Raw genomic sequence first — 115,343 nt, 5'->3', positions numbered from 1 at the left:
TTCTATGTTTATCTCGCTATCAGCCTTGATATATTGAAGTGTGGTGTGGTTCCATGTGTGCGGGATGATGTTAACCACAAATAACCCGCTACCGGATGAGTTTACAGTCATAGAAACGCCATCTAATGCTATAGACCCCTTGCGGGATATGTACCTCGTTAACGTCTCATTGCAGCTTACCATTAGTGTGTGGGAACCAGCAATCTGGACGATAGACTCCACCTTTCCCACTCCGTCAACATGCCCCTGTACCATATGGCCGTCTATAGGGTCGCCCATCCTGAGCGGCAACTCTAGGTTCACTTTTGTACCCGCACCCCAGTGTTTCAGGTTAGTGACCCCTAGGGTTTCCTTGGAGACGTTTACGGTGAAATCCCTGTCCTTGTCCACCACCGTGAGGCAGACGCCGGCGCAAGCCACGGAACCGCCCACGACCATCCTTGCCAAGAGGTTTTCATCTTCCACTCTCAGCCGCACCGCCATGTCATCCTCTTCGGATGGCAACACCTCCTCAACGACGCCTACGGCTGCCACGATTCCGCTGAACATAAAAACCCCCAGCCTACCGTCAGGAACCTACACCAACCCCTGGCATTCCCAACACCTGGAGTTGAGCAACGCCGGGCAGTCTACCACGTCCTTGTATCTGCGCAAAGGGCACTTGTCAACCCTGCGATTAACTTGTTCAGGTTGGTAGAGGCTGGAGCAGGTATAGGCGAAGCCTACGCGACGGAGGTATATGGGATGTCAGCCAGAAAGAACAGCGGACCTGGTGCCCGGGGGGCAATACCTGCCACACCTGTGGGCATTATCAAGGGGACTTGTGTTGAGTACCCTTGGCGCTGCCCAGCCTACAGTTTCTAGCGGACACCCCTTTTACCTACTCATACCTGATGACTGTTGATGCCCCTGTGCGGCAGCAACTTCTGCGGCATTTAATGGGGCAACCTGTCCTTCTGCTGCCTCTACTGCACCAGTAAAGCCTTCAGCTGCTTCTTTGAGGGCATCTTGATCAATGCCCTCTATACCATCCTTGGATTGTGATGCTTGCTCTACACCTCTGTCTTGTGCTGGTTTTTCAACAGTACTGTCCATAGCTGCGCCTTCTATAGCTGCGATTACAGCTTCTGGCTCAGGTGCTTGTCCATCTTGTACAGCTGCAACTACAGATTGTATAGCATTGTCTACAGCTTCACGCTCTGCAGGTGTAGCTTCGGCAGCCAGGTCTTTTGCGTCTTGGCTAAGTTCTTCCCCCATAACTTCTGCGAGAGCTTGAGCGCCGTATCCTAGACGCCTTGCAACTGAAGATATGCTAGGAGCTGGTCGTTCAAGACGTTGTGCTTCCTCTGTAGTTATTACACCTGCGTTTTTCAGGTTAGTTACTAGGGAAGGAGCGTTTGCTACATCTAAAGCTGCCTCTATAGCTTCATATGAACCAATTGGGGCAGTTATGGACTCGTAGAATTTCTGCGCGGTAGGGCCTGTTACAAACTCCTTGATGGAGTTATATACTGCTTCTATGCCCTTCTTCAGCGAGTTACGGGCTTCAGCACTGAAGCCCTGTCTTATGGCAGCGACTGCATAGACCCCAGCGTGTGTCATGGCTTGACCAACAGCATTGAACTTAGCCATGATGCTTTGGTTGGTCTCTTGTACGCCTTCCTTGATCTTGTATAAGCCTTCTTCTACAGAACCCTTGATGGCGTTATGAACTGGTGTGAATATGTACTGGAAGCCTGCTCCCACTGCCACGAGTGCACCACTTACAGCTGTGACCAGCTCTGAAGCTGCGAGACCGCGAGCCGCATCACTCATCTGGTCATCTACGAATTTTTCTGCCTTCTCTATCTTGTTTTGTATCCAAGCATCAGCAGTGGGACTGATCCCCATTGCTGCAAACATTGGTAGGCTCACCACAGGTACCATAGCAGTCAGGATTGCTGCTGTACATAGGGCGCCTACACCAGCAATCTTTGCGGCGTTACCTATGAACTTACCAGTTATAGCCAAGCCTTCCCAGGTAGCCTGAGCTGCATCTGCAATCTTTTGACCTATTGTGTTTAATGCCTTGTAGAATGCATTGCTTTCCACACCTTTTGGAGACCATGCTTCGCCTTCGCCTTCCTTAGCCGCCGCTTCAAGCTCCTGCTCACCCCTACTAACTGCTGTGCCCAGGGCGTCAACCTCTTGCCAAGCGCTAAACCATTTTTGCGATGCTGCTTCAAGCTTCTCACGACACTTCTCTAGACCCTTACCAGCAACTTCTGCGGTATTTAATGGGGCAACCTGTCCTTCTGCTGCCTCTACTGCACCAGTAAAGCCTTCAGCTGCTTCTTTGAGGGCATCTTGATCAATGCCCTCTATACCATCCTTGGATTGTGATGCTTGCTCTACACCTCTGTCTTGTGCTGGTTTTTCAACAGTACTGTCCATAGCTGCGATTACAGCTTCTGGCTCAGGTGCTTGTCCATCTTGTACAGCTGAAACTACAGATTGTATAGCATTGTCTACAGCTTCACGCTCTGCAGGTGTAGCTTCGGCAGCCAGGTCTTTTGCGTCTTGGCTAAGTTCTTCCCCCATAACTTCTGCGAGAGCTTGAGCGCCGTATCCTAGACGCCTTGCAACTGAAGATATGCTAGGAGCTGGCTGTTCAAGACGTTGTGCTTCCTCTGCAGTTATTACACCTGCGTTTTTCAGGTTAGTTACTAGGGAAGGAGCTTTTACTGCATCTACATCTACTTCTGTCTTCTGTATCTTTGTAGCTTCCCGGTTAATAGCTTCCTCTACAGCGTCGTATGAGCCGATTGGGGCAGCTAGGCCTGTTACAAACTCCTTGATGGAGTTATATACTGCTTCTATGCCCTGCTTCAGCGAGTTACGGGTTTCAGCACTGAAGCCCTGTCTTATGGCAACGACTGCATAAACCCCAGCGTGTGTCATGGCTTGACCAACAGCATTGAGCTTAGCCGTGATGCCTATTTCTTTTACGTCTTCCTTGATCTGTTCTAAGCCTTCTTTTACAGTAAGGTCTTGTTCTACAGAACCCTTGATGGCGTTATGAACTGGTGTGAATATGTACCGGAAGCCCGCTCCCACTGCCACGAGTGCACCACTTACAGCTGTGACCAGCTCTGAAGCTACGAGGCTGCGAGCTGCATCACTCATCTGGTCATCTACGAATTTTTCTGCCTTCTCTATCTTGTTTTGTATCCAAGCATCAGCAGTGGGACTGATCCCCATTGCTGCAAACATTGGTAGGCTCACCACAGGTACCATAGCAGTCAGGATTGCTGCTGTACATAGGGCGCCTACACCAGCAATCTTTGCGGCGTTACCTATGAACTTACCAGTTATAGCCAAGCCTTCCCAGGTAGCCTGAGCTGCATCTGCAATCTTTTGACCTATTGTGTTTAATGCACTGTAGAATGCATTGCTTTCCACACCTTTTGGAGACCATGCTTCGCCTTCGCCTGCCTTAGCCGCTTCAAGCTCCTGTTCACCCCTACTAATTGCTAGTCTCAGGGCGTCAACCTCTTGCCAAGCGTTAACCCATTTTTGCGATGCTGCTTCAAGCTTCTCACGACACTTCTCTAGACCCTTACCAGCAACCTTGCCCATGGGGCCTTCTTGCACTGCCTTGAGACCATGGGTAATGTCGCTAAGGCTGCGGTTAAGCAGCGGCCATGCACACAAGGTGGGACAATATATACTCTAGTATTTGATTCTGTGATGCCTTGGGTACTGACATCCTGACGCTGTGGTCACATATGGTAAAGAGATCGTGGTTGTCTATTATGTGTTTCAACATTCCTGAATGCGCTGCTGTGCCCTGCGACAGTGAAAACGTGACGTGCCGCTTCGCTTGCGTGACCTCTTGTATGCCGAGTGCGGAGCAAAGCTGTTTGATGCGCATTACATTCAGCAAATTCATGACCTCCGGTGGTGGCGCGCCAAATCTGTTTACTAGCTCGACAAAGCAGGTATCCGCTTCCTCCGCGGTTTTCAAGCTACTGATTTTTTTGTACACTCTTATACGCAGATCTAGCTCCCTGATGTAAGATTCAGGAATCCTAACATTTGCGTCTACGCCCACTTTTACGCTGTGGCAGCCCGCTTGTATGTGCGGTTGCTCCTGGCACACTGCTATGGCTTCCTCCAGCATTTTATGATACAGCTCAATTCCCACTTCCTTTATGTTGCCAGACTGCTCTTCCCCCACCAGATTTCCAAAGCCGCGCATGTCCATATCCTGTAAAGCGAGGGCAAAGCCCGACCCAACGCTATTTAGAGACCTGACCGCTTCTAGCCTCTTCATGCCAGGTGAATCGGGCAGCGCCTTTTTTGACACTATGAAGTAGGCATAACCCTTCAACGTACTCCGGCCCACCCTTCCCTTGAGCTGGTACAGCTGTGCCAAGCCGAACATGTCAGCATTGTGCACTATTATGGTGTTGGCGAAAGGTATATCTATTCCACTTTCGATGATGGATGTTGTCAGGAGGACGGAGAACTTCCCATCGAAAAAGTCATTCATAATCTTATCCAACGCCCTGGTAGATGTTCTGCCATGCGCCACTTCGACCTTCACATTTGGGACCAGTTTTTGTAGGTCCGCCAACACGCCATCAATGTCAGAAATAAATGGGCAGGTGAAGAACACTCTGCCACCGCGGCTGACTTCATCTAGAATTGCGGTTTTTATGATGTTGCCATCGTACTGTATGATGGCAATATCTACGGCCATCCTCCCCATGGGTGGGGTCCTGAGAACGCTCAAGTTTTTTATCCCGGAAAGCGACATGTGCAGAGTTCGGGGAATTGGTGTTGCGGATAAGGATAGAACGTGCACATCATTCCTGAGCTTTTTGAGCTGTTCTTTCTGTTGTACGCCGAAGTGTTGTTCTTCATCAATAATGAGCAAGCTCAAGTCTAGGAATCTTATATCTTCTGCGAGAAGCGCACTCGTACCTATGATTATGTTGATATCCCCGTTTTCGAGCGCCTTTTTTACCTTAGACTTTTGCGTGGCGGATGATCGTGCAAGCTGCTGAACGTTGATATCGTAGTTTTGAAATCTCTCTCTGAATGCCGCAAGATGCTGCCTGCATAGTAGGGTTGTGGGGACGATTACGGCAACCTGCTTGGCCGGATCTTCGTTGATGACTAGAAATGCCGCGCGCAGTGCGACTTCCGTCTTGCCAAACCCAACGTCTCCACATATGAGCCTGTCCATCACCTTGCCGCTGGCGAGATCCTCCTCAACTTCTGATATTGCTTTGAGCTGGTCTTCGGTTTCTACGTATGGAAACTCTTTGCAAAAGTCCAAGTACCTCTGATTTGCAAGAAACTTATTGCCTTCCGCAAGTACGCGCATTGCTTCTGAGTGTAACAACGTTTGAGCGATATCTTTGATGCGTTTCTTGAGTTTGGCGCTGCGCTCCTGCCATGAGGTGCTGCCGAGTTTATCCAGGACGACGTCGGTATTGGTGCCGTATTTTGTGATCAAGTCTATATCTTCCACCGGGACGAAGAATTTGTCGTTATTGCGGTAGAGGATTTCGACAAAGTCGTGTAAATGTCCGCACACACTGAGCGTGCGTAGCGCATTAAATATGCCAACGCCGTAGTCCTTGTGTACTACTACGTCTCCTACTGCAAGGCAGGTGTCTTCGCTGACTACCGTGCCAGAGGAGCGACCGGCCGCGCATTGACGTTTCAACAGGCTGTATTCTGTTATCACAATAAAGTCGTGTGTTACAACGTCACAACTTGTTGGTAGCACAGCCGCGTTGAACGCGCCTATAGGGCCTGCATACTCATGCACTCTGGATATGTGTATGCCATGTGCTTTAAACTTGTCGATGAAATATAGCAGTGATCCTTCAGAGTAGCAGGCGAGGATTAGAGTTTTATGTGCGGAGTTAATGTAATCCGCGGCCACCGCGAATACGTCAGCCTTTTGTTCTTGTGCTAGCAACCTGAAATTCGGCACAGCGCCAATATTGCTGGAAGAGCATATGACTTGTTGATGCTTCCAGAGATTGTTTTCTGATGTTGCATCAAAGCGGCAGAAGATGGCCTTGTGAAAGCTCCGTGTAATTTGTATGTAGCCTTGTAAATCCAAGAACAAAGCGCTTTTTCCTGTGGCAGATTGTGCCGTATAATCCTCCTCCTGCGCCCCTTCCAAGCGCCGCAATACTTCTTCCGAAGCCTGCTCAGCAAGCACCAGTTTTGCGTTTGGGGCATAATCGAAAATGGTTGACAGCTCATCTGCCTGCAGCAGCGGCAGCCACTGCTCCTCTCCCATGCATTTTTGCCTGGAAAGCATGGCTTCAGCAAATGCCGGATCGGGATTTGGATACTGCTGCATGTACCTTGTGTAGAACCGATTTAAGTTTTCTTCGGTTTTTATTACTTCAGATGCTGGATAGATGACCAAACTTGGTAACGCGCCTCCATCCGTAATTTGCGTATCAAGGTCGAAACATCTGATAGACTCAACAGCATCGTAGCAGAAGTCTATCCTGGTGGGCTTGTTATCTATTGGTTGGAAAATATCGACGATTTCCCCCCGTACTGCAAAGCTCCCCACTTCGCGCACCGCGGAAGATTGCGTATATCCGCATGCCACCAGATGTTGTACCAGCGCATCCATAGACAAACCATCGCCAGGTGCAACTGTTATGGTGGCACTGGCCACAGAGTGTGCCGGCAGCACTTTCTGCGCAACTGCGCCGGAGGTTGTTAACATTACGTACGGGGCCTTGGCATTAGAAATGTCAAGCAAGCACTTCATCCTGGTTGCCATGACCAGGCTACTGGGTGAGACCCCCTTGTGTGGAATGGAATCCCACTTGGGCAGGATAAACACATCGCGCTCCCGGTCGAAAAACTTCAGGGTTTTTGCCAAATGCGCCAGGGATGTGCCTTCCTGTACGACGAACACGAACGATGTGTGCCGATCTTCCATGCACATCTGGGCCATGAGCATGTCCCCAAATTCTGGAGCAACGCCGGTGATTACTTCAAGAGAGCCCACGTGTACGCCTACGAACGCGCGCTGATGACGAACCAACCCCAACAGTGGGCCACGCGCACTACGGTGACGCCCCACGAGCACAGAAAACAACTACTTGCGCCGCTCAAACATCCTCCTAGCTGCAAGACCTTAGGGCTAACGATGAATGTCATTGTATTATGTGAGGTATTGGAATACAATCAAAAATGACGGACGTATGGTGCTTATGGGGAAAAGTAGGGTTGCCATATACACCGATGGTGCCTGTTCTGGCAATCCTGGACCTGGAGGTTGGGGTGCTGTGCTGCGCTTTGGTGACGGAGAGGAGCGCAGAATATCGGGTGGCAGTGACGATACCACAAATAACAGAATGGAACTTACCGCGGTGATTATGGCTTTGGCGGCTTTATCGGGGCCGTGCAGCGTGTGCGTTAATACTGACAGCACCTATGTGAAGAATGGGATCACGGAGTGGATTCGCAAATGGAAGCTGAACGGATGGAGAACATCTAGCAAATCTGCTGTAAAGAATGTTGACTTGTGGATGGAGCTTGAAAGACTGACTTTGCTGCATAGTATTGAGTGGAGGTGGGTAAAGGCTCACGCTGGGGACGAATATAACGAAAAGGCTGATATGCTTGCCAGAGGCGAAGCAGAGCGCCGCATGGTTGCCCCAAAGTGATTTTATGCTGTGAGGCTTTTGTCAGGTTCTATGAACTCTATAGTGTGGACTTGTGTAAAATTGCTGCTCGTAGGTGCGGTGCTTGCGTTTGGGGGAGTGCTGTACTACCACGTCAGTACTAAGGACACCATAGAGTTCCGCACTAGCGCCATAAACTTGTACCTCAAGTTCAAGCTCTCCAAATTTTTTGCTGGTGCTGATGTTGACATACAGGACGTTCAACTATCTTGGCGCAGGGATGACGAGAACTTTTTCCTGTCTGCGAAGGGGCTTGTCATTGTTGACAAGAAATCAGGCCTCAAGACGGAAATTCCCGAAGTTGCTATTTACTCCAAGGTAGGCATCCTGTTTTTGTGGGGAGATTGGGGTGCCAGCCGGGTTGAGATTCCTACGGTTTATCTGAGCGCATTTAGCCCGGACAAAGAGGCAGATGCCGATAGAGCTTCATTTTCAATTTCTGCACTACGGGAGAGACTGTTTGTGCTTGTTAGATCTAGTGTACCCGTTAGAGTGGGGAGTATGCTGCTCAGCAACCAAGACGGTGAAAACCTCAGGGTGGACTCACTGTCGTTTGGGACCGAAGCGAAATACGATGGTAGAATCTTCTCACTGGAGTTAACCAGCGGCACATCATCGGTTAAGGTTAAGGTATCTGAGCACTACAAGGGTGTGATTTCGCTGAATGTTAAGTGCGACAACTTCAACACAGCGCTGTTCGAGTATATTAGGTTCCTAAACGGTGTGCTGCCTTTGTATAACAAGGTGCTGATTTCTGGGGCTGCGGACATAGTGTTGGATGCGCGTGACCAGATAGAGTACTGCGATATTGACTTGCAGAGCCTAAAAGGTACTGTTCCCTATGGGCCCCACGACAGCGTCACGGTGCATGGCTTTCGGGTCAAGGCCAAGTACAGTGACCACGAACTTTTGTTGTCTGATTTCAATCTTCTCATGGATGATGTGGCGCTCAAGATGCGAGCCTCCTTTGACGCCACGGACGGCCGCCTCAGCGCTAGCGTGAGTAGTTATGAGCTTAAAGCACAGCGGGTGTGTAGGTACTGGCCTGGGGAGCTATATCCGGACTTGAAACGTTGGTATTGCGATAACGTGGTAGATGGCACTTTCAGGGAGCCCCAGGTAGCTTTCCATGGCCACATCAACGACATGAAAAATGTAGCCAATTACCGGTTCAGCGCACATGTGAGAGATGCAGCTATCAGGATTAGCAGCGAGTTGGGTGTGGTAAATGTGGTGGACGGCGGCCTGCTACTGGATAGGGGCGAGCTGGCTATTCGATCTGGCAATTACAACTTCAGGGGCGTAGATGCTGTTGAGGGTGTTGCCATCATAAAGGACGTAGGCAGCGATGATGCAAAACTTGAAGTGCGCGGCAGAGCCTTTGGTGACGTCAGCAAGATATATGTCGCGGCAAATGGGCAGGAGCGCTTTGGGGTTGCAGCCGAAAATATATCGGGCGTCGCCAATACTAAGTTCATAGTCGAAGTATCGAATCTGGCTGGGGTGTCTGACGTGCACAGCGACGTTTACATTACATCTGAAGTCGGAAACCTTGCGGTGAGTGGGGTTCTAAATAGCTTCGATGTATACGGTGCAGGCTTAGATCTTGTCATTCACAATGAAAGTGTAGAAGCAGTTATTAAAGGCAAGATGAATGGGCGCGACATGACTCTTATTGCAAGTGGAAATCCCAGTGGTGGCGGACGCATAGCATGCAAGTTTGATGGCTACATTTCCGGAGACAATATACAACAGTTCAGTGCAGCTGCCCGACACGTCGGTCTTAGTGGTTATGCCAAGGCAACAATAGATTGGGTCAGCAATCACTCTAGTGATGGTAGCACCAAGGTTAATGGCGTATTGGACGTTGCAGGCTTGTACTCGGGACTTGGGTACTTTCAGGAGGGTGATCAAGCAAGAACACTGAAGTTTACGGCGTTGGTGGGGGAGAATGCGAGCATACAGGTGCACAATGCAACTTTGGAGGGGCAAGGCATAGACGTGCGGTTAAGTGGACAAATTGGTCCAAGTGTGAATTTGGTGGCCGATCGTGTACAGCTCCTAAAAACAGACGCGCAAGTCTCTGTTAAATCTTCAAAAAATGGCAACCTAGTGCTGCGGCTAAGTGGCAAGTTTTTGGATCTCAGCAAGACCAACTTGTGGGCTTTTTTGAGCGGTGAATCGCGCCAACAAGGTGGGCTTAAGATAGACTTACGTGTGCACAACGCGCTCATGAAAAACAATGTGCCCATAAAGCGGGTTCTCTTCAGTATGGGGTACGATGGCGATGGGAAATTACATGCGAAGATGAGTGCGAATTTTGCCAATGATAATGCGCCAGTAAGAATAGAATACGGACCCAGAGGTTTGGAGGTAAGTACAGAAAATGCAGGAAGCTTCCTAAGGGCTGTTGATGTTGTAAATACTATAGATGGTGGACATCTGTCCATATACATGTACCCGGACAGTCACCTTGGTAGAACGCAAGGTGTATTCTCACTCACGAATTTTAATATCGTGAACGCGCCCATACTTGCGCAGATATTAACTCTCTCATCTCTGCAGGGGATTAGTAATACGCTCAATGGCAGCGGAATACGCTTTGGCAAGCTTAATGTCCCGTTCAATTACAACGAAAACCGCGTAAGTTTTGATGAATCGTGGATTGAAGGGGTGGAGCTTGGCATAAGTGTGGGAGGAGAAATAAACCTCAGCACGAAAAGTTTTGATGTGCGTGGCCAGATAGTGCCCGCATATGCGGTTAGCAAATTAGTGTGGAATACGCCTTTGATTGGCAAGTTGCTAACTGGCGGGCACAGTAGAGGCGTAGTCGCTATTGACTATAAAGTCAAGGGTACTGACAAGGCTCATGATATATCGGTGAACTTCCTGTCAATTCTTGCACCGAACCTGCTCAAGAGGGTACTCAAAGCTATAGATGACAAGTCAAGAGGTGGAGCGGGTAACGTGAAACAACATGGACGCGCCGCACAATAATTGATACTTCTTGCCGGGCTCTTGTACGCGGGAGCAATCTGTGGTTGAAAGGCAGGGTTGTGTGCTGCAGTTGCAGGGTGCATCCGTGTTGTATGTGCGCTACGCCACGGTGAAGTTGCGCATGGAAGATTGCGTCTTTGTTCGGTTGTTGTATAATCTTGCCAGGCTGTGGGACTGGTTTCGTTTGAAGATGTCGGTAGATGATGGTGCCGCTACGGAGGGTGTGCGGTATTCTAGGGTTTTGCTTAAAGTGTCAGGTGAAGCGCTTGTTGGAGAAAAAAGATTTGGCTTTGATCCCGAAGTTGTACTAAGGCTGTCTCGTGACCTCAAGAAGGTGAAAGAGTCCGGCGTGGAGCTCTGTATTGTTGTAGGTGGGGGTAACATATTTCGTGGTTCGTCCACCTCAGATGGGTTTGAAAGGACCAGTAATGACTATGTCGGCATGCTGGCAACCGTAATAAACGCGCTGGCGCTTCAGAATGCTCTTGAGGAAATGGGTGTAGAGTGCAGGGTGCTGTCAGCCATGCCGATGACCGCTGTTTGTGAGACATATATCAGGAGGCGCGCTGTTAGCCATCTTGAGAAGGGGAGGGTGGTTATATGCGCAGCGGGTATAGGCAGCCCATTCTTTACTACGGACACTGCAGCTGCGCTCCGTGGCATAGAGATGCGCTGCGATGCAATATTCAAGGGTACACAGGTTGATGGTGTGTACTCCTCCGATCCTAAGAAAGACGGCTCCGCGATCCGGTATGACAGGATATCGTATCACGACCTTTTGGCGTCCGATTTGAAGATTATGGATGCGGCTGCAATATCGCTGGCCAGGGAAAACTCCATACCGATAATAGTGTTTGATTTGGGCAGGGATGGGGCATTCTTTGAGGCCGTACAGGGCAAGGGGCGGTTCACAACTATATCTGACTAGGAGGAGACATGACGGATGCGATCAAGGAATGTGCCAAGGAGCGGATGGAGAAGACCTTCTCGATGTTTCTGAGCGACATATCTGGTATCAGAACAGGGCGGGTGAGCGCCTCGTTGTTGGATGGGGTGTTTCTTACTTACTACGGTAACAAGGTGCGGCTGAATACGGTGGCAAGTATATCGGTCTCTGGCAGGACCTTACTGATTTCGCTGTGGGATGCAAGCGTACTTGGTGATGTCAAGGCGGCCATTGATGCGTCAAATCTCGGTTTTGGTATGACGTGTGAGGCAACTACCATAAGGCTGGTGGTGCCTGAGCTTACGAGCGACGTGAGAAAGAATCTGGTCAAGATGCTCAGTAAGCTTACTGAAGAGGGGAAAGTCTCTGTGCGTAACATTAGGAGGGATACAATAGACAAGCTCAAGTCTATGCAGGACAATAAAGAGATTTCAGAGGATGATTTCCACTCTGTGAGTGCGGAGATACAGAAGGTTACAGATACGTTCATCAAGAAGATAGGCGATGCCTTTTCCGTCAAGGAAAGCGAAATTTTAGGCTAAATGCGCTGTTTAGGTGTCTGCTATGGTGCACAAATTGCCCAGGCACGTTGCCATAATAATGGATGGAAACCGCAGGTGGGCGGAAAGTCGGGGACTACCGCAGATGGAAGCCTACACTAAGGGCTTATCGGCTGCTGAAAAGGTTGTGGAGGCATGTATTGGCCACTCCATCAAACATCTCACTTTGTACGCGTTTTCCATGGAGAATTGGTTCAGGAACACTGAGGAAGTTAGCGACATTATGGGTATGTTTGCTAGCTATCTGTCTTCTCCGGAGCTCCGAAAGCTTGCTGATGATTATGGAGCTAGCATAAGGTTTGTGGGTGATTTGAAGCTCTTGCGCATAGATGTGGTTGAGCTCATGTTCGACATTCAATCTGTGACGCGCAACAACGACGCTCTGTGCTTGAATGTTGCGGTGAGCTATGGCGCAAGGCAAGACATAATACAAGCTGTGAACGCGGCACTGGATTCCGGTATTGAGTCTGTTGACGGGGAGATGCTGAACAGCTTTATGTGGACCAAGGGCCTCCCAGATGTTGATTTACTAATAAGATCAGGAGGCGAAAAGCGTCTTAGTAACTTTTTGCTTTGGCAACTCGCATATGCTGAGCTCTACTTCTGTGATACCATGTGGCCGGATTTTACCGCTGCACATTTTTCTAACGCGCTGGACAACTATCTGGCGAGGAACAGGAAATATGGCAGATAGGCCGCTATGTGTGTATAATCGATAAGGTGGGTCAGTGGCCCATCAGCCGTCTTTTGAGCTGCTGCATCTATGCGTCGATGCTGTGCGGCCGTATTTTGGGGGATTCATGAAGATCAGGGAGTTTTGTAAAAAATCTAGTAACCATATGTTGCAACTACAAAGAAAAATATTGTGTCACAAACTGTCAGTGGCCGACGATAGCCTGCCGTTGCGGATATTGACATCTGTGCTAGGGGCTAGTGCGTTTTTGGGCAGCATGTACTTTGGGGGATGTTTGTTCTACCTTGTGTGCTTCTCCTTGTCTATGGTATCCGCGTTTGAGTGGCATCAAATAACGGGCGGGCGTAGGCATCTTTATATTCCTGCGATTTTTGTGGTTGCGCTGCCGTATGCTTCTGCTGTGTACCTATACACGTTGCCTCACGGGGCCATCATACTGCTGTGGATGATACTCAGTGTATGGAGCGCCGATACAGGCGCGTATTTTGTTGGCAAAAGCTTCGGAAAGCGCAAAATATTACCTGCTGTCAGCCCAAACAAAACCTGGATGGGCTTACTTGGAGGCATGGCATTTAGCGCCGTGGTAACGCTGTTGATGTCAATCATTTTTGGTATATTTTTCGTTCCACACGCGCTACTTATCGGTGTGGTAGTTGCTGTGGTTGCACAGTGTGGAGATTTTGCCGAGTCTGGCATTAAGCGCCTTTGCAAGGTCAAAGATAGTGGTTTCATTGTGCCCGGGCATGGCGGCATACTAGACCGCGTTGATGGATTTATGTTCACCGCTCCCATGGTTGCCTACTATATACAACATGTGTCAAAATTTTTTGCTGATGTTTAATAGTTGGGGTGTACGGCGCAATACAGGCCGGTAACCGGGCGATTGTCACGCTGCGGTTTCCCACTTAGTTGTATGCGGCATATAGCACTTGGGTGCTGCTGCCTAGCTGCTCGCCTATGCTATGAGGCATTTGTCTTTTGCGTCTTTGCGAACCTCCACTGCTCGCGCGTTCCCCAGTACCGCTTTGTGGCACGAGCTTATGCAGTTTATTAGGGTGCTGGGGGAGATAGCTGCCCGGGTGGACCATGGTAGTTGCGCTCCGTTTTACCTGAAATACTGCGCTTGCGTTCTAGAGGTACAGCTACATACGTTATGCGTGGCTGCTTCGCGAGCGCGCCGAGCTTTTGGCGCCGCAGCTCAAGCACAAGGTATTGCATACAAATTCTCGGATTGTACCACCCATTTTGTGAAGCTCTAACGCACATGAGATCGCGCGCCAGAACCTACGGTGCAGTGATGTGTCTGTTTTGCTGCTCCTACGCGATTTGGTGTGCACGTGTAGTGGCTGGCGTCACATCGTTGATCGCAAGAGTTGTGCTGTGCCGTGCATCTGGCTCCTCCGATTGTTCAGAACCACGCGACGTGTGGTGTGCCGTGCGTGGCCGCACCGTCTGACTTTGACATGACGAAGATGCTAGTGTGCCCTGTGTAGAACCGCCCTCTTCAGGTATTACACTGCTGCTTGCACACTCACCTGATTGCCGCCTAAATGCATATCCATGAGTTTTTTGGGCAGTTGCGTCCCGCAAGGGGAGCTGATGAGCTTCAGCTGCGCCCCGGCCCGGGTGCAGATGTGAAACTTCTGTGTCATGCTGGCGAGTGACTTGATATGGAGTCTTCCTACAACGCCGTGCCGTGGAGCGACTGCCGTCCGGCGCGCGCCTTCGGCGTGTTGTACGGGGCTTTCTGGCTGTGCTTTCAGGGGTTGTATTACGTGTTGTGACTTCAGAAACCCCAGCAGCGTGTGTGATTGGGATAGCTTCTGTACCCGCATGTGCATCTGGCTCCGATACAGTTATTTGTCCGTCTGTGGCGAGGACATGTGGCGCAGGGCTTTCACCCCGATTGACCGCGTATGAGCTCGCTGTTGAATGTGTAGCTGGATACAATGCAAGGTTTGTGTGCTGTTTACCAAAGTGCTGTGTACCCATGTCCATGGTGCTGCAATGTGTGTGCCACTTGTGGTGACGATGTGGGGCTACTATTTCCTAAGCTATTACCCGAGCACTCTATGCCGTCGAGGTATGCTGTTACTGGTACTGCGCTCTGCCCGCTCGCGCCACTGTCGGCTGAGACCGTATATCCTGGAGATGATGCATGACCAGTTGCATGTGTTGTGATGTATTCCTGCATGCTCGGAAACTCGTGCGCGTTTTTGATGACGCTTTCACGCGGCATGCAATGTGTGAGTCTTGTACCAGAGCGTACTGCACCTCTGATAGACATATCGCGGGCGGTTGATTCATGCGCCACGTATTGCGTGCGTGCTGCTGTGCCCGGTATTTCGCGTGGAAGAGGCATTTCCTGTACCACTGGTGGTGTGTCAAGATAATGCGTGCACGTGACAGCAGAGAATGTAGGGTACAATTCCTGAGCAATTGGTACGCCTTCGTCCAGTACACCAGCCAGAAAGTGGGATTGCGTATCTATATACAGGGTATCCGCATGTGCAGATTGCCGCTTCGGCGGAGCCACAAGGGCGCAAGACGCCATGTGCTGCCTTAACTTTGCCAGATACCTGAGCTTGCGTACGCTTTCAGCATCCGAACCGCAAACCATGCTTTGTGCATGGTTGTGCTGCTCCTGCACAGAGCTGCCACGTGTTCTAGATATATGGTGCCCATCAAGCATCACTAGTGCGTGAGACAAAAGTGCTGCGGTGGTGTCGATGAGTGCATTCGAGTTCGCCACGTTCCCGACTGTTACCTGTGTTGTACCTTGCAGAGTGGCCAAGTAGCAGTATACGGACTCAGTGAGGCGATCACCACTGGGACTGCCGGATAAGATGTTATCATACCCAGTGCCAGCATCCAGGCACAGGCGCGATATTTTTGCATCTAGTTGACCCATTACGCTGTCAAGGAAATGCACATTACACATTAGGTGTGAGAGCCCACTGTAAAACCTATCTACACAGCGTCTCCTATACTTGTGCCGTGCAATGTCTGACGAGTTCTGGGGTGTAGTAACACTGGGCTGGCAGATCGGTTTCAAGCGAACTTTGCGGAAGATTTCGCCGCTACCGTGTGTATCATCTTCTTCAGAGACTTGTGCTGCATGTGTGAGGCCAGAGACCATGCGCAGCAAAGGCATAATCTCTCCGTGCCATTTTTGCATAGCCTCTGCATTCCGCCCTTGTGTAGCGTACTTGGTGTACTTATCTATATGCTTGCAAAGTTCACGCATGCGCTCAACCAGAGGAAGATGCACCTCGCCAAAAATTACTGACTGTTCTGCATTAAGGAATCCGGAAGAGGCGATATCCCTGCCCAATTGTACGAGCTGCTCCAGCGTTGCTCGCAGCCCCGGGTATTCTGTACGATGTTGTACTAGATTGGTAATTGAGATGCTGCAAATAATCTCAAAAAGCTTGGCCACGTATGGCAAACTCATTTCCGGCTCTTGTACACCACCCAACGCGGCAATCTCGCTTCTGCGGGATAACGCCAAATCAATTTTGGTTACTAAGTCCAAATAGCGTAGCTGCAGGCTTTCTGCATGCGCAGATGCTGGTTGCGGTGCGTTTATGTCTGAAATGCGAGCTAATAGCTCTCTTACCAACAAGATGCGCTCACAAGTTGCCAGCAGAAAGGGCACTTTTTCTAAAATCTTTAACAAGCACTCATGTAACTGGTTTATGTACCGATCATGTGTCGTACTGCAAATGTATAGTTGTGTTGCGTTCCGCATAATCACTGTGCGCACTCTCCCCACGGATGTACTTGAGTATGCCTCGGGAAAGTACCCCACTCTTGCGGGTTGCAGGGCCTCCATGAATTCCACCAGAAGGCACCTGTACTTTTCTGCACTTGGTACGCTGCTGTCAAGTATGTGCCTAATACTGCGATATGGGGTTAAGTACCCCTCATTTTTGTGCAGAGCAGAGATAGCACACAATGCCGACAACGCCCTTCCCAGCACATCTCTGACATACCTGTTATACTCGTGTAAAGCTCTGCCATCCTGGGTTACTGTAAGGTCGTCTTGTATCCTCAAGAATATCTCTGAGCATTGCCTAACCAAAGTTGTGACGTCACTGCTTTCAAGCGCCTCCGTGACATAGCTGGACATCCTAAGAGCGTATTCCAATGTCCGCAAGTCAAGAGCGTGCCAAGCATGCTGAAGTTCTGTCAAAAAGGCTTGTCTATTCATTCCAGTCCCAAACGAAGGTTACGCTAGGCTATACAGGTAGTGGTGTTCTATTAAAAAGTCAATAAATATTAACTTATTTATTAACGTACACGAGAAGTGCACGTGTGGTGTATTTGGGCGCCAATAACTTGGTAAATGGCCATCTATGCGGGTATGTGGCTCTCTATTCTTCGCAGAACTTCTGCATAACCACTAAGCGTGTCGCCTAGATTTAGTCGGTATAGGTCCTTATCCAACACCGCGTCATCTGATGCGTTGTGAAGCCTGCATGTATCAGGGCTAATCTCATCGGCGAGCACGATTTCCCCATCTGCCTGTTGCAGCCTACCGAACTCCAGCTTAAAATCCACGAGCACGATGCCGACCTCACGCATGACTTTACAAAGGATTGTGTTCACGCGCAGTGACTCTGCCTTGATGTGACCAACTTCGCCGCTGGTTGCATATCCGAGACTGACCAAATGGTCTTCGGTCATCATAGGGTCAGACAAAGCGTCGTTTTTGTAGTAAAACTCCACTACGGGTGGGAGAATCGGCGTTCCTGGCGCCACGCCAAACCTTTTGCAAAAGCTGCCGCATGCCAGGTTGCGTACTACGACCTCTATCGGGATTATATCAACCCTTCTGACTAGCTGTTCCCTGTCATCTAGAAAACCAAGTATGTGGGTTTTTATTCCATGGCTTTCTAAATGTCGCATTATAAGATAGCTTACGCGATTATTCACCGCACCCTTGCCGGGTATTATGTCCCTCTTTTGTGAATTGAAAGCTGTAATGTCATCCTTAAAATGCTGCACCACAGAACTTGAATCGGGGCCTGGGAATATAATCTTGGCCTTGCCTTCGTATAACGCCTTGCGCTCGGTGTGCATTGTAATTTCTCCAACCAAGCCATTCTACATTCAGTTGATAATTTTGTAAAAGAATGTACAAGTAGCTGTGATACGCCGGGAGTTGCGTCAATCTGGGGCTCTGTATGAACGTAGGTAAGTTGCGGCCCGTAAGGGGCACTCGGGATCTTTCGCCGGAGGAATGCTACAAGTTTTGGTATATACGTGACATTGCCCACAGTATGGGGGAGAGATACGGGTTCGTGCCAGTGGAGACCCCCATTTTCGAGTTTCAGGATGTGTTTCTCAAAACTTTGGGGGATTCTTCCGACATTATTGGAAAGGAGATGTATTCCTTTCCCGATCGGGGTGGCGACGTACTTGTTTTAAGGCCTGAGCTTACTGCTGCAGTTGCCAGAATGCTAATATGTGAGCGGCTCGCCCTGCCGGCAAGGCTTTTCACTTTTGGACCGGTGTTCCGCTACGAAAGGCCTCAAAAATGTCGACAAAGGCAGTTTCACCAGATCAACTACGAACACTTTGGCGCGGGATGCACTGCAGATGCGGAGCTCATGGCGCTGGCGTATGATATTTTGGGTGCACTCAATCTTCGCAATAAGGTGCATCTGGAAATCAACTCTTTGGGCAGTCAGGACAGCATTTTGAAATACAAAAGCAGCCTGCTGCAGTACTTCAGTGAACACGAGCATGCGCTTTCTGGAGACAGTCGCAGAAGAGTGCACACAAACCCCCTGAGGATTCTCGATTCCAAAGATCGTGGTGATATGGCCATACTTTGTAACGCCCCAGTCGTTGCGGACTTTTACGATGATGAATCTAAAATGGCGTTCGACGGCGTCGTGCGGCAGCTTGACAACCTCGGCATACCACATACAGTCAATCCCAGGCTTGTTAGGGGGCTTGACTACTACTGTGGTGTGGTATTCGAATTTAAAACCACATGTCTGGGTGCACAAGACGCGGTAATTGCCGGGGGAAGGTATGACAAACTCGTTGCCTCAATGGGAGGTGATAACGTACCGGCTGTCGGCTTCGCCGGGGGCATGGAAAGACTGGCATCTTTGGTAGACTACAGCCATGGTACTGGATTTTCAGTTGCCTTTTTGCCCCTTGGGGAGGGAGCTGTAGAGTGTGCTATGCGTTCCGCATACGAGCTACGGAGTAGGGGCATAAGAGTTCTATGTGACGGTGCGGTAGAGAAACTCAAAATTGGTCTCAAGCACGCCGACAGGTCTGGTGTTGATCTAGCGTTGATATTAGGAGACGAAGAGATTGCCAAAGGCGAAGTGCTCTGCAGGCATATGGCGACCGGGGCGCAAGAAACTGTGAGCATTTGCAAACTTGGAGACTACGTGTTGGGCATAGAAAGAAGCGCCCAGGGCAGCAACCGGGCAGCTCTCAGAAGGGCTGGAGAGTAGACGACATTGCCATCATCTGCTACTGCCCTTGCCATTTTGCGTGGCGCCTTGTATTAAATCGCGCAGCGCCTGCAGATCACTTACCCCGACCAGCACTGTATCCCCAACCACCACGGAGGGGGTGCCCCCTATGTTCAACCGCTCAGCCAAATCCCTAGTGGCATTAATCATAGCGTTAATCTTGCTGTCATTTTGCTCTAGCGACTTCTTAAGATCCTCTTCCTTTATGCCTATGGATTCAGCAATTTCCACAACCCCATCGTCTGTAAACCTTTTATTGTGGTCGAGCGCGGCATAGTAGAAATCCACGTATTTTTCCGGGTTAATAAAGTGCACCGCAAGCGCTGCACGCGCCGCCAGTGTAGAGGCTTCTCCAAGCGCTGGAAGATCCCTGAACACTATGCGGGCCTTCCCGTCGTCGAGCAATTGCTTTATGTGCGAAAGCATCGATTTACAATACCCGCAGGAGAAGTCAAAAAACTCTACTAACAATACTTTGCTTTCCCTGTTCCCGAATGAGGGATAGGAAACGTCATCCAGCGCTACCCTATTCTCTGCAACCCTCTTCCGCATCTCGGCTTCATTCATGGCTGCCTGCCCCTTGCTGAGCGCAGATATAACTTTATTTGGGTTTTTATATATGTATTCCTCAATTATGGCCTCGATTTCTTCCCTGTCTTGCCCCTTTACTCCGGAGACGAACTTGCTAATTAGCGGAAAGCTTGCCACCAACACTACGAGACTCAACAAACAAAAAATCCTAGCCACGACGGCACCCCAGCCTAAACCCTACAACAAGGGTGCTACTAACACAGACCTACGGCATAGTCAAGACTGTCTCTCACAAGTGGGCAACGCGCTGCTAACTTTAAAAACCCATTCCCCTTGAGGGTAGGTACAGCCTTGTGACGCCGCGATTGGCACTTAGAACTGGTGTGTAACTCGCGACTCGGGTTTGTGTGTCCGCGTTGCCCATTACTCAGCTGTGCATCTTCGGGTACTGACCAAAATGTGTGGGGTTGTAGGATGATTTCGGCCAAAATTAATTGTGCTTTGTGCGCATGCGTGTAATTATCCGGTTGTTGTGAAGTCATAAAAACATGAAGGCACATTTTGGTGTTACCGTGTGGTTAGGGGTATGCTGCTCCATGACCCTCCTTATGGTGGTGATTGGCGGCATAACCCGCCGACTCACTCTGGGCTCTCGATAACCGAGTGGCAGCCCATTGTGGGAGTTGTTCCCCCAATTGGTGATGAGGCCTGGCTGCGTGAAAAGGAGAAATACGCTCAAACGCCGGAGTACAGGCATAGGGCGGCAGATATTTCGCTGGATGACTTCAAGCGGATTTACATCATCGAATACATACACAGGTTGTTTGGCAGGGCCTTGGGGGCGGTGTTTTGTCTGCCCATACCGTATTTTGCCATAACCAAGCGAATAAACCGAGCCATGGTCGCGAAACTGCTTATGGTTGCGCTGCTGGGGGGCATGCAGGGAGCCATGGGGTGGTTTATGGTGAAAAGTGGGCTTGTTGATACCCCGCGCGTCAGTCACTACAGGCTAGCGGGGCATTTGTTTCTCACTATTTTGCTGTTTTCAATACTGTGGCATAGTTTCCTGCGCTGTGCAGGGGTGCGCAGCACCACGACAACAACCAATGCCAGATTCTTTACAGCGGCGGCCGTTGTTGGATTAACGGTGCTACAAATGGTTTTAGGCGCGCTAGTGGCCGGGTTGGATGCAGGGTTGACCTACAATACTTTTCCGCTGATGGACGGCGCGATAATTCCGCAGTCGCTTTTCTCAGCCAAATTATGGCACGGCGGATTTCTGCACGATGTTACTACAGTGCAGTTTTTGCACAGACTAGTTGCTGTGCTTATCGTCGTATGTGCAGCACTACTACCGTTTTGGCTGAAGACCCGCGGTGCTTGGCTATTTCTTGCGTGTGTTGTATTGCAGTTTTTGCTCGGCGTGGCAACCTTGGTTAGCGTTGTGCATATATTTCTGGCCGCGATGCATCAGGTATTTGGCTTTGTTACGCTTGCAGCAGGTGTACATATGTTGTGTAGGCTAAGACGCGAAGGAAGTACTTGCATTTCTGGTCACGCTGGTATATCGTAACCCGGCGCGCTCCGTTTATGTGCGCTAACCAGGGGTGCTTTTGAATATACTAGACATACAGGCGAAAAAGGGGCTGGAAAAAATCGCCTGCCTGACCGCTTATACTTTCCCGATGGCGCGTATTTTGGATGAGTACTGCGATCTTATCCTCGTGGGAGATTCCGTCGGACAGACCGTGTATGGCATGGAGTCCACATTGTCTGTCACGCTAGATATAATGATTGCGCACGGCAAGGCGGTTGTAAAGGCGCGTAGTAAGGCTTTGGTTGTGGTAGACATGCCATTTGCCAGCTATTACACTCCGGAACTTGCGTACAAGAATGCATCTCGTATTTTGAGTGAAACCGGGTGCGATGCCGTGAAGCTAGAAGGCGGGGTATGTGTTGCGGAAGAGATCGCATTTTTGGTAGCGCGCGGAATTCCGGTTATGGGTCACGTAGGCCTGATGCCCCAACATTTCAATCAGCTGGGTGGGTACAAGTGCCAAGGCAAGACTGACAGCTCACGTCAGCACATTAAGGAAGACGCCAAAGCGGTGTGCGAAGCCGGTGCGTTTTGCGTTGTGCTGGAGTGCATAAGCCCGTCCCTGGCTGCAGAGCTAACTCAGGAGTTGCCGGTACCTACCATTGGCATCGGGGCTTCTAACGCATGTGACGGGCAGATTTTGGTTGTTGATGATATGTTAGGCCAATCATCACGCTATCCAAAGTTCGTAAAACGGTTTGCTGACCTCGAGCACACGATAAAAGACGCCGTGGTCGGCTATGTGCGCGCAGTGAAGTGTAGTGAATTTCCCGGGGATGAACATTGCTACACCGACGGGCCGCACTTACGTGTGTTTCGTGCACACCCGCATCACGCCCAATGACCATTTGTGCAAGTAGCTGAGGGCTGTTCGTTATCCACACGTGTATACGGCGGCTTTATATGGGGTTGCGTGTGCTGCTCACTGATGGTGCTGCGAGGTTAAGGCAGTTCCTGGGCCTCAATATGCTAATGTTGCTCATGTACTGCGTGTGCCGCAGTCTGCGGGGGTATTTGTACTATCTGTGCGTCGGTAAAGAGGTCATTCTTCTTATGGTCTGCGAGTATAACAATACCTCCCCGCTCAGCGCGGGTTAATATCAGATTCTGTACCAAAGCTACTGCATCTGGGTCCAAATTTGAAAATGGCTCATCCACCACCCAGACGCGTGTGTTTGATACCAACAATCTCGATAGAGCAACCCTTTTTTGCCATCCTGAAGACAAATTTTTGAACCTTACGTCGAGTATTGGATACAATCCGAAAAAGCACGCTGCTGCATCAATCAGCTCGCCGGTGCCCCTACACTGTGCCCAAAATTCCAGAATTTCCTGAACGGTCATATTGCCTGTGCAAGCGGACTTATGGCCCACGTAGGTAATCTGCAAAATGCACTTACTGGAAATCGTGATGTCCTCACCATCAAGCTGGATACTGCCGGACGCTGCTGGTATCAACCCCACTATGGTTCTAAGGAGCGTTGTTTTTCCGCTACCGTTGTTGCCAACCACCAGCGTGATAGAGCCACCTTTTGCCACAAAGCTGAGATTCTCGAACAGCAGCCTGTCGCCTCGTATGCATGACACATCTGAGCATTCTAACATCTGGCGTCCCCGCAGCATCTAATATCTGTGAACTAGCGTACAAGTTCAACCTCCGCCCCGCAAGCACGCAGCTTCTCTTCCATTGCTTCATATCCGCGGTACAGAGTTTGTGCGTTGCTTATGGTTGTAACGCCCTGGGCAGATAGTCCGGCTATCAGGAGCGCTGCCGATGCTCGCAAATCGGGTGCCTGAACAGATGCTCCATGCAGCTTATCAACTCCCCTAATACTGGCCGTGTTGTCCTGCACGTGTATATCAGCGCCCATTTTGGCGAGCTCCCGCGCATAGGAAAACCTGCGATCGAAAACGTGCTCATGGATCTGCGATGTCCCCCTAGCGAGGCATGCCGTTGCTGCAAACTGAGCCTGCATATCGCTGGGAAAGCCCGGGTAGGGCGCTGTGTGCAAAACCACCGGATTAATTTGTGGGCTATGCCGCGATACCACAAGACCGTCCGGCACGTCGGTAACTTTCCCTCCCATACCCTCAAGCTCATGTGCCAAGCACCCAAGCATTTCGGACGTTACTCCAGCAATGTGCACGCTACCCCCAGTTGATATTGCAGCCAGTGCGTAGGTTCCTGCCTCCATTCTGTCTCGTATTATCGTATGGCTGGGGCCGGACAGTTGTTGTACCCCGCAGATCTGCAAAGTCCTAGTGCCTATTCCGGAAATTTGGGCCCCTGCTTTGACTAGAAAATGCGCCAAGTCGGCAACTTCGGGCTCAATGGCTGCGTTACTTATAGTTGTTGTGCCATGCGCCATAACTGCTGCCATAAGCGCGTTTTCAGTGGCGCCCACACTTACGGATTGGAAGTCAATATGGCATCCAACGAGCTTACCGCTCGAGGAGCATTTTACGTAGTTCCCACACACTTCTACCTTGGCACCCAGCTTTTGCAATGCCCATATATGCATGTCGAGCGGACGGCTACCTATGCTGCAGCCCCCAGGCAGAGCGACTTCTGCCCTGCCCATTCTTGTGAGTATAGGGCCCAAAGTGAGGCAGGAAGCGCGCATTTGCGATGTAATTTCATGCGGGATTGCCCAATTGTGCAGGTTGTCGCAGTTGATTTCTACTTTATGGTTCGCCTTCTCTTTTGTATTGCGCAAGAAGCTTATTCTCCCTCCCAAGGAGGTTATAAGCTCGCTCATAACGGTAACATCACGCAGATCAGGCATGCCAGCCAAGACAACGCTCCCATTGAGCAGGAGGCAGGCGGCCATGATGGGTAGGGCAGAATTTTTCGCCCCGTTTGCTACAATCCTGCCGCTGATGGGGTTCGTACTGCCACTAACGCGCAACGAAGCTTCTACCACGTTAGCTCACTATAGGCAGCGTTACCCCACCTTGCCTCATGTATTTCCCATTGACCTGGTCATACGATATGCTGCACCGCTCATTCCCAGCAAGAAAGATGAACTGACACGCACCCTCAAACGCGTATACCTTAACAGGTAGAGGGGCGGTGTTGGAAAACTCTAGCGTCACATAGCCTTCCCATCCAGGCTCTAATGGAGTTACGCTGACGACAATCCCGCACCTAGCGTAAGTAGACTTGCCTACGCATATCACAATAACGTCCTTGGGGATCCGGAAATACTCCACGGTCTTCGCAAGCATAAAGCTGTTCGGCGGCATTATGCAAACATTCGTTTCCTTATCTATGAAACTGTCTTGAGGGAAATTTTTGGGGTCCACAATGGAAGAGTGCGTGTTGGCAAAGATCTTAAACTTGCTGTCAACTCTAGCATCATACCCGTACGAGGAAAGCCCATAAGAGAGCACTCCCGCTTCCTCCTTATGGTCCACAAACGGGGAAATCATCCCCTCTTTCAGCGCCTTTTCCTTTATCCAATGGTCGGGCATCGCCGACATAGCACACCCCCAGTGCCCAGAACAGTCCGGTACCGCACTCTACAATCAATCCTTGGTAGACGCAAGTTAAAACTCGCTGAGCGATATGGGTTATGGCTCTAGTGGCTCAACGAAGAGCTATCGCTGTGTGCGCGTAGGATGGCTTGCAAGCCGGTTTTGTAGGTGGGATACTGCAGTGAGATGCCCAACTCACGCTTGATTTTGTCATTGCTAACTCTACGTTCTGGTGCAGGAAAGTGCGCGTGTGCGGCGTTACTACACACACTACTCAATTCCGGCCCCATTTTGGCTTCTGACCCGAGAAGTGAGGCCCCATATGCTATAACTTCGGCATACCTGCACGGCAGATCATCCGCGCAATTGTAAATGCTTGCCGGTTTTGGGTTTAACATTGAGGCGAGTATCGTGCCTGCTATATCTTCCACGTGCATGCGCGAGGAAAAACGTTGGGCATGGTTGGGTGATATTGTGCCCCCCAGTAGCCCTTCTATTACACTTCTACCGGGGCCATATATCGCAGAGAGGCGAAATATGTGTACAGGTAAGCCCGAGCTGAGCCACATGTTTTCATGGCGTAATCTTGCAATGCCTGAATGTTCTGCGGGGCGAGTGAGCGATGTTTCGTCCACCCATTCACCTTCATGGTTGCCATACACGCTAGTTGCGGATAGGTATCCAACCCATTTTGCGGAACGCAGCGCGGTTGCGTACCTAGCAAGCACATCATCACCAGAAGGGGGGATTGAAACTAGCACGTGTGATGCATCGCGCAGTGCGTGCTCCAGCTCCGGATCTCCGTACCTAAAAAGGGAGACAAACCCTTCTTTGCGGTCTGCCGTGTGATAAGTGCCACTGATTTTCCACTGCATTTTCATGAGTTGTTGCGCCAAAAAGCCGGCCGTGTAACCATATCCGAAACAAAATAAGTGGCTCATATCAGTCAAGGACTAAACCCCGCAGTGTAGCACATTTGTTGTGGGCCACAAGTGTTGCCGCACTACGAGTCTAGTTATTTTAGCGGACTGGCTGGGCGCTAACTATTCGCGGTCTGTTGCAGCTGGTACGCCTCTGGGGATGGGTGTTGTGCAACCGGTGGGCTAAATGCGGCCAGCATACACACGTATGCCTTCCATGTGGCTACGCACAAGTACATTTCGAGCAGCTTACATTTTCATGATTTGAAGCACTGATAGCCAGAATGGTGTGGGCAAATAATATTTCGCTTGCAATACCGTACATTAGAGGCTAACCTCAGGGCGCCGCCTGGGGTTTCAGCGGGGATGTGGTCTCCGGGTTGGCTGTGGCTGTTTGTCTGATTGTTTAAGGTTTTTTGATGTCTCAGTTAGTGGATGAGAAGGCGTTCTACACCGGTCATGTTAAGTGGTTTAGCGTGGAGAAAGGATATGGGTTCATTTGCAAGGATGGGTCTGATGATGGCAAGTCCGGTGGTGCCAGCTTTGGGCGGGGCGACAAGGATGTGTTTGTCCACATTACGTCGTTGCAGAGGAGCAGAATTGACAACCTCAGAGAGGGTCAGAGGGTGAGATACCAGCTAGACGAGAGTAATGGCAAGGTCTCCGCTGTGAATCTGGAAGTGTTGTCTGAGTAAATTGCTTGCTAGTTGCTCGTGAGGTTTTAGTGGGGGGGAGTTGCGGCGTTTCTGGGTGGTCCTTTGCAGTGTGGGGTCGTCCGGCATCTTCCTTTCCCTGCTGGCGCTTGGTGCCGTCCTACTGGTCCTGTTTGCGGATACGTTCTTTTCGTGGTACGTAGTTCCGGCTAGGGTTCCCGGGTCCCTGTTTGTGGGGTTCCCGCTGTTCTTGCTCTTGCTTACCGTGCTTTCTTACGGCATGATTCGCGCCTGGATGCGGTACAGAGAGGGTGAGCTAGGCTTTAGGCTGCAGGCCCGTATGGTGCTTGCATTCGTGGTTGTGGGTGTGGTACCAACTGCCCTCGTGTCCGGCTTTTCGTCTTTGTTTTTCGATTACGGGGTTCGTGCGTGGTTTCGTGGCGGGATTGAACCTGTGGTTTCCTCTTGCCGCGCTGCCGCGTTTGACCGGGAGCGTGAGTGTCTTGCTGCCGCGCTGACTGCCGATGTGTCGCGCTTCGTCGAATATCTGGAGGGCAGCTTGCCTGGTGGTCCAGATAGTAGTAGGGTGCGTGAAGGGGCTGCTCTGTTCGGTTTTGCAGAGGTGCTTGTTATGAGCCGCGAGGAGGTCATTGCTTCTGGCATGGCTCGTCTTTTGCCCAGCGTTACTTCCTCTCCCACGGGTACGTTTTACGATGGGGAAATTGCCAAGGCTTCTGCGGAGAGCGTGTTGACGTATGCAATAGTGCCAGTGCGCGCCCAGCTGATAACGCATGTTGTTGTGGCGCGTGTTCTATCCGGGAATAGCGGGTTTGCCTCCGATATACCTGATTACCGGAAAAATGTGAGGCTCCAACTATCTATGTTGCAAGTCCAGTTTTCATTGGCATTTCTTTTTATATTTTTGATGTTGCTGTTTGTGTCGGTGTGGCTAGGTGTCGGCCTCTCCAGGAGCGTTGTGGGTCCTTTATCCCTCTTGCTGTCGGCCACTAAGCAGATTCAAGGCGGCAACTTTGATTGCAAGATTAATGGCAAGGGAGGCGTAGTAGGTGAAGAGATGGCCACTGTGATAGCGGCGTTTAATGGGATGGTAGAGCAACTTGGCTCGCAGCGGTTGCAACTAGAAAAAGCATACAAGGAAATAAGCAGCAGGAAGGAATTCATCGAAACCGTCCTGTCTGGGGTGTCATCCGGCATCATGGCGCTCTCTCCCTCGGGTGAGTACGTAACCCTAATGAATGACAGAGCTCGGGAGCTTCTGTCATTTGGCGGATCACAGGGGCAAATACGTCGCATTTTTCCCGAAGCGTGCGATCTTTTGGGCAAATTTGCGGATAAAGCCAATGTGACAATTGTAAGAGAAAATAGATCGCTCACGCTGTCTGTGCACATGAGGAGACTGGGAGCGCAAGGACTAATCATGACCTTTGACGATATTTCTGGGCTTATAGATGCGCAAAGGCAAGCAGCGTGGTCAGATGTGGCCAGAAGAATAGCTCATGAAATAAAAAACCCCGTTACACCTATCTATTTGGCGGCAGAAAGGTTAAGTAGCAAATATGCAGAGCAAATAGTGTCGGGAAAAGAGACATTTTTGAAATACACCGACACCATAATGAGGCACGTCTCACATATAAGTGAGATAGTTGATGAATTTGCGAAATTTGCCAGAATGCCCAGTGCGGTGTTTGGAATGTGTGATATCTGTTCGTTACTGCGCGAAATAAGCTTTGGAGGGCAGTTTGGTCAAAAAATGGTAGACTTTGATCTTCGCTTTCCAGATACAGCGGTGCTCGTTCTTTTGGATAGAGAGCAGATTTCACAGGTGTTCATAAACGTATTTAAGAATGCTTGCGAATCCATAGATGCGAGACCGGACATCGACAGTGGTCGTATCACGGTGACCGTCACCACAAATTCTGATGGTGTTGTAGTTGAGGTTAGGGACAACGGCGTGGGATTTCCGCCAGATTTGATCGGCCGGCTAACTGAGCCTTATGTGACCACCCGGGACCAGGGCACAGGGCTAGGACTTGCCATTGTGAAGAAAATTTTGGATGAACACGGCGCATCTATAGGCTTCCAAAATCTAAAAAATGGGGGCGCAGTTCTTATAACTTTTGTGTTAAATGAGCGCGGCAGTGTTGGTTTGCTCGACTAGTGACTTGGCGCGATTCTGTGCACAGATATTGCGTGATAGACCAGAGAGTTTGGCTGTGGACACGGAATTCGTTAGAAGTTTTAATGACTACTATCCCAGGCTTTGTCTGTTGCAGATGGCATATCAAGGTGGGCAGTGTGTGGTTGATGTGTTAGATGAGCGGCTTGACCTATCTCCACTACAGGAGATCTTTGATGATGAAGGCATATGTAAGGTTTTTCATGATTGCCGCCAGGATCTGGATGCTCTATCACAGAGGTTCCTACGCCTTCCAAAACCAATTTTTGACACTCAAACAGCCTCAATGCTGTGTGAGTATCACGACAACTCTGTAGGGTACTCCAAGCTTGTAGAGCAATTTCTGGGCGTGAAACTCAATAAGCTGCTGTTCAAAAGGGTTGACTGGTCGCACAGGCCGCTGTCCGAAGGTAAAGTGCGTTATGCTCTGGATGATGTGACTTACCTGCACGAGCTCTATGGGGTGCTACTGGATATTCTGGTTGCCAAAGGGCGGCTGACATGGTTCCGTGAGGAAATGGCGGGCATTGCTGGGGCGTCTGTGGATAATTATGACTCCCTACTGGAGGGCATGGACTTCTTTTCCGAACTTGGAGAGGCGGAAGCCATTGTTGCTAGGTCGATAATTGAGTGGAGGGAGAAAATAGCTAGGCTATTTAACGTTAACCGCAATATCGTCATGAATTCCAAAAGTGTACTCTGCGCCACGCAGGCTTTCCTGCGAAACAGAGATGAGGAAGTGCTGTACAAGTATGTTAGCGGATCTTACTTAGACAACTTGCCGTTTAGTTTATGCGACATATTGGAGAGCAGTTCTGGTAGGAAGCTTGGAGTATACAAGCTGGTGAACCATGACAAGCCCATATTGAGTGCTTTACTTGTTCTACTCAACAGCATGTGCAAAGAGCACGCAATCTCGCAAAAATTGGTTGCCTCAAAGGTTGAGCTTGTAAAACTGATCAACAAAATACCCAGCAACGTAATGCGCGGCTGGCGGTACGAATTTTTTGGATGCAAAGTTGAAAAATTTATTGCGGGAGAGACCAGACTTATTTTCTCTGTCGATAATTCTGACGGGCAGATGCGGTTGACTGTTGACACAAAAAGCACAATTACCTGATTGGCAAGTGGATGAATCCAGTAGCGGTGAATCCTAGATGCGGTCCTGCCGCTCTTTTGTTGGTTATGCGGCTGCCTAGGGATGCAAATCCTGCTGCGGTGCTCCCACTCAACAAGTTATCAGGAGCGCGCATCCTCTACCATCTTCACCCAAGTCTGCTCGTCTATTACCCTGACGTTCAGGCTTAGTGCTTTTTCGTGCTTACTTCCTGGATTGCTACCTGCAACCAGTAACCAGGTGTTTGCGGATACGGAATTCGCCACTTTAGCCCCTAGGCTTTCCGCCTGCAGCTTCGCTTCCGTTCTTGACATGCTCTCCAAAGTGCCGGTAAACACCACGGTTTTGCCGGAAATGGCAGAGCTGCCGCGTTGTGCCGGAGATGCCTCGTCCAAAATGTTGAGCTTTGCGCTCAGCGACTCTAATACTTCCAGATTCCCCTGCACGGAGAAAAATGCCTTCAAAGAACTTATGCTTTTTTCTCCCAAGCCGCGAATTTGTACAGTATCATGTGTTTCGGTGAGCGCCAACATCGCTTGGTGCCAGTTTTTGTAAGATCTGTAATGTTCAGCAACAAGTTTTGCCGCGCCCACGCCTATAAACCGTATTCCCAGGGCAAATATGAAGTTGCTGAGCCTGACTGTTGCGCTGTTGCGTATTGCGGCGATGAGATTTGCGACTGACTTTTCCCCCCACCCATGTTCTGTGCCCAGGTTGATGCCATGTAGCTTTTCCTCCAGGGAAAAAATATCGGCTATGCCGTTAATCAACCCATGGTTGGAGAAGAACTCTATCTGCTTTGCTCCCAGGCCCATAATGTTTAAGCCATCCCTGGATACGAAGTGCTTAACGCGCTCTAGAGCCTGTGCTTTGCATGACAACTCTGCCACACACCGCAGAGCGACTTCACCGGGCTCGCGGTGCAGCTTGCTACCGCATGACGGGCAGTGCGAGGGAAAGACAAATTTCTGCGTCCCGCTACTGCGGAGGGTTTTATCTACGTCAACCACCTGTGGTATAACTTCTCCTGCCCGCTTTACTATAACCAAGTCTCCTATGCGCACATCTTTGCGTTCGATTTCATTGAGGTTGTGCAGACTTGCCCTGGAAACCATAACGCCTCCTATGTTGATTGGCTCCAGCTCCGCTATTGGAGTTACAACGCCGGTTCTGCCTACTTGTACGGTGATATCAAGAAGTTTTGTACGGGCCTCAGTAGAGGGGAATTTGTGCGCAATTGCCCAACGGGGTGATTTGCCGGTTGCACCAAGAAGCTTCTGGAAATTGATGCTGTTTACCTTGTACACGACTCCGTCTATGTCATAACCAAGCGCACTTCTGGTTGTGTAGACCGAGTTATAAAATGCAACTGCCTCTTCTATTTTGTCCGTGAAAAGCACTTGCTTGTTTGTATGAAACCCCCATTCATCCAGCTGCTTTAGTATTTCCTGCTGGGTTGCAAATGTGCTGTTTACCGCGGAATAAGCCACGTAACTAAGGTTGCGCTCCTCAACAATCTTCTGGTTGAGCTGGCGTATTGACCCTGCGGCTGCGTTACGTGGATTTGCAAAATTGCAGGACCCTCGTAGCTTTTCAAAGTCTTCATGGTGCATGTATATTTCACCGCGCACTTCAAGAACTTCTGGGGCCGAATCTAGCTGATGTGGCAGCCCGCGCAGGACCATCGCGTTGGTGGTGATATCCTCGCCGAAGTGCCCATTGCCGCGCGTTGCCACTCTGGTAAGCTTTCCACCATGGTATAGCGCAGAGAATGACATGCCATCCATTTTTAACTCGCAGGAAAGCTCTAAAATGTCATCTGGCTGCAGCTCAAGGAACCGCCTCACCCTGGTGATAAATTTTTCCACATCCTGTACGGTAAAAGCGTTTTCCAGAGAGAGCATGGGCTCCAAATGCTGCACCTTGGGGAACCTGGAGTCAATTTTAGGCGTGCCCACGACGTCTGCGTAGTCATCATACTGACGAATGTCCGGGAACTCGTCCAAGAGCCTTTTTTTCTCTTGTACCAGAAGGTCATATTGGTGGTCCGTCACCTCTGGCGCATCAAGCCCGTGGTATAACACATCGTGGTGGCGGAGCTTCGCATTCAGACCAGCCAACCTGCGCCTAGCCTGCTCCAACATAGCAGCAACTACCCCGCTATGATGCCCTTACTTTTCAGCAGTGCATGTAACTCCCCGCTGTGGTACATTTCCCGCACTATGTCGCACCCACCTATGAACTCTCCCTTCACGTATAGCTGTGGTATAGTCGGCCAGTCTGCGAACTTTTTGATGCCCTCGCGCAGCTCCGGGTCCTTGAGGACGTCTACATCCCTGAATTTCGCTCCCACATTACGAAGCGCCTCGACAACCACTCCCGAAAAGCCGCACTGCGGAGCATCGGCGGTGCCCTTCATATACAGCACAACGTCGCTGGTTTCTATTTCATTCCTAATTCTATCTGCGACAGGGTCACTGCTCATCTTGTTTACCTACCTCTGTTTGTATCTGCAACGCGTGCACGTCTATACCATAAAGTGCACTGTAAACCATTCTGTGCTGCTCAAGTTTTGACTTTCCCGCAAAGGCGTTGGAGACGACCCTGATGGCGTAATGCTCGCCATCATGGGCCAGAGGCCGTACATGCACCTCACCGCCAGGGAATGCACTGCTCAGCAGCTGTTCTATCCTAAAAAGTTCTACGCCCATCGCTCAAAGTTTGCAGCAGGCCCAGGTTATAGCATCTTTTATGTATTTGGTAAACACCGACTTTAAATACTAACTTTGCTCCGCTCACCCGGCCACACGCGTTCTGAATCCGCTACGCCTGCATTACACGTGGTCGGACGGGGCTAGCTTACCAGCGTAAATATACGCTTCCAGAGATCTTCGGTCATGGCCCCGGAAACATGCATTACCATCTCCCCTGTGCGGCTAAAAACTAATGTTTCTGGCACTCCGGTTACTCCAAGTTTTTTCATGACCCTGCCGGAATAGTCCGCAGCCACCATCGCGTAGGGGTTTCCGTGTTTTGCTAGCCACTCCAGAGTTTTGTGTTGTACGTCAAGATATGCCACGCCATACACACGTATGGGTTTTTCATTGGCTATGGACATCCATATTTTGTGCTCCTCAAGGCAGGTTGCACACCACGATGCAAACACGTGAATGACGTATGCGCCCTCTATATTTTCAGTACGAAACTCCTTTTCTGTGCCGACTATAGCCGGTAATGTTATGTGGTATGACGGCTTTTTGAAATTGCGATTGTAATAAACCCCGGACAACGTAAGCGACAGCAAGCAGAATAGCGCAAGAGTCGTAATGGCAACCACACGCATAACATAACCTATGCAAAAAGCCCTTTAAGTTCCCTAATGTGCGCAACTTCCCTAACCTCAATTGGGAGTGAATTGCCTTTCTTGCTCCCCGAAGGCGCGATTGCCTGCTTAAAACCAAGCTTGCACGCCTCCCTAAGCCTTGGGCCGACGTTTGCGACGCTTCTGATTTCACCAGATAATGCAACCTCCCCAAATATAACCGTTGAAGCAGGCGTTGGAGATCTTGTAATACTCGACATAAGAGACGCCGCTATGGCCAAATCAGATGCGGGCTCGCATATCTTCAGACCTCCAGCTATGCTGAGATACACTTCCTTGTCTGCTAGGGGCATATCACACCGTGCGTTGAGCACTGCGACTACCATGGCCAGACGGTTGATGTCCCATCCTACCACTGCCCGCCTTGGGCTGGGAGAGTAAGTGTTGGCGATCAGCGATTGTACCTCGACCAGTATGGGCCTGGAACCTTCCATGCCTGCGAACACTACATTGCCTGTGATGCCCTTTCTGGGAGACTGGCCCAAAAAAAGCATGGATGGATCTTGTACGGGGAGCAGACCCGATCCAGACATTTCAAAAACTCCCATTTCATTTGCCGGCCCGAATCTGTTTTTGATTGTGCGCAATATGCGCAACTGGTTCCCGTTACTGCCTTCAAAGTACAAAACTGTGTCTACCAAATGCTCTAGGGTTTTTGGCCCCGCTATGGCACCATCTTTGGTTATTTGGCCCAGCAAAAATAGCCCAATATTGCGCTGCTTTGCCAGCATTATGAGCTTATGCGCGCACATCCTAACCTGCAACACGGTGCCCGGGGACGAAGGGATCTCTTCGTCGTGCATGGTTTGTATTGAATCTATCACCAGGAACGCAAAATTGTCGGCACATGCGGCGTTCAATACCGAGCTGAGAGATGACGTGGCAACGAGTTTTATTTGGGGTTCACTAACATTGAGACGGGTTGCCCTTGCCCTTATTTGGGCCACGGATTCTTCGCCGGAGACGTATAAGCAGCTATGAGATTGCCCAGCTAAAGACGCAAAAACCTGCAGCATGAGTGTGGATTTTCCAATTCCGGGTTCGCCACCGATTAATATACTACTGCCAGCTACTATGCCTCCTCCCAGCACCCTGTCCAGCTCGTCATTTCCCACGCAGAGCCTGTGCACGGGCTCAACGCTGCTGCCGCATATTGGCATCACCAGGGGAGGCTCTTTCTGCTGTGTGCGCGCCGTGTGCTTGTTTTTAGGTGCCACTTCCTCCACAATGCTGTCCCACGCGCCGCAAGCTACACACCTACCTGTCCACCTATGTGAACTGTTCCCGCACGTTTGGCAGGCATAAATTACCTTTGTTGACACCCACATACTCGATAGCACTGCATGTTGGGATGTTACACCAAAAAGTAGATGCTTTCCAAGGGTGAGAAAGTGTTTTACGACATCAAATCACCATGCTGACCGTATGACGTGTGCATTGAGTTGCTACTTTTAGTTTATAACGCACGTGCTAGTGCTGCTGTAGGGTGCTATTTGGGCGCATTTTGGTTGACTGCGTCGCTCTATGGTGATATTTGAAGCACACGTTGGTCGGCATTCTACGGCTGTTGATGGGTTGTTGGGGATATGAAACTTTGTGATATTGGGAAGGGAGCCGAGGCGGGATTCACTTGGACTTGCAGGGAATGCGTGGTTGGTTGCGTGGCGTTTCTGTGGGCCTTCTTTCAACTGTTTGTTGCATCTCCAATTCCGTTTTGGCTTGCTTCGCAGTATGGTATCAGCGCGTTCGTGCTCACGGGGCTCAAGACAAGGGCCGTGCATCTGTCCTTTGCGTTGTTGTTGCTATACTTAGTGATGCCTGCGGTACGTGGGAGGGGCAAAGGAGGTGCCTCACCTCTTGACTGGGTTTTCTCACTACTTGGCTCGGGCGCGGCCGCGTACATAATTGTGTTCTACGATGACCTGTCCGTTAGAATGGCGATGCCCACTACTGCGGATGTGGTTGCGTCCATGCTTGGAATTCTTCTCTTGCTAGAGGCTGCTAGGCGGGCTATAGGCTTCCCCATAATCGTGGTTGCCACGGCATTTCTGGCCTACTCGGTTTTTGGGCCTTTCATGCCCGATGTGATAGCGCACAGGGGTCACGGGATTGCCTCAATATCGTCGCACGAATGGCTCTCGTCAGAAGGGGTGTTTGGCGTGGCCTTGGGGGTGTCCTGCAACTTTGTGTTCTTGTACGTACTATTTGGCGCGCTCATGGATAGGGCAGGTGCCGGTGGATTTTTCATTAGGCTCTCGTTTGCGCTATTGCGTGGCGCTGTTGGGGGCCCTGCCAAGGCTGCCGTTGTCGCTTCTGGGTTTATGGGTATGATGTCTGGTTCGTCTGTAGCGAACACGATAACCATTGGCTCCTTCACTATTCCTCTAATGAAAAAAATGGGGATGTCGCCGGAAAAAGCCGCGGCCGTTGAGGTTTCTGCAGGTATAAACGGGCAGGTAACGCCGCCAGTGATGGGCGCCGCAGCGTTTCTCATGGCGGAATTTTTGGCGCTTCCGTACTCAGATGTGGTAAAGCACGCTCTGATACCTGCAGCGATGGTTTATGTGGGATTACTTGTTATTGTGCATCTGGAAGCTTGTAGGTTGAACCATCAAGGGCAGAGCACCGAGGGTCGCACGGGAGGGCGCAGGATGCTTCCTAGCGTGATCACGTTGCTGAAGTTTGCCATATGTGCAGCTTCTGTTGCGCTACTGTTTGGGGCGTCGTTTGTTGTAATTAATGGAGTGAACGTATGGGGGTTGTACATTCCGGGAGTGAAGGCAATTTTCCGCGAAGGGGGGGTGTACTTTGTCGCTCTTGTTCTGGCGCTTGTATACGTTGCTCTGCTACTTTGTAGGGGGGATGTGAGCAAAGATGGTGCTGCGGAAGACTTGGATTTTTCCGAGAACGGCGACTCAAGTGCTTGGCATATAGCCAGACAGGGAATGCACTACTTCATGCCCGTATTCATACTTGTGTGGTCCCTGGTAGTGGAGAGGGTATCAACATCCTTAGCGTGCTTTTGGACCAACATGTTTCTGGTCTTTATGTTGCTCACTGAAGGTGTGGTATCCTCATTGAGGGCGCGTGATTTCTCCGGTGTGCTGCCGGCCATATGTTCTGGCCTTAAGAAGGTAGGTGCGGCGATGATAGCGAGCTCGAATAACATGCTTGCTGTTGCCGTTGCAACTGCTACTGCAGGGTTGGTAGTGGGTACTGTTGGGCTTACTGGCTTTGGCCTCACCATAGGTTCGCTTGTTGACGCACTTGCTGGGGGCGACATGTTTGTCGCGCTCCTGGTGACCGCGCTGATCTGCATAGTGCTGGGCATGGGCATGCCCACCACTGGGTGCTACATAGTGGTTTCCACGCTGGTTGCTCCCGTGCTGAGTATGGTGGCGCACAAGAACGGGTTGACAGCACCTCCCATTGCGCTGCACCTATTCGTGTTCTATTTCGGCTTAATGGCTGATGTAACGCCTCCTGTGGGCATAGCCTCCTACGCTGCTGCAGCTATAGCATCGGCGAACTCATTCAAGACGGGGGTGCAGTCGTTCTTATACAACATAAAGACCATGGTCATTCCGTTCATGTTCATATTTGATAGCAACATAATCCTGTATGGTGTTGAAAATGTCTGGACGGCTGCCGCGCGGATTGCACTGGCTTTCGTAAGTGTTGTTGTCCTTTGTGCTGGAATGCAGGGTTATTTTATCAGGCGCAACCGGGTTTATGAATCCGTAATTCTGGTTTGTGCTGGGTTAATGCTCATGATGCCTAATTACCTTGCTAGACTGTTGGGCAACGACAGTGTGAAACTGCCTCTCGCTGAGATTAACAGTAGGATTGTTACTGTTGAGAAGGGTGACAGGGTTTTGGTGAACTATGAGAGAGCAATTGCGAGTGATGGGAAGTCCGACGGTGCGGGGTACGTCATTGTGCCCATGGACGGGGAGTTTGTGGGCAATGTGTCTGAAATGATGAACGAAAAAGTAGGAGTTGCTGTAACATCGGTGCCTGTAGAAGGCAAGCTCTTAGTGTCTAATGTTAGTAGTGATGGGTACGTCTTTGCTGACATATGGCAAGGGGATTTCATAACTGGGTTGTCAATTTCGCGTGGGGATTGTGGCGGAAATTACGTTATGGCCCTGTCCGCTCTGATAGTGGTGGTAATTGCACTTTTACAGGCGCGCAGCAGGAAGTTGCAGTGTGTGTAGGTGAGGGACCATGGTTCTAGACGCTACAATGGCGCTTGTTGTGCTGTCCCTAGCCACTTTGGGGTTTGTTAGAGGGTTCATAAAAGAAGTATTCGGCATTGCCGGGATGGTGATAGCGATAGTGTTGACTGCAAGTTATAGTGACTATTTTTCTGAGATTTATGGCGCACGTGTACATTCGGAAATCTTGGCGGGGGTCCTGTCAGGCGTTACTGTATTCGTTGGGGTTATGACTTGTGTAGTCTTGGTAAATGGTGTGGTGGTGCGGCTCCTCTCCCCCTTGAGGCATAATGCATTAGATAAGACTGCAGGACTAATTGTGGGTGTTGCTAAAGGTCTGGTGGTTGCCTATTGTGCGTTTTTTATCATGGAGACCTTCCTATACGCGTTTGCGCCGCGATCCACAGAAGAAGACGCTGAAGTTACGTTGCCTGCGTGGTTTGCTAACACGTATTCGTACAATTTCTTTTCTGCTGCGAGTGAATACATGGGAGGCGTCATTCCGGAACTTGCGTACGACAGGATAGGCGTGGTTGCGCGCGAGTTACTTGGCAAGGGACAGGGGAATGATTTCGAGTACGATGACGGGGAGCAGCCATGATATTTCTTGATTGTGTACCGCGGTCATATATAATACGCCGGTAGGTTTTTTTGGCGGGGGTTTTTAGTGCCTATTTATGAGTTCGCTTTTATCGCGCAGCAGGGTCTCACGCAGTACGAGTTGGAGGGTCTTTCTAAGGGCCTGTCTGCACTGCTGGTTAAGATAGGTGCTGAGCTCGTCAAGTATGAGTACTGGGGGCTTCTGGATTTTGCCTACAGCATAGCAAAGAACAACAAGGGACATTACTGCATGATGTACATACGTGCTGATCCCTCCGCGATGGACGAGTTCCGGCGCAAGGTAAGGTTGAATGAGGATGTGCTGAGGTTTTTGTGTTTGAAGGTGGACAAGGTGTGTGAAGGTAAGTCCGCCATGATGGGTTCTGATCAAGATTAGGGGGTGTCTGTGCTGCAAGGGAACAAAAACGGTGGTAAGGGGGAAAATGGCGCTGCGCACTCCCCGCTGGTATATCTTAAGAGGCCATACTTTAGAAAATCGAGGTCGTGTCCTCTGGCCCAATGTCCCGACGAAGATATAGATTACAAGAATAGGGCGCTGCTTTCTAAGTTTGTTTCTGAGTATGGTCGGATATTGCCGAGTAGGATAACTTCGGTATCCTCCAAGAAGCAAAAGCTCCTGGCGCGTGCGGTTAAACGGGCTAGGTTCCTCGCTCTATTGCCGTATTGCTGATTTGTGGTTTTTGGATGTTATCGGTAATTTTGAAATCCAGCGTTAGGGGTCTTGGTAAGGCTGGTGAGATCGCCAAGGTCAAGCCGGGCTATGCGCGATATCTTTTGGCAGATGGCAAGGCGGTGCGCGCCACTAAGGATAATGTCGCGCTTTTAGAACAAAAGCTCGCCCTCATAGAAGAGGAGAACAACAAGAAACTTGCGGAAGCTGAGGGGGTGGCCAAGTCTCTGGGAGCTGAGCGCCTCATCATTGTCAGACAGTCCTCCGATGACGGTAAGTTGTTCGGGTCTGTGACCGTTAGAGATGTGTCCAAGTTGCTTTGTGATCTCGGGTACGATATTCAGCCGAGGTGCGTATCTTTCGGTGAGATGATAAAGCGCACTGGAGAGTATGAGATAAACGTAGAGTTGCACGCCGATTTGGTTGCTACGTTGCAATTGCATGTGGTCAGGAATGAATCTGAGGCTGAGAGGGTCAGACTAGGAATTGCCAAGAGCGAAGACCAAGCGGCTGCAGCTGCCGAGGTTGAGCAGGCAGAAGATGTTGCGGCTGCTGAGCAGCAGGATTCAAGCCCGGTGGATGACCATGCAGATGATGCGGATGGTGCCGACGGCGGTGAGGGCCGTGATGAGGGCGCTGGCGACGCTTCCGATGGGGAAGAAATGCCCTCTACTTAAGATACGACGATATTTGTAGGGGTTTATGGTTGGGTACATTGGCAATGTTGATATAGGGGTGTTTGACGCCGAGGTCGCAGACAGCATGTCGGCGGAACTAGAAAGGCAGAACACGCTGCTGCAGATGATCGCGTCGGAAAATTTTGTGAGTCGTGCGGTCTTGCAGGCCCAGGGTTCTGTGCTAACTAACAAATACGCTGAGGGATATGCGGGTAGCAGGTACTACTGCGGTTGCGCCGTTGTTGATGTTGTGGAAAACCTAGCCATTGAGCGTCTCTGCAGGCTTTTTGGGTGTAAATTTGCTAATGTGCAGCCACACTCTGGCTCCCAGGCCAACCAGCAGGTTTTTATGGCGCTCTTGAAACCTGGTGATACTATTCTTGGCATGTCCCTGGATTGCGGAGGACACTTAACCCACGGTGCGGCCCCTAATGTTTCGGGGCGGTGGTTTAATGCCGTGTCTTATGGGGTCAATCGCGATACGGGGCTCATAGATATGGATGAGGTGGAGGCTCTTGCCCTGTCTGCCAAACCCTCATTGATTATTGCCGGGGCGTCTTCATACCCGCGAAGGATAGACTTTGCCGCTTTTAGGGCCATCGCAGATAAGGTGGGGGCATATTTGCTTGCGGACATAGCTCACTATTCGGGGCTGATTGCTGGTGGCTGCTATCCATCACCGTTTGGGCACGCGCATGTCGTTACTTCCACCACCCATAAGACCCTCCGGGGGCCTAGGGGCGCCGTTATAATGACTGACGATGAAGAAATACACAAAAAGATAAGGCTGTCCGTGTTTCCTGGAATGCAGGGTGGCCCGCTGATGCATGTGATAGCGGCGAAGGCGGTGGCGTTCAAAGAGGCTCTGCATCCGGATTTCAAGCTATACGCCCAACAGGTGCTAGAAAACTCCCGCGTTCTTGCTGGTGTTTTGTCTTCCGAGGGGCTGGATGTTGTCACGGGCGGGACTGATAGCCACATCGTGCTACTTGACCTGAGATCAAAGGGTGTAACCGGCAGGGAAGTATCTTCCTCCTTGGAAAGAGCCGGTATTGTGTGCAACAAGAATGCGGTTCCCTTTGACACAGAAAAACCCTGGGTTACTTCCGGAATAAGGCTGGGCTCTGCTGCTGAAACCTCGCGCGGGCTTGGAGTACCTGAGTTTGAAAGCATAGGGCGCTTGGTTGCGAAGGTTGTTAATGCTTGTTCTTTGGGTCAAGAAAAAATGTCTGCGGCGGAAGCAGAGGTTAGGCGCGAAGTAAATGGCCTAGTGCGCAGCCTTCCCATGTCGGCGTTTCCTGTGTGTGAGGTGTGCTAATAGCCTCATGTGCGTTGGTCGGGGCTCCTCGCGTTTGTGGGGTTGCTAGACGATGCAAGTGTAGCGCCGTGGCGGCTGCTCGTGGTCGGTTGCATCGCTATGGTGGCCTCTGGGGCGTTTATGGTGTGAGGTGTGTTCCGTGATGAAAAGCAGTCCGACTTCTGATTTAAAAGTTGTGGCACGAGATGCTTTGGATTCTTTGCTGTCCATGATCGAGCAAGTTGATGTTGAGGGGCGCATCGAGTGTGACGCGGGTGATGGAATAATCGAGGCTACGTGCGATGGGCTCGTATACCTGATAAGTTGGCATCAGCCCTCATCGCAAATATGGGTTGCATCTCCAATTAGCGGATCGGTGCGTTTCTCTTACAACGCAGATGATGCATTGTGGCGTGATACGCAAAATGCGCGTGAGCTGCTTTCCTTTGTTAAACAGGATATATGCGCCGCCTTTGGCCTTCGAGAGCAATAGGTGTGCCATGAAGGCGCTGCTCTCCTATATACGGCCACACTTTTTGTATTTCTTGCTGTCATACCTTGCGGTGATTACCTCTTCTGGGGCCATACTCGCCTTGGGACACAGCATGAACGCGCTGGTCGACGCCGTTGGTTCGACCTCAGACTCCAGGCCGCTGACAGTTATTTTTTTTCTGATTGCAACGATGTCGACAAGCTCGTTTTTGCGGGTCTGGCTTTCAGGGCGCGGAGCTGAGCTCGTGGTGCGTGACTTGCGAAAGCAGATATATGACAAAATCGTCGTTTTATCTCAGAGCGTTTTGGAAAATACCAGCACGTCGGTGTTAATGAGCAGATTAACAACTGACATGGCCATGCTGCAGGCCATTCTGAGCGGTAGTATGCTGGTGATTTTTCGGAACACGACTGTTCTCATAGGTAGCGCAACCATGCTCGCGCATACCAACATAAAGCTTACTGGGTATATAGTCTGCATGTTGCCGATTCTATGGGCAATTGTTGCGTTGTTAGGCAGGCGTGTGCGACATTTCTCTCGTCTTTTGCGGGGAAGGGTTGAGCAGTTAGCCCATTTTGGCGAGGAAACGTGCAGGGGTATCGGGGTTATCCAAGCGTTTACGGCCGAAGATCATGCAAGAGCCAAGTTTGCCAATTTGTTAGACGAAAACTTCCGTATTGCCGGGAAATATTTACTATGGCGGGCACTGTTGGTGACCCTGATTCTCTCCGCGGCTGCCGGGTCTGTCGGCGTTGTCTTATGGATGGGCATCAAAGAGGTGAGTGTCCAGAGCATGAGCGCCGGGTCTCTCTTATCGTTCGTTTTTTATGCAGTACTTGCCGCCGGTGCGGTGAACGGCATAGGGGACAATATCCAAGATCTGCAGAAGGCCGCCAGGATTGCCGAAGACGTACTACAGCTATTGTGCATTGATGTGGGAATGTCAGATGCCGAGGATTGTGTGGACGTTAATGCAGTCAAGGGGGCAGTCGAGATGCACAACGTCACGTTCTTCTATCCGAGCAAAACAGACACACCAGCGCTGCGGAACGTAAGCCTTACTATGCATAGTGGTGAGAGAGTGGCAATAGTGGGGTATTCTGGTGCGGGAAAGAGCACGATTACTGACTTGCTCCTGAGGTTTTATGATGTCAGCTCCGGAAGCATAACCATCGACGGGGTGGATATCAGGAAGATTTCCTTACGCAGCCTACGCTCGCTTTTCTGCGTAGTTCCACAAAGCCCAGTGATATTTTCCGGCACCATACTTGATAACATAGCCTACGGGGCCGACCGTACCTACACCAATAGGCAACTGGAGGAAGCGGCGGAAAGGGCTAGCATTGCGGATTTTATACACACTCTCCCAAACAAGTTTGACACTTTCGTTGGTGAGAAGGGAATATGCTTATCGGAGGGACAGAAGCAGAGAATAGTGATAGCCAGAGCCATATTGAGGAACCCAGAAGTTTTGATATTGGACGAAGCGACTTCGGCTCTGGATTCCGATAATGAAAGCAAGGTGCAGGCAGCATTGTGTGAGTTGATGCAAGGCAAGCTCATGATTACCATAGCGCATAGGCTCTCCACTGTAGCCAACTCGGATAAAATAGTTGTATTAGACGACGGGGCGATCAAAGAGGTTGGCACGCATGACTCACTCATACAGGACGAAAACAGCTTATATGCCAGGCTGGTTAAGCTGCAGCTTTTGCAGTATAGGGGATAGGCGGCTGTACACGCTTTTGAGTTGCGCCGGTGCAGTTGGAGGCCAGCCAAGTTTTTACGCGTTATGTCGGCAAAGTTGTGGTTGGTTAATGAGATACTGATAAAAACGTCCAAGGAAGAAAAGTCCCAGTGTGGGTGAGTTTTGTGCCAACCTAAGGCTGCTATAGCGAGCTAGCGCGGTACTGATTGCGGGCGGTGGGACCAAAGTTGTTGTTGACTGTGGGGGTTATTATGGTACGCTGAGGTCGTTTGTGATTTTGCGTTTTGCGCTGTGGGAGCACCTGGGTCGGCATATAAAATTGTAGACCACGAGTATGATGTTGTGGTTGTTGGCGCGGGGGGTGCCGGGCTACGTGCGGTTGTCGGCATGGCCGCTGCGGGCCTATCCGTGGCGTGTGTGTCTAAGGTTTTTCCCACCCGTAGCCATACCGTGGCTGCCCAGGGTGGCATCAGTGCGGCGCTTGGTAATATTTCTGAGGATGACTGGCGGTGGCATATGTTCGACACCGTTAAGGGGTCTGACTGGCTTGGTGATCAAGATGCCATCGAGTATATGTGCAAGCATGCTATGGAAGCGGTTGTTGAGCTTGAGCATTATGGGGTTCCCTTCTCGAGAACTGAAGATGGCAAAATATACCAGCGTCCGTTTGGGGGTATGACTACAGAATATGGCAAAGGCAAGATGGCCGTGCGTACCTGTGCTGCCTCGGACAAAACTGGGCATGCCATATTGCACACTTTGTATCAGCAGGCCCTAAAATATAAGGTAGAGTTTTTTGTTGAGTATTTTGCGATAGATCTGATCATGAGCGCTAATAATAGCGCTTGTCATGGCGTTGTTGCGTGGTCATTGTGTGACGGCACTCTACACAGGTTCCGCGCGCACGCGGTGGTTTTGGCAACCGGTGGGTATGGCAGGGTATACTTTTCGGCGACCAGTGCCCATACCTGCACTGGTGATGGTGGCGGTATGGCTGCCAGGGCCGGGCTGCCCATGGAAGACATGGAATTCGTGCAGTTTCACCCCACTGGTATATACGGTTCTGGCTGCTTGATGACCGAGGGTTGCCGCGGTGAGGGTGGATACCTGCTGAACTCCGAAGGGGAGAGGTTTATGGAGCGCTATGCGCCCAAGGCGCGGGACCTTGCCTCTCGTGACGTTGTTAGCAGGGCCATAACAATGGAGATACGCGAGGGTAGGGGTGTTGGGCCGAAGAAAGACCACGTGTTTCTGTCTATAGCCCATCTTGACCCTGGGGTGATAAAAGAAAGGCTGCCAGGCATCAGTGAAACTGCCAAGACGTTTGCTGGTGTTGACGTTACTAAAGATCCTATACCAGTCCTGCCTACGGTACACTATAACATGGGTGGGGTGCCGACAAACTATTATGGGGAGGTTATTCTATCGGAAAAGGGAAAGATAGTAGCAGGGCTTTTTGCAATCGGCGAGGCGGCATGTGTTTCTGTGCATGGTGCTAACCGCTTGGGCTCTAATTCCCTACTGGACCTGGTGGTCTTTGGCAGAGCGGCTGCGCTTAGGGCCAGGGAAATCATCAAGCCTGGTGCTCCCCACGCGCCGATAGAAGAATCGTTCGTAGATGCAATTGTTGATAGATTTGATAAACTGCGCTTTTCACGCGGTGGCCCCCGGGTTGCCGAGGTGCGTGATAGCATGCAGCGTGTGATGCAAGACCATGCGGCGGTTTTCCGTACCGCAGACATTCTTAATGAGGGGAAACAGAAAATTCGCGAGGTTGCCTCTATGGCGAAAGATATGTCTGTTTCGGATAGGAGCATGATTTGGAACAGTGACCTTGTGGAGGCTCTTGAGCTAACCAATATGCTGCCTCAGGCTGTGATTACCATGGACTGTGCTGCGAATCGCACTGAGAGCAGAGGCGCTCACGCCCGTGAGGATTTTCCGGAGCGTGATGATGAAAACTGGATGAAGCACACCATGGCTTGGTACGATAGCAAGACCCACGGTGTGAAGATAGCCTACAAGAGTGTTGCTACCAGCACGCTTACAAATGAGGTGGAGTGGTTTCCTCCTCAGAAGAGGGTATACTAGATAGTGGTTAATGGGGTGTAGCCAATGGTGCAGATATCTCTGCCGCGGAACTCTAAAATCAATCCTAAGGGTAAAGTGCACAACATGGCGGAGGGCGCGCAGCGTGTCGGGTGCTTCAAGATATACCGGTGGTCTCCAGATGACGATGAAGGCCCTAGGATTGACACGTTCTACATCGATTTAGATAAATGCGGGCAGATGGTCCTTGATGCGCTGATAAAAATTAAGAACGAGGTGGATTCCACACTTACGTTCAGGAGGTCCTGCAGAGAGGGCATATGCGGATCCTGCGCGATGAATATTGACGGTTCTAACACTCTCGCATGTACAAAATACATCTCTGACATCAAAGGGGATGTGAAAATCTACCCATTGCCCCACATGAACGTAATTAAAGACCTAGTGCCAGATCTTAGTGACTTCTATGCGCAGTACAAGTCTGTCAGTCCGTGGCTTAAGGCTAAGGATCCTGTTTCCGGCACTAGTGAGCGTCTTCAAAGTGTTGAAGACAGGAGCAAGCTGGATGGAATTTATGACTGCATTCTGTGCGCTAGCTGCAGCACAAGCTGTCCGAGCTATTGGTGGAATTCCGACAAATACCTGGGGCCTGCGGTTCTGCTGCAAGTGTATCGGTGGTTGGCGGATAGCAGGGATGAGGCAACTGATGAACGGTTGGAGCTCCTTGATGATGCGTTTAAACTGTATAGGTGCCACACTATTATGAACTGTACAAAAACCTGTCCTAAAGACTTAAATCCTGCAAAGGCGATCTCTAAAATTAAGCAGCTGATGCTCAAGAGGTTGGAGTTATAGGTGGAAGAAGGAACGGGTGAGTACACAAAGCGTGTGGTCGTGCATGCACTTGAGGATATCCTGCATCAGGAGCTCAGGGTTTTAGATAAAGGGTTTGTAAGGGTTGTTGATTATATGGGCTCTGATGAGTCCGTGGTTCAGGCTGCGCGCGTATCTTACGGTAGGGGCACGAAGCGCACTAGCCAAGATGCCGCGTTAATTGGGTACCTCATGCGGCATGCACACACTTCCCCCTTCGAAATGTGTGAGATTAAGCTTCACGTAAAGTTGCCAATTTTTGTCGCCAGGCAGTGGGTAAGGCACCGTACTGCAAGTATAAATGAGTATTCTGCTAGGTACTCTGTATTGGATCGCGAGTTTTACATTCCGGATGAGAAGCAGATTGCGGAGCAGTCAACAAACAACGCACAGGGCAGGGGAACGCCGTTGCCTGCTGATGCCGCGAAGAGGATTATGGAGCTTTTTAGGCGCAATTCTGAGCTCATGTATGAAGATTACGAAGCCCTGCTGGAGCAGGGCTTAGCGCGGGAGCTTGCCAGAATGAACCTGACGATTAATTGCTATACCCAGTGGTATTGGAAAGTTAATCTGCACAATTTGCTGAGGTTTTTGGCGCTTAGATCTGGTGCGGGTGCCCAATATGAGATTAGAGAATATGCGAGCAGGATTCTGGAAATAGTGAGGTTATGGGTTCCCATGGTGCACGCCGCATTTGTGGAATACCACTTGGAATCCAGTACAATATCAAGAAGCGCGCTTGTGGTTGTGAGAAAGATGCTACAAGGGGAAAAGGTGAGTATGGAGGAGAGCGGACTAGGGCGCAGGGAGTGGGGCGAGCTCATGTCAGTACTGTACCCCGATGGCGAACCTGAGTAATGCGCATACTATTTGTGGTCTGTCACGCGGAAGTTCTTTTTGTAGGGGCCCTCTTGGGCTATTGAGGTCAGTCTTGTTGTTAATGTTGTGGCGAAGCGTGATGTGCTGTTCCTTAACTAGACATGTGGAGTACGTATGCTGCTGAGCTCGTTGGCATTCATACTTGCCGTGCTGTCTGTAGTACTCGTTGATATCACTAACGCTATGTATGCCAACTACCTAACGCAGGTGGGGGCTTTTTTTGGTGCGGAACAGACTGTTACTCAGTTTACAGTCAGCTGTGAGATGCTTGGCTATTCGACATCGGGGCTGATTTACGGTCCTATGTCTGACCGGCATGGACGTAGGCCTGTCATGCTCTTCGGAATGGCCGTCTTCCTTATTACCGGGCTGTGGTGCTATTTTGCAAATAGCATAACTGTTCTCATTATTGCCAGATTTTTTTGCGGGGTAGGTGCGGGAGTTTCTGCAGTAGTGGGCTATGCAATTATATGTGACACCTATTCTAGTGAGGAGTGCTCTAAGAGGATATCCTTGATGTACATGTGTGCTGTTACCGGCTCCGCGTTCATTGCACCCGGCATGTCCTCATACATGATAGAACATGGATATGGTTGGAGAACAGTTTTTGTAGTGTCAATAGTCCTGAGCGCAGCACTCCTTTCCTGGTTGGTGTGCAAGCTTCCAGAGACAATATCGGAGAGACGTGCGGGGTGTAATCCGATTACAATAGTTTCCGGGTACGTCGCCCTGCTGAGGAACCGCAGGTTTCTTGCCTATTGTTTCATCAAGGTTCTCACGATGACGTATACATTGGCCTCAGTGGGAACTCTGCCATTTGTATTTATTGAGGGCATGGGGCTCCAGGCAAAGTATTATGGCTATGTTGCAGCTATTGGCGGAGTGTCATTCATTGCCGGGACTATGGCCAACGTAAAGCTGGTGGGCAGGTTTGGTATGAGAAGAATGATAGCTGTAGGTTTGGTGCTGACTGTGGCATCAGATGTGGCGGCGATTATGGCCGATTACTACTTCGCTCTTACACCTGTGCTTGTGGAGGCAATCTGGATTCCCTCCTCATTCTGCATTTCACTTATCGCCAGTAACGGCGCTGTTTTGGCCTTTCGTGAGGTCAGCAACAAAGGCGCAGCCTCTGCCTTCATTATTTTTTGTCAGACAGTTTTTGGAGTTGTAGGCATGTACGTTGTCGGCAAGTTTTACAATGGCACCATAGTCCCAATTTGTTTGCTGACTTTCACATGCTGCGGAATATCTTCAGTGATCCTGTGCGTATGTACGCCGAGGAGCGAAGCTTAGAGCTAATGGTGCGGCTGGTCAGCAGTAAATCCCTACCCTACCGGCTGGCAGGCCCCGCGCACTGTAGGATTGCAGCCACTCAGTTTAAGCTCTTAAGCTCAGCGTTGTCTCCGCGCCGTTGCATACCCTTTTTCCACGAGCCTATATGTACTTGCTGCTGAGCAGGTATTCAAAGCCTTTTTGTGTGAGCACCCTGCCGCGTGGTGTGCGCTGGATGAAGCAGGTTTTTATTAGATATGGCTCTATAGTCTCTTCGATGTTGCCTACGTCTTCTGAAAGCGCTGAGGCTATAGTGTCGATGCCCACCGGACCTTTTGCCTCAAAAACGAACTTTAGATATTTCAAGTCCATTTTGTCGAACCCAGCACCGTCTATTCCCAGGCGGAACAGCGCGCTATTTGCGAAGTTGCCATCTATTGTGCCGTGCTTCCTCTCAAACTCTAAAAAGTCTCTCACGCGCCTGAAGAGCCTTAGCGCAATTCTCGGTGTGCCTCTGGATCTGGAGGCAATCTCCCGCGCCCCGCTATCGTCTATACTAGTGCAAATCACGCCGGCGGCCCGCTTTATCACAAGCACGAGTTCGTCTACAGAGTAAAACTCCAGGTGCAGTGGGATGCCGAACCTGTCCCTCAACGGGTTTGAGATCAATCCAAACCTTGTGGTAGCGCCGATCAATGTGAAAGCGGGGATGTCGATTTTCAAAGTTCTTGCGCCACATCCCTCTCCTACCACAATGTCGAGGCAATAGTCCTCCATAGCGGAATATAGCACCTCCTCTATGTTCCTGTTCAACCTATGAATTTCGTCTATGAATAACACATCCATGGGTTGAAGATTGGTCAAAATTGCTGCCAAGTCACCTGCTTTGCTCAACAAAGGCCCGGCAGTTGACCTAAAATTCACCTTTAGTTCTTTTGCGATGATATGTGCAAGCGTGGTTTTACCTAAGCCCGGCGGGCCATACAATAAAACGTGGTCCATGGGCTCTCTTCTCTCATACGCAGATTGTATGAAGACCTTGAGATTCTTTATGACCTCAGTCTGCCCCACAAACTCTTCTATTAGGCACGGGCGGAGAGCAACATTGCGATGGTCCTCCGGCAGGGCCTCATATTTGTGTAATGTGTCGTTGCTCACTTAGATAACTCCAAAAGTGCGCGGCGTACCGCATCCTCGGTGGAGTCACACACTCCAACTTTCTGCAGCGCACCCAAGGCTGCCGTCCTTTCGTACCCCAGGCTGAGTAAGGCAGCAACAGCCTCACTGTCTGTTCTAGTGGTTGCAGCGAACCTGTTGAGCTCAAATTTCTGTACCTGCGGGGTCAACTCGGAAATTATTCTACTGATGAGCTTTTCTCCCACGCCACCAACCTTTAAAGCAGCCCTATCTTCGCTTACGATTGCAGAAAACACCTGCTCTGGGGTCAGCACGTCCAATATTGCCATGGCAGTCTTGTAGTTCACGCCGCTGACTTTAATAAGCATCCGCATGCAGTTTTGCTCTTCCCTGTTTGCAAAGCCATAGAGCTGGGAGACGCCGTCTCTGCCCACATAGGTTTCAATATACAGCCGAACATGATCTCCGTGTTGGCAGCCGCTTAGCACCCTGCCCGGCAGCTGCACCAAATACCCCACTCCGCCGACACACAGTATGATGCGATTGCTGCACACAACCTCTTCGACCGTGCCAGACAACGTCCCGATCATAGCGCCTCCTGGCTATAGATACGGGCAAGCCTGGCCCTGCACTTCCGCGCTCTGACTAAGGTGCTGATGCGAAGCAGCGTAAACACGCCAAATAGGGATGCAAGAGCGGTGAACATTGCAAATAGCGGTACTAGCATTGAGGAATCAATAGCCACGCCACCCTTCCTTAGCACACTTGCCGGTTGGTGCAGGGTTGACCATATGTCCACCGAGAACTTCACAATCGGTACGTTTATGGCACTAAACACCGCAAACAAGGCGGCAGCCCTCGAAGCCCTTGCCTGGTCTTCAAACGCATTCCACAAGCACGAATATCCCAAATATAAGAAGAGCAGAAGCAACATTGAGGTGAGCCGAGCATCCCACACCCACCAGGCACCCCACGTGTATTTGCCCCACACACTGCCAGTGACCAAACACACCATGGTAAAACACCCGCCCACAGGTGCCATCGCCCTGGACAGCAAAAAACCCGCGTTTTTTTTAATTAGTGCTACAAAGCTCAACACGGCGACTGCCGCATACGTCCCCAACGAAATCCACGCAGAGGGTACGTGCAAATACATTATGCGCACGACCTCACCCTGCCTATAATCTGGCGGTGAGGCATAAAGCGCGCAATACAGGCCCACCGCCATCGAGACGGCGCATATGCACACCAGACAGGGCAACGCCGCCCACGAGTAACGAACAAGACCCTTCACGCTACCGCACCAGAAGCTACCTACCCCATCCCCGGAAGATAGCATAGTTACTTATGAGCGACAACAGTAAGTTTACCCATGGCCAGCTGCTCCTTACCGTGGCTACGATGCTGATACACACCCACATTAGGCTCAATGAGTAAGTGCGCAGAAAAGGCAGGTGTGCAGCGGATAGCCGTGGCGGCAGTCGCTTCTATAACGTGAGCGCGCAGCTTTCGCAATAGTAGCCTTGTTGTGGGCTGAGCACACTATGCACCGGGGTTTATTTCGGTTGAAAGTTGGGCACGTTGATGATATAAGCGGCCTCTGGCACGGGAATTGCAGGGGTGTTGTGGGCCTAAAGCTGACAAGTGAAGGTATAATGCTGGTGCTCTCCTCACCCTCTGGGTGCGGCAAGACCACCGTGTCTGACCTTATCATCAAAAACAGTGATAACAACATAATACGCTCGGTTTCCGCAACCACGAGGGCTCCTAGGGAGGGTGAGGTTAACGGTAGGGACTACTTTTTCCTCAGCGAAGCGGAGTTTTTGCTGATGTGCGAATCTGGTGAGATGATGGAGCACGCGAAAGTTTTCGGGAATTACTACGGCATACCGCGGAAGTTTGTGGCAGAAAACATCAGTAGCGGGAAAAACATACTGTTTGTGATCGATTGGCAGGGGGCCTACAGGCTAATGGAAACGATGAAAGAATCAGTAGTGAGTGTTTTCATGATGCCTCCTTCCATGGATGAGTTAGAGCGTCGCATGAGCGACCGAGGCGGTATTGATGGTGTTGCGAGGGAGAGGCTTAAAGGCGCCCCATTCGAGATCAGTCACTGCTACCGCTACGATTACATAATAGTCAACGAAGATGCTGAGGAAACCGCGCGCAAGATAGGCTGTATTATCGGTGCAGAGAGCAAGAGGGTGTCTAGGCAGATGGGGTTGAGGGAGCTTATAGACAAAAACTTCCCGTTGTGATACGGGCTGTCGCGGCTTGAGAAATTTACTGCGGTGCTCGCTATGCGGGTTCGTGTTCCGCAAATAAGCATTGCGGCTTCCGGGGTGTCGTGCTACAAGTCTAAGACAATCAGAAGTTGAGCAAGTATGGCAGTTGTGGTTGCCCGTGTGGTTCGGGCGTGCTGTGGTGTGTTTCCAGCCAGTGGCAAGTCGGCGGTATGGCCGGTCGTTTTCGCGATATTCGCTGCTGTCTTCCCGATGTGCGGTGCCGCGCACGTGCAAGATGCCGGCTATGGCGGCAAATTTGGCTCCCGGGCCGTGATGGACGCTATCTGGACGGATGCGCAGCTCCGTGGTACGGAAGAGGAAAGCAAGGTTTCTAGTTACCACCAGCCAGATTTGGCGCTGCCGGACGGTGGGTGCACGCCGCTTCGGGCCCAGGGGGAAAGCAATGGCGTATGGGGGAATATTAGGTCTGTCTCGCTGCGCCCAGATGTGGGGAAAGTTGTGGCTCTAACGTTCGATTTTTGCGAACTTTCTACCAAAACTGCCGGCTATGACGGCGGGGTGATCGATTTTCTCAGGCAACGCGGCATTCCCGCTACGCTATTTCTCGGTGGAAAATGGATGAAGACGCACCCAGAAAGGGCGATGCAGCTCATTGCGGACCCACTGTTTGAAATAGGTAATCATGCGTGGACTCACGGAAATTTTGCGCTATTGCCCGTAAGGGATGCAACCGAGCAGGTCATGTGCACTGAAAGGCAGTATGAGATACTCAGAAGCGCTGTCGGTGCGCGATTGCATGATGGCATATCGCATGAGGAGTTTGAAAAAATTCCCAATGGTCTTAGCTTGTTTAGGCTACCTTACGGTAGGGTGGCAGACGCGAATCTTGACCTTTTGCGTAAAATTGGGGTTAGGATTGTGCAATGGGACGTTGTAGTGCCCGAGTGGGAGCGGATCTCCGATAAATTTGTGTCGGAAATGGGCATACGCAGGGGGTCGATTTTGCTAATGCACGCAACTTCGGTTCCCCCGCACACGCTTGAGAATCTAAAGGTGATTGTGGGTTTTTTGCAAAAAGAGGGGTACAGTTTCGCTACGGTTACGGAGCTGCTTGACATGGGAAGCCCAAATGTTCATACTGAGGGCTACTTCAGGCATCCTGGGGATAATGTCTTCCTGGACAACAGGTATCTGAACTATGGCACCGCGCATCCGCCTCCCAATGGGCACAAACCCGCGGGCAGTGGGTAGTCCGTCCTGTGATGGCCGCTGTTTTGGTGGGGCAGCCTGCCGTAGTGCGCTTGTCCGGGTACATTTGGTAGGTAGTGGGGTGCACTCTCGGTGCGGTTTTTTGAATTCCCTGGCCCTCATGCCTGTTTTTGCGGTCTTTTGGGGGTTTAGTGCGTGAAATAATAGACGGTAAACTGGTCGCACGGGGTTTGCTAGACAGGTTGCGTGTATCTGTTGATCGACTTAAGGCAGAACATGGAATAGTACCACACTTGGTGGTGGTCATTGTTGGGGATGATCCGGCGAGTAAGCTGTACGTAGGCAATAAGCAGCGCAAGGCAGAGGAGCTCGGCCTGCAGTCCCGGACTATTGCCCTTGAGCATGATACCTCCCAGGAGGAGCTGTTGCGCATCATTGATGAGCTAAACAGAGACGCGGCAGTGCACGGTATTTTGGTGCAGCTGCCCCTACCAAGGCATATAGATAAAGAGCTGGTGATTAACGCCATCAGCCCCGAGAAAGACGTTGATGGGTTTCACAATGCCAACGCTGGCAAGCTAGCCACTGGTCAGCTGGATTGTATGATCCCATGTACTCCGCAGGGGTGCATCCATCTGATAAAAACTGTAAAACAAGATCTGGCCGGTAGCAACGCGGTGGTTGTAGGGCGCTCAAACATAGTGGGAAAGCCGGTTGCATTGCTGCTCCTCCACGAAAATTGTACGGTGACTGTGCTACACTCTGCCAGCCGTAATCTTGAAGAGCATTGTTTGCGGGCAGATATAATTGTGGCAGCAGTGGGCAAGGCCCGCTTCATTAAGGCTTCCTGGATCAAGCCTGGGGCAACAGTTGTCGATGTTGGCATAAACCTTGTAGAAGAGAGCGGCAAGAAGCGCTTTGTTGGAGATGTTGAGTTCGAAGGTTTGCAGGATGTTCCATGCTCGGTAACCCCAGTCCCCGGAGGCGTGGGGCCGATGACCATAGCGTTTCTTCTGGTGAACACGGTTTTAGGGGCGTGCAAGCAATGTGGCGTTGCTTATGGAGATATAAAAAGTTCTCTGTTGCAGTAGTTGTCGTTATGGTTTAGCATTCTGCGGGGGCGGTTAGCTCAGTTGGTAGAGCGCCTCGTTTACACCGAGGAAGTCAGCAGTTCGAGTCTGTTACTGCCCACCATTCAAGGTTCTTGCCGCTCTTTTTGGTTGCTTGTGGTTTCTATTCACGCACTCAAACTCGGGCTTTGCCCGCGCTTTGCACTTGTTTAGGTGTCTCCAAAGTTGTGCGTAAGCTGGTTGTGACAGCTTTGGGGTTCATATTTAGTTAATAAAATTACCACTATACTTCCTGTGAGCTTGAGCCCCGTTCTGCGCGTGGGTCTGTGGACCTGTGCGCGAGGATGCTCCGGCGGCTTGGCGTGCGCCGCGGGCGCGGTGCCGGCGCCAGGCCGTGGGGACGCGCTAGTTATGGAGATACGGCCAAAACTACACCCAAAAGTTGATTGCATTGAACCCAAGACAATCTGGGTGCGGTTAAAAAAGAGCATAACTGGTAATATTAGTTACGTTTGGACCTGGGGGCAAAAGACATGGACGAAGATAAACAACAAGTGATGCAGGCGCTTAGAGCAGCATTTGGCAAAAATAATGAGGGGATCAAAAAGCTGGACAACATCTCTAAACTCACCCGGCAGCGCATGACGAACTTGGATGCTCTGCAGAAGGAGCTAGAAACCAAAGCAGCTCTTGTTAAGGAGACAAATAATAAATTCAACCACCTCACAGGTTCAGCGGCATTACGTGCAAAAGCAACCGCAGCACTGCAACGGCTAGGCGCTGCAATAACAGGAAAGTCCTCAGGAAAAGCATTTGAGCCTGCAGACATTGACAACATGCCATTTATGGATTCTGTCGATCTTCCTGCGGACATGGAGATTACAGAGCCCCAAACAGGAGAGGAGAAGAAAGAATTTGGCAGGGCAACGGCCTATGGTCTGACAGGGCTGAAGCACACCATTGATGAGGGTGTGGAAATGCTCGGCCGTGGTATGCACATGGTCGGGGAAGGTCAGGCCAAGGTAGCACAGGGTGTCGAAGCAAAAGACGTTGAGCTAGTCAAGGCAGGTCTGGAACTATCCGGCCTAGGTACATCAATGTGTTGGCGCAGCCTTAGCGACATTACCCATGGTCTCAAGGCAGTGCAAGAAGGCCCCATGGGCAAGGTTGCTGGTAAGGGTCTAGAGAAGTGTCGTGAGAAGCTTGAAGCAGCATCGCAAAAATGGTTTAGCGCTTGGCAAGAGGTTGACGCCCTGGGCACAGCAGTTAGTAGGGGTGAGCAGGAGCTTGAAGCGGCGGCTAAGGAAGGCGAAGGCGAAGCATGGTCTCCAAAAGGTGTGGAAAGCAATGCATTCTACAAGGCATTAAACACAATAGGTCAAAAGATTGCAGATGCAGCTCAGGCTACCTGGGAAGGCTTGGCTATAACTGGTAAGTTCATAGGTAACGCCGCAAAGATTGCTGGTGTAGGCGCCCTATGTACAGCAGCAATCCTGACTGCTATGGTACCTGTGGTGAGCCTACCAATGTTTGCAGCAATGGGGATCAGTCCCACTGCTGATGCTTGGATACAAAACAAGATAGAGAAGGCAGAAAAATTCGTAGATGACCAGATGAGTGATGCGGCTCGCGGTCTCGCAGCTTCAGAGCTGGTCACAGCTGTAAGTGGTGCACTCGTGGCAGTGGGAGCAGGCTTCCAGTACATATTCACACCAGTTCATAACGCCATCAAGGGTTCTGTAGAAGAAGGCTTATACAAGATCAAGGAAGGCGTACAAGAGACCAACCAAAGCATCATGGCTAAGTTCAATGCTGTTGGTCAAGCCATGACAAATGCCGGAGTTTATGCAGTCGCTGCCATAAGACAGGGCTTCAGTGCTGAAACCCGTAACCTGCTGCTGCAGGGCATAGAAGCAGTATATAACTCCATCAAGGAGTTTGTAACAGGCCTAGCTGCCCCAATCGGCTCATACGACGCTGTAGAGGAAGCTATTAACCGGGAAGCTACAAAGATACAGAAGACAGAAGTAGCTTTAGATGCAGCAAAAGCTCCTTCCCTAGTAACTAACCTGAAAAACGCAGGTGTAATAACTACAGAGGAAGCACAACGTCTTGAACGACCAGCTCCTAGCATATCTTCAGTTGCAAGGCGTCTAGGATACGGCGCTCAAGCTCTCGCAGCAGTTGTGGAGGAAGAACCTGGCCAAGACGCAAAAGACCTGGCTGCCAAAGCTACACCTGCAGAGCGTGAAGCTGTAGACAATGCTATAAAATCTGTAGTTTCAGCTGTACAAAATGGACAAGCACCTGAGCTAGAAGCTGTAATCGCAGCTATAGAAGGCGCAGCTATGGACAGTACTGTTGAAAAACCAGCACAAGACAGAGGTGTAGAGCAAGCATCACAATCCAAGGATGGTATAGAGGGCATTGATCAAGATGCCCTCAAAGAAGCAGCTGAAGGCTTTACTGGTGCAGTAGAGGCAGCAGAAGGACAGGTTGCCCCATTAAATGCCGCAGAAGTTGCTGCCGCACAGGGGCATCAACAGTCATCAGGTATGAGTAGGTAAAAGGGGTGTCCGCTAGAAACTGTAGGCTGGGCAGCGCCAAGGGTACTCAACACAAGTCCTCCTCGCAGCCTCTGGTAGGCTGCGAGGAGACCCTAGAAGCGGGTTCAGGTAGTGACACAGTGGCGGAGATGCCTGCAGCGGCAAATGGGCGCTCTGAGTAGGGGCGTGCAGGGTAGATCCTAGGTTGCATAGCTGGGGACAGAAAAATCCTTTTCTGTCCCCGATTTTGGGTGGTGATTTTGGTATTCGATGTGTCGACTGAAGTTGAAAGGCGGAGGTGAACTGAATACATGGACAAGTTCTATGGTGGTATGGGGAAACTGGGCATCACCGAAGACCAGGTGGTGTCACATCAGAGGGTACTAAGGCAAGAAGCCCTGCGCAAAGGTGAAGACTTTACCAAGGAAGATAGACAAAACCTTACACATCAACTAAGACGAGCAGCACTCAACCCAGACTCTGACGAAGCGCAGCAGTCTGCGCAGAAGGTGAAGGAAAGCCATGACACAGTCCTCGGCGCAGAGGTACGACAGGCTAAATCTGCGGGTCCTGAGGTTGCTGTCCATACGGTAGGTGACCTACAGAAGAAGCTGGATTCCATAGGGACCAGACGCGCGGAACGAGCAAGGGACCGTGCAAGACGAAACGCAAGATTCAAGGATGAAGTAGCCCAGCATAACTACGAAGCATCCGTAAAGGCTCTGAGGGACCACGGGGTAGCGGTCAGTGATGAGGTCAGGGAGGCCATCAGCATCCGCGAGAAAGGTGTGGATACTCGTGAGGTGGTAAAGAGGTACGAGCGACGACTGCACGATGAGTTCATGCTACGGCATCGTGATGAGATTGCTGAGCTCCTCCAGCAGCGTATGTTGGCTCAAGGAGATGTCATGGAAGCTGCTGGGGCTGCGGGAGGGCGTTTTGGTTATGGTCCCCTAGCAGAGCGTGCTGCCCGGGTTGCAGCAAAGCCAGAAGAAGCCGGTGTAGGGCTCGAAGAGCTGAATCCGTCTAAGTCTGATGGTGGGAGACATACAGTGCAAGAATCCTCCCCCCCCCCCCTTCATTCTTGCCGTGTTGATAAGCGGGCTACACGCGGCGCGCAGGGTAGATGTTAAGTTTGCGACTAGGGACAGAAAAAGGATTTTTCTGTCCACAATTTAGGCGGTAGTTTTGGTATTCGGTATGTCGACTGAAGTTGAAAGGCGGGAGCCTGTAGCAACCGGTGGGAACGTAAACCCATCAGATCCTGTTGCAAAGGGGGTTAAGTCTGCACTCAAGAGTAAGAAAGCTCTCGAAGAGGGTAGTGCTGAAGCAAAGCTAGAAGCAGCTGGTATCAAGCTTTCAGTCAAGGACACTGCCGCAACTAGACGGGCAACACGTCCCACAGAATCTGAAACTAGACAGGCAACACCCCTTACAGCATCTGAGATTGGTGCCATATCACGATTCGCGGAGAAGCGAACTCGTGAATACATGGACAAGTTCTATGGTGGTATGGGGAAACTGGGCATCACCGAAGACCAGGTGGTGTCACATCAGAGGGTACTAAGGCAAGAAGCCCTGCGCAAAGGTGAAGACTTTACCAAGGAAGATAGACAAAACCTTACACATCAACTAAGACGAGCAGCACTCAACCCAGACTCTGACGAAGCGCAGCAGTTTGCGCAGAAGGTGAAGGAAAGTCATGCAAAAGTCCAAGCAGAAGAAGCAAGGGCACAGCGACAAGTAAAATATGAGGACCCTAATAGTCCCGGGTTCATGTTTCCCATTCCGAAGACTATAAGAGAACTTCCAGGTGCAAGCGAATACCCGAAGGTTATGGCACAACTGTTTCCTGACGCGACCAGGGTGTCCGCATGGAAACTTTTACGTGCTGAAGAGCTGCTTACCGCGCATATAAAAGCAGGGTTGAATCCTGATACATTCAATTTTGATGCGCCGATCGTGCTACCTAAAAACGAGCAGCAAAAGCCTGCTACCAAGACTAAGCAAGAAATTGATCAAGAGCAGAAGGTTGTACGCGACCGCGTACTCAAAGACATAGATGCTGCTGGGAAAGCTATGGAGGAAGCAGCAGCGATTAGACGTGAACAAATAGCAGGGGCTCGCGCAGAACGTGATGCGAAGTTCAAGGAGTTAATAACCCAGCGCAACTACGAAGCGTCTGTGAAGGCCCTGGAAAGCAGCGGAGTAGCGGTCAGTGATAAGATCAAGGAAGGTATTATGAATAGGGAGAGGGCCCTAGCGAAAGAAGCGGAGAGTCGTGCAGAGCGCAATGCAGAACTCATATCTAAATTGACTGAACGCGGCAGCACTGTGCCCAACAACGAAGCGTCCGTGAAGGCCAAGGCTCCGGGAGACCGCGGAGTAGTGGCTAACAATGATATCAAAGAAAGCATTATAGAGAAGGAGAAGATCCTCGAGAAGGAAGTAAAGGATCTCGAAGCTGCAGGCAAAAGGGTGCCTGGTTTCCTGAAGCTCGTGTTGAATATGGTTCAGAAGGCTGTCAAGGTTGTCAAGACCGTGATGGACCTTTTTGGTGCGCCGCCTACACCGCCCGATCGGACTGCGAGTGTAGCAGACAATGTTAAGGCCCAGCCCGGCGTTGCTCACTCTACTGGTATTGAGAGCAAGGGTATAGTGCAGGAAAAAGATGCTAGGGATCATAACCCTCTTGCAGAGCACACTGCTGAGGTTGAAGCAAAGCTAGAAAGGGCTGGTGTTAAGATTGAAGAGCAATCGGAGGTTGCCGTAGACGTTAGCAGGCTGTCTACTACAGCTCGGAGTACAGACAACAGCAGCCAGCTTCGGGACACTAGCGCGCAAGTAGCACAGAAGTCCGAGCTAAGAGATGCCGTTCAGGAACTCGCAGGCGCAATAAACGCCACCTCGCAACAGGAGAAGCTTAGCGCGTCAATTGAACAGCAGCCCGCGGCAGTACAACAGCAACAAAGCGCACGTTCCAGATAACAGACCGGCTGCGGCAGTGCCGCCTTCTTCCCGGACAACCGGACAAAACTCACTGCATCCAAACGCCTGCAGCAGGCAGGGCTTTCTAGCGAGCCTGCGACATAGAGCTCGCGGACGCCGAGAGGCTGCTGATGGCCCGGATCACGCTAGCGGAACGACAAAGGGGTGGGAGCAGCAACGCGGGGTGCATGAACGTCCACGCGTGCATCCACATGCTTTGTTGCGGGAGTTTGTTGTTGCAGCTCCAATGACAAGTGTGCCAATCTAACCGACGCTGCTTCTGCCAAGATAAGAAGCGCCTCTATTTCGCTACTTGCTGTTCCTGCAGCTGCGCGACTCTTCGCCAGTTCAGCACGTCTACTCGCTGCTTGCTCGCGCATGATCTGCGCTCTCTCATGTATGGTCTCGAGTAATCGGCTGCGTACAACTTTATGTTCTTGTGCGTACTTCGACAGCGGGTTCTTTCTCTCTTCAGCCGCGCGATCTTTTTCCACTTGCGCGCTAGTGTCCCGAAGCTGGCTGCTGTTGTCTGTACTCCGAGCTGTAGTAGGCAGCCTGCTAACGTCTACGGCAACCTCCGATTGCTCTTCAATCTTAACACCAGCCCTTTCTAGCTTTGCTTCAACCTCAGCGGTACGACGACTCGCTTCCTCATTATAAAGAAAGCGTTCCCTAAAGGCCCTAACAGCTTCCCGAATCGTATCCGACACACGCTTCAGGAAACCAGATGCTGCACGCTCTCTTGCCGCTTGCTCGAGGGCTTTTTCCCTCTTCATGATGGCTGCCTTGATCTCATCACTGACCACCAACCCCTCGTCCTCTAGAGCCCTTACGGACGCTTCGTAGTTGTGCTGGGTTATTCTAGCCATGAGTTCTGCATCACGTCTTGCGCGACTCCTCGCCCATTCCGCATGTCTACATGCCGCTTCCCTGCTCATGGCCTCCGCCTCCTTGAGCAGGTGGTTGCGTATAGCCCTCCATTCTCGTTCGTACCTCGCCCTGATATCGAGCTTGCTATGCTTCTCTTCACTGGAAGGTAGCACAGCCGGCGATTCAAAATTGAATGTATCAGGATTCAACCCTGCTTTTATATGCGCGGTAAGCAGCTCTTCAGCACGTAAAAGTTTCCATGCGGACACCCTGGTCGCGTCAGGAAACAGTTGTGCCATAACCTTCGGGTATTCGCTTGCACCTGGAAGTTCTCTTATAGCCTTCGGAGTGGGAAACATGAACTCAGGACTACTATGATTCGCGGGTCCAGTCTGTTGCGCCCTTGCTCCTTGGACTTTTGCATGACTTTCCTTCACCTTCTGCGCTTCTTGCTCGAGGATTTTATGACTTTCCTTCACCTTCTGCGCAAACTGCTTTGCTGCGTTAGAGCCCGGGTCAAGTGCTGCTCGTCCTAGTTCACGCGCGAGGCCTTGCCTATCTTTCTTGGTAAACTCTGCACCTTTGTTCAGAGCCTCTCGCTTCAGTATCCTTTGGTGTGACACCACATGGTCTTCGGTGATGCCCAGACTCTTCATACCATCGTAGAACTTGTCCATGTATTCACGAGTTCGCTTCTCCACGAATCGTGATATGGCGCCAATCTCAGATTCTGTGGGACGCGTTGCCTGTCTAATTGCGGCAGTGTCCCTGGCGAGCCTGACACCAGCCTCCTTCAGTTTTGTTTCAGCCTTGCCAGTACGCTTTTCGAGAGAGCCATGATCCATGCTGCAAGGATTTGATGGGTCTACATCCTCCCTACCGGCCGCTACAGGCCCCTGCCTTTCAACTTCAGTCGACATACCGAATACCAAAAACACTGCCTAAAATTATCGTATCACTACCTAAGCACTGTACGGGAAACACTCCCCCTACACGTTGCAGGTTCTAGTGAACATGCAACGTGGAGCACGTAGGCGCTGCGGGACTGACCCGAGCCGCGCTGACGGACGGAGAAGGGGGAACAGCACAGGGTGCATGAGCGTGTCCACATGATGCACATCCGCCACCACTTGGTACTGTAGGAGTCTGCATCTGCGATAACAACTTTTCCAGTCTTAACAGCGACTCCGCCGCGCTAAACACTGCCTCTACATCGTGTTCCGTAGGGTCTCTATCAACAGCAGCACCTGCTTCTTTCCCGACGACGGGGACAGCCCTATCCTGCGCAGCTCTACATGGTACTGCAGCTCCTACAGATGTGCGCGGAACTGCTTGCTCACTGCTCCCACGCCGCCAACCAATAGCCACTGGCAAGGTCCCTGAGAATAAGTGCACGATCATCATAAACATGACGCTCAGCCTGTACCACATATGCCGAACGGACGCGGCCAGTGAAGCCGCCGCCGACTTTGTCGTCTGTGCCGTCTTCTGTGCCGCATGCTTTACTCCTCTTACCACATGGGTGGATTCAACCTCTCCCTTTGCAGTCCTATCTGGATGTATCCAGCCTATAGCAGCGTAGCCAGGCATCAGGAAAATCTCCATGAGCATCACGAACGTCATGCGCAATCTGCCATATATGGTGTGCACAGCCAGGGCAATCTTAGCTCGCACACTCTGCCTAGCTGCCGGTTCAGCCCGTGCGCCTTTTTTGGCAACCTCGTCGTCATCGGACACCGATGTCTCCGTATAAGTGGATGTAGTAACCTCGTCGTCATCGGACACATCATCCTCAATCTCCACACCAGCGAGGCGCTCAACTTCAGGATCCTTTGCTGCGGGTGCTGGTGGGTGAACGTGTCCGCATGATGCACACCACACGCCTGCTGTAGGTGCAGGTGTTGCTTCCACAGTTGTAGTATCTGCATCTGCTGCGGACGTTGAATCCTCTGTTGCTGCAGTTGTAGTAGCTGTCCCAGGTGCAGGTGTTGCTTCCACAGTTGTAGTACCTGCATCTGCTGCGGACGTTGAATCCTCTGTTTCTGCAGTTGTAGTAGCTGTCCCAGGTGCAGGTGTTGCTTCCACAGTTGTAGTACCTGCATCTGCTGCGGACGTTGAATCCTCTGTTTCTGCAGTTGTAGTAGCTGTCCCAGGTGCAGGTGTTGCTTCCACAGTTGTAGTACCTGCATCTGCTGCGGACGTTGAATCCTCTGTTTCTGCAGTTGTAGTAGCTGTCCCAGGTGCAGGTGTTGCTTCCACAGTTGTAGTACCTGCATCTGCTGCGGACGTTGAATCCTCTGTTGCTGCAGTTGTAGTAGCTGTCCCAGGTGCAGGTGTTGCTTCCACAGTTGTAGTATCTGCATCTGCTGCGGACGTTGAATCCTCTGTTGCTGCAGTTGTAGTAGCTGTCCCAGGTGCAGGTGGGTGAACGTGTCCGCATGATGCACACCACACGCCTGCTGTAGGTGCAGGTGTTGCTTCCACAGTTGTAGTATCTGCCTCTGTTGTTTCTGCAGGCGCTGCTTCCACAGTTTCAGTCGCTGCCGCCTTCTTCCTCCGGGATTTCCGACGCTTTGCAGGTGCCGCATCCTCCTTTACATCATCTACAGTCGCTGCCGCCTTCTTCGGGGATTTCCGACGCTTTGCAGGTGCCGCATCCTCCTTTACATCATCTACAGTCGCTGCCGCCTTCTTCGGGGATTTCCGACGCTTTGCAGGTGCCGCATCCTCCTCAATAATTACAGTGGCCGCCTTTGCTGCAGGTACCTGTGTTGCACTACTTGTAGTAGCTGCTGCAGGCGCGAACGCCGGGAGCCCCTGACGCAATCTCTCCGCTTGATCCCTGCTTGCAGCCCCAATTGCATGTACAGTCTTCGCACCTTCGTGCAATAATGCACGAGTCCCTGCAACTTGCACCCTCCCATGACGATCCAACGCTCTAAGTGCCTTAACAATTAAGCGAGGGGGCGTAACTACTATTGTTAAGAGGGCGTGCACAGCCACGGCCACGAGCATATAAATAAACGCGACAATACGCAACACTATCCGGGTTATTAGCGGCCTCTGCTTCTTCCTCTGTTGATCATCGGGCGCTACAGGCACTGCTCTGTGAACCGCAGCACCTCCCTCTCCACAAATCCTCTTATCCATTTTCACACACCGCTGTTGATCATCGGGCGCTACAGGCACTGCTCTGTGAACCGCAGCACCTCCCTCTCCACAAATCCTCTTATCCATTTTCACACACCACTTCCTAGTTGTATTCAGAACGGGGAGGATACCATAATTGTGTATAATTTCAAGAAAAATTTTAACATTTTAGTATACCGAGGTCATACCGGCACGCTGGGCCGCATAAGACCCTTTACCGATTCGAGCATCAGACCGAGCGAGTGCTCATCTGTGAGACGATGGGTCCCGCTTTTACTCAGGTGCACGCGCACATCCCCAGATTTTACTTTACCTGCTATTTCTAGAGAAACTTGATAAGGCACGACTGTGTCATCCATACCGTGTATGAGCACCATAGGGCACTCCACCGCGATCTCACGCTTGTTCATAAGCAGATGGGCTTTGCCGTCATCTATAAGTTTTTTGGTAATCACATAACTGCAGTTATCCGTATTTTTTATGGTCTTGCCTGTGCGCATCATCTCTGCGCGCTGCGACTCGCTCAAATCCAACGATTCCGTAAAATCTGGTGCAGGCGCCATGCCAACAAGCCCCCGTACTCTTCTGCCGTGAGATAGAGCAGTTAGCAGCATGAGCCACCCTCCCATGCTAGAGCCCACTATAACCAAAGGCGCGCTCGTCAGGGATTCAACCACGCTCACGCAGCTAGCGTACCAGTCGCTTATTGTGCATTCTTGAAACTCGCCGCTCGAACTACCATGACCAAAGTAGTCAAAAACTGTGCAGTGCACTCCGTGGGATTTGCAGTACTCGAACAAATGCTGCGCTTTTGTGCCGTGCATATCGGACATAAAGCCCCCGAAAAACACAACAGACACGGGGCTTTGAACCGTGGTCTGCATGTATGATATGTAACTAGAATTGCCCAACTCGAGCCGCTTTTCCTCGCCCACAACAGCCCCAACACACGATTGCCTGAGCATTGTATGAGAATCGGTAATGCTTCACAATCCGAAAAATACAATCTCCTTTTGAAGAATGTGCCGCCTCCTGTTCGGAAGTTTTGACGTCTGCGAACGTGCCGGGCCTACTATTCGCCTTCCTGCTGCTTAAGCTGCTTCATATACGCAAGCAGATCTGCGATATCTTGGGGTTTTGAAAGGCCCACGAAGGACATACGAGTTCCGCTGGCATAGCTCTGTGGGCTTTTGAGGAATTTAAATAACTCTTCCTCACTCCAGTCGCCCTGCGTGCTAGACAACGCCTTAGAGTATGTGAACCCGGGGGTGTTGCACTTTTTTGCACCTATAATGCCCCACAGGTTGGGGCCTACTCTGTTGGGGCCGCCTTTGTCAAAGGTGTGGCACGCGACGCACTTTTTGGATACGCTCTTCCCCCTATCCGGGCTGGCGTTTGACATCAGAGATGCTAAATCTACCTCTTGCTGGGCATCACCCGCTCCCGCGTCCGTAGCGGCAGGCTGCTTACTGCCAACATCTACGCTGTACCCTCTGGGCGGGTCTTCGTCGGGGTTATAGAGCAGATCAACTACGTTGCTCACCAATAATATCACGAAGGACGCCAACAAGATGGCAGTGGCAACTCTATTGAACCTGAAACCCACGCCCAACTTACCGATAAACCCAACTAAAGAAAGCTAGTTCAATCATGCAACGCAGTCAATACATAAAATTCCCAACACAATCAAGCCGATTTGCGTTTTGGCACGAACAACTGCATCGAGACTTAACTTATAGGTGCTGGGAGTTCTTGGTCTGCCATCATCCCGGTGGATGCCAGTTTGAATCCCTTTGATTTCATGCCCCACTTGAGTGGTGCGTCATCAAGGCTTATGACAACGCCGTTCCAAGCCGGCTCGGCCCATTTACTGCATGAGATCTGCACTGCTTTGAGCATCAGCCGAGCGATGCCCATGGGAGTCTCGGCCGCAGTCATCTCGGTGGAGGGCGGTTTGAACCCTTTGGTTTCATTGATTTGCTGCACATAGTTGGGAGCTGGCACAGGAATGCCGTTATTTGGGGAACGTGACTGCAAGTCCGATACGATCTAACACTCCGAAAACGATGTTTGGGTATAGAAACAGCGCGATCGTGCACGCGGACGTGGCCATCATGGCTGCGAGCATTGGCACGGGGGCCTCCTTTCTGCCGCTTTTCGCCGAAGGCTTGATGAAGAACGCCCTGTATATTATCGGGACAAAATACAAGGTGTTGAGCAAGGTGCTCGCCACTACTGTGAGCACTACCACAATATGTCCACTGCCCATTGCTTCTGACAGAATTGAGAACTTTCCCCAAAAGGTTGAGGCTGGCGGCACCCCAACCATCGCCAAAGCCCCGATGCAAAACGCTGCGGCTGTAAGAGGCATCGCACGCCCTATACCGTCCATTTCCTTGACGCTAGTCTTGCCCGTGACTGCGTATATTGCACCTGCGGCAAAGAATAATGTAATCTTAGCGAAAGCGTGGCACACCATCTGCAAAACAGCTGCCCTAATTGCCCCGTCGGTATACATAGAGACTGCCAGCGTTATGTAGGAGAGCTGCGAAACTGTGGAGTACGCCAGCAACTTTTTTAGATTACTCTGTTGCATAGCCATGACCGAGCCTACAATTATGGTTGCGGCGGATAAGTACATCAGGACATTGCAGTTATATATAGTTCCACCTGCTGAGGCGTAATATTCGCCCATTCCACGTACGCCAAGTACGTATACTGCAATCTTTATAATTGTAAACACCCCAGACTTAACCACAGCCACTGCGTGCAGTAGCGCGCTTACCGGAGTTGGGGCCACCATAGCCCTGGGCAGCCACACGTGTACTGGTACAATTGCAGCTTTGGCAACTCCATAGCACAGCAGGATGAGCAAAACTGGTAAGAAGGCCGGGTGTGTTTCAGATATGAAACTTGCAGTGCCGAATGATTCCACACCCCCCAGCCCGCAAATCATTATTACTGCAGGAAGAAAAAACAGCATGGAAGCGCATAGTAATGTTTTTAGGTAGAACTTGCCTCCCTCTATGGAGCTTGCACTCAGCCCGTGTATGATTAAGGGATAAGTGCATGCGGTAAGAATTTCGTATGCAACAAATAGGGTGACTATGTTACCGGAAAAAGCCACGCATAAAGTGCAGCCGACGCTGGCTGCAAAGCAGGAGTAAAAGACCGGGTGGCGTTTTTTGTTTTTTGAGTCCGTTTTGTTCATGTAGCATATTGTATAGACGTTGGTTATAAGCCACAGTAACGAGACCATGAGTGCAAATGCCACGCCAAGGGCTTCCGGTTGAAGAGCAATACACAGTGATGACGTCATTTCATAACGCAGAACCGCGCCACCCTGGCCGCCGGCGCAAAGCACATATATACGGTACAAGATTGGTACCAACGCGCACGAAGATACCAGAGTTAAAACTTCATAAGCACGGCGTACATTGCGAAATGCTAAGATCAGCACCGCCGATGCAAACGGCAACGATACCGCGCCAAGCAGCGAAGCGCCTACACTGCACATGCACAGAAGCTTAGTCATCACTCACCCACAGCACGTAGGCCACAATTAATAGCAACAAAACACCCGAAAGTAAAACACTTTACTTTTGTACTCATGGAAGGTAAGTTGCCATGGAGGAGGCCTTGCACCGTTCCATGTTGCCGTCTAGTATGCAAACTTGCAGTGCGGGATGTGCCGTACACAACCGGCGCAGTGCTGCCTTGTGCTGAAGTTTTGCGTATCGGCGCTCATTATAAATGTACAAATGTACGATGATGAGTGCAGCTGGAGATAACACGCACGAGGTGTATTCAGTTGTGTATGTGGTATATCTGTGTGGCGAAAAGTGGGGGAACATTGACGCTTGATTGGCGTCGCTGGCTTGTAATCTACTCTATAAAATTACACTCACGAGCTTTGGGTGACTGCCCCGTTGGACAATGTCAGCTGCTTGCAAGCAATTGCGCACTTAGCGGCTAGAAGCTTCGCCACGGGCACCTTATAGGGAGAGCAAGATACGTAATCGATGCCCAGTTTGGCACACAGCTGCATGGCTTCCAGCGTCCCGCCGTGCTCCCCACACATTCCAGTCTTAATTTTTGCGCCGGATTCTCGCGCAAGCTTCATGGTAATCTCTATCAACTTGCCCACTCCCTGTTCATCAAGGAGCTCGAAGGGGTCAGAACGCAGTATGCCAGCACTCGTGTAATGTTCGACGAACTTTGAAGAGTCATCCCGAGACATGCCCAGCGTTGTTTGTGTTAGGTCATTCGTGCCGAAGCTGAAAAACTGCACGTGTTTTGCCAACCTGTCGGCAAGTAGTGCAGCCCTGGGGAGCTCAATCATAACCCCGATACTATATGGTGCGTTGTTAAATTGCTCGGCAACGCGCCGCACCAGATCGCCCACCCGGGTTATTTCTCCCTCGTCCATTACAAAAGGTACCATAATTTCTGGCACGACTTCTGCTATCCCTTCCTCGCGCAGCTCCCCTACAGCTTGAAAAATCGCCCGTACCTGCATTTCGTAGATTTCCGGATAGGAAATTGCCAACCTGCAACCTCTGTGACCCAGCATTGGGTTTTTCTCAGACAATGCGGACACCCTGTTGCGTACGTGCTCCAGGGGTTTGCCGATCCTGTTTGCAATGTCTTCCAAAACTTCGCGGCTGGTGGGCAAAAATTCATGTAACGGAGGGTCCAGCAACCTTATGGTGATTTGCTTGCCCTGCATACATGCGAACATCTCCTTAAAGTCGTTCTTTTGCATGATCTCTATTTTCGCCAGCGCATTGTCCCGTTCTTGCTTGTCACCTGCTACTATCATTTCCTGTACGGTTGCTATTCTCCCGTCAGAGAAAAACATGTGCTCCGTCCTGCACAGCCCAACGCCATCGGCCCCGAATTGTTTTGCAGTTTTCATATCTTCTGGGGTATCTGCATTTGCCATCACCCCTATGGTTCTGACCTCATCTACCCAACTCATCAGTTCGCTAAAGCTTTCAGGAAGTTGCGGTGTCACGGTTTTGACCGTACCTAACATCACCTCTCCAGTACTACCGTTTATGGTGATGTTCTCCCCTTGGGCGACCTTTAACCCTTCTCCATTGTAAAAAAACTCTCCGCTCTTATCGATAAAAAGGCCACTAGTCCCGCAAATGCATGGTTTTCCCATGCCTCGGGCCACAACCGCAGCATGAGACGTCATCCCGCCTCTCAACGTTAGTATTCCCACAGAACTGCTCATGCCGCCTATGTCTTCCGGGCTGGTTTCTTGCCGTACCAGTATTACGTTTTTTCCCTGCTTTTTTAGTGACTCCGCATCACTTGATGTAAATGCAACGCATCCGGACGCCGCCCCCGGAGATGCAGGCAACCCCCTGCAGACCACGGCGTTGTCAGACCCACCGTCCAATACTGGGTGTAATAACCCGCTCAGTGTGGTATGGTCTATCCTGTTTATGGCCTCCTCTCTTGAAATTAACCCCTCCTTGACCATAGCAACAGCAAGGTGTACTGCAGCCTGCGCGCTGCGCTTGCCTGCTCTTGTCTGCAAAATCCACAGCTTGCCGTCTTGTACGGTGAATTCGACGTCTTGCATGTCTTTGTAGGATTGTTCTAACTTGTGGCACACCTCAACTAGCTCCCCGTAGACGCGCGGCATCACTCGCTCCATGAGGCTTATAGGGGCCGGATCCTTGTTGCCAGATACTACATCCTCCCCCTGCGCGTTTATGAGAAACTCTCCAAAAATCTCCTTAGCGCCTGTGGATGGGTTTCTTGTGAATACCACACCGGTTGCAGAGTTTTGGCTAACGTTGCCAAATACCATGGATTGCACGTTGACTGCAGTACCAATTTCGGATGAAATCCCATACACCTTTCTGTAGGCAACTGCTCTACTGTTCATCCAGGACCTAAAAACCGCTCCGATAGCGTTGTATAGCTGTTCATGTACGTTCTGGGGGAACTCCGCGCCCCCGTGTTTGAGCACTAAGTGCTTAAATTCCGTGACCAGTTCTGACAGCGCTGAAACGTCAGCGATTGGTCCACCCGGCAGCAGAGACAGCTCTCGGCATTTTCTGTCATACCCTTCTTCAAACAGGTGGTTGTCCAGCTGCATTACCGTAGTGGCGTACATCTGTATCAGCCTTCTGTAGCTGTCATACGCGAACCTTTCCGAATAAGCCCGCTTCAACCCTTCCACAATTTCGTCGTTTATCCCCACATTTAGTATAGTGTCCATCATGCCGGGCATGGACCGGACACTACCTGAACGAACGGACACCAACAGTGGACGATCGGGATTGCCAAATTCCAGCGATATTTCGTTGCCCAAATGTTGCAAAGCTTTTTGTAATTGTTGAAACAGGCCTTCAGGGAGCTTTCCATGTTTGTGATAGTGCCCACACACTGATGTTGGGATTGTAAAACCGGGAGGAACGTTGATGCCAATTCTGCACATCTCAGCCAAACCTGCCCCCTTGTTACCAAGCAAGTTTGCCAAATGCGAGCCACCATCGCACTTGCTTTTGCTGAAGTGGTAAATCAACAGTTCACTCATACACTCCTACCAGACTCCGAGAAGATGGGATAAGGACGCGACACCACACGCCTCCATCGTAGGATAATAAGGCTTAACATTCGGCAGCGCAACTACACAAGCTCCAATGCTGCGCAGAATGTGTACAATGTTTTCCGCGCGCCACCATCGCACCATCGGGCAGGTGGGGCACGGGCTCTGCCGGCTGCACAGAATTTGCGTGCTACCGTGCGCCGCAAGCGTAACCTGGCCGAGCGTTGGTTTCTTGTTCTTCCCTGTGTGCATGCCGGAGCGCGGCCGCCGAAAGAGCGGAATCCTACTTGGGCTTTCTAGGAGCCTTAGGCCTCTTTACCAGTACCACAGTGTTGTAGAGCGTGTCGTGTAATGTCTGTCGATTTTTAGAGAATAAGGCAATTGCATACCAGTAAGACCAAAACAGCAGCACTGCGGCCTGAAAGAGAAACAGCACGCTCAAGATAGCCGGTCCAGCGTCAACTACATCTAATGATTGTAACAGTAAAAGAGCTACAGTTGGGCACAGAAACTGCGATATCGTTCTGTTAAATATCACACCCGTTTTCACTACAGTGCCGTCACACGTTGCGGTAAAGATTCCCAAGATTTTTTGCCCTACAGATGCCTTTAGTGGGGATGCATACAGATACGTATGGTAGCAACATGTTACCACCATAAAAACCAGGAACAGCGCGTAGCCGTGATCATGCGTTACAGAATGTATCAGATGTGCAGAGCAAGATACCAGAGCCATGTCGATGATATTAGCCAAGATCCTTCTCGGTATGCTAGCAAGCTCAAGCTTTTTCATATCTAATTCAGCAGACCCCTAACAAATCCGCAAAGGTCGATGAAATTCCTGAATGACAACACGCCCTCAACTTCGGTGCCGCCGTACACTATGGGCAAGCACTTCGCACTCCTCGCGCTCGCAACATCTGAAACGCTGTCTCCCACGAAAAACACCTGCTCGCTAGGAGTAACGTCCAATATCTCAAGTGCCGCGATTACGGGTTTGGGGGAAGGCTTGTTTTCTGGGGTGTCACCAGAACCTATAATTGCAGAAAAATACTTTGACAACCCTGTGGCACGCACCTCCTCACGAAGCGACGGCCCGTTTTTGTTGCTCACTATGCCCATACTGATTCCATTGTCGTACAAAAGCTCCAGCAATTCCAGCACGTTGCTGCTGGGAATAAGTTTCCTGACCCTCGTGGATTTTTCGGCAAACTCCATATATAAGGCTGAGGCCTCCTTCCATCTCGATCCTAAGGAGTGCACCAAGTACCTATCGACCGTGCTTGGATCTACGGAGGCAAGGTCTATGTCGCTGCGGCCCATGTGCTTTAGAACCTTATCCACCGTTTCGTAGTCTAGTGCACTACCTGTCACCAAAGTGTTACACCAGTCAAAAATTACCGCTACTGGAGGACGCATAGACACTCCCTTTGTTCACACACATTCAACAATGCCGTAGTTAAAACTCGGTTAAACCAACGGAGCCAGTACTTTACGTTTTTGTGAACTGTGTGACAACCTCATAATGTAGCGTAGATCGCTTTGCTAAAGGGACTGCCCGCATCTATGGCCTAATGCCGGGGTGGCGGCTGCCGTGCAGCCCACATTAGGCTATTTGCGCTTGATGTTCAGGGCGATTGAGAGCTCCTGTAAGTGTGCAGGGCTCACCTCAGACGGTGCTCCCATGAGCAGATCTTCGCCGGTTTGGTTCAGCGGAAAACATATCACCTCTCTAATGTTGGGTGCGTCGGCCAGCAACATTACTATCCTATCAATTCCGGGGGCTAGCCCTCCATGCGGGGGCGCTCCGAACTTGAATGCGCGCACCAAAGCCCCAAATTTGGAGTTTACAGTCTGTTCATCGTAGCCAACCATGGAAAATGCTTTGTACATTACGTCGAGCCTATGGTTACGTATTGCCCCACTCGATATTTCAATGCCGTTACATACGATGTCGTATTGATAGGCGATTATGTCGAGTGGATTTTGCTGCTCGAGTGCTTCCATTTCCCCTTGTGGCATGGAAAATGGGTTGTGGCAGAAATCCAATTTCCCGTCTTCGCACTTAAAGTAGGGGAAGTCTACTATCCAACAGAACTTGAAAGTGTCATGCTCAATCAAGCCCAGTTCAAGCCCCAACAATTCCCTAATCTTGCCCGCGAAATCTGCGGCTTTGTCAGCTGTGTCCGACATAAAAAACACGCTATCCCCATTGTCAACTCCCGCTGCAGATCTTATGCGTGCAAGTTCGTCTTCACTCAGAAACTTGGCTATGGGCCCCTTGGCGGTTCCATCTGCTTCGTATGTTACGTAGCCGAGGCCGCGTGCGCCGAACTCCTTTGCTCGTTCTATTTTGTCATCAAAAAAACTCCTCGGCTTCCCAGAAGTGTTGGGAGCAGGAATTGCCCTAACCACTTCGCCGGCTTCAACCCCGGCTTGAAATGTCCTGAATCCGGAATTGCGAAAGATTTCAGTCACATCGGAAATTACTATCGGATTTCTAAGGTCTGGTTTGTCTGACCCGTAACGTATCATAGAATCGCGGTAAGTAATTCTTGGAAATTGCCTGTCAACTTTCTTGTCGGCACCAGCAAATTTAGCGAATAGGCCATACAGCACCGGCTCAATCGCCGCGAAGACATCCTCCTGGGTGACGAAAGACATTTCCATGTCTAGCTGATAAAACTCCCCGGGTGATCTGTCTGCTCTAGAATCTTCGTCGCGGAAACAGGGTGCAATTTGGAAGTATTTATCAAACCCACCTACCATAAGCAGTTGCTTGAAGATTTGCGGGGCCTGCGGTAGAGCATAAAACTTACCAGCGTGGGTCCTGCTTGGAACTATATAATCTCTTGCGCCTTCCGGGGAAGATGAGGTCAAAATGGGAGTGTGCACCTCAATGAATCCCAGGGCTTCCATGGCTCTTCTCAGCTCTGATACGACCATTGATCTGAGCAGTATGCTGTTTTTTACTTTGTCGCACCTCAGATCTAAAAACCTGTGCTGCAGCCTTATATCTTCCGGATAGCTAAAGCTTGTTGGTACGTGTAATGGCAAGGGGGCCGCTTCTGAGACCACGGTTAGGGTGCTGACCTTGACTTCCACGTGCCCGGTTTCTATTGATGCGTTGACATTATCCTCGCTCCTCTCTGCCACAATGCCCCTGACCGTAATAACGCTCTCAAGCCCTATAGTGGCCATGCGATTAAACAATTCTGGGTTTTCAGACTCATTGAAAATCAGCTGGGTGATCCCATAAAAATCTCTGAGGTCGACAAATAAAAGCCCTCCATGGTCGCGCTTTCTGTACACCCATCCTGAGAGGGCTACCTCGTTTCCTACATGGGCTACACCCAATTCATTACATACGTGAGTTCTGTATATGTTCATATGTGCCGTATTACCGGAAGATGAGCATATTCTTTACCACAATCTAGCTGAAGGCTATGAAAAAGTTGGCGCCCTGCAATTTGCGGCCTCGTCTTGCCCACGGACCAAGTATCTGGTGGCATTGAGTTAGCAATGTCTGGAATTAGTAGGCACTCATGGTGGCCAGGCTTATGTCCCGCGCAGGTTGTCCGGGGTGCTGTTGATGTAGCACGGTGCCCTACAAATTTGCGCGGGTTTGCCATTAATTAGTTGTAACCCAGTTGGTATACAAATTTGCGCCTATGGATGGGGTTGTGTCGTGCTAATATTTCGCTTAATAAGCGATACCTACTCACTCATGGGTATGATTTATATTTACATGCGGCTCCGATTTATTTATAAGTCGTCCATCATGCGTTAACTCAAAGTAGATTGTGGGATGAGGTGCAGGGCCTTGCTACTGGCGGTGCTTTTGATAAGTACCCAGACTGGCTGTAGTCTCATGGTTGCCGGCCTTGCTGTGGTGACTGGGGCTGTGGTGGCGCTACAGGAGCGTTCTGTCGGCGATGTTATCGATGATGCCGCAATCTTAATCAAGATTAATAAGGAGCTGTTTCAGCATGGCATATTTTCCTCTATTACCGTCCGTGTCAGCGAAGGGAGGGTGCTGTTGACGGGCACTGTTGATTCTCCCGATAAGAGGCTAAAAGCCGAAAGGGTGGCGTGGCAGCAGAGTGAGGTTAAAGAGGTTGTCAACGAAATTGCAGTAGACAAAGACGAAGTAACCTTGAAAGAGGTTGCTATAGATAGCGCCATCAGTGCGCAGATAAAAGCTCGTATGGTGGCCCATGCGGGGATCAAGTCTGTAAACTACAGCATCAACACTGTTGGAGGGGTTGTGTACCTGATGGGTATAGCCCAGAGCCAGAAAGAGCTGAACTCCGTAATCGGGATTAGTAAAAGGGTTAAAGGCGTAAAGCAGGTAATAAGCTACGTAAGGCTGAAACACAGCAAGTTGCGTCGCTAAAGGGTGAGGTATTCGTGCTCAAAGTTGCCTTCCAGATGGATGAAGACGTCGTAGTTGGGCGTGATGTTTCAGTAAAACTTGTAGAAGAGGCCCAACGTCGTGGGCACGAGGTGTTTTTTTACCGGCCAACCAGCCTCGCATTTGTGTGTGGGGAGTTGGTTGCTGAGGCGTTTTCTGTCCGCGTGGGTGCGGATTCGTTACATTTTCATGACAAAACTAGGCTTCCGCTGGGGAAGCTGGACATGCTGTTTGTGCGGCAAAACCCCCCTTTCGATATGCGATACGTGACCACAACTTACTTGCTTGAGCGGCTGGATATCCTCATGATAAACAATCCTAAAGCGATTAGAGACCACCCGGAGAAGCTACTGCCGCTGTCATTTCCTAAGTTTATTCCCCCAACCTTAATCACCGAAAGTGTGAGTGAGATAAGTGCTTTCTACGCAGAGTATGGAGATATAGTGCTCAAGCCACTGTATGATTATGGAGGCAATGGTGTATGCAGAATCTGCGGCAGGGCTGATGTTGGCGCAATATCGTCGGCGATGGTTGAGCGTTACGAAGCACCCTTGGTTGCGCAGCAGTTTATTGATGACATAAGCAGTGACAAGCGGGTAGTGTTGTTGGGCGGCAGACCCATCGGGGCGGTACGGCGAAAAGTTACCGCTATGGGTGAGATCAGAACCAACCTCAGAGTGGGAGCGACGCCTGAGGCAACCGAGCTTTCGGATAGAGAGCGTGAAATATGCCACGATGTGGGAATGCTGCTGTCCAGCGTTGATATATTGTTTGCTGGAATTGATATTTTAGGAGGCCACCTTATAGAAGTGAACGTTACCTCACCTTGCGGTATTCTGGAGATTAACCAAGTGTACGGAAAGACCCTAGAGAGGGACTGCTGGGACTACTTTGAATATGCATTGTTACATAGATCACCATAACGTGCGCGTGATAAATGTAGGTGCTTTCCTTGCATAGCACAGCGTTTTGCTTTACCATGGCTGGCGTGTCTGTGCTGTTCGTGCTATCGCGGCGCGTCTCTGGTGGGAGGTTTTAGCTGGATGGGGAGCTTTCTATGCCGGTTGGTCTCGCGTGTAATGCGGACGATGTGCTGTCGATTGCGGTGCTGTGTGGTGGCTCATCTCCGGAGCGTGAAGTATCCCTAGCGGGTGGGAAGAGGATTGCGGATGCTTTGGGTAGGCTGGGGCACCGTGCGGCTGTTGTGGATCTGAATAGGGAGTCCGCACATCAGCTGCTGGCTATGGCTCCGGACCTTGTCTACAATGCATTGCACGGCGGGCAGGGTGAGGACGGCTGCGCTTCTGGGTTGTTAGATATACTTGGGTTGGCCTACACTCACTCTCGAGTTGCAGCGTCTTCAGTTGGTATGGACAAAGTGCTTACTAAGCATGTGCTTAAGTCTCTGGGTATAGACTTCCCGGAGTTTAGCGTGCTCACTAAGGAGGAAGTGCTATCTGCCAAAGAAGTGATGCCCTATCCATTTGTGATAAAGCCCATATGTGGCGGTTCAACGATTGGGGTGCATGCAATTTTCTCCAGATCCGAATATCTCGATCTTTCCGTTCATGCCGATGCGCTAGAAGGCAGAATGCTTGTGGAGGAGTACATACCTGGGCAAGAGGTACACACCGCCGTATTTCTGGGTCGGGCAATTGGCACCATGGAATTCTTGTTTGAGGGTAGAGTGTATGGCTATGACGCAAAGTATGTGGAAGGGCTATGTAGGCACGTATTCCCGGCCAATCTTTCCGATGACGTATATAGCTTGACCATGGAATGGGCAGTGAAGCTGTACCAATGTTTGGGGTGCAGAACTGTGTCTAGAGTGGATTTTAGGTATGATAAGGCAAACAAAGCGCTCAAGCTGCTGGAGATCAATACTCACCCTGGCATGACTGCGTGTTCGGCGCTGCCGGAAATTTTGTGGTTGAGATGCGGATTGGATTTTGACCAAGTTGTGGATTTTATAGTAAAAGACGCGCTGTGTGGTGATGATAGCTGCAGGGAGCACGTTGATGCACTGATGAAGCGTAGGCCGGCTTATGTGCAGGAGTGCCATGGGTAACGGCTGTCACACATTCGCAACTCGTGATGTGCCTCTAGGTGTACGCATGGTCAAGCGTGTTTTTGTGGTGGGTGCAGTGGTTTTTGTTGCTGGTTGGGGAGTGCCGGACTTTAGGAGTGTAAAGTTGTGGGTGGATGGTCTCTATGCAACAGTTTCCAGCGCTCTCGTTGATACGGGGTTTTCTACGAAGGAAGTTGTAATTAGGGGAAACAGCACTGTTCCCACATCAGAGATCTTAAGTATGGTCAACAGAGACAGCCCGATAGTTTTGCTATCGCTGAGCGCGTTAAGGAATCGCATAAAATCTCACAGTCCCTGGGTAAAGGAAGTTGCTGTGCATAGAGAATTGGCCAATGGTATATTGCGCATAACAATTGAGGAGTATGCAGCATTTGCCAATTGGCGTCACCATGGGGTGAACTCAATAATTGATAACACCGGGCACGTAATTATGAACTCAGACGAACGTCTTGACGACTTGGTGTCAATTTATGGAGATGAGGCTCTAGAAGGTTTGCATTTCGTGCGTGAAGTGCTCAGCAACGGGGGAATGCTGAGCACCATGGTATCATCTTTCTCATGGCTAGGAAACAGGCGTTGGGATGTTGGCTTTTCCAGCGGATTGCAGGTTAGGCTACCCGAAAATAATCCACAAGCGGCGTGGAATTACCTGGCTCAGCTGTACAAGTCTTCTGGCGAACTGCTGATGTGGAAGGTTGTTGACATGCGAATTCCAGACAAAATTTTCATAAAGAAGTAGGATGTGGTCGAATTTTTAAAAATGTGTGCCTGGCGCTATGTCCCCTTTAGGTGGGCATGTTATGTACTTATGTTGTGGATGCTATGAATAAGTTTCGGACATCCTGCATTATTTGATTGAATATACGCATGTGTAGAAATATCTTAGGGTGTGACTAATGATATTTGCCTGGTAGTCGGCGCGTGTCCGGTTAAGCGTATTTTTACTGTGCCAGGTAGAATGTTTGCTGATCTGAGAGAGTGTGGGGTTTATGTCTAGGGCTAAGAGGTTTTATACGCCAGAAGTACTGATTGTAGATGATGAAGCGGATCTCAGGGCTATGGTCCAGGATATTTTAAGTGACGATAACTACGTCACCAATGTATCACATGATGGACTAACAGCTATCAAGCTTGCTTATGAGCGGGAGCCGGATGTGGTGCTGTTAGATATATGGCTGAAGGGGTCCGATATTGACGGGCTCAGTGTTCTAGAAAAGCTAAGATGTAGGTACCCCCACCTACCCGTCATAGTGATTAGCGGCCATGGAAACATAGCCACTGCCGTGAAGTCCTTGCACATAGGTGCTTACGACTATATAGAAAAGCCGTTTACTGAGAATAGACTGAAATTAGTGGTGAAGCGTGCTGTTGAGTCTGGTAGGTTGAAAAGGGAGAACCGCGAGCTCAGATCTCTTTTTGAGGACTACGAGATTGTGGGGAGTTCACCGCAGATCAAAAACCTCAGGAGTACGATCAGCAAAGCCGCGTCCACCTGCAGTCGGATACTGATCACTGGCGCGCCTGGTACTGGAAAGGAGGTAGTTGCCAGGTTCGTGCACCGGAAGTTTAGGGGGTACAATAGTTCGTTTGTATCTTTTTGCCCTTCCATTTTGCCCGAAAGTAGCTACTTGGAAAACATCTTTGGCAGTGAAAGTGGTAGCGAGGCGTTGCCCAATGTTGTACCCCACAGTGTTGGCATCATAGAACAGGCGAACCATGGTACTTTGTTCATAGATGAGGTCACAAACCTGCGGTATGATGCCCAGATGCGGTTGATGCGACTGTTTCAAGAAGGTAGAATATACAGGGAGCACGGGAAAAGCCCGGTTACTGTGGACACCCGTGTCATTGCATCCTCTTCTCGCGCGATTGAAGAGGAGGTGAAGCTAGGAAGGTTTTGCGAGGACCTTTACTACCGACTAGGTGTTTTTCCTATCAGGGTTCCTTCTCTTTCAGAGTACTGTGTGGATCTTCCGGAAGTGTGCGAGTACTTGATGCGTAGCATATGCAGGAAAATGGGATTGTTGCCCCGGCCCATTAGTGAAGATGCCATAGTGGCTATGCAATCATACAGTTGGCCAGGAAACCTGCGTCAGCTGCGCAATGTTCTGGAATGGATTTTGATTATGCAATCCTCCAAGGACATCATAACAGTAAACGATCTTCCCGCGGAAATTGCCAGTGGCTCACCAATAAATAACGCGTTTACCAACATAGTTTCTGCGCCTCTAAGGGAGGCGAGAGAAGAGTTTGAAAGACACTATCTCAGGACGCAGCTATCAAGGTTTGGTGGCAGCGTGTCCAAAACCGCCGAGTTTATTAAGATGGAAAGGTCTGCATTGCATAGGAAGCTGAAAGCCTTAGGCCTCTGTGGCAGCTAAGTAGCGGTCAATCATGACAGGAGTGATATTAGGTTCCAGCATCATGGCTATATTCGGTAAACTAGCACTCCCAGCTTTCTTGGTGTTGCACTGACACACCCATATCAACTAGTCACCTACACAGCACATCACTCCCTGCCCTACAACTTCCCAGGCTCATGTTGATACTGCAAACAGTCGGGTGTTCCTTAGCTCATCCCACTGTGGTCTTGCTACCATCTATAACCACCTAATGTTGTTCTTAAAGTACAGTCAAAGTGCTGCCCACACCTGTGTCATTACCCTCAGGTCTCCTTACTTCTTACTCGCACTCCCAGCTGTGTCACTACCCTCTGGCACCACCCAAGTCCCTACTCTCCCACACCACCTCTGTGTACTACTCGCACTCCCAACTTTCTTGGTGTTGCATTGCCAACACACCTACATTACCACCTAGTCCCCTTCTAGGTAGAGATCTAACATTAGATACAGTGAGGGGTCAGTTACTATCCAGTGCATTGGGTAGGATGTCTATGGGGGATGTGAAGAGGTTTAGGAAGGAAGTAGTAGATAGTATAGGAGCAGGAACAGCTAGTCCTGTAAGGGCTGTATTTAGTAGTGCAGTACTTGGTAGTGCAGTACCTAGTGCTGATGGTGATACATTCCTGATGGGAGAGATGGTAGGAGTTGATGAGGGACTAGTTATTCAAGAACTAAGTAGAGCTGATGAGTTAGTGAAGTTACAACATGAATTAGAAAAGCAAGTAAGTAAACTAGCTGAACTTGGAGAACTTAAGTGGTTAGAAGAACTTGAGAAGCTGCAGACTGAGGAGATCCAGAAGGTGAAGGACAGCATAGGGGAGATGGAGAAGAAACTGGAGACTGAGGTGGAAGCTGCAAGGAAGGCAGTGGTAACAACTCTAGAACTGCAGGATAAGAAAGAGTGGGAAAAGATAGGGAAGTGGGTGAAGCTGCAAGGAGCACTAAAAGCTTTGGGCGTAGAGAAGTTGGAGGAGGTGGAGAAGGCAAAGGAGAAGATAGAGGTGGAGATAGAGAAGTTGGAGAAGATAAAGGTGGAGGAGCTGGCAACAGCAGAGAAAGTGGGGCAGGAGATAGAAAAGCTTGGAGAGCTGGTGAAGGAGGTGGAGGAACTGAAGGGGAAGGTAGAGAAGAGTTTGGTAGAACTGGAAAAGATACCGCTGTTCAAGAAAGGGACGTTGAAGGTGGTGGTGGAGGAGGTAGAGAAAGTAAAGAAGGATGTGACAAGCCTGGGACTCAAGGGCATAAAGGCAGTAGTGAAGCTTAAGGATCTCAAGAGCAGGCTAGAAGAACTAGAAACAATAAAGGGATTGAAGGAGGGAGTAGAGAAGAGTCTGGGAGACAAGGAGTGGGAGAAGATGACGGTGGAGGAGCTTAATAAGTTCCGAGAATCAGAAGAGATAGCACAGCTCAAGGCATTGGTGGAGGTGAGCATAGGGAAACTAGAAGATAGGAAGATGAAGGAAGTGGAAGGGAAATTAAAGGGTACGGAACTGGAGCTTGTGAAGAAGTGGCTGTTGCACAAATTCGGAGCTGAAGGCAAGACACTGGAGGAGGTAAAGCAGGAGTGGGAGAAGGAGAAAGAGAGTCTAGAGAAGCTGGTGAAGAAGCTGAGGGACTCCAAGCAACTAGAGGCAGTTAGGGGAGAGCTCCAGAAGAAGGAGATAGCAATCAAGGGGAAGTTGTCCGCAGTGCATCAACTGGAGCAAGAGAAAGAGAAGCACAAGGCACTCAAGAACACACTGGTAGAGCTAGCTGCAATAAGGGAACTGAAGGAATTGGGATTGGAAGAGAGATTGAGGGAATTAGCTGAGGTTAAGGAAGTTAGAGCCAAGCCCTGTGTACTGGACTGGTAAGTAGAAGTTGATGGGTGTACCAAGTTGTGGGGAAGATTGAGTATTAGACCAAGATACATAGTAACAGCCATGATTACATTTATATGGTTATTCATCACTGCAGGTTCTGCTGAGGCTAGAGTCAGTGATATGGGTGTGAATGAGTTTGAATGTGAGAGTAGTCAGAGCTGATTTAGAAGTTTTAAGGGAGTGGTGGTGATGTTGCTTAAACTTAGATTCTTACTGATTGCTGGAGTCTTCACATGGAGTATCCTCCATGGTGTACCTGCTGGGGCTAGTGCTGCTACTGGTACTGGTGATGCAGCTGATGATACAGCCGTCCCCCCTCTTCTGTTTCCTAATGGGCCTGCATAATCAACCCATAGGAGAGCTAAACCGCGGGTTATGCGGGGATCAAGCGACGAACGGGAACTAGATCAATGTGTTTAGTGCCCCAATCGGCGGGGGCAACGTGTCTACGGAGGTCAGCCGTTGAGTGGTTTACCAAGCGCGGCCAGCACGGCTTCGTGCATCATCTCCGACAACGTAGGATGTGGGAACACTGTTGACAGTAGGTCTAGGTCGGTAGCCTCTAGGTTTTTGCCCACCACGTACCCGTTGATCATCTCAGTGACTTCTTCTCCCACCATATGTGCGCCAAGCAACTCCCCCGACGTAGAGTCTATAATGACCTTCACAAAACCATCGACTGCCCCAGAGACTATAGCCTTCCCGCTGCAATTTGCGCGTGAGATTCCCACTCTGATGTCAAGCCCTTGGGCCCTGGCTTGCTCTTCCGTGAGCCCTATACTGGCAACCTGCGGAATTGAATATATACAGCTGGGTATGTTATGTACCCCGAGTGGATGAGGCTTGTCTTTCAAGATACCATCAGACGCGGCCATTCCCTCAACGCATATGACCGCTTCATGGCTGGCTTTGTGTGCAAGGCACGGCGGACCGGCCACGTCCCCTATGGCATACAAATCCGGTTCGGCCGTGCGACAACAGTCGTCGGTCACGATAAATCCGCGCTCGTCCAGGGTTGCCTTAGTGTTCTCCAAGCCCAACCCATGCGTGTTTGGGATAACCCCTATGGCTGCAATTGCCTTTTCGCACTCTAAGGTGACAACCTTTTGCGTACCGAGTTTGACTTGTGCCTGCATTGCCGCTCCCGCCTTCTTGAGTGAGCATACGGAGCCCCCGGTCAAGATTTCAATGCCCTGTGCCTGCAGGATTTTCTGCATAGATTCTGAAACTGTCTTGTCTTCCAAAGGCAGGATGCGATCTTGCATTTCCACTATGGTAACTTTACTACCCATGTGGCTGTAGAAGCTTGCGAACTCAATTCCTATAGCCCCGCTGCCGATAATCAGCAGAGACTTCGGTAGGCATTTAGGGAGCATAGCATCCCTAGCCATCCACAACATTTTCTCATCCAATCCGGGAACTGGCCTAGCACTTGCCCCTGTAGCTAGTATTATGTGCTTTGCTGTGAGCGTCAAAGGCTCACCTTCCTGCGCAATTGCCACTTTTCCTCCGCCCAACACCTGAGCGAAGCCCATGAGCACTCTGATGCCGTGCTTCTTCATTAGCCCAGCAACACCGTGCCCAAGCTTACTTACGGCCTCCCTGGAACGTGCCACAACCTTGGAAATGTCTACGCTTACATTTCCGCTGACTGTCACACCGAAAGAGTCTGCCTTAAGCAGTGTGCTGTATATCTCCGCAGATTTTAGTAGTGATTTTGTAGGAATGCACCCCCAGTTCAAGCACACCCCCCCCAGACTTTCCTCCTTCTCAATCACGGTAACGCTATAACCAAGTTGGGCAGCGCGTATGGCGGCAATGTACCCACCAGGTCCGCTACCCACAACTACCACGTCACAGCTTTCCATAGAGTCCGCGAACACACATGAGATGGCGGAATGATATGCAAAACGACCGGTACTCGCAACGGAATTTTATGTATGTGAGGAGTGCTGTTGTCCCGGTGAGTGGAGACCATAAGGTGAGGATCACATCGAAATAGATTGATTTCTGGTAGAAAAATTAATATTTTAATGCTCCTGTTAAAATATTAAGGATTGTTTAAGATGTGGAAACCGAAATTTAATAAGTTAGCTGGACTCCTCATGGGCAGTAGTGGTGTAACACACGGGACCAATGTTGCAGAGGGAGCGCCACACCAGAGTGACGATGCCGTGCCCACTGATAATCAAAGTGGCCCAGAAGCGGGTGGGACGCCTGCAATAGATGCTAAACATGGGGTAAAAACGCCTTTGAAATTGCCAGAAGAGTGGCAAGTTGTTGGCGGCAATCTGCGTAGAGCCAGTGACAAGCTACAACAAGATAGGCAGGAGCACCCGGGCTTGTACGGCCATATAGGACGCAGCTATGAGCAGGAACGACCAGTGGTGTCAGCACGCGATATTGATGCAGAGCCCGAACATATGCCGGGTGAGGGGGCAGACAGCCTGCATTTCTTGGGTAGCAAAAATGTGCGATTCTGGGGCAATGGCGCGCGCCTTTGCGGCGTATTATGTGGAGGCAGCCGGTGAAGGGTACGATCTGCATTTTAAAGCTCTTTCCAGTGAAGGTGTTGGGACTGTCAAAGTCAATAGCCACCCCATCGCCTTGCAAGATGCCTCTGACTATCCACCAGCATTTGTGGCATTTGATGAGGGCGGAACGCACAAGGTAGTATTTGCGACACTTGAGCGTGGGGTCTCCAATGGGCGCGTGGCCACACACGCAAGGGCGGTGATAGCCAAAGTGTACTCAGTGAATAATTCTGGTACAGTGAGTATTGCGGAAGAGAAGAGCATCACGCTAAACACTGATGGAAAGCGCACCGGTTTGTATTCCCAGCCTCTGGGCGTTGCCAGAGATGACAGAGGTGATGTTGTTATTGTTAGTAGGGCGAAGGACAAGAGGGCAAATCCCTCGGACCAAGCATACGTTATGTGGAGACTTTCTGGCAAGGACTTCAGCCTGATAAAGCCACGCAGTAGAACTGGCGCTTCTAGTAGGCATTTATTCAGCCGTGCTGGGGCTAACCCTAAGACGGGCACTCCCGAACAACTTGTTGTATGGGGCTCGAGGGCAGGCAAGCTTGGCCTGACATATGTGGGTAGGTACATACAAAGGGAAGGCCAGCAGTACGCGATGCCGTACAAGGCATATTACGCGGATATTCCATACAGCGCGAGAAGTCAGGATGCTGAGTGCTCAACAGGTTGTTACATAGGAGGACGGGCAGTTATTTTGTCTGAGTCAGATGCGATTGGTTTTGTGAACCACATAGAGATTCAGGGTGTACGTTACACCATGTATGTAGACAAGCGAAGCCTTAGCATTGCGGCATATGATGGTAAGACGCGCAAAGTTTTTCACCGGGTATTGAACTTTGGTATGCAGCCTACCTCCATGAACGTAAAACTCCTAGAAGATGGTGGTGTCGGTATAACTGTTGTTGATGAATTCAGTATGGTACACATGTACGAGCTTCGCTTAGACCAACTTATGCTCGGCAACTGCGGATGTAACGTATACGCCACCACAGTACGTGCTAGCGCTCTGAGCATCCGTGAATTTATTGATATTGCGAGCCAAGGGCTTCAACTTGTACCTCGCATTAATGAGGTTGGTACAAGTACCAGCACAGTTTCAGTTGTTGTAGAGGGCCATAACGAGCATGAGGAGCTCTATCTGGATGTAACCGAATTTGCATACCCAGTGAGGTACCTTCAGGCACCAAGTCAGCAACCAGAAGAAACTCCTTCCGAGGGAGCATATGAGTTTACCACACACGCGGAGGACGCTTTGGGTGCCGTGTCTGGGGAGGTTACTGAGTCTGATCCCGGTGCGATGTCAGCATCTGCAGAACATCATGATGCAGGCACACAGCCGAAAGTCACGACCGATGCGGCAGAGCACGCTACACAAGGCTTCACACCCCGCGCACACCCTGTGCACCATGTCGGTGGTGAGCACGTAGTGCCCTCCGGAGTTACCAAAAAGACATGGACAGGCTCGAGCACCGAATCTCTTTCTGTGGTGACTCCCCATATGAGCGCTGCTCACGATGCTGTCGGAGATGTTAGCGGTGCAAATTCTGAAAGTTCACATTCCCACAGACGTGGCCATGATCAATCGTCTGCGATTAGCACTACCTTGAGGCACCGGACTACTTTAGGGCAGAACCGTGGCCACGCTCAGGTGGGCAGTGTACCCATTGGTGGTGGCGCTTCCGGCTCGATTGTTACCCCTGTTGGTGGTGACCACGCGCGGTTTGCTAGATCCGCCGACAGCGGTACAGTAAGCACTGGCACTAGTGCAATTAGTGACGCTATCAAATGGAGTTCTGTGGCTGTGGGAATTGCTCTGCTTGTGGCACTAGTAGCTGCAGTTAAGGTATTTGTGGCAAGATACAGAAAGGTGGTCAACTTTCGCAACAGGATTTATCGTCTAGATTGTGAAGAAGGCCTAGACCTTTTTCACGAGTCTGGATCAAGGTCCTATTACGTTGTCGGAGGAACGTCAGAACCGGTCTGTTCAACGCCAATGGAACGCGGCTACACCAATGCAAGTGAGCTTTAGCCTACTTTAACGTTTTTTAGCTTACACTACCGGCCGGGCAGGTCTAATCCTGCCGTGATGTGCTTGGGGGTTTTTGTGTCCGGTTCGGTAGGATGAGTTTTCTTGGATTGCGCCACGAAAGCAAGATTGCAATCTTGATTGGGGATAACGGCGTAATTGTGGTACACATAGCTGATGGGGAGGTACGTGATAAGCTCTTTGTCGAAAATGTGGAAAGTAAAGAATGGAACGATGTCAAGTCATGCATTGTCTCCAATAAGAAGTCTCAAGTCTATTTCATTCTAGATCATTCAAACCAAGCATACACGAGGCACCCTATTCCAGCTACCAGTGCACTTGTTGCCAAATCTATTGCGGGGAAAAAATCCAATAACATCGTTAGCAAAGACGGGCTGAGCGCGGCATTTTTAAATTCTGAATTTCCCAACGACGATGGGAGTTGGGAGTGCATGTTTGTTGAAAGCGCTATCCAAAGCGAGCTGTTTAGCAGCCTACTTGAGCTCTTGTCTGAACACGCCCTGAGCAACATTAGGGGGATAATGCTTCTCTCAACAGAATTGGCGAATATTGCGACGACAATAAGAACGAAGAGCAGTCTGTTGCAGAAGAAATGGATTATATTTCTTGTGTACACCAAAGCAGGGGATTTGCGCCAGGTTGTGCTCTGTAACGGGAAGTTGTTTTCGTCCATCACGGTAGAAGTGCTGCGGGATGAGCGCGAGCTTCCGGACGTTATGTCAGGAAAGGTGCACCAAGAGGCGCAGAATGCCCTGCAGGGTATTGCTGCTGCAGGGGGAACCTGTGACAACTCTGATGTGGAGATGTGCCTGGTAGTCTCGGGTAGCGTGAAATCCAGCCTACTGGCACTCGATTTTAAGGGTGTGGATGTCAGCATACTAACGCCCTATGAACTCGGTAAATTACTTGATATAAAAAATTGCGTGGGCGTAGGCAGCATATATTGCGATACAATCCTGCTCTATTTTGCTTCCCACCACCCCGCTGGGTACAGGCCCCAGTTGCACACAAAGGGCACCATTTCTTACAGTAGGGCGCGGCTCCTGCAGAGAGTTGGCATCATCCCTACCTGCGTGGCAATCTTTGTAGTTGCCATTCTCAACGTGCTGTGGTCTGCAGAAGTCACAAGTTACGTGAAAAAGAGGTCGGAACTTCGGGCGACGGTCAAGTCTCTAACTGATGAGCTGCTGAAGTTGCGTAGTGACAGGGAGTTTGTCAAAGTGAACGAAATGTACGAAGCAGTGGATCTCTACCGCTCACTCTCAGGTGCCAGCCCTTGCCCCATCGGTAAAGCGATTGTACCACTAGGTAAATTGGGTGAGCGCAACTTTGATATCACTAGCTTTTTGTGGTCAGTTCGAGAAGATTTTAAAGTTGCGATCACGCTGGGTATAACGATCAAGTCTGGGGAAAGCGAGGAGGTGGAGAGCAGGCTTTCCGGAGTGTTTGCTGACTACAACATCAGAATGGTGCGATCACCCAATGGAAAGCAGGATTTTACTGTTTATTTGGAAAAGATGTAGGGAGATCTTATGCTGCGTAGACACTGTGTGCTGCAGGTGGTGTTGCTCACAATTTTGATTATCCTGTGCATTGTTTTGGGGAATACATACGACAGCAGGGTAAAGCACAGAGTGGTAGAGCGCGCTCTCGCGCGTAGTATCGCAAGTATCAGTGCCGAAATTCAGGATGCTCACGATCATGAGACCAAGCTAAACAACAACTTTTCTGTTTGGCGGGAGATGTCAGACACACATGTGTATTCAAGAGATGACAAAAGCAGCGGCAACTTGCAATCCATTATCCAAAACCTGTGCGAGAAGCATAAGGTAATTGTCAAAGAGCTGGTAATATCTGATCCTAGAGATCTTAGCGGCGACTATAAAAAACGCTACACGAAGGTTGTCAGGCATGTGGTAAGAATGCAATTTGAAGCATTAACTGACCAGCATGCTGTTATGCTTGTACACGCAATAAAATACGATATCCCCGGTTTTATCGCTGTTAGACTGCTGGAGATGACCAAAGAGAAAGAAATTACTCAGGAAGTTATAGCCTCGAGTGACAGAGGAGTAATCTTGCCGACAGTCAAGGGCGAAATTGTTCTCGACATATACGGCATATACGGTACACACCTATGACTTGTACAACTAAGCGTATCCGGTGGACAATAGCAATTCTGGTTACGCTGTGCCTATGGGCGGTTCCTACTGTCTTGATTGCGGAAGAGTGTGTTGGCTTGGTGTACGCTATGATGGGGTGCAATACATACAGGTGCGTCGCACGATTCCATAGCGGGTCAATAGTCTATGAAGTACTTGGAATGAGTGATGGCGATTGCAGGTATGTGGAAAGGGATAGCTCCGGGTTTACGCTATGCGAGGTTTCTAAGGATAACTTCCCAGCGGTTTCCAACTACTTGGTGCAACTTTTTACCAAAAGTAACAACGTGGACATTTTGGCTGTTTCCCGTCTAAGGGCTGCAACGTGTGACTTCTACAGAACCAAAGGAAATAGCTTTATAAAGAGGGGCAAGGAATTAAGTGACGCCGACGTTAAAGATATTGAGCGCGCCATAGAACGCAAAATGCGCAGCGATGCGATTGGGGAAATTCGCAGCATATTTTTTACTGAGTCTGACCTAAGCAAGTTGGATAAGCGCAAATCTGCGAAGTAATGTGGTGCCAATATGGGCTTCTCGTGCGCAAGTATTGGACATTTGACTACTCCTTGCTGAGGTTATACTGCCGTCACGGGCCAGGTTGGCGTGATTTGTGGTGCCGCGGTCCGTCATGTGCAGAACTGCTGCATTAAGCAGCTATATGCGAGGTAGCGCTGGAGGCGTGGGCTTTTATGTCCGTTGCGCAGATGTACCATGCCTGCTACGCTGTAGGCGCTGATGTGGAGGGGTTTTTGCTAGATATGAAAGTTACTATTCTCGGGTGCGGGTATTCTATGGGCGTGCCAACTGTGGGGTGTGACTGCAGTGTCTGCAGTTCGGATTCTGCATTCAATAAAAGGACAAGGACCTCCGCATTGATTGAAAACGGCGATGTACGCATACTTGTAGATGCTTCGCCAGATTTGCGCGCTCAGGCCTTGCGTCATAAATTGCACGTTTTAGACTCTGTACTCTTTACACACTGCCATGCAGACCATTGTGCAGGTATTGCCGAACTTCAGGCTTTTAACGTGGGGGGAGGTGCCAACTGCATGCCGGTATATGCTGACTATGGCACGCTATCAATGTTGCTCGCCAGCAATGCGTACTTTTTCGTTCCAGGTAAGCCAGGCGCCCCTTGGAAGAAGTGCCACTATTTGGTTGCACACCCAGTCCGCTATCATACCGAGTTTTTTGTGGGCGGATGTAAAATAGTCTCGTTTAAGCAAATACATGGTGAAGTCAATAGCAGCGGATTCCTATTTGACGATGATATTGCCTATTGTACCGATGTAAAATCCTTTCCGCAAAATTCGTGGGATCTGCTACACAATAGGCGACTGCTAATTCTAGGGTGTCTCAGGTATGAAGAGGTCGCGGCCCACGCACATGTGGACCTTTGCATAGAGTGGATAAAAGAGCTCAAACCTGACACTGCCGTGCTTACCCATATGAGCCACGATCTTGACTATCACCAACTGACGGATTACGTAAAAGAAAAGCTCCCGGGCGGGAACGTCCTTGTTGCCTATGATGGCCTGGAGCTCAATCTATAGGCCGCTGGTTTGGGAATGATACAACCTTGTGGCTTCTTGCAAGCTGTGCGGGAGTTTTTCCAGGTTGTACTGGGGGTCCGATGCGATGCCGAAAATCCTCTGTGGGGGCTCTATCTCGCCTTCAATGCCGTATATCAAGCCTGTCAGTATCGCATTTATAGCCGGTTCATAGTCGCAATCTGCACCTGATACTCTATGCTCTATTCGCGTGTTTTCAGGGGCTAAGGATGTGTCAGGTAGCCTGATTGCGGTGCTCCTATTGTTCCCGCCCCAACTAACCGTGGTCGGGGTATTGTTGTCGGCATGGGTGTATCGCAAATAAGACTGATGATGTGGCGCAAAAAAGATCATATGCTGCCTCATGTGTGCACACAGTCCGCCTATGGAGTAAAGCAATGCATTACTCATTCTTGAATTGCGCCTGAAAAACAAATTATTGGAGCTCTGGTCTACCAGGTTGACATGCACATGAAATGCGCTGCCGGGCCTTTCAATGTATGGCTTTGCTGCAAAGTCTAAATTGCCGCCAAAAAATTCGGCAGTGCGCTGCAGGGTTTTTTTCACGGAAAACAAGTTAGCTAGCAGATCTTGAACGTCTGGACCATAGCTTGTTTGTAATTCATACTGGGATTCATGAGTTTCTTTGGCGATGCTCCAATTTAGTGGTCTAACATCTTCCGCAAATGCAGCAAAAAGTTCCTCAAGCGCCTTGTCTTCCACGCCTATGACATAAAACTCTAGCTCAACTCCAATCAGCGGGTGCGCACCAAGTTTATTACGTAAGTGCGATAGTGTGCGATCAAGCGCTCTTGGAAGGTGCATCGGTCCTTCTGGTAATGTAGGCAGCTACGAGGTTGAGCGCCCAAGTTATGACGAATAACGTCAAGGCCAGAGCGTAAGCGGAAGATGTATGCACACTCTGGAAGTTCTGATCTCCAGTAAGTATTGTTGCAATCTGCACCGTAATCGTCGTCACAGAATGTAGGGGATTGAACGTGAAATTGGCAGTGACGCCCGCAGCCATTAATACAATCATGGTCTCACCAATCACTCTGGAAATTGCCAATATCACCGAGCTGCAAATATCGGGTAGGGCGTAAGGTATTACTATATTCCAAGTGGTCTCCGCTCGTGTCGCTCCCAGTGCCATGGAGCCGTATCTTAGTATTTTCGGGACTGATCTCAAAGCATTTTCAGTGAGCAGGGTGACGAAAGGGAGAATCATTATTCCTATGGTCAGCCCGGCAGTAAGTGAATTTTCAGACTGCGCGTTGAAGCCACAAAACTCGGCAAAACTACGTATGTTCGGAGATAAAAACACTACTGCAAAATACCCATACACCACTGTTGGTATGCCACATAATACCTCCAGCAAAGTATTGAAAGTGCGGCGCACTCGCTTATCTGAATACTCACTCACGTAAATTGCAGATAACAGGCCCAGAGGGAGCGCCACTGTTATCGCCACTATGACTATCAGCAACGTACCGCTCAGCAGAGGTAGTATACCGAAAGAGCCTGCCGGCTTCCCGTTTATTACCTGTGAGTCCGGATTCCAAGTGGTCCCGAGCAAAAAGTCTGCCAGTGGAACCTCCGCAAAGAATAGCTTAGACTTAAACGCTAGACATGCTGCTATGCAAATCACCGTGGCGAAGGAAAGAAAGGTGGATAAAAACATTGCGCACCGCAATATGGCAAACTTTTTATCCAGATACATCACTGCTGAGGAGGCTAGAAGCGCTATATAAAGCGCAACAGTCACCATTACTGCCTCCTGGCTTTGCGCGTACAACAAGCCGCCAGAGAGCAGCGCCAACACAGCGCCTACTGGAAGGAATGCGGCATACCCCCCCCTGAAAGAGAGCAACCTCCACAGGTAGTACCCAACAGGCACGACGGAGAGAAGCGCAACCAAACGTAGCGTCATTATGATGCTAATTCCTGTTAGTAAACTCGTGCCTAGTATGCTAATACTTATGTCCGGATTTGTACATCACTTTAAGCTTCGTGTATGAGTAGTGGCTCGCTAAGTAGTATTAGAAAAAAGTTTCTGGAATTTTTTGTCAAGAATGGACACAAGCTTTACGCATCTGCGCCGCTGGTCGCCACGGGTGATGCTTCACTGCTCTTTACCAGTGCCGGCATGGTACCATTCAAACAGGCGTTCACATCTGGTAGCAGTGTTGACGGGGCAAAAACTGCAGTTTCCAGCCAGAAGTGCTTGAGGGCCGGTGGTAAGCACAACGATCTTGAAAATGTCGGGTACACGAACCGGCATCACACGTTTTTTGAAATGTTGGGCAATTTTAGCTTTGGTGATTACTTCAAAGAACGCGCCATAGAGCTGGCATGGCGTTTTGTCACTGAGGAAATGTGCCTAAGTAAGGACAGACTGTGGATTACGGTATATAGCGAGGATCAAGAGGCGTTTGATATATGGAAAAAGATTACTGGGTTTCCAGATGATAGGATAATAAAAATCTCCACTAGTGATAACTTCTGGAGTATGGGTGATACCGGCCCTTGCGGGCCATGCTCTGAGATTTTCTACGATTATGGTGAACACGTACAAGGCGGCCCGCCCGGCTCTAAAGACGCCGATGGGCCCAGGTTTACCGAAGTATGGAATCTTGTATTCATGCAGTTTTGCCGTGACGAACATGGTGAGCTGAACCCGTTACCTCACAAATGTATAGACACCGGCATGGGGCTTGAAAGAGCCGCAGCGGTAGTGCAGGGCGTTTGTGACAACTACGATACCGATCTATTTAAGGCTGTTATTCGAAAATCGCAGGATGTTTTTGGCTCTCCGGATAATTCTATTGCACACAGAGTGATAGCTGACCACATAAGAGCCGCCGCATTTTTGATTTCTGAGGGGCTGTTACCAGGGAATGAGGGTAGAAATTATGTTTTGCGGCGCATAATAAGGAGGGCGGTAAGATATGCATATCAACTGGACCCGAGCAATGTTGCCATACATGAAGTATTGCCTGTGCTCACCAAAGAGGGCAGTGCAGGGTACATGGGTGATGCGTATCCAGAGCTGGTTAGGTGTGAACAGTCAATAACGTCCACGCTGAGGTCTGAGGGGGAGGGCTTTGTGGATACCCTGCGCAGGGGTATGGCCCTACTAGCAAAAGAAATAGGTGGCCTACTGCCGGGTCAGGTGCTGCTTGGAGATGTTGCGTTCAAGCTGTATGACACGTTCGGGTTCCCTCTTGACATCACTCTAGACATTGCCAAAGAAAGAGGCCTGAAATTTGATCAGGAAGGCTTCAATAAAGGCATGGGAGAGCAGAAGGAAAGGTCTCGCAGGCACTGGGTGGGGTCTGGTGAAGATGCTTCTCATAGGTTGTGGGAAGAGTTGCAGGCGCAACACAAGAATACGCGCTTTGTGGGATACGATTGTTGCTCTACCAAAGCCTCTGTTTTATCCATAACGCGTGATGGAATGGCTGTGCAGTCAGTCAATTCCGGTGAGAAGGCGTGTTTATTGCTGGATGTGTCGCCGTTTTACGCTGAATCAGGAGGGCAAGAGGGCGACAAAGGCTCGATTACAGGCGTTTCTGGTGTTAACAACTCTGGTGGCGCAAACATTGCTGAGGTTACATACACGAGGAAGGCATCCAATTTGCACATTCATGAGTGTACGATCACCAGTGGAGTGTTTAATGTTGGTGACACAGTTGATGCAGCCATAGATGTAGATAGAAGGGAGCGGCTCAAGGCCAACCATTCGGCTACTCACATATTGCACAGTGTACTCAGGACGCATATAGACGGGAACATTCAGCAGAAGGGTTCGCTGGTTGCCGAGGACAAACTTAGGTTTGATTTTAACTACGCATCTGCGCTCACCAAAGAGCAGATTGCGCTGATTGAAAGAGAAGTAAACCGCAGGATAATGTCCAATAAGCCGGTGCTTACCGATCACTGCAGTTTTGAGGCAGCGGTGCAGGGCGGGGCGATTGCGCTTTTTGGGGAAAAATATTCTGAGCACAGCGTGAGGGTGGTCAGCATGGGTGACTCTAAAGAGTTGTGCGGCGGGACCCATGTTAGATATACCGGTGACATAGGCGCCTTTAAAATAGTGTCGGAATCTGGCATTGCTTTGGGGGTGCGCAGGATTGAGGCAATCACCGGACAATCTGTGGTTGATGGTCTCAGGAAAGATGGGGATATATTGCTGCATATTTCAGAGCGTCTTGGGGTGCCTGTGGGCGAGGTCTCAGAGGGGCTGGAGCGGTTATTAAAAGAGAAGCTTGAACTCAAAAAAAAGCTAGTTTGCGCCTGGCACGAAATTATAAAAAGCTCTATCAGCCCGGTAAACTGTGGTGCTGGAGTTGTGCTGCACTGTGGCTATTTTCCTACGATTCCAGTAGACGCAATAATGGAATTCATGAAGAGTGCGAGGAAAGCCGAGCGTGGAATTTTTGCGATAGCTACAGCTGTGGACGGCAAGGCTGTCCTCATTATTGGAGTTGGTGACACTGCCAGCAAGGTGCTTGGCGCTTCAGATCTGGTTAAAACCCTGGCGGATTTACAAGGTAAGGGTGGGGGGAACGCCGGTCTTGCCAGAGTTAGTCTAGAGGTTGGCAATGTGCAGGAGGCGTTGTCTACTATACTAAATAAGGTGACGGCGGCATTCCCGACCTGAGATCGCCACAACCTAGGAGAAAAGCAACAACGAGTGATGCAGCATTCCTGTGCCCGGGGCTTCAAATCTGGCTTGGGTAACATTCCCTGTTACGGCATCACTGCCGATGATGGATGCGGAGGTAGAGCACCAAAACTCCCACAAAAGTTTGGGAACTACGTCGAACAGAACATAGATGAGGCACTAAATCCATCACAGCCTCTCAAGTATCTATAATTATAATTTATATCTAGAACCTCACAATATGTGCTGCGGCTGTAGCGGCGAGTGTTACGTATTGTTTTATATAGTAAATAGCATGGGGCAAGCCGTAGGGAGCTGCGCCCAGAATGAGCTCACTTTGCATATAGGCTACAGCGGCGAAGAGGTGTTGTTTGTCATACTAAGCGGGGTGATGGCAACACCCCCAAGCCGTTATAACCTCCAGAGTTTGCTGCGCTACATATAGCAACATCACAGTACGTATCGCAGCTTTTGCGGTAGCTAAGCATAGCACGTGATTGTTGCAGCAAATCAGCATTAGAGAGTTGTTCCCAGAACGAGCTCACTTTGCATACAGGCTACGGCGGCCGCAAGAGGTGTTGTTTGCCATACTAAGCGGGGTGATGGCGGTGCCGCAGCTTTTACTGCTACGAGTTAGTTGCGCTTTCCCATAACATCCAGGACAGTTTTTCCTATTACTGCCGGGGTTTCTGCCACAGCGACTCCGGCGCGCTTCATGAACTCGATCTTGCCCTTGGCCGTGCCTGAACTGCCGGAGGATATGGCGCCGGCGTGCCCCATACGTTTGCCTGGAGGGGCAGTCTGTCCGGCAACAAAACCGACTACGGGCTTTTTTGTGCCTGAGGATTGGAGAAACTCTACTGCTTCCTCTTCCTCAGAGCCTCCTATCTCGCCTATTATCACAATACCGTGGGTGTCTTCATCTTCCAAAAACAGCTGAACGCAATCTAGGAATGACATTCCATGAACTGGGTCCCCCCCAATCCCTATGCAAGTTGACTGGCCCAGCCCCACTGCTGTGGTCTGAGCCACTGCCTCGTAGGTTAGGGTTCCAGAACGGGAAACCACCCCTATGTTACCTTTTTTATGGATGTACCCCGGCATAATGCCTATCTTGCACTCTTCGGGTGTTATTATTCCGGGGCAGTTCGGGCCGATCATCCGACTCTTAGAGCCAGCAAGCGCCCTCTTTACCTGCACCATATCAAGAACGGGTATGCCCTCTGTAATGCAAACTATGAGTTCAATTTCGGCCTCTATAGCCTCGAATATTGCATCAGCGGCGTACGGAGCAGGGACGTATATCACACTTGCATTTGCCTGAGTCTCGACTTTTGCCTGCAGCACAGTGTCAAACACCGGCAGCCCAAGGTGTGTAGTGCCACCCTTACCGGGGGTTACTCCGCCAACCACCTTAGTGCCGTAGGCAATCGCCTGCTCGGAGTGAAAAGTCCCATTAGAGCCGGTAAAGCCTTGACATATAACCCTTGTGTTTTTGTCCACCAAAACAGACATGCGCGCCCCTACCTTCTCTCATTTACCATCTTAACAATAAAGCTGGCGGCCTCGTCCAAATCTGCTGCCGCGGTTATCCCGAGACCGGAATCATCCAGGAGTTTCCGCCCAATCTCAAAATTAGTGCCGGACAACCTGACCACGAGCGGTACGTCCACGCCAATCTCCTTGGTGGATTCTATTATACCCTTGGCTATTACGTCGCAACGCATAATTCCGCCGAATATGTTCACCAGTATGCCCTTCACGCCGCTTTGCAGTATTATCTTGAAAGCCTCACGCACTGCTTCTTGGTTTGCACCTCCGCCCACGTCCAAAAAGTTTGCCGGCTCTCCACCGTAGTACTTTATTATGTCCATGGTCGCCATGGCGAGGCCCGCGCCGTTCACCATGCAGCCTATATTGCCGTCCATTTTTATGTAGCTCAGCCCGTGCTTCGCAGCTTCCAGCTCCTCAGCCGCGTGCTCATCTGGGTCTTGCAACTTTGCAATTTCCGGGTTGCGATACAACCCATTATCGTCAAACGCAATCTTCGCGTCTAGCGCGAGAAACTCACCACTAGACGTCTCAGCCATAGGGTTGATTTCTACCTGGCTTGCGTCCGTCTCCACCAAAACTTTATAAATTTTGCGCGCCATAGACACGACACCAGAGACTTGCTTGGGGCCAAGGCCAAACCGGCGGCACAACTCCTGCCCGTGGAAGGAGCGGAAACCATATAGGGGATCAATATGCACCACAGAAACCATATTGGGGCGCTCCTTTGCGACCGTTTCAATATCAACCCCGCCTTCACTGGAGAAGATAATGCTGACCCTGCCAACGCTGCGATCTACAACCGCGCTTATGTAATACTCCTTGCCTATGTCAACCCCTTCTTCCAAGTAGACCTTGTTGACTTTCTGACCCTCGGGAGAAGTTTGGTGTGTTACCAGAACGGAGTGCAGCATCTGCTTCACGAGCGACTTCACTTCGTCCTTGGTCTTTCCTATCTTAACGCCTCCGGCCTTACCCCTGCCTCCGGCGTGGATCTGAGCCTTCACCGCCACCAAGCCTGGAGCTAGATCTCCTAACAGGCGATCAACCTCCTCTACCGACTCAACCGCGACACCCCGGGGCACGGTAACACCAAAGCTACTCAAAACACCCTTCGCCTGAAACTCATGAATGTTCACAACTACTGCTCCTGTAAAACACAAAGACCGCACACAAACGCGACAGCAGCAGCGGGCACATATGAACTACGCTGCCAACGCGGGAAACCCAGGACGCAAAAACTACCCATCATCGGAGATCAAAGGCCTGCGAATGTTGAAATGCCTAGCGCTTATTTGAAACCTCCCAAGCTTAGGCTCAGAAGATGCGCCGTGAAGCTTCTTCCGCCTTCGCTCGCAATCATCTCTTTTTCTAGCGCGCTTCTCAGAGGGCTTCTCATGGTGAGTTATCTTCATCTGCCGCGGCTTACCCTCCCTCTGAAGCTTCTTCTTTAGGGTGCGTATGCCCTGCTCTATATCTCCATGATATACGACAACCTCAACCAAGCTAAAACCTCTCAAAGACTAAACGATACGGAGCCACATGATAACACAACAGCCCATATGGTCAAACTTTTTCTTACCTAGGGCATCACCACCAGACAGCAACAACATCACCCCGCCAGAAGCTCATTCACCCTCTGGCTTGTCTGCTCTAGTTGCTCCTTCTGCAGAGGTACGAAGCCCAGGTTTACCAGATATCCAGAGCTCCCAATCGATTCTGGGCGCATCACCTCCTTGACGAACTCCTTCAACCCAGGAGTGGTATCCAAGTGCTCTTTCTTTACGTAAATGTAAATCGGCCTGGACAGCACGTACTTTCCGGAGGATATTGTGTCATAGCTGGGCTCAACGCCGGCGATCCTGTTCCCTTGTATTTCTCCCTGGTTTTTCACCAAGAAGCTGAAACTCAGTATGCCAAAGGCGTTACTGTTCTTTGATATCTTGTGTATTACCACATTCTCACTAGTGGCGACCTCTATGTACTTTCCGTCATTCCTTATGCTGCTGCAAACCTTTTTTCTCTCTTCCAAGTTCGGATATGAGTCTACGAAGTTTTTAGCGCTCATACACACCCCGCTGATCGCGGTGTCTACGAGAATGTCATATGTTCCAGTATTTTTGTGGGGGCCGTAAATCTCGATCTCATGTTCGGGTAGGCTAGGACGCACTTCCGACCACATGCTGTACTTGTTCATTGGGACCTTCCCGTACTCGTCGGATAGGCTATACTTACTTAAGGCACCGAACAAGTCCACCAGGGAGAAATCGACCCTCTCTTTCTGCTTTGCGCTCGCCACGACTATGCCATCGTAACCCAGGCCTACCTCAATCATGTCCCGCACGCCATTGTTGCCACAGAGCTCGACTTCCGCATCCTTAATCCGCCTGGAGGACATAGCTATATCGGGTGTACCCCTACCACTGCCAGCGCAGAACATGTTAAAGCCCATGCCACTGCCCACAGACTCTATGACCGGGGTCCTGTAGGCAGAAAACCTCCCGAATTCCTCGGCGACGGAAGAGATGAACGGGAACACGGTAGAAGAACCGACCACCCTGATCTGGTCAGCTCCAGCTCCTAAAGCAAGTGCGGCAAGTGCCACGAAGGAAAACCCCCAAAGCCCCATATCCCCCATCGCCTCGCAAAAAATGACACCCGAAACTGTACCATTGCCACACTTAACTAAGCATTAAGCATATGACCGCTGACAAACTTGAATAGCTCCTCACCCTGGCTCTCAGATGCGTTGAAATCCGGCGCAAAATGCCCAACATACCTACCTTTTTCATTGATGAGATACATGAAAGTCGAGTGGTCGATATCACCATCACTTGGCTTCTTGTCGCCCACATACACCTTGTAGTTTTCGACCACGCTCTTTATATCTGCTTCCTCACCTGTGAGCATTTGAATTCTTGCATCAAAAGCCTTGCGGTACTCCTTGAGCTTAGCTACGGTGTCATTCTTGGGATCAATAGTTATGAACACAACTTGCAGCTTGTCAGCAGAACTGCCAAGCTTGTTGAGGAGTTGGGAAGCCATTCCTAGCTCGGTAGGGCACGTGTACTTGCAAGCCGAAAAGCCGAACATTACAAGCATATACTTGCCGCCAAAATCGCTGCTGCTGACGGTAACCCCTTCATGGTTAACCAAGTTACTGAAAGATGCAGAGGCTATCCCCTCACTCACAACCTCGGAGGTGGTGAATCCCTCGCCGATTTTGCTGAAAATACCCTTCTTGTTCACGTAAGAGTACCCTAAGAACGCGGCAGCAACCAACAGCAGAAGATTGGACATAATCTTGAAAATTTTCATCCGTCACACTCCAACAAACACCCAAAAATGCGCCACATCGCCGGACGGCAAAGACGGGCAAGCGCGATCGTAGCACCTATGCCCGGGTTGGTCAAGCGGCCAGAGCATAACCAAGCCTGCCAGCACGAACTCAGCCTGCAGCAACCTGGAGGGACGTGTGACTTGAGGATACACAACCGAGACTAGCGATCAGGGAAGGACAGGCAGTTTTCTGCTTCCCTGACCAAGTCCTCCATAATATGCTTGATGCTTCTTATACTGGTTACAAAGCCAACACTCTGTCCAGCCATTAGAGAGCCATCATGTACATCTCCCTCAATGACGGCCCTTCTCAACGACCCTGCCCAGAATCTCTCAATCTTGCGTTGCCCCTCCTCTTTCGAGATTTCCCCGCGGTTATATAATGCTATCACCTCGCGTTGCAGCTCCAGAAAGCGTGTACTTGCCTCATTTGCAATTGCTCTCACCGGTACCACGGGAAAATCTTTGCTAAGCTGTACAGATGGCACTGCGTCCCTGGAAGAGGACTTTATAAACACTTCTTTGAACTTGGGATGAGCCCTGGATTCATGGGAACACACGAACAGAGTTCCTATCTGGCAGCCGCTGGCCCCCATGCTTAGGTAGCTACTGATCATGTCTCCTGTGCCGATACCTCCGGCCACAAAAATCGGGAAGTCACTCAATTGTTCACTCTTACGGAACAACGGTAAGATTTCCTGAGCTAGTACCGAAGTGCTTACTGGGCCGATATGGCCACCTGCCTCCATGCCTTCTATCACTAACCCATCCGCGCCCATTCTGACCAACCTCCTCGCGACGGCAAGTGAAGGTGCAAAGCACATGCTTTTCACTCCGGATTGTTTGATCAAGGCTAGGGTTTTGCTGGTTGGGATTCCGCCTGCCAATACTATGTGAGAAACCTTTGCACGCACGCAGACCTCAATCTGGTTGTCCAGATCTGGGTGTATGACAATTAGATTGACTCCAAAATTTTTGTCAGTTAGCTGCTGAGTTTCCTCTATTGCGGCTTGTAGCTCCTGAGCATACATTGCGCCACAGGCCAACACTCCGAAGCCGCCTGCGTTCGATATGGCAGACACAAGATTGGGCTCCGACACCCAGCTCATGGCTCCCCCCATGATGGCAAACTCGCTACCTAAGAAGTCCGCTCCCTTCTTCCACAGGCGTGAAAGCACTTCAGATTATCCTCTTAAAAACGTTTTCCTTGTCAAAAACCACGTGCTTTATTGCCCCAAGAATGTGCAACACCACAACGAAAATAAGCGTAAACACCGCGACCTCGTGTACGCCAGCGAAAAATGCCGAGACTGACTCATTCTTCGGCACTATAGGTGGTATCGAGAAGTATACCATATACACCGAACGCCCGGAAGCCGAAGACATCAGGTACCCTGACACGGGTATGCACAGCATCAACACATACAACACGAAATGAGTTACCTTTGCCAGGATAATAGAGGTTTGTGATATTCCCTCTGGATATGGCGGAGTTGTAGAAAGGAGGCGCAGTACGATCCTAACTCCCAGCAGGGTCAGCGCCACCATTCCACACGCCTTGTGTACCGTGAACATCAGTGCCTTGGTTGGTCCGTCAGCAGGGGGGGCATACACCATGAAAAACCCCAGGGTCGAGATTCCTATGATCCCCAGAGCCATGATCCAGTGAAGTGCCCTGACTGGCAAAGAAAACCTGCCGCTCACCATAGACAACACCTGCACTTGATAAAGATAGCGCGTGTGTACCACGAGATTGCCTGTGCAGCAACAAAAATCTGCGCTCACTGTCCACGCCATATCCCAGACAGTACGAGTCTAGGGCAGAGATTCAGCATTTGCTGGTCAGGTTTTTCCGTAAACTTTTGCCGAAATTTTTCAGTGGTGCCAGTAAAAATATAAACTATAATCCACGACAGTTGTTGGAGAGAGTGTCAGTGCCGTAGTGTTGTTGGGTTTTTTTAGGCATCTCTTTTTTGTGGTATTGGCGCTGGTTTTCGCCTCACCTGTCTTCTCCCTGATGGTCGTATTTTTTGCAGAAAGAGGGAAGGGCTTCGGTCTGCTAGCCACACTGCTGCCCGAGTATGTTTTCAATACTGGGGCGCTTATGGTAAGTGTTGGTGTTGTGGTGTTGCTCATAGGGGTTATGAGCGCTTGGTTTATAACCTACTACTCATTTCCTGGGCGTAGAATATTTGAAGTGGCGCTGTTTTTACCGCTTTCAATACCTGGGTATATAGTTGCGTATGTATACGTAAACATGTTCGGATTCGCTGGTCCGGTGCAAAGCGCATTGAGAGAATTTTTCAACTGGGAGAAGGGCGATTATTACTTTCCCGATGTAAAATCATTGGGTTTTTGCACTCTTATCATAGGGTTTAACCTATACCCGTACGTATACATGCTAGCCAGAACAGCGTTTATTGCAATCAGGAACAGCGTGGCAGTTGCCACCACATTATGCTGTTCCAGATACAAAATTTTGACGTCTGTTGTGATTCCCGCTGTATGGCCCTCTATGGTTGCAGGTGTGTCGCTAGTACTGATGGAAGTGATAGCGGATTTCGGCACTCCGCAGTTTTTGACCATCAACACGCTCACCACGGGAATATACAGGCATTGGTTCCTTTTACACGATAAATACTCTGCATGTATACTCGCGCTTTTGGCGCTCCTGTTTGTATTCTTGCTCATGGTGACGGAAAAGTTTTTGCGTCGTGATGAGGACTCCTATTCAGCTATCAAGATGAATACGAACTATTGCTATAGGTGGCACTTTAACAGCAAATTGGTTATAGCATTCATATACTTTGTATGCCTGTTGGCAGTATTTGTTGGGTTCGTACTGCCGTCGGTTCCGCTAATATACTGGACGCTGGAAAGGCTACACACCATAAATTACGCGGAATTTTTTCCCGTAATGCTCAACAGCGTGGGAATCGCGCTTATTACTGCTGCCATAGTGGTTACTATAGCCATAGTTATGCTATGTCTAACCCGGGGTAGAGGGGGATTATCCTATGTGGTAAGGTTTGTCTCCATGGGATATGCGATTCCCAGCACAATAACCGCGGTTGGAATTGTTATCTTGTTGGGAAAGTTGTCTCAGTTTATCAGTGAGCGATTTTTCGATGTTGCACTGATCGGGACCGTAGTTGGCTTGCTGTACTCCTACACGTTTAGGTTCCTCGCTCTGTCTATAGGCCCGATCGAGTCCGGACTGAATAAGATTCCCAGAGAGGTAGACTGGTCTTCGATGTTGATGGGGCACGGTGCCGCCTCAACCTGCGTTAGGGTACACATCCCCATGATCAAAAAAAGCGTGATGGTGGGCTTTTTGCTGGCATTTGTCGATACCATCAAGGAATTATCTGCAACCTTAATAATAAGGCCGTTCAATTTTGAAACTATGGCCACACGCATCTATGAATTGGTTGCGGATGAAAGGCCTATGGACGCCGCACCGTATGCGCTGGCAATCGTGCTTATGGGGCTCTTGTCGGTGATTGTGCTTTGCCAAGTATTTCAAAACGACAAGGTACGTGAAAACAGGATAAATGAGTACGTGTCTTGAGCGGGTGCAGGGCGTTGCTATGCTGTAAAATGCGGCTCCGGTGCACTGAATGACGTGGCCGTGTGCCATGATTACGTGTGGCTTAAACACCGAAAAGTTCTAGCCTTGATTGGAAGTGCGTAGTACCTATTGCTATATCATATAAACCCAACAGGCCCGTGACTGCTGTTTCGGCTTTAGGTCAGCCTTTGCTGCTACCTCTCCTTGAATGCCTTTTCGAAGGTGCTAGTTATGGGTGTCAGAAGATAATTCAACAGAGTGCGGGAACGCGTTACCACAAACACTTCTGCAGGCATTCCGTGATACAGCTTAAGGTTTTTGAATTTTCCCGAATGGGCTGACTTGGGGATTACTACTCTCAGCGAATAATACTTAGCACCGCTCGGGTCAGTCAGCGCGTCTGCGGAGACCTGAGTCACTATACCATCAATTAGCCCAAACTTACGGATGTTATAGGCACTAAGCCTAACCTTAGCCCGCAATCCGCCATGTTCCCCGCTAGTGATCAAATTTTCCTCAACAGCCATAGCCGATAGCACTTCCTCTATATTTCTGGTGGGCATCTTGGCGTCTATTATTAGGTCGTCATCTGCTGGTACTACTTCCAGTATTGCGCCCCCGGGAGGTATAACTCCTCCCTCAGTGTGGTATCTCAACCCGGTGACAATACCGTTCTGTGGTGACCTGATAACCGTGCGCTTTAGCACGTCCTCGGCCGCCATTAATCTCTCCCTGAGATCTGTTACTGCGGCGTCAGTTTCCTTAAGCTCAGAGTTGGTCCTATCTAACAGGGTGTTTGTGATATGGATCATCTCCAGCTGGTTCTCCCCGATTTTCTGTTCCGCGCTCGCAATTTTGGCCCGGATGTGGCCTAACTTTCCTTCTGCGTCTGCGTGTGCGCGTTCGAGGTTCAGTATATATGGCTTGCTTATATACCCCTCCTTGAGCAAACTTTTCTTCGTCTCAAGTTCCTCGCTGATCAATTTGTACTGCTTTTCTTCTGACTCAAGCTGAGCAGCCAGCCCCGACAGTTCCTGGTTCAGCTGCTTTATACGTTGTTCCAGTATTTTCAACTGACCGGATATGCTTTTCCGCTGCGAATAAAACAGCTCCCTTTGGTTTCCCAACACCTTATCCACCACGTCTGCGTTTGACAAATCATGAATTCCCGGCGGGAAGTCAATATTTCCGGAGCGATTCTTGGTTGCCAGCAGTCTAGCCTCTGTTGCGAGCAGAATCAGCATCTTTTCCTTGATTATTCCCAGATTGGCTTTCGCTGCCGTATCGTTGAGCAGCACAAGAGGCTGGCCCTTACTAACCGCATCCCCGTCCTGCACAAGTATCTGATGGATTATGCCTCCCTCAAGGTGCTGTACTACCTGTCTGTTCAGTGACGAGACTACCTCCCCGGGTGCTATGACAGCGCCGTCTAGTGGCGCAGTTGCCGCCCATATTCCGAAAAAGCCAAAGAACGCTATCACAACAACTAGTCCAACAAGCAATGGCCCCCATGAAGCTCTGAGAGCCTCATTTGCACCCTCCTTTTCTATTCTAAACACGAAACTTATAATCCCATCTATTAGGGATAGTGACTTTTCTACAAACTTGGATCTCCCGGTGCCATTTTCCTTTTCTTTGTGCAGGGAGTTGTGTCCTAGAAGCCTAGGGAGGGAGAAATCCAACCTCGCCATGGACATTGCCTTAGCAATTTTACCGTACATAATCCTGGGCATGGAAAGAACAGAACAGACTTAATATCACGAAAAGGCCACCACAGAAATTTATTTTTGTATTTACCACAGATGCCAAACGCATTTTAACTAGTCGAGACGTACATCAAAAACCCTAAATACCTTTGGCAGCATGTTTTTTGCAGAGTTCTTTAATTTCTGCAGTGCAATTACCGACTCGATGCGTCGATGCATAAACGACAGGGTTTCTGAGGCATCTTCGGAAGTATCCTGTGCCAGATGGATAAGTGACGAAATATACACGGAACCAGCAGTCCACCTTTTGGTGTAATAGCTAAAATTAGTTGAGGAATCGCCGGCTAGGCGCCAAACCGCGTCCATAACTTTAAAAACGAGAGAAGCAAAAACGCAAGTGTTGTGTGGTAGCAATGAAAAGCGGAGTATAGACTTCACAAGCTGTCTGGAATTTGGAAATGATGCATTGTAAAGTATGCACAACTCAAGCAGGTGGCCAACCTTATCGCGCACTCTCGGCAACTCAGTGGGGCTTCTGCTCTGAAAAGAGCGGGTAATGTGGTCTATTAGCTCTTCATGAAAATACTCTAGCACGTTGTGGATGCCCTTGTGGAACTTGCAAAAGCTGTTCTCCAGGCCTAGCCTCTTGCATGCCTCGCGCAAGGTCGCGTCGCTCACCCCCATGTGCGGCATAAGCGATATGGCCTCGTCGCTTATCCTGCGTACTTCACAGCCCTCAAGGCTGCGTGATGCACCTGTAGTATGCTCCATAACCAAGGCGAGATTAGCAACCGTGGCATTGTACCACGGGTGCGCACGAAATACATTCAATTAGTTTTCTGTATGCAATGAGGCTATAACCGTTTAAAGGGTATATGACCCTGCAAACGAAAATTGTAATTGCCAACAGATGCTGATATGAATACAGGCAAGTAGTCCTGGTGTTGCGCTACATCCAACTCGCTAAGTGCTGCCACGAGTGTGCCATACATGCAACAACCCGCAAGTATTTATGCTACGTCCAGCACGCAAAATCCGCACAGATGCGTGCGCACGGGCATTCTCAATCTGTGTAGCAAGAAGAAGAGCGCATACACACGTGCTAATTCCGGAACCAGTACTTCCGATGTGCTATTTGTGTGACTATCCCCAACTGCTTGCTCTGTGCAGCGATTAAACGTATTGACAGCTGCAATGCTTCACTGTACCATGCTGCCCCGCGGTCGTGGGGTACATGGGTTAGGGATATGGCTTTGCTGCCCCACTGTTGCGGGAAGAAAGTTGCTGTTTTTGGTTTGGGGGAGACCGGAATTTCTGCTGCGCGCTTTCTTGTTAGGGGCGGTGCGCGTGTTTTGGTTTGGGACGATAATGAGCGTGTCCTTCGTGAGGGAAAGAAGCTTTGCCCTGAGTGTGAGTTTGTGCACCCTTACGAATATGATTGGGGTGGGATTGCCGAGCTAGTTCTGAGTCCAGGTGTGCTGCATTCCCGCCACAATGAGCACTGGGTTGTGAAGTTAGCCAAGCGTGTGGGTTGTCGCGTAACCTCTGACGTTGAAATATTCTGCCGTTCCCAGCCAGCGCGCCTAATTGGCGTAACCGGGACCAATGGGAAATCCACTACTGTGGAGCTGATTGGGTGGATTCTGAACTGTGCAGGGATTGACTCGGAAACAGGTGGAAATGTGGGTGGAAAGGGGGCCCTTTCTCTACCCCAGGGGAAAGAGGCGTATGTTTTGGAGCTATCTTCCTATCAATTAGAGCTTATGCATGAGGCAAGTTTGGACATTGGAGTAGTGCTCAACATAGCGCCAGACCACCTCGACGTTTATTCCGGTATGGCTGACTATATCTCCGCAAAGGAAAAGATACTGAAGTTCAGCAACCTGCTAGTGGCTAACTGTGATGATCGTAACGTTACAGCATGCCTCTGCAAAAATGTTGGGCAGGTGATGGAATTTTCGTGTGAAAAAAGACTTGATAAAGGCGTGTCGGTGCTGGATGGCCGCGTATATTTTCATGGCAAGGTCATGGGGATTGGTGACCTGAAGATTGATAGCGCCAGTAATGCTGAAAATATTGCTGCAGCTTATACTGTGGCCAGGAGTCTTGGGGTGCCGGATGAGGTGATTCTGGCCTCTATCAGGGAATTTCCCGGATTGCGGCATCGCAACCAGATCGTTGCAGAAATTGCCAATGTGACCTTTGTCAACGATAGCAAAGCGACAAATGCCGCTTCAGTAGGGAAAGCATTGATGTGCAGGAAAAATGTATACTGGATTGCTGGTGGGAAGAGCAAGGATGGTGGAATAGAATCTCTGCTTGGCCTGTATGCAAATCATATACGCAAGGCCTTCTTGGTGGGAGAGGCGGCCAACGAATTTGCTGTGAGCCTGCAAAGAGCCCAAGTTGAGCATGTCACATGTCATGACATTTATGACGCTGTACGCGCTGCTTTTGTTGAGGCGGTTGCAGATGGAGTAAAAGCCACTGTTTTGCTGTCACCTGCCTGCAGCTCTTTGGATCAATGGAGAAATTTTGAGGAGAGAGGGGAAGCCTTCTGTGCAGCCGTGTCTGAACTCGTGAAGTCTGGCAGGTCGTTGCGCATGACCACTACATGAAGCGCCGCTTACACAGCGCGGCCCAGTCATCTACCACTCTATTCGCGTAACACGGGCGACCAGTGTGCGTTCGAAGCATTGGTTGGAACATCCAAAGTCTGTGTGTTGGTGCCCGTTATGTCAACGGTTACCAGTCTGGACCTGAAAGGATGGGTTGCGGACGGAGGATCCTGCTGCGTGAAGAGAATCACACGTCCGTTTGGGGACCATGAGGGGCTGTCGACCATGTGCCCCTTAGCTAAAAGCCTTTCCCCGCTCCCATCAGGTTTCATTACCCCGATATGGAAATTTTTCCCATCGGCCTTGGTAAAGGCTATCCAATCCCCCCTGGGTGACCACACTGGAGCTGAATACCCGCCCTTACCAGAACTGATTCTACGCTGATTTGTGCCATCCGCATTCATGACGTAAAGCTGTGGCCTCCCGCTTCTATCCGAGTTAAACACTATGGACTTTTTGTCGGGTGAGTAGGAAGCAGAGGTATTTATGGATTTGTTGTTTGTTAGCCTGGTAGACTTTCCGCTTTTCAGGTCTATTGAGTATATGTTTGTGGCGCCCTGCGCAGACTCTGACAGCAAGACATGTTTGCCATCCGGGGAAAACCTGGGGGAAGAATTCACGCCCCTGACCCCTCCCAGCGCGGTTGAGTAACCAGTCTCTAGGTCATGCAATACTATGCTGCCACTTGATTTTGCATAAGACATGTAAACCAGACTCCGTGCATCGGGAGAGAATCTGGGGGTTGAAACAAACTCTCCCGTGCTGGTGATGTACACATTATTGGCGCCATCCTGGTCCATTATCGCGATCCTCCTGGACCCGGGCAATCCTGTTTCTGCCACGTATGCTATGCGGGTGTTGAAATACCCTCCTTCCCCGGTAATTCTGCTGTATATGCTATCAGACATAGAGTGAGCAGCGCGCCGCCAGTTTCCTACCGCAAAGTTGAAGGACTTGCCGGACAACTGCCTGCCCGAAGCCACGTCCCATATAAATAACCTGACCTTCACCCTGTCTTGGGAGAACTCTTTGATGCTTCCGGTTACCAGAACATCCCTGCCCACAGATGTCCAAGCGTCAGAATCGGGCATCCCCTCGGGTGTGGTGCCAAAACCTCCTGCTGGTAGCTTCCAACTTGCATCAAATATCCCGGTGCTATTCAAATCGTGCAACACCACCCTAACGCAGCTCTTTCCCACCTCTTTCTCCAGATTCGTGGAAGAGTGCATAGGTGCAACCGAAATCCTAACCCTTTCAACATTGCCCTTCGTGATGTCAACGCCCAGGGCAGCCACAGCCCCCTGACAACAAAGTAGAAACGCGGAAACCGCAGGAAGCACGCAAGCAAAGAAGAAAACCCGCACCTCAACCTACCACACGTACTCCATCTGCACCTCAACCAAGGGTCTGCCCTTTAAAATACCCTTCAGGGACCCGAACACTACGTCCTTGACATAACTCTTCACGTTCCTTGGTCTTGAGTTAGAAAGCCCAGAGCCGATCTTTCTCGCCATCTCGTTCAGGAGCACTCTATCCTCGGAGCTGTCCAGCGCTCCAGGGGCGATAACCATTGGCTCCTTCACGAGCTCATGTTCCCTGTTCATTAGCAGGGTGACAACCACCATCCCCGCGCTTCTCATCTTCCTGCGCGCAGACATCACGCTGCCCTCAGGGTGACGCAGAAAGTTACCGTCGATCCCGAACATTCCACAGCCCACAGAACCCACCTTCTTGCCCTCGACCAGGTCAATCACGTCTCCCGGAGCAGAAACCACACAGCCCCCTATGCCGCACTCCTTGGCCAACTTAACATGCTCGTACATGTGCATGTACTCCCCGTGTACGGGCACACACAACTTTGGCCTGGTTAGGGAGTATAGGGTGCGAACCTCCTCACGAGACGGATGACCAGACACGTGAACGCCCTCAGTAAACTCCGTCACTACCTCGACTCCCATCCTCACAAGTTTGTTGAACACCCCGAAAATGCGCCTCTCATTGCCAGGAATTATCTTTGAGGAAAAGATTACAGTATCCCCCTCACCGAGCTCGGCTAGTGGGTGGGACCTGCTGGCGAGCCTGGCTGTTGCAGCAAGTGGCTCACCCTGGCAGCCGGTGCATAGGTACAGCACGTTGTGAACCGGTATGCTCCCAGCCTGTCTTGCATCGACAAACTCCGCGGTATCGTCTAGATATCCGCAATCCCGTGCGGCTTGTATAGCCCTGGCCAGCGATCTACCCAGGACTACAACCTGCCTGTTGGATGCCTCGGCAATCTTGCTTAGTGTGTAGATTCTGGCGATATTTGAAGCGAAAAGCGCGATGGCTACCCTGCGTTTACTCTCCTTTACTATGCTGAGAATGTTTTCGTACAAACTCCCCTCGGAACCCGAGCGACCTTCGGTGAATATGTTGGTAGAGTCAGAGATCACAGCCAACAGCCCGTCGTCGCCAAGCCGCTTGAGCTTTTCTACATCAGACACGGGGCCCACCACTGGGTCAGTGTCAAGCTTCCAGTCCCCAGTATGAAGTACGCTTCCGAAGTCCGTGTGAACGGCTACCGCGTGCATCTCAGGGGTGGAGTGCGTCATGTGAACAAACTCGAGCACAAAAGGCCCCAACTCCAGCTTAGATGCTGGATCCACCTCCTCAATTGGAACGCTCATGGAAAACTGGGCCAGCTTGGCTTTAAGCAGAGCCGCGGTAAACTTTGTGGTATACACGGGACACCTAAGATCTGCCCACAGGTAAGGTATAGCACCTATGTGATCCTCATGCGCATGGGTCAAAACTATCCCAAGCAAGTCCTTACGCTTCTTCTTTATGAAACTGACATCAGCGACAACCATATCCACTCCCGGCATCGTGTCGCCGTCAGCAAACCCAGAACCCAAATCAACAATTATCCACTTTCCGTGAGCGTGATACAGCGTGACATTCATGCCTATCTTGCCTACGCCGCCCAGGGGCAGAAAAAAGAACCCGCTACCAAAATCCATTACTAAAGCTACAAAATATCACAACCCAAATACCGGCCATAGATAGCACATATGTACGTGTGTTTAAAGAAAAACATTTGCGTACGAATTTTGGAGGAGGTACAAAGGACCCTACCAGGTCGCTCTGTGTTTTGTAGTTTTCGGGGGAGTTTTTCGGGTGTTAGTTGCTCACCCCCGGGTGCTGTCTGACTTGCCGTGGCGTGTTCCGTCGGTTCGGATTTTTGTGGTTGCTTATGGGGAGTGGTTGTACAGCTTCTTTGATGTTGCAGATGGGGATGCTCCTCCATCTTTTACACGCTACCGCAGTTTTCTTTCTAGTTGTGGGCAACTATGGATTATCGGGTTCCGAGTGCACAAAAGTCGCGGTGCTTGTTCTATCTGTGCTTACCGTGGCGATGGCGTTGTTGCTCGCCATGAAGCATGATGGTCCGAGGGGGTGCATCGGCGACAGGGAGCGGCAGCCAATGCGCTCGATACGATACATGCCCATGCTATATGACTTGACTAGTATTGTCCTCTCCACGGTACTCCTGTGTTCCGTGCCATTTTCGGGAGTGGATTTCACTGGTGAACTTGCGCCCGGATGGATGCCAACCTTGTGTGTGGCTCTTTGTTTCACGCTTCTGTCGCTTTGGTGCACACGTGTCGTCTTCAGAGCTTTGCTAGCGCTTGCGGGGCTATGTGCAAGCTGCTTACCTGCTCTCAACGGTCGGTCTGATGATCTGGTAGGTGATGTGGCATTGTGGGTAGATAGACACACAAGTTCCGAGGTTGGCGCACCTGTCCCACTGGCCGTGTAGCCCGCAGTAGTTTGTGTATGAGATAGTTGCCATATGTCAATAGCCTTTCGTGCCCGACTTTCGAGGGTTTGCATGTTGCTGCTTGTCCCGTGTGTTTTACCCACATGGTCGGCCGCAGAGGTGTTGTTTTCCTGGTCTCAAATTGTGGTGGACAGCAAGCTGAGTGTAAGGGCGGTTGTACCTTCAGGTGAAGCCTGTCCGGATTTATATGTTGATTCCCAAAGTGTAAAGATGAGCACAAGGGCAGATCCTGAGCCTGGGGCGTTTGAAGATAGGGTGTGTGAGAGCCTGCTTTCTCCATCCTCTACCCCCAGAGTGATAAGAATAGGTAGCAGAAGATTGCCGGACATCAGCGCACGTGTTGGTTATAACCGACGCGATGGGCTTGCCAGGATTGTTTTTGTTGGAGATACGGGGTGCAGGGTATCAAGGTTGTTGGAGCAAGACTGCAAATCACCTGACAAGTGGCCGCTACGGCAGGTTCTAAGCGGAATTTCAAACCAAGACCCCGACCTGGTTGTGCACGTCGGAGACTACCTATACCGAGAGGTAGAGTGCACTGATGAGTCAAAGTGTGACAAACGCATCTACGGGGACAAATCCTCCACCTGGGCGGAGGACTGGTTACTTCCCCTACAGTCGGTGTCTGATAAGCTTGTTTTTCTCTTTGTGCGCGGAAATCACGAAAGTTGCAATCGTGCCTATAAAGGCTGGTTTCGGTATCTGGACGCGTATCCGCTTTCGAAGCAACGCTACGAGAACTGCGAGAAAATTACTGATCCATGGGTTCTTGATCTGGGGCATTGGGATATGGGTGATGTGGGGTTCTATGTATACGATTCTTCGTCAAGTGATGAGATTTTTCATCGTGGTAGTGATGTTCAAAGTATGCGGCAAAAGTTTCTCAAGGGTATAAGTTCGGTCCGGAGTTCGCAGATGTGGCTACTGACGCACCGGCCTCTATGGGCCTATTGGAAATACGGAATGGAGTACTACGGCAATGTCCCGCAGACCAGAGCTATTGCGGAGGTTATGCCTGAAAAGTTCGTTGCTGTGGTTTCTGGTCACGTGCATTTTGCGCAGATCCTATCAATGCGTAGGGACGAGCACGATAAAAAAGGTGGTGGAGCGTGCTCTCAACAGGCATCTGGTCGTGCATGCATGAAGTCGATAACGCAAATAATCTCTGGTAATGGGGGTGCGCACCTTAACGCAGTAAAAGGCGAACAACCCATGGCAGCGCTGTCTTTGCCCACTCGGGGAGGCAGCGTGGGTGCCGGCTTGAACAAAATTGCGAAGTCCGCGTACAGAAGCCTGGCTCTTCATGGCTTTGTTATAGACGACGTGAGTACGCTAGGCGGATTCGGATTTTGCAGGGTTGATATTCCGGTGAATGGTGAAGGGCACCCTGTCACGCAAGGTAAGCAGGCTGCAGTTACGTTTCACGGCGTGGGTGGCGAAGAGTTAAGGAAATTTTTGGTTGCTACCACGTCTCCAACCGGGTTGCGGCTTAACAGGTAGGGTAGTTGTACTTGCGATATGGCATACTATGCGGCGTCGCGGCGCTTATTCGGGATGTAAAGAATGTGTGAAAAAAAATCAGAATTGTATTGACTGGGGTTTACGATTCCCTTATAAGTAGAGCTGCTCTTGCTATCCCCGGGGACGTGGGTAGCGCTTTTCAAGTGGTTTTAGGTTCTTTTGCATGCCCACTATCAATCAGCTGGTGCGTCGCCCTAGGAGGCCTCGTGAGTCGGCTAACAAAGCTCCTGCGCTCCAGCACAATCCCCAAAAGAGGGCTGTGTGCGTTAAGGTTTACACTACCACTCCCAAGAAGCCCAACTCAGCCCTGCGTAAGGTTGCTAGGGTTAGGATTGCCGGGTATGGTAGCGAGGTCATAGCGTACATACCCGGTGAGGGACATAACCTTCAGGAGCACTCTGTTGTTCTCATAAGAGGGGGGCGTGTCAAGGACCTTCCTGGTGTGCGCTACCACATAGTGCGTGGTGCCCTCGATGCCAAGGGTGTGCAGGGGCGGAAGAAGGCTCGCTCCAAATATGGAGTTAAGCGCGGTGTCTAGTTTTTATTTGGTGGTTTATGTCTCGTCGTCGAAGAGTTTCTAGGAGGCCGGTAGTCTCTGACGGGGGGCCAGGCGGCGTCCTGCTGGCGCGCTTCACAAATGTAGTGATGAGCAGGGGGAAGAAGGCGCTGGCGGAGAAGATAGTGTTCGGGGCGCTGAAGATGGCTGAGTCTAAGTCGGCTGGTGAGAGCGGGGTGTCGATATTCAACGCTGCCGTCTCCAACGTTATGCCCCGGATGGAAGTTCGCTCCAGAAGGGTTGGTGGTGTTACTTACCAAATTCCTGTGGAGGTCAGAGAAGAAAGGTCCACTTCGCTTGCCCTTAGGTGGATAGTGAAGGCTGCGCGTACAAACAGGAAGCGCACAAACAAGACTTACATGAGTTGTTTGTGTAATGAGCTTCTTGAAGCCTACAACAAGCGTGGTAGCGCGTGTAAGATGAAAGAGGAGAAGTTCAGGATGGCGGAGGCCAACAAGGCGTTTTCTCATTTCAGGTTTTAGTGAGTTTTGTGTTTTTAAGAAGGGGCATGGGGGGTGAGTAGTAAGGGTGATCTGTCTCGGTGTAGGAATATAGGGATAATGGCGCACATAGACGCCGGAAAAACTACCACCACGGAACGCATACTTTTCTATACGGGAAAACAAAACAGGATAGGTGAGGTGCATGAGGGCGCTGCGTCCATGGACTGGATGGAGCAGGAGCGAGAGCGGGGTATAACCATAACCTCTGCCGCTACTACCTGTTTTTGGAATGATTGCAGGATTAACATCATCGACACTCCTGGCCACGTGGATTTTACCATCGAGGTGGAAAGATCTCTCCGGGTTCTTGATGGGGCCGTGGCCGTTTTTGATGGGGTTGCTGGGGTCGAACCGCAGTCGGAAACCGTGTGGCGCCAGGCTGATAAGTACGATGTTCCCAGAATATGCTTCGTGAACAAGATGGACAGGATTGGGGCTGACTTTTACGCCTGTGTCGATATGATAAAAGAAAGGCTTGGGGCGCTTCCACTTGTGCTGCAGCTGCCTATTGGTGTGGATAAGAGCTTTGTAGGGGTTGTGGACCTGGTTGAGATGAGGTCCATAACGTGGGAGGAGGACTCCCTGGGTGCCAAGTTCAACTACGGGGAAATTCCTGGTGACATGGTGGAGAAGGCGCGGGATTATAGGGCGGCGCTACTTGAGGCAGCTGTCGAGATGAATGACGAGGCAATGAATCTGTACCTTGAGGGGGGAGAGATTTCTGTTCAGTTGCTGAAGAGTTGTATAAGAAGCGGTGTTATCGGTGCGAAGTTTGTTCCCGTGTTGTGCGGTTCTGCGTTCAAGAATAAGGGTGTTCAGCCGCTGCTGGACGCGGTGGTCGACTTTTTGCCGTCCCCTAGCGATATTCCTACCATAGAGGGTGTGAGTGCCGGCGATCCGCAGAAGGTGGTTACCATAAAATCTTCCGTGGATGACAAGTTTGTTGCGCTTGCCTTCAAGGTTATGGTTGATAGGTTCGTTGGCAGCTTGACGTTCATTCGTGTGTACTCTGGTAGGCTTATTGGAAAGTCTGTGGTGTTGAATTCCGCTAAGGGAGTCACAGAGTCTGTGGGTAGGATTCTGCGCATGCATGCAAACAACAGGGAAGATATTTCTGAGATTCAGGCTGGGGATATAGCCGCCCTGGCTGGGTTAAAAAAGACCACTACCGGCGATACCCTGTGTGATCAGAATTTTCCCGTGGTACTCGAAAAGATGGACTTTCCTGAATCCGTTATGGAAATTGCCGTAGAGCCGGTATCGACTGCGGACCAGGAAAAAATGGGCACAGCGCTTAGCAGGCTTGTTGCTGAGGATCCTTCGTTGAAGGTTTTTGTCAACTCTGAGAGCGGGCAGACCATACTCAAGGGCATGGGCGAGCTGCACTTGGAGATTATAGTGGACAGGATGAAGAGGGAGTTTGGCGTTGAGGCGTCAGTAGGTGCCCCCCAGGTGGCGTATCGTGAGACGATCACCAGGTCTGCCGAAGTTGAGTACATACATAAGAAGCAAACCGGTGGTGCCGGCCAGTTCGCCAAAGTGAACATATTGTTTGAGCCATTGCCTCCTGGTTCTGGGTTTGAATTTGAGAATAAGATCACATGTGGGGCCATTCCCAAGGAGTATATACCTGGGGTCCAAAGCGGCTTGGAGCTTATAAAAGAGACGGGTATGATAGCCGGCTTTCCCGTGATTGATTTTAAGGCCACATTGTTTGACGGGGCGTTCCATGAAGTTGACTCTAGCCCCCTCGCTTTTGAATTGGCAGCCAAGGGCGCGTTTAGGGAGATGGCCAACAAGGCGGGTCCAGTTCTGCTAGAGCCCATAATGCGTGTAGAGATCATAACTCCTGATGAGTACATGGGAGATGTGATAGGTGATGTAAATAGCAGGCGCGGTAGGGTTGCGGAGATGCAGGACCGCCACAATACCAAGCTCATTACTGCCTTCATTCCGCTTGGCAAGATGTTTGGGTATGTGAAGGATTTGCGTTCCATGTCTCAGGGGAGGGCTCAATACAGTATGTATTTTGCCCGTTATGAGAGGGTGCCGGAGAGTGCCGTAGATAATGTTATGAAGAAGTAGTAGATCGGTAATTTTATGACAGAAGGGAGAAAGCCGCACATAAACGTAGGTACGATAGGGCATGTTGACCACGGGAAGACCACGTTAACGGCTGCGCTTACTGCGGTATTGACAAGAAGGCTCAGTGGGGCGAACAAGGTAGTGAAGTACGACGAGATAGACAAGGCACCTGAGGAGAGAGCTCGTGGCATTACCATTTCCACAGCGCATGTAGAGTACGAGACGGAGAGCAGGCACTATGCGCATGTAGACTGTCCTGGTCATGCGGACTACATAAAGAACATGATAACTGGTGCTGCGCAGATGGACGTGGCGATACTGGTAGTTTCTGCGACTGATGGAGCGATGCCACAGACTCGTGAGCACATACTACTAGCCAAGCAGGTGGGTGTGAAGGACATAGTCACATGGATAAACAAGTGTGACGTGGTTGAAGATGAAGAAATGCTGTCGATAGTTGAGATGGAGGTCAGGGAGCTTCTGAGCAACTATGGGTAT

At 50.4% G+C, this 115,343-nt stretch carries 95 protein-coding genes, 1 tRNA gene and 1 pseudogene (2 of these 97 running past the window's edge); 55 read left to right on the top strand and 42 right to left on the bottom strand.

The genetic code is table 11. The features are described 5' to 3' along the window. The 3 genes from ACIS_RS04800 to mfd form a co-directional block, all read right to left on the bottom strand. Positions 1 to 549: the 5' portion of a riboflavin synthase gene (locus ACIS_RS04800; protein ID WP_012881037.1), read on the bottom strand. The gene continues 63 nt to the left of window position 1, outside the view; only the first 549 of its 612 coding nucleotides appear in the window; its start codon is at positions 547 to 549; the stop codon falls past the left edge of the window. Between the two features lie 327 nt (positions 550 to 876). Beyond that, on the bottom strand, positions 877 to 3,693 hold the full coding sequence (locus ACIS_RS04795; RefSeq protein WP_041651303.1) for a hypothetical protein: 2,817 nt from the start codon (positions 3,691 to 3,693) through the stop codon (positions 877 to 879). Beyond that, positions 3,671 to 7,129: a transcription-repair coupling factor gene (gene mfd, locus ACIS_RS04790; protein WP_049756270.1), complete on the bottom strand. Its 3,459-nt coding sequence runs from the start codon at positions 7,127 to 7,129 to the stop codon at positions 3,671 to 3,673. The genes ACIS_RS04795 and mfd overlap by 23 nt, the downstream gene beginning before the upstream one ends. A gap of 115 nt (positions 7,130 to 7,244) precedes the next feature. On the opposite strand from mfd, the gene rnhA reads away from it, so the two are divergent. From rnhA to ACIS_RS04760, 6 genes are all read left to right on the top strand, one after another. Beyond that, a complete protein-coding gene (rnhA, locus tag ACIS_RS04785; protein WP_202965497.1) occupies positions 7,245 to 7,700 on the top strand; it encodes a ribonuclease HI in 456 nt (151 codons plus the stop codon). Positions 7,701 to 7,730: 30 nt separating this feature from the next. After that, entirely contained in the window at positions 7,731 to 10,715 is a 2,985-nt protein-coding gene (locus ACIS_RS04780; protein WP_012881033.1) for a YhdP family protein, read from the top strand. A 190-nt stretch (positions 10,716 to 10,905) separates the two neighbouring features. Continuing rightward, positions 10,906 to 11,643, top strand: a complete 738-nt coding sequence (gene pyrH / locus ACIS_RS04775) for a UMP kinase (RefSeq protein WP_041651621.1) — start codon at positions 10,906 to 10,908, stop codon at positions 11,641 to 11,643. 8 nt (positions 11,644 to 11,651) lie between these two features. Beyond that, positions 11,652 to 12,203 (top strand): ribosome recycling factor, encoded by a 552-nt coding sequence (gene frr / locus ACIS_RS04770; protein ID WP_012881031.1) that lies wholly within the window; start codon positions 11,652 to 11,654, stop codon positions 12,201 to 12,203. A 22-nt stretch (positions 12,204 to 12,225) separates the two neighbouring features. Next, entirely contained in the window at positions 12,226 to 12,915 is a 690-nt protein-coding gene (gene uppS / locus ACIS_RS04765; protein WP_041651300.1) for a polyprenyl diphosphate synthase, read from the top strand. Between the two features lie 34 nt (positions 12,916 to 12,949). After that, positions 12,950 to 13,756, top strand: coding sequence for a phosphatidate cytidylyltransferase (locus tag ACIS_RS04760; RefSeq protein ID WP_012881029.1), 807 nt, complete (start codon positions 12,950 to 12,952; stop codon positions 13,754 to 13,756). Between the two features lie 1,128 nt (positions 13,757 to 14,884). On the opposite strand, the gene ACIS_RS04745 is transcribed toward ACIS_RS04760, so the two are convergent. Then, positions 14,885 to 17,110, bottom strand: coding sequence for a hypothetical protein (locus tag ACIS_RS04745; RefSeq protein ID WP_238523277.1), 2,226 nt, complete (start codon positions 17,108 to 17,110; stop codon positions 14,885 to 14,887). 161 nt (positions 17,111 to 17,271) lie between these two features. Beyond that, positions 17,272 to 18,000 (bottom strand): phosphoribosylaminoimidazolesuccinocarboxamide synthase, encoded by a 729-nt coding sequence (gene purC, locus ACIS_RS04740; RefSeq protein WP_012881027.1) that lies wholly within the window; start codon positions 17,998 to 18,000, stop codon positions 17,272 to 17,274. Between the two features lie 104 nt (positions 18,001 to 18,104). On the opposite strand from purC, the gene hisS reads away from it, so the two are divergent. Next, positions 18,105 to 19,397: a histidine--tRNA ligase gene (gene hisS, locus ACIS_RS04735; protein ID WP_012881026.1), complete on the top strand. Its 1,293-nt coding sequence runs from the start codon at positions 18,105 to 18,107 to the stop codon at positions 19,395 to 19,397. Between the two features lie 12 nt (positions 19,398 to 19,409). Here the strand turns inward: hisS and ACIS_RS04730 are convergent, their stop codons facing one another. Continuing rightward, positions 19,410 to 20,165, bottom strand: a complete 756-nt coding sequence (locus ACIS_RS04730; RefSeq protein ID WP_012881025.1) for a DsbA family protein — start codon at positions 20,163 to 20,165, stop codon at positions 19,410 to 19,412. A gap of 370 nt (positions 20,166 to 20,535) precedes the next feature. Here ACIS_RS04730 and ACIS_RS04725 point away from each other — a divergent pair, with 370 nt between their 5' ends. Together ACIS_RS04725 and panB are read left to right on the top strand one after the other, a co-directional pair. Beyond that, positions 20,536 to 21,522, top strand: coding sequence for a COX15/CtaA family protein (locus tag ACIS_RS04725; protein ID WP_238523276.1), 987 nt, complete (start codon positions 20,536 to 20,538; stop codon positions 21,520 to 21,522). A gap of 34 nt (positions 21,523 to 21,556) precedes the next feature. Further along, on the top strand, positions 21,557 to 22,390 hold the full coding sequence (panB, locus tag ACIS_RS04720) for a 3-methyl-2-oxobutanoate hydroxymethyltransferase (protein ID WP_012881023.1): 834 nt from the start codon (positions 21,557 to 21,559) through the stop codon (positions 22,388 to 22,390). Between the two features lie 125 nt (positions 22,391 to 22,515). Here panB and ccmA read toward each other — a convergent pair whose 3' ends face one another. The 4 genes from ccmA to ACIS_RS04700 all read right to left on the bottom strand — a co-directional run bounded on the left by ccmA (position 22,516) and on the right by ACIS_RS04700 (position 25,964). Next, positions 22,516 to 23,151: a heme ABC exporter ATP-binding protein CcmA gene (gene ccmA, locus ACIS_RS04715; RefSeq protein WP_012881022.1), complete on the bottom strand. Its 636-nt coding sequence runs from the start codon at positions 23,149 to 23,151 to the stop codon at positions 22,516 to 22,518. A 32-nt stretch (positions 23,152 to 23,183) separates the two neighbouring features. After that, positions 23,184 to 24,470, bottom strand: a complete 1,287-nt coding sequence (gene murA, locus ACIS_RS04710; RefSeq protein WP_012881021.1) for a UDP-N-acetylglucosamine 1-carboxyvinyltransferase — start codon at positions 24,468 to 24,470, stop codon at positions 23,184 to 23,186. Position 24,471: 1 nt separating this feature from the next. Beyond that, positions 24,472 to 25,029, bottom strand: a complete 558-nt coding sequence (gene dcd, locus ACIS_RS04705) for a dCTP deaminase (RefSeq protein WP_012881020.1) — start codon at positions 25,027 to 25,029, stop codon at positions 24,472 to 24,474. 98 nt (positions 25,030 to 25,127) lie between these two features. Continuing rightward, positions 25,128 to 25,964, bottom strand: a complete 837-nt coding sequence (locus ACIS_RS04700) for an SDR family oxidoreductase (RefSeq protein WP_012881019.1) — start codon at positions 25,962 to 25,964, stop codon at positions 25,128 to 25,130. 398 nt (positions 25,965 to 26,362) lie between these two features. Here ACIS_RS04700 and ACIS_RS04695 point away from each other — a divergent pair, with 398 nt between their 5' ends. From ACIS_RS04695 to ACIS_RS04685, 3 genes are read left to right on the top strand one after another with little or no spacing between them, the layout of a single operon-like run. After that, positions 26,363 to 26,638 carry a cold-shock protein gene (locus ACIS_RS04695; protein WP_010262787.1) on the top strand — a complete coding sequence of 92 codons (276 nt, stop codon included), beginning with the start codon at positions 26,363 to 26,365 and terminating at the stop codon, positions 26,636 to 26,638. Between the two features lie 40 nt (positions 26,639 to 26,678). After that, positions 26,679 to 28,775: a sensor histidine kinase gene (locus tag ACIS_RS04690; RefSeq protein ID WP_012881018.1), complete on the top strand. Its 2,097-nt coding sequence runs from the start codon at positions 26,679 to 26,681 to the stop codon at positions 28,773 to 28,775. Between the two features lie 55 nt (positions 28,776 to 28,830). Further along, positions 28,831 to 29,913, top strand: coding sequence for a ribonuclease D (locus ACIS_RS04685; protein WP_238523275.1), 1,083 nt, complete (start codon positions 28,831 to 28,833; stop codon positions 29,911 to 29,913). A gap of 119 nt (positions 29,914 to 30,032) precedes the next feature. Here ACIS_RS04685 and ligA read toward each other — a convergent pair whose 3' ends face one another. The 5 genes from ligA to radA all read right to left on the bottom strand — a co-directional run bounded on the left by ligA (position 30,033) and on the right by radA (position 34,620). After that, complete coding sequence (ligA, locus tag ACIS_RS04680) at positions 30,033 to 32,054, bottom strand: NAD-dependent DNA ligase LigA (RefSeq protein WP_012881016.1); 2,022 nt, start codon at positions 32,052 to 32,054, stop codon at positions 30,033 to 30,035. An 8-nt stretch (positions 32,055 to 32,062) separates the two neighbouring features. Then, a complete protein-coding gene (gene grxD / locus ACIS_RS04675) occupies positions 32,063 to 32,395 on the bottom strand; it encodes a Grx4 family monothiol glutaredoxin (protein ID WP_012881015.1) in 333 nt (110 codons plus the stop codon). After that, positions 32,385 to 32,621: a BolA/IbaG family iron-sulfur metabolism protein gene (locus tag ACIS_RS04670; RefSeq protein WP_012881014.1), complete on the bottom strand. Its 237-nt coding sequence runs from the start codon at positions 32,619 to 32,621 to the stop codon at positions 32,385 to 32,387. Before ACIS_RS04670 ends, grxD begins: the two co-directional genes overlap by 11 nt. 143 nt (positions 32,622 to 32,764) lie before the next feature. Then, a complete protein-coding gene (locus ACIS_RS04665; protein ID WP_010262805.1) occupies positions 32,765 to 33,253 on the bottom strand; it encodes a DsbE family thiol:disulfide interchange protein in 489 nt (162 codons plus the stop codon). A gap of 8 nt (positions 33,254 to 33,261) precedes the next feature. Next, entirely contained in the window at positions 33,262 to 34,620 is a 1,359-nt protein-coding gene (radA, locus tag ACIS_RS04660) for a DNA repair protein RadA (protein ID WP_010262808.1), read from the bottom strand. A gap of 258 nt (positions 34,621 to 34,878) precedes the next feature. Between radA and ACIS_RS04655 the strand changes: the two genes are divergently transcribed. The 12 genes from ACIS_RS04655 (at position 34,879) to ACIS_RS04600 (ending at position 48,072) form a co-directional block, all read left to right on the top strand. Next, positions 34,879 to 37,509 carry a TRAP transporter fused permease subunit gene (locus ACIS_RS04655; RefSeq protein WP_012881013.1) on the top strand — a complete coding sequence of 877 codons (2,631 nt, stop codon included), beginning with the start codon at positions 34,879 to 34,881 and terminating at the stop codon, positions 37,507 to 37,509. Positions 37,510 to 37,519: 10 nt separating this feature from the next. After that, positions 37,520 to 38,110, top strand: coding sequence for a CvpA family protein (locus tag ACIS_RS04650; protein WP_012881012.1), 591 nt, complete (start codon positions 37,520 to 37,522; stop codon positions 38,108 to 38,110). A 66-nt stretch (positions 38,111 to 38,176) separates the two neighbouring features. Continuing rightward, positions 38,177 to 38,506, top strand: coding sequence for a 30S ribosomal protein S6 (gene rpsF / locus ACIS_RS04645; protein ID WP_012881011.1), 330 nt, complete (start codon positions 38,177 to 38,179; stop codon positions 38,504 to 38,506). 9 nt (positions 38,507 to 38,515) lie between these two features. Beyond that, positions 38,516 to 38,800: a 30S ribosomal protein S18 gene (gene rpsR / locus ACIS_RS04640; RefSeq protein WP_049756298.1), complete on the top strand. Its 285-nt coding sequence runs from the start codon at positions 38,516 to 38,518 to the stop codon at positions 38,798 to 38,800. A 14-nt stretch (positions 38,801 to 38,814) separates the two neighbouring features. Next, positions 38,815 to 39,477: a 50S ribosomal protein L9 gene (gene rplI / locus ACIS_RS04635; protein WP_012881009.1), complete on the top strand. Its 663-nt coding sequence runs from the start codon at positions 38,815 to 38,817 to the stop codon at positions 39,475 to 39,477. 25 nt (positions 39,478 to 39,502) lie between these two features. Next, positions 39,503 to 40,795 carry a serine hydroxymethyltransferase gene (gene glyA / locus ACIS_RS04630; protein ID WP_012881008.1) on the top strand — a complete coding sequence of 431 codons (1,293 nt, stop codon included), beginning with the start codon at positions 39,503 to 39,505 and terminating at the stop codon, positions 40,793 to 40,795. A gap of 142 nt (positions 40,796 to 40,937) precedes the next feature. Further along, positions 40,938 to 41,267 carry a frataxin domain-containing protein gene (locus ACIS_RS04625; RefSeq protein ID WP_012881007.1) on the top strand — a complete coding sequence of 110 codons (330 nt, stop codon included), beginning with the start codon at positions 40,938 to 40,940 and terminating at the stop codon, positions 41,265 to 41,267. 7 nt (positions 41,268 to 41,274) lie between these two features. Next, positions 41,275 to 42,996: an ABC transporter ATP-binding protein gene (locus ACIS_RS04620; RefSeq protein WP_012881006.1), complete on the top strand. Its 1,722-nt coding sequence runs from the start codon at positions 41,275 to 41,277 to the stop codon at positions 42,994 to 42,996. Between the two features lie 270 nt (positions 42,997 to 43,266). Continuing rightward, entirely contained in the window at positions 43,267 to 45,066 is a 1,800-nt protein-coding gene (sdhA, locus tag ACIS_RS04615) for a succinate dehydrogenase flavoprotein subunit (RefSeq protein WP_012881005.1), read from the top strand. A 24-nt stretch (positions 45,067 to 45,090) separates the two neighbouring features. Further along, on the top strand, positions 45,091 to 45,879 hold the full coding sequence (locus ACIS_RS04610; RefSeq protein WP_010262841.1) for a succinate dehydrogenase iron-sulfur subunit: 789 nt from the start codon (positions 45,091 to 45,093) through the stop codon (positions 45,877 to 45,879). After that, positions 45,880 to 46,755 (top strand): FAD-dependent thymidylate synthase, encoded by an 876-nt coding sequence (gene thyX, locus ACIS_RS04605; protein ID WP_010262847.1) that lies wholly within the window; start codon positions 45,880 to 45,882, stop codon positions 46,753 to 46,755. Between the two features lie 135 nt (positions 46,756 to 46,890). After that, on the top strand, positions 46,891 to 48,072 hold the full coding sequence (locus ACIS_RS04600) for an MFS transporter (RefSeq protein WP_012881004.1): 1,182 nt from the start codon (positions 46,891 to 46,893) through the stop codon (positions 48,070 to 48,072). A 141-nt stretch (positions 48,073 to 48,213) separates the two neighbouring features. Here ACIS_RS04600 and ruvB read toward each other — a convergent pair whose 3' ends face one another. Genes ruvB through ccmC form a run of 3 tightly spaced genes read right to left on the bottom strand, consistent with a single transcriptional unit; the run spans position 48,214 to position 50,527 of the window. Next, positions 48,214 to 49,209, bottom strand: coding sequence for a Holliday junction branch migration DNA helicase RuvB (ruvB, locus tag ACIS_RS04595; protein WP_010262857.1), 996 nt, complete (start codon positions 49,207 to 49,209; stop codon positions 48,214 to 48,216). Continuing rightward, positions 49,206 to 49,778 (bottom strand): Holliday junction branch migration protein RuvA, encoded by a 573-nt coding sequence (gene ruvA / locus ACIS_RS04590; RefSeq protein WP_010267102.1) that lies wholly within the window; start codon positions 49,776 to 49,778, stop codon positions 49,206 to 49,208. Before ruvA ends, ruvB begins: the two co-directional genes overlap by 4 nt. After that, entirely contained in the window at positions 49,775 to 50,527 is a 753-nt protein-coding gene (gene ccmC, locus ACIS_RS04585) for a heme ABC transporter permease CcmC (protein WP_012881003.1), read from the bottom strand. Before ccmC ends, ruvA begins: the two co-directional genes overlap by 4 nt. A gap of 316 nt (positions 50,528 to 50,843) precedes the next feature. Here ccmC and gmk point away from each other — a divergent pair, with 316 nt between their 5' ends. The 8 genes from gmk to ACIS_RS04550 all read left to right on the top strand — a co-directional run bounded on the left by gmk (position 50,844) and on the right by ACIS_RS04550 (position 59,247). After that, positions 50,844 to 51,446 (top strand): guanylate kinase, encoded by a 603-nt coding sequence (gene gmk / locus ACIS_RS04580; protein WP_029209674.1) that lies wholly within the window; start codon positions 50,844 to 50,846, stop codon positions 51,444 to 51,446. 168 nt (positions 51,447 to 51,614) lie between these two features. After that, on the top strand, positions 51,615 to 52,685 hold the full coding sequence (locus tag ACIS_RS04575; protein WP_238523274.1) for a polysaccharide deacetylase family protein: 1,071 nt from the start codon (positions 51,615 to 51,617) through the stop codon (positions 52,683 to 52,685). Between the two features lie 149 nt (positions 52,686 to 52,834). Next, positions 52,835 to 53,734: a bifunctional 5,10-methylenetetrahydrofolate dehydrogenase/5,10-methenyltetrahydrofolate cyclohydrolase gene (locus tag ACIS_RS04570; protein WP_012881001.1), complete on the top strand. Its 900-nt coding sequence runs from the start codon at positions 52,835 to 52,837 to the stop codon at positions 53,732 to 53,734. A 27-nt stretch (positions 53,735 to 53,761) separates the two neighbouring features. Further along, positions 53,762 to 53,837: transfer RNA gene (locus ACIS_RS04565), tRNA-Val, on the top strand. A gap of 409 nt (positions 53,838 to 54,246) precedes the next feature. Further along, entirely contained in the window at positions 54,247 to 56,280 is a 2,034-nt protein-coding gene (locus tag ACIS_RS04560) for a major surface protein 1B-1 (RefSeq protein ID WP_012881000.1), read from the top strand. 5 nt (positions 56,281 to 56,285) lie between these two features. Continuing rightward, on the top strand, positions 56,286 to 56,441 hold the full coding sequence (locus ACIS_RS05505) for a hypothetical protein (protein WP_187286243.1): 156 nt from the start codon (positions 56,286 to 56,288) through the stop codon (positions 56,439 to 56,441). Between the two features lie 129 nt (positions 56,442 to 56,570). After that, entirely contained in the window at positions 56,571 to 57,392 is an 822-nt protein-coding gene (locus ACIS_RS04555; protein ID WP_012880999.1) for a hypothetical protein, read from the top strand. Positions 57,393 to 57,459: 67 nt separating this feature from the next. Further along, positions 57,460 to 59,247 (top strand): hypothetical protein, encoded by a 1,788-nt coding sequence (locus ACIS_RS04550; RefSeq protein WP_012880998.1) that lies wholly within the window; start codon positions 57,460 to 57,462, stop codon positions 59,245 to 59,247. Between the two features lie 146 nt (positions 59,248 to 59,393). On the opposite strand, the gene ACIS_RS04545 is transcribed toward ACIS_RS04550, so the two are convergent. The 10 genes from ACIS_RS04545 to aspS form a co-directional block, all read right to left on the bottom strand. After that, entirely contained in the window at positions 59,394 to 61,037 is a 1,644-nt protein-coding gene (locus tag ACIS_RS04545; protein ID WP_148207724.1) for a hypothetical protein, read from the bottom strand. A gap of 85 nt (positions 61,038 to 61,122) precedes the next feature. Further along, positions 61,123 to 63,360, bottom strand: a complete 2,238-nt coding sequence (locus ACIS_RS05160) for a hypothetical protein (RefSeq protein WP_148207723.1) — start codon at positions 63,358 to 63,360, stop codon at positions 61,123 to 61,125. 89 nt (positions 63,361 to 63,449) lie between these two features. Beyond that, on the bottom strand, positions 63,450 to 64,232 hold the full coding sequence (locus ACIS_RS04535; protein ID WP_012880995.1) for an alpha/beta hydrolase: 783 nt from the start codon (positions 64,230 to 64,232) through the stop codon (positions 63,450 to 63,452). A 107-nt stretch (positions 64,233 to 64,339) separates the two neighbouring features. Next, on the bottom strand, positions 64,340 to 64,879 hold the full coding sequence (locus tag ACIS_RS04530) for a c-type cytochrome (protein WP_012880994.1): 540 nt from the start codon (positions 64,877 to 64,879) through the stop codon (positions 64,340 to 64,342). Between the two features lie 116 nt (positions 64,880 to 64,995). Beyond that, complete coding sequence (locus tag ACIS_RS05610) at positions 64,996 to 65,205, bottom strand: hypothetical protein (RefSeq protein ID WP_010262926.1); 210 nt, start codon at positions 65,203 to 65,205, stop codon at positions 64,996 to 64,998. A 76-nt stretch (positions 65,206 to 65,281) separates the two neighbouring features. Further along, positions 65,282 to 66,802 (bottom strand): proton-conducting transporter transmembrane domain-containing protein, encoded by a 1,521-nt coding sequence (locus tag ACIS_RS04520; RefSeq protein ID WP_012880993.1) that lies wholly within the window; start codon positions 66,800 to 66,802, stop codon positions 65,282 to 65,284. Positions 66,803 to 67,171: 369 nt separating this feature from the next. After that, a complete protein-coding gene (gene ppdK / locus ACIS_RS04515; RefSeq protein ID WP_012880992.1) occupies positions 67,172 to 69,826 on the bottom strand; it encodes a pyruvate, phosphate dikinase in 2,655 nt (884 codons plus the stop codon). Positions 69,827 to 70,121: 295 nt separating this feature from the next. Next, entirely contained in the window at positions 70,122 to 70,631 is a 510-nt protein-coding gene (locus tag ACIS_RS04510; protein ID WP_010262934.1) for an RDD family protein, read from the bottom strand. A 2-nt stretch (positions 70,632 to 70,633) separates the two neighbouring features. Further along, on the bottom strand, positions 70,634 to 71,257 hold the full coding sequence (locus tag ACIS_RS04505; RefSeq protein ID WP_041651288.1) for an HAD family hydrolase: 624 nt from the start codon (positions 71,255 to 71,257) through the stop codon (positions 70,634 to 70,636). A gap of 192 nt (positions 71,258 to 71,449) precedes the next feature. Next, positions 71,450 to 73,228: an aspartate--tRNA ligase gene (gene aspS / locus ACIS_RS04500; RefSeq protein ID WP_012880990.1), complete on the bottom strand. Its 1,779-nt coding sequence runs from the start codon at positions 73,226 to 73,228 to the stop codon at positions 71,450 to 71,452. Between the two features lie 418 nt (positions 73,229 to 73,646). Here aspS and ACIS_RS04495 point away from each other — a divergent pair, with 418 nt between their 5' ends. The 7 genes and pseudogenes from ACIS_RS04495 to ACIS_RS05500 all read left to right on the top strand — a co-directional run. Continuing rightward, a complete protein-coding gene (locus ACIS_RS04495) occupies positions 73,647 to 74,234 on the top strand; it encodes a BON domain-containing protein (protein ID WP_012880989.1) in 588 nt (195 codons plus the stop codon). A 14-nt stretch (positions 74,235 to 74,248) separates the two neighbouring features. Continuing rightward, positions 74,249 to 75,175: a glutathione synthase gene (gshB, locus tag ACIS_RS04490; protein ID WP_012880988.1), complete on the top strand. Its 927-nt coding sequence runs from the start codon at positions 74,249 to 74,251 to the stop codon at positions 75,173 to 75,175. Positions 75,176 to 75,309: 134 nt separating this feature from the next. Continuing rightward, entirely contained in the window at positions 75,310 to 76,320 is a 1,011-nt protein-coding gene (locus ACIS_RS04485; protein WP_012880987.1) for a D-alanine--D-alanine ligase, read from the top strand. Positions 76,321 to 76,366: 46 nt separating this feature from the next. Continuing rightward, entirely contained in the window at positions 76,367 to 77,080 is a 714-nt protein-coding gene (locus ACIS_RS04480) for a cell division protein FtsQ/DivIB (protein WP_238523273.1), read from the top strand. A 250-nt stretch (positions 77,081 to 77,330) separates the two neighbouring features. Further along, positions 77,331 to 78,722, top strand: a complete 1,392-nt coding sequence (locus ACIS_RS04475; RefSeq protein ID WP_187286242.1) for a sigma-54-dependent transcriptional regulator — start codon at positions 77,331 to 77,333, stop codon at positions 78,720 to 78,722. A gap of 512 nt (positions 78,723 to 79,234) precedes the next feature. Continuing rightward, positions 79,235 to 80,596 carry a hypothetical protein gene (locus tag ACIS_RS04470; protein ID WP_148207721.1) on the top strand — a complete coding sequence of 454 codons (1,362 nt, stop codon included), beginning with the start codon at positions 79,235 to 79,237 and terminating at the stop codon, positions 80,594 to 80,596. Positions 80,597 to 80,794: 198 nt separating this feature from the next. Beyond that, positions 80,795 to 80,914 (top strand): annotated as a pseudogene (locus tag ACIS_RS05500) (TrbC/VirB2 family protein); the annotation flags it as partial. 146 nt (positions 80,915 to 81,060) lie between these two features. Here ACIS_RS05500 and lpdA read toward each other — a convergent pair. Beyond that, a complete protein-coding gene (gene lpdA / locus ACIS_RS04465) occupies positions 81,061 to 82,473 on the bottom strand; it encodes a dihydrolipoyl dehydrogenase (RefSeq protein WP_012880984.1) in 1,413 nt (470 codons plus the stop codon). A 237-nt stretch (positions 82,474 to 82,710) separates the two neighbouring features. On the opposite strand from lpdA, the gene ACIS_RS05605 reads away from it, so the two are divergent. The 6 genes from ACIS_RS05605 to ACIS_RS04440 all read left to right on the top strand — a co-directional run bounded on the left by ACIS_RS05605 (position 82,711) and on the right by ACIS_RS04440 (position 88,912). Then, a complete protein-coding gene (locus ACIS_RS05605; RefSeq protein WP_012880983.1) occupies positions 82,711 to 83,136 on the top strand; it encodes a hypothetical protein in 426 nt (141 codons plus the stop codon). Next, entirely contained in the window at positions 83,093 to 85,177 is a 2,085-nt protein-coding gene (locus ACIS_RS04460) for a hypothetical protein (RefSeq protein WP_238523272.1), read from the top strand. Before ACIS_RS05605 ends, ACIS_RS04460 begins: the two co-directional genes overlap by 44 nt. Before the next feature lie 59 nt (positions 85,178 to 85,236). After that, complete coding sequence (locus tag ACIS_RS04455) at positions 85,237 to 86,718, top strand: hypothetical protein (protein ID WP_238523271.1); 1,482 nt, start codon at positions 85,237 to 85,239, stop codon at positions 86,716 to 86,718. 9 nt (positions 86,719 to 86,727) lie between these two features. Next, the gene (locus tag ACIS_RS04450; protein ID WP_012880980.1) at positions 86,728 to 87,336 is read left to right on the top strand and encodes a hypothetical protein; all 609 of its coding nucleotides are present in this window, start codon (positions 86,728 to 86,730) and stop codon (positions 87,334 to 87,336) included. 182 nt (positions 87,337 to 87,518) lie between these two features. After that, entirely contained in the window at positions 87,519 to 87,872 is a 354-nt protein-coding gene (locus ACIS_RS04445) for a hypothetical protein (protein WP_238523270.1), read from the top strand. Between the two features lie 176 nt (positions 87,873 to 88,048). Next, positions 88,049 to 88,912, top strand: coding sequence for an MBL fold metallo-hydrolase (locus ACIS_RS04440; RefSeq protein ID WP_011114171.1), 864 nt, complete (start codon positions 88,049 to 88,051; stop codon positions 88,910 to 88,912). Here the strand turns inward: ACIS_RS04440 and ACIS_RS04435 are convergent. Together ACIS_RS04435 and pstC are read right to left on the bottom strand one after the other, a co-directional pair. Continuing rightward, positions 88,907 to 89,734: a type I glutamate--ammonia ligase gene (locus ACIS_RS04435; protein WP_012880978.1), complete on the bottom strand. Its 828-nt coding sequence runs from the start codon at positions 89,732 to 89,734 to the stop codon at positions 88,907 to 88,909. The genes ACIS_RS04440 and ACIS_RS04435 overlap by 6 nt on opposite strands. Further along, positions 89,712 to 90,839: a phosphate ABC transporter permease subunit PstC gene (gene pstC / locus ACIS_RS04430; RefSeq protein WP_010263001.1), complete on the bottom strand. Its 1,128-nt coding sequence runs from the start codon at positions 90,837 to 90,839 to the stop codon at positions 89,712 to 89,714. The genes ACIS_RS04435 and pstC overlap by 23 nt, the downstream gene beginning before the upstream one ends. Positions 90,840 to 90,923: 84 nt before the next feature. Between pstC and alaS the strand changes: the two genes are divergently transcribed. Continuing rightward, positions 90,924 to 93,572: an alanine--tRNA ligase gene (gene alaS / locus ACIS_RS04425; RefSeq protein ID WP_012880977.1), complete on the top strand. Its 2,649-nt coding sequence runs from the start codon at positions 90,924 to 90,926 to the stop codon at positions 93,570 to 93,572. Positions 93,573 to 93,870: 298 nt separating this feature from the next. Beyond that, on the top strand, positions 93,871 to 94,020 hold the full coding sequence (locus tag ACIS_RS04420) for a hypothetical protein (RefSeq protein WP_238523269.1): 150 nt from the start codon (positions 93,871 to 93,873) through the stop codon (positions 94,018 to 94,020). Between the two features lie 188 nt (positions 94,021 to 94,208). Here ACIS_RS04420 and sucD read toward each other — a convergent pair whose 3' ends face one another. The 7 genes from sucD to ACIS_RS04385 form a co-directional block, all read right to left on the bottom strand. Next, on the bottom strand, positions 94,209 to 95,090 hold the full coding sequence (sucD, locus tag ACIS_RS04415; protein WP_012880976.1) for a succinate--CoA ligase subunit alpha: 882 nt from the start codon (positions 95,088 to 95,090) through the stop codon (positions 94,209 to 94,211). A gap of 8 nt (positions 95,091 to 95,098) precedes the next feature. Next, a complete protein-coding gene (sucC, locus tag ACIS_RS04410) occupies positions 95,099 to 96,265 on the bottom strand; it encodes an ADP-forming succinate--CoA ligase subunit beta (protein ID WP_012880975.1) in 1,167 nt (388 codons plus the stop codon). A gap of 102 nt (positions 96,266 to 96,367) precedes the next feature. Then, the gene (rpsU, locus tag ACIS_RS04405; protein WP_010263017.1) at positions 96,368 to 96,631 is read right to left on the bottom strand and encodes a 30S ribosomal protein S21; all 264 of its coding nucleotides are present in this window, start codon (positions 96,629 to 96,631) and stop codon (positions 96,368 to 96,370) included. 107 nt (positions 96,632 to 96,738) lie between these two features. Further along, complete coding sequence (locus tag ACIS_RS04400) at positions 96,739 to 97,755, bottom strand: PstS family phosphate ABC transporter substrate-binding protein (protein ID WP_041651608.1); 1,017 nt, start codon at positions 97,753 to 97,755, stop codon at positions 96,739 to 96,741. A 56-nt stretch (positions 97,756 to 97,811) separates the two neighbouring features. Beyond that, a complete protein-coding gene (locus tag ACIS_RS04395) occupies positions 97,812 to 98,444 on the bottom strand; it encodes an SCO family protein (RefSeq protein WP_012880973.1) in 633 nt (210 codons plus the stop codon). Positions 98,445 to 98,626: 182 nt separating this feature from the next. Further along, positions 98,627 to 99,643, bottom strand: a complete 1,017-nt coding sequence (locus ACIS_RS04390) for an NAD(P)H-dependent flavin oxidoreductase (RefSeq protein WP_012880972.1) — start codon at positions 99,641 to 99,643, stop codon at positions 98,627 to 98,629. 1 nt (position 99,644) lies between these two features. Then, on the bottom strand, positions 99,645 to 100,172 hold the full coding sequence (locus tag ACIS_RS04385; RefSeq protein ID WP_041651605.1) for a cytochrome b: 528 nt from the start codon (positions 100,170 to 100,172) through the stop codon (positions 99,645 to 99,647). A gap of 235 nt (positions 100,173 to 100,407) precedes the next feature. Between ACIS_RS04385 and ACIS_RS04380 the strand changes: the two genes are divergently transcribed. Then, complete coding sequence (locus ACIS_RS04380; protein WP_012880970.1) at positions 100,408 to 102,036, top strand: ABC transporter permease; 1,629 nt, start codon at positions 100,408 to 100,410, stop codon at positions 102,034 to 102,036. A 194-nt stretch (positions 102,037 to 102,230) separates the two neighbouring features. On the opposite strand, the gene ACIS_RS04375 is transcribed toward ACIS_RS04380, so the two are convergent. Further along, positions 102,231 to 103,769, bottom strand: a complete 1,539-nt coding sequence (locus ACIS_RS04375; protein WP_012880969.1) for an HlyD family type I secretion periplasmic adaptor subunit — start codon at positions 103,767 to 103,769, stop codon at positions 102,231 to 102,233. An 87-nt stretch (positions 103,770 to 103,856) separates the two neighbouring features. Further along, entirely contained in the window at positions 103,857 to 104,513 is a 657-nt protein-coding gene (locus tag ACIS_RS04370; RefSeq protein WP_041651284.1) for a COQ9 family protein, read from the bottom strand. 476 nt (positions 104,514 to 104,989) lie between these two features. On the opposite strand from ACIS_RS04370, the gene murD reads away from it, so the two are divergent. Then, a complete protein-coding gene (gene murD / locus ACIS_RS04365; protein WP_012880967.1) occupies positions 104,990 to 106,360 on the top strand; it encodes a UDP-N-acetylmuramoyl-L-alanine--D-glutamate ligase in 1,371 nt (456 codons plus the stop codon). 38 nt (positions 106,361 to 106,398) lie between these two features. On the opposite strand, the gene tolB is transcribed toward murD, so the two are convergent. After that, complete coding sequence (tolB, locus tag ACIS_RS04360) at positions 106,399 to 107,724, bottom strand: Tol-Pal system beta propeller repeat protein TolB (RefSeq protein ID WP_012880966.1); 1,326 nt, start codon at positions 107,722 to 107,724, stop codon at positions 106,399 to 106,401. Between the two features lie 6 nt (positions 107,725 to 107,730). After that, positions 107,731 to 109,359, bottom strand: coding sequence for a ribonuclease J (locus ACIS_RS04355; RefSeq protein WP_012880965.1), 1,629 nt, complete (start codon positions 109,357 to 109,359; stop codon positions 107,731 to 107,733). A gap of 233 nt (positions 109,360 to 109,592) precedes the next feature. Between ACIS_RS04355 and ACIS_RS04350 the strand changes: the two genes are divergently transcribed. The 6 genes from ACIS_RS04350 to tuf form a co-directional block, all read left to right on the top strand. Further along, positions 109,593 to 110,159: a hypothetical protein gene (locus ACIS_RS04350; protein WP_012880964.1), complete on the top strand. Its 567-nt coding sequence runs from the start codon at positions 109,593 to 109,595 to the stop codon at positions 110,157 to 110,159. A gap of 72 nt (positions 110,160 to 110,231) precedes the next feature. Further along, positions 110,232 to 111,680: a metallophosphoesterase family protein gene (locus ACIS_RS04345; RefSeq protein ID WP_012880963.1), complete on the top strand. Its 1,449-nt coding sequence runs from the start codon at positions 110,232 to 110,234 to the stop codon at positions 111,678 to 111,680. 184 nt (positions 111,681 to 111,864) lie between these two features. Continuing rightward, the gene (gene rpsL / locus ACIS_RS04340) at positions 111,865 to 112,239 is read left to right on the top strand and encodes a 30S ribosomal protein S12 (protein WP_010263054.1); all 375 of its coding nucleotides are present in this window, start codon (positions 111,865 to 111,867) and stop codon (positions 112,237 to 112,239) included. Between the two features lie 17 nt (positions 112,240 to 112,256). Continuing rightward, on the top strand, positions 112,257 to 112,739 hold the full coding sequence (gene rpsG, locus ACIS_RS04335) for a 30S ribosomal protein S7 (RefSeq protein WP_012880962.1): 483 nt from the start codon (positions 112,257 to 112,259) through the stop codon (positions 112,737 to 112,739). A gap of 33 nt (positions 112,740 to 112,772) precedes the next feature. Next, positions 112,773 to 114,845 (top strand): elongation factor G, encoded by a 2,073-nt coding sequence (gene fusA, locus ACIS_RS04330; protein WP_012880961.1) that lies wholly within the window; start codon positions 112,773 to 112,775, stop codon positions 114,843 to 114,845. Positions 114,846 to 114,860: 15 nt separating this feature from the next. Continuing rightward, positions 114,861 to 115,343, top strand: partial view of an elongation factor Tu gene (gene tuf, locus ACIS_RS04325; RefSeq protein ID WP_012880528.1) — the 5' portion only. Its footprint extends 699 nt past the window's final position; only the first 483 of its 1,182 coding nucleotides appear in the window; the start codon lies at positions 114,861 to 114,863; the stop codon falls past the right edge of the window.

The sequence above is a fragment of the Anaplasma centrale str. Israel genome (assembly GCF_000024505.1).
In the GTDB taxonomy this organism is placed as follows: domain Bacteria; phylum Pseudomonadota; class Alphaproteobacteria; order Rickettsiales; family Anaplasmataceae; genus Anaplasma; species Anaplasma centrale.
The sequence above is the reverse complement of the archived record's forward strand: the minus strand, read 5'-3'. Positions and strand labels throughout refer to the sequence as shown.

Excerpts from the sequence above, each read along its gene's own strand:
- rnhA (WP_202965497.1), top strand. The coding sequence starts at position 7,245 with ATGGGGAAAAGTAGGGTTGCCATATACACCGATGGTGCCTGTTCTGGC.
- ACIS_RS04780 (WP_012881033.1), top strand. The coding sequence starts at position 7,731 with ATGAACTCTATAGTGTGGACTTGTGTAAAATTGCTGCTCGTAGGTGCG.
- pyrH (WP_041651621.1), top strand. The coding sequence starts at position 10,906 with ATGTCGGTAGATGATGGTGCCGCTACGGAGGGTGTGCGGTATTCTAGG.
- frr (WP_012881031.1), top strand. The coding sequence starts at position 11,652 with ATGACGGATGCGATCAAGGAATGTGCCAAGGAGCGGATGGAGAAGACC.
- uppS (WP_041651300.1), top strand. The coding sequence starts at position 12,226 with ATGGTGCACAAATTGCCCAGGCACGTTGCCATAATAATGGATGGAAAC.
- purC (WP_012881027.1), bottom strand. The coding sequence starts at position 18,000 with ATGCACACCGAGCGCAAGGCGTTATACGAAGGCAAGGCCAAGATTATA.
- hisS (WP_012881026.1), top strand. The coding sequence starts at position 18,105 with ATGAACGTAGGTAAGTTGCGGCCCGTAAGGGGCACTCGGGATCTTTCG.
- ACIS_RS04725 (WP_238523276.1), top strand. The coding sequence starts at position 20,536 with ATGCTGCTCCATGACCCTCCTTATGGTGGTGATTGGCGGCATAACCCG.
- ccmA (WP_012881022.1), bottom strand. The coding sequence starts at position 23,151 with ATGTTAGAATGCTCAGATGTGTCATGCATACGAGGCGACAGGCTGCTG.
- dcd (WP_012881020.1), bottom strand. The coding sequence starts at position 25,029 with ATGTCGGCGATGCCCGACCATTGGATAAAGGAAAAGGCGCTGAAAGAG.
- ACIS_RS04700 (WP_012881019.1), bottom strand. The coding sequence starts at position 25,964 with ATGAGCCACTTATTTTGTTTCGGATATGGTTACACGGCCGGCTTTTTG.
- ACIS_RS04695 (WP_010262787.1), top strand. The coding sequence starts at position 26,363 with ATGTCTCAGTTAGTGGATGAGAAGGCGTTCTACACCGGTCATGTTAAG.
- ligA (WP_012881016.1), bottom strand. The coding sequence starts at position 32,054 with ATGTTGGAGCAGGCTAGGCGCAGGTTGGCTGGTCTGAATGCGAAGCTC.
- grxD (WP_012881015.1), bottom strand. The coding sequence starts at position 32,395 with ATGAGCAGTGACCCTGTCGCAGATAGAATTAGGAATGAAATAGAAACC.
- ACIS_RS04670 (WP_012881014.1), bottom strand. The coding sequence starts at position 32,621 with ATGGGCGTAGAACTTTTTAGGATAGAACAGCTGCTGAGCAGTGCATTC.
- ACIS_RS04665 (WP_010262805.1), bottom strand. The coding sequence starts at position 33,253 with ATGCGTGTGGTTGCCATTACGACTCTTGCGCTATTCTGCTTGCTGTCG.
- radA (WP_010262808.1), bottom strand. The coding sequence starts at position 34,620 with ATGTGGGTGTCAACAAAGGTAATTTATGCCTGCCAAACGTGCGGGAAC.
- ACIS_RS04655 (WP_012881013.1), top strand. The coding sequence starts at position 34,879 with ATGAAACTTTGTGATATTGGGAAGGGAGCCGAGGCGGGATTCACTTGG.
- ACIS_RS04650 (WP_012881012.1), top strand. The coding sequence starts at position 37,520 with ATGGTTCTAGACGCTACAATGGCGCTTGTTGTGCTGTCCCTAGCCACT.
- rplI (WP_012881009.1), top strand. The coding sequence starts at position 38,815 with ATGTTATCGGTAATTTTGAAATCCAGCGTTAGGGGTCTTGGTAAGGCT.
- glyA (WP_012881008.1), top strand. The coding sequence starts at position 39,503 with ATGGTTGGGTACATTGGCAATGTTGATATAGGGGTGTTTGACGCCGAG.
- ACIS_RS04625 (WP_012881007.1), top strand. The coding sequence starts at position 40,938 with ATGAAAAGCAGTCCGACTTCTGATTTAAAAGTTGTGGCACGAGATGCT.
- ACIS_RS04620 (WP_012881006.1), top strand. The coding sequence starts at position 41,275 with ATGAAGGCGCTGCTCTCCTATATACGGCCACACTTTTTGTATTTCTTG.
- ACIS_RS04610 (WP_010262841.1), top strand. The coding sequence starts at position 45,091 with ATGGTGCAGATATCTCTGCCGCGGAACTCTAAAATCAATCCTAAGGGT.
- ACIS_RS04600 (WP_012881004.1), top strand. The coding sequence starts at position 46,891 with ATGCTGCTGAGCTCGTTGGCATTCATACTTGCCGTGCTGTCTGTAGTA.
- ruvA (WP_010267102.1), bottom strand. The coding sequence starts at position 49,778 with ATGATCGGGACGTTGTCTGGCACGGTCGAAGAGGTTGTGTGCAGCAAT.
- ccmC (WP_012881003.1), bottom strand. The coding sequence starts at position 50,527 with ATGCTATCTTCCGGGGATGGGGTAGGTAGCTTCTGGTGCGGTAGCGTG.
- gmk (WP_029209674.1), top strand. The coding sequence starts at position 50,844 with ATGCTGGTGCTCTCCTCACCCTCTGGGTGCGGCAAGACCACCGTGTCT.
- ACIS_RS04560 (WP_012881000.1), top strand. The coding sequence starts at position 54,247 with ATGGACGAAGATAAACAACAAGTGATGCAGGCGCTTAGAGCAGCATTT.
- ACIS_RS04555 (WP_012880999.1), top strand. The coding sequence starts at position 56,571 with ATGGACAAGTTCTATGGTGGTATGGGGAAACTGGGCATCACCGAAGAC.
- ACIS_RS04550 (WP_012880998.1), top strand. The coding sequence starts at position 57,460 with ATGTCGACTGAAGTTGAAAGGCGGGAGCCTGTAGCAACCGGTGGGAAC.
- ACIS_RS04545 (WP_148207724.1), bottom strand. The coding sequence starts at position 61,037 with ATGTCGACTGAAGTTGAAAGGCAGGGGCCTGTAGCGGCCGGTAGGGAG.
- ACIS_RS04535 (WP_012880995.1), bottom strand. The coding sequence starts at position 64,232 with ATGCTCAGGCAATCGTGTGTTGGGGCTGTTGTGGGCGAGGAAAAGCGG.
- ACIS_RS05610 (WP_010262926.1), bottom strand. The coding sequence starts at position 65,205 with ATGACTGCGGCCGAGACTCCCATGGGCATCGCTCGGCTGATGCTCAAA.
- ACIS_RS04520 (WP_012880993.1), bottom strand. The coding sequence starts at position 66,802 with ATGACTAAGCTTCTGTGCATGTGCAGTGTAGGCGCTTCGCTGCTTGGC.
- ppdK (WP_012880992.1), bottom strand. The coding sequence starts at position 69,826 with ATGAGTGAACTGTTGATTTACCACTTCAGCAAAAGCAAGTGCGATGGT.
- ACIS_RS04510 (WP_010262934.1), bottom strand. The coding sequence starts at position 70,631 with ATGAAAAAGCTTGAGCTTGCTAGCATACCGAGAAGGATCTTGGCTAAT.
- ACIS_RS04505 (WP_041651288.1), bottom strand. The coding sequence starts at position 71,257 with ATGCGTCCTCCAGTAGCGGTAATTTTTGACTGGTGTAACACTTTGGTG.
- aspS (WP_012880990.1), bottom strand. The coding sequence starts at position 73,228 with ATGAACATATACAGAACTCACGTATGTAATGAATTGGGTGTAGCCCAT.
- ACIS_RS04495 (WP_012880989.1), top strand. The coding sequence starts at position 73,647 with ATGAGGTGCAGGGCCTTGCTACTGGCGGTGCTTTTGATAAGTACCCAG.
- ACIS_RS04485 (WP_012880987.1), top strand. The coding sequence starts at position 75,310 with ATGCCGGTTGGTCTCGCGTGTAATGCGGACGATGTGCTGTCGATTGCG.
- ACIS_RS04480 (WP_238523273.1), top strand. The coding sequence starts at position 76,367 with ATGGTCAAGCGTGTTTTTGTGGTGGGTGCAGTGGTTTTTGTTGCTGGT.
- ACIS_RS04475 (WP_187286242.1), top strand. The coding sequence starts at position 77,331 with ATGTCTAGGGCTAAGAGGTTTTATACGCCAGAAGTACTGATTGTAGAT.
- ACIS_RS04470 (WP_148207721.1), top strand. The coding sequence starts at position 79,235 with ATGGGGGATGTGAAGAGGTTTAGGAAGGAAGTAGTAGATAGTATAGGA.
- lpdA (WP_012880984.1), bottom strand. The coding sequence starts at position 82,473 with ATGGAAAGCTGTGACGTGGTAGTTGTGGGTAGCGGACCTGGTGGGTAC.
- ACIS_RS05605 (WP_012880983.1), top strand. The coding sequence starts at position 82,711 with ATGGGCAGTAGTGGTGTAACACACGGGACCAATGTTGCAGAGGGAGCG.
- ACIS_RS04460 (WP_238523272.1), top strand. The coding sequence starts at position 83,093 with ATGGCGCGCGCCTTTGCGGCGTATTATGTGGAGGCAGCCGGTGAAGGG.
- ACIS_RS04450 (WP_012880980.1), top strand. The coding sequence starts at position 86,728 with ATGCTGCGTAGACACTGTGTGCTGCAGGTGGTGTTGCTCACAATTTTG.
- ACIS_RS04445 (WP_238523270.1), top strand. The coding sequence starts at position 87,519 with ATGAGTGATGGCGATTGCAGGTATGTGGAAAGGGATAGCTCCGGGTTT.
- ACIS_RS04440 (WP_011114171.1), top strand. The coding sequence starts at position 88,049 with ATGTCCGTTGCGCAGATGTACCATGCCTGCTACGCTGTAGGCGCTGAT.
- ACIS_RS04435 (WP_012880978.1), bottom strand. The coding sequence starts at position 89,734 with ATGCACCTTCCAAGAGCGCTTGATCGCACACTATCGCACTTACGTAAT.
- pstC (WP_010263001.1), bottom strand. The coding sequence starts at position 90,839 with ATGACGCTACGTTTGGTTGCGCTTCTCTCCGTCGTGCCTGTTGGGTAC.
- alaS (WP_012880977.1), top strand. The coding sequence starts at position 90,924 with ATGAGTAGTGGCTCGCTAAGTAGTATTAGAAAAAAGTTTCTGGAATTT.
- ACIS_RS04420 (WP_238523269.1), top strand. The coding sequence starts at position 93,871 with ATGGGGCAAGCCGTAGGGAGCTGCGCCCAGAATGAGCTCACTTTGCAT.
- sucD (WP_012880976.1), bottom strand. The coding sequence starts at position 95,090 with ATGTCTGTTTTGGTGGACAAAAACACAAGGGTTATATGTCAAGGCTTT.
- ACIS_RS04400 (WP_041651608.1), bottom strand. The coding sequence starts at position 97,755 with ATGGGGCTTTGGGGGTTTTCCTTCGTGGCACTTGCCGCACTTGCTTTA.
- ACIS_RS04395 (WP_012880973.1), bottom strand. The coding sequence starts at position 98,444 with ATGAAAATTTTCAAGATTATGTCCAATCTTCTGCTGTTGGTTGCTGCC.
- ACIS_RS04385 (WP_041651605.1), bottom strand. The coding sequence starts at position 100,172 with ATGGTGAGCGGCAGGTTTTCTTTGCCAGTCAGGGCACTTCACTGGATC.
- ACIS_RS04375 (WP_012880969.1), bottom strand. The coding sequence starts at position 103,769 with ATGCCCAGGATTATGTACGGTAAAATTGCTAAGGCAATGTCCATGGCG.
- ACIS_RS04370 (WP_041651284.1), bottom strand. The coding sequence starts at position 104,513 with ATGGAGCATACTACAGGTGCATCACGCAGCCTTGAGGGCTGTGAAGTA.
- murD (WP_012880967.1), top strand. The coding sequence starts at position 104,990 with ATGGCTTTGCTGCCCCACTGTTGCGGGAAGAAAGTTGCTGTTTTTGGT.
- ACIS_RS04355 (WP_012880965.1), bottom strand. The coding sequence starts at position 109,359 with ATGGATTTTGGTAGCGGGTTCTTTTTTCTGCCCCTGGGCGGCGTAGGC.
- ACIS_RS04350 (WP_012880964.1), top strand. The coding sequence starts at position 109,593 with ATGGGGAGTGGTTGTACAGCTTCTTTGATGTTGCAGATGGGGATGCTC.
- ACIS_RS04345 (WP_012880963.1), top strand. The coding sequence starts at position 110,232 with ATGTTGCTGCTTGTCCCGTGTGTTTTACCCACATGGTCGGCCGCAGAG.
- rpsL (WP_010263054.1), top strand. The coding sequence starts at position 111,865 with ATGCCCACTATCAATCAGCTGGTGCGTCGCCCTAGGAGGCCTCGTGAG.
- rpsG (WP_012880962.1), top strand. The coding sequence starts at position 112,257 with ATGTCTCGTCGTCGAAGAGTTTCTAGGAGGCCGGTAGTCTCTGACGGG.